Raw genomic sequence first — 111303 nt, forward strand, 5'->3', positions numbered from 1 at the left:
ATTCCGGGTCGTCGGCGGCGGCCAGCCGGTATCGCTCGTAGTCGGGCGAGCGAGGGGAAGGTGAACAGCGCGAATGCCTCATCACTGTCGCCCTCGCTCGGCAGGAAGTAGCCGTGATGCACGCCGCCGAGCTTGTTGACCAGGCGGATCCAACGCTGGCCGTACTCACGGAATTCGGCGAGCTTGTCGGCGTCGATTTCGTATCGCAGGTGCACGGTGATCACGAGTTCGGCTCATTTCAGGTCGGGCGGGCTGTCGCGGCTCCCGTCATGGGAGGCCGCGCTCAATTCAGATGCTCTCACGTGACGAACACCGACCCGCGTAACCTGAAGAATGGGCCGCGATTCGCGCGGACCGACGAAAGGCTCCCGTGAACATCATCCTCCTTCGACGTTTCGTCGCAGTCGCCGAGGAGTTGCACTTCCCGCGTGCCGCAGACGCCCTCGGCATCCCGCTCGCTTCGCTCTACTCGTCGATCGAGAAACTCGAATCCGAGGTCGGGCACCCGCTCTTCACCCGGCACGGCGAAACCCAGCTGACCAAGGTCGGAATCCTCTTCCTCGACGAGGCCAGGGCGGAGCTCGCCACGGCTCCCGTTGCCGCCGAGGCACCAGTGGTGAAGGCCGGCGGCAAGGCGAAAGCCTCGAAGGGCAAGGGCCGTGCCCCCGTCGTGAAGGGGCAGCCCAAGCCGTACAAGAGACGTCAGGGGCGCTGATCCGAGAGTGCGTTGACGCGGGAGAGTCCTCACTGCGATCTCAGACAAGGGAGTCCGCCCGAGTTCAGAACGACCGCACGCCTCCTGAACTCGGGAAGGTGCGTCACGTCAGCAGCTCACTGCGCACTTCGGAGGCGCGCTCAAGAAGGCCTTCGATCAGGCGACTTACCCCCGCGCAACGCGCATCGGCTCAGCCGCCGGTGCAGCGCAGAGTCCCGCTTGGAGCGGAGACAGCGCCTGGTTCTTCGGTTTAGAACGAACGCTCGACGGTTTGGCAGCACTCATCGACGGGCGCAAAGACACATCAGTTTCGGCAGACGAGGCACGAACGCTTCGATGGGCTCACCGAGCATGGTGGCCAAAACCACTCCTCTGAGGAATGCGCCTCAGCGTGGCCGTAGTCCCGTCAGCGCAATGGTGAGCACACCGTCGGCGAATTTCTCGTCCAGGTCACCGGTTCGCAACAGCCAGCGGTGGAAGATCGACCCGAACAGCAATTCAACCGCCAGTCCCGGATCCACGGACTCGTCGACCTGGCCGGCCCGGATACCGACCGTGATCCGTGCGGCGATCGCATCGAGCTGCGGGCGGAGCAGCCGACGCACCAGTTCCTCGGCGACCACGATGTCGGTCTGGATCTCTGCGATTATCGCGCGTTGAAGGCGGTCGCTGGCCGGCTCGATCAGTGCGGCGACGGCTTCCCGGAGCACCAACCGAAGATCGGATTCGAAATCTCCGGTATCCGGCAGCGTGACCAAGCCCGCCTCCTGCGAGTTGGCATCAAGGATCGCGTCGAAGAGCACGGCGGCCTTCGAACGCCACCATCGATAGATCGTCTGCTTGCCTACGCCCGCTGCGGCGGCGATTCCCTCCATGGTCAGCCGGGTGTATCCCACCTCGGCAACGAGGTCCCGCGTCGCGTCGAGAATCGCCCGACGGGCTCGGTCGCTTCGCCGAGTGACGTCGGGGCCAGGCGCACCGGAAAGCGCGGGGCCCGAAGGGATGGAAGCCATGGAGTCATGCTACATCCCGGCGAGACGAGACGCACCGTCTTGACAGTGCGATCAGCCACATATATTCTGACGAGACGAACCGTATCGTTGGAAGGAACTCAATATGACCCAAGCGTCACGCTCTACTCGCACCTGGCTCATTACCGGAGCCGGGCGCGGGCTCGGCCGGGCATTTGCGCAGGCAGCCCTGCAACAAGGAGATCGCGTCGTCGGAACGGTTCGCCACCCCGGAGCGATGGCGGACCTGCAGGCCGGCCACCCGAACTCGGTGCAGGAGATCCTGCTCGATGTCCGTGACGCCGCCGCAGTCGCCACTGCTGTCGATAACGCGGCGCAGGTCTTCGGCGGCATCGACATCGTCGTCAATAACGCGGGCGGCGGGCTCGTCGGAGCCATCGAAGAGCTCGACGAACAGCAGGCCCGTGATCATCTCGACCTGAATCTGTTCGGCGCGATGTGGGTCTGTCGGGCTGCGATCCCACACCTGCGGGCCCGCGGTGGTGGCGATATCGTGCAGATTTCGACGGTCGGTGCCATCGGCTCGATGCCGACGTTTGGCCTGTATAACGCGGGCAAGTGGGCGCTCGAAGGTTTCAGCGAAGCCCTGTCTGCCGAGGTCGCACAGTTCAAGATCCACGTGACAATCGCCCAACTCGGCGGATTCGCAACCGACTGGGCAGGGTCGAGCATGTCATTCGCGACCCCGAAAACGGAGTATGACGATCTCCGCAATGCGATGTTCGGCACTGCGGAGATCCCTTGGCCGACAGTCGACCCCGATGCGCCTTCGACAGACACCGATCCGCGCACTGCGGCCGAAGCGCTGGTCGCACACCTGTCAGACCCCGACCGCCCTCTGCGGGTGCTGATCGGTGACGATGCACGAGAGCATGCAGCCCTGGCGTACACCTCCCGCCGCGATTCCTACGGTGAAGGCAGGGACTTCAACTGGCCGTCGTGAACACCGGGATCCAAGGTTCAGTCCCACCCCGCTCCTGTGCCGTCATTGGCACGATACCGTCGGTACATGGTGGAGATTCACGGACTCGACGACCTTCTGGCGGCATTGAACGCCGGGGAGACGATCCCGGGAAGTTCGCCGCACCACGCAGCCATGCACGCCACGAGCCAGGAGTCGCTGCGTATCACCGCCGAGCTCAACGGGCGATACCACTCTCCCGATGGGGTACGAGCCCTGATGAGTGAACTGACCGGGCGCGAGGTCCCCGAGTCCTTCCAGCTCTTCCCGCCATTCAGCGCTGACTTCGGCAAGAACATCCGCTTCGGTGAGGATGTGTTTGTCAACAGCGGTTGCCGGTTCCAGGACCAGGGCGGAATCGATATCGGCGATGGCGCGCTCATCGGCCACAACGCCGTCATTACGACGTTGAACCACGACATGTCGCCCAGTCGACGTGCTGACATGCACCCGGCGCGAGTAGTCATCGGCCGAGGCGTGTGGTTCGGGGCGAACGTGACGGTACTACCGGGCGTGTCGATCGGCGATGGGGCGGTAGTGGGCGCGGGTGCGGTCGTCACGAAGGACGTACCTGCGGGGGCAGTGGTCGTTGGCGTGCCAGCGAAGCAGGTCGGCACGGTGTCGGACGGGTAGTCGAAGCGCACTGTCCGCAACGATGCGGTCGTATTGGCTCATCGTGTGCGGAAACTAGGCAACTCCGCTCAGCCAATCGACTGCGCAGCGTTATTGCACGAGCGGAACTCACCCGTTGAAGCGGAACTCCACGACGTTCAGTCACTAAACAACCTCAGCGCAGCCTCTCTTGGTCGTCGCTGGCTGTGGTCGGCCATGGCTCTCGCCCTGCCACGTTCGGCAACAACTCAGCCAGTTCTGCGAGGCCTTGCACGAAACCACTGGCCCAGACGACGGCTTCTTCAACGGACGACAACACGTCGAGGCCTTCGACTGCTTCCGCATAGAGAGTGCCCCAATGGTCACCTGCGACGATGAGCGGCGGCCAGGTTCGTTGCCGCCGGTAGTTGAAGAGCCGGACGCACGTCGCGGCTACCCGTGCAAGGTCGAGATCCTTACTCTTGTCGAGAAGTTGGAGGTCAACGAGGTCGCGAGCACGTTCGCTTCCCTCACTGGAAACGGCGTGGAGCTTCTGTGACTCGCGCAGCATCAAGATCCAAGCAAGAACGGCGAGAGCACCTGGCAAATCATTCAGTCACCGAGAGTGCGACGGTCGACCGAGCTCTGAAACGGATCAGGTAGCCGTCGGGTTCAGTCACGAGAAATTGCCGTACCCCTGCATCTTCACCGTCGCTCACGCGGTAGCGCTTCGTCCCAGGCTGCGAGGAGGAAGCGCAATACATTTGGCCCAAGACGTTGAACCGGAACGCGACTACACGTTGAAGCGGAACTCCACCACGTCGCCGTCGTGCATGACGTAGTCCTTGCCCTCCATGCGGGCCTTGCCTTTGGCGCGGGCCTCGGCGACCGAACCGGTCTCGACGAGGTCGGCGAAGGAGATGACCTCGGCCTTGATGAAGCCGCGCTCGAAGTCGGTGTGGATGACGCCCGCGGCCTGCGGCGCCTTCGTGCCCTTCGGGATCGTCCAGGCGCGCGACTCCTTCGGTCCGGCCGTCAGGTAGGTCTGCAGGCCGAGGGTGTCGAAGCCGATGCGGGCGAGCTGGTCGAGACCTGACTCCTCCTGCCCGGTCGAGGCCAGCAGTTCTGCGGCGTCGGCGGGGTCGAGGTCGATGAGCTCGGACTCGATCTTCGCATCGAGGAAGACCGCCTCGGCGGGAGCGACGAGCGCTGCGAGCTCGGCCTTCTTCGCGGCATCCGTCAGCACCGCCTCGTCGACGTTGAAGACGTAGATGAACGGCTTCGCCGTCAGCAGGCCGAGTTCCTTGATGGGCGCGAGGTCGACGGATGCTGCGGAGAGCGGCGTGCCCTTCTGCAGCTCCTCCTGCGCGGCCTTCGCAGCTTCGAGCACCGAGGGGTCGATCTTCTTGCCCTTGAGCTCCTTCTCGAAGCGCGGGATGGCGCGCTCGAGCGTCTCGAGGTCGGCGAGGATCAGCTCGGTGTTGATCGTCTCCATGTCGGACTTCGGGTCGACGGCACCCTCGACGTGCACGACGTCGTCGTCGGTGAAGCCGCGCACGACCTGCGCGATGGCGTCGGCCTCGCGGATGTTCGCGAGGAACTTGTTGCCGAGCCCTTCGCCTTCGGAGGCGCCGCGCACGATGCCTGCGATGTCGACGAACGAGACGACGGCGGGCAGGATTCGCTCCGAGTTGAAGATCTCAGCGAGCGTCTCGAGCCGCGGGTCGGGCAGATTCACCACGCCGATGTTCGGTTCGATCGTCGCGAAGGGATAGTTCGCCGCGAGCACCTGGTTCTTGGTGAGTGCGTTGAACAGGGTGGACTTGCCGACGTTGGGCAGGCCGACGATGCCGAGAGTGAGAGCCACGGGGGTCTATCGTACCGGCAGGCTGCCCGGGGCATCCGCTCGACTGCGTCGCCCGACCCTGAGGGTCAGGTAGACGCCGACGATCACGAGTGCTCCGCCCGCCATCGTGATGGGCTCGAGCGACTGGCCGAGCAGCACCGCGATGAGCACCGTGAAGACCGGCAGCAGGTTCAGGAAGATGCCGGCGCGGGCCGGGCCGACCGCTCCCGCGCCGAGGTTCCAGAACGCATACCCGAGCATCGACGGGAAGATCACGATGTACGCGAGCCCAAGAGCGCCGCCCGTCGAGGCGGGGAGCGTGACGCCGACGACGGCGATGAGCGGCAGCATCGTCACGACGGCCATCACGGCCTGCACCGCGGTCGCCGTGATCGGCGGGGTGGTGAGTCGCCGGGAGAGGATCGAGTACGCGCACCACGAGATGACGGCCGCCACGATGAGGAGGTCGCCGATCTGGAAGCCCTGCCGCACGACGGCGATCACGTCGCCGCCGGTGAGCACGAGCAAGACGCCCGCGAATGCGACGACGAGACCGGCGATCTGCGGGCCCCGCAGCCGCTCGTGCAGGAAGATCGCCGCAGCGAGCGCGATCGTCGCGGGGTTGATCGCCGAGATGACGGAGGCGTTCACGGCCCCGGTGAGCCCGAGCCCGCTGTAGAGGAACAGGGTGTAGCCGGTGAGACCGAGCACCGAGAGCAGCAAGTGCCACGGCCACTCGCGGGCGGCGCCGCGCCAGTCGGGGCGTTCGATCGCCCACGCGAGCACGAGCAGCGGAACCGCGGCGAACGCCCAGCGCCAGAAGGTGAGCGAGACGGGCGAGATCTCGGCCGTGACCATCTCTGCCGAGATGTAGTTGCCCGCCCAGAAGAGATTGGCGAGCGCGAGTGCCAGGTACGCCCGTCCGCGATTCATCCCGTTCACGATACGGGCATGCCGCGGTTCACTTCGCGAGTACGGTGCGGAAGCACCGGGTGACGTACGGCACGACGAGCTCCTCGGCGCCCGCGAGGTCGGGATGCGTCGTGAGCAGCGTCTCGAGGGCCGCGATGGTCGCCTTCTGTTCGTCGGATGACGCGGTGATGAAGTAGCTGCGGGAACGCACGAGGTCGAGGAACCCCTCACGAGACATCCGTGCGCCCCATTCGACGGTGTGTTCGGCGATCTCGCCGAACGGCGGCCCGACCTTCGCGTAGCTCTCGAACGTCGCGCTCGCGTCATGCCGCTCGTGCATGATCTCGCCCGCCTCGCGCTGCCAGTCGACGCTCGTGTCGCGACTGTTCCACACGAGGCCGAGCACGCCGCCGGGCTTCAGCACCCGGGCGATCTCGGGGACCGCACGATCGGGCTGGAACCAGTGCCACGCCTGACCGACGACGACCGCGTCGACCGCGGCGTCTTCGATCGGGATGTCTTCAGCCGTGCCGAGAATGCGCGGAACCCCGGGTACCGCGACCTCGAGTTCCTCGAGCATCTCCTCGACGGGGTCGACTGCGATCACCTCGCGGTCGAGCGCGACGAGCGCTTCAGTCAGCTTGCCGGTGCCTGCGCCGAGGTCGAGCACGCGCGTCGCATCGCCGATGAGCCAGGCGACGGCTTCCATCGGATAGCCGGGCCGGGCCTGATGGTAGACGGATGCCGCGGCGCCGAACGAGCGCGCACTCTCGAGCGTCTCGGGGTCGGTCGGGTCGGCGACGAGACCGTGCTCGCGCGCCGCAGCCGCCTCGGGATTCTCGTGCATTCTCAACCTCTCCTCCCTGAGCCCGTCGAAGGGAACCTCCCGCTCAGTGGTGCCATTCCACGCCTTGCCCGGGGCATCCGTCAACCTCGGCGTTCTCGGCGCGGGCGGCGGGCGGTGTCAGCCAGGCGTGCGACGATGCCTGTGTGCCACTGGACTTCACCGCGATCGACTTCGAAACCGCCAACTCCTCTGGCGCCTCCGCCTGTTCGGTCGGCCTCGTGAAGGTGCGAGACGGGCAGGTCGTCGATCGCGAGCACTGGTACATCCGCCCTCCGTTCCCGCACAACGAGTTCTCTGAGTGGAACGTCCGCATCCACGGCATCACCCCCGACATGGTCGCGGGTGCATCGGACTGGCGGGTGCACCTGCCGGCGCTCCGGGAGTTCGCCGGCGATGACATGCTGGTCGCGCACAACGCCGGTTTCGACATGGGCGTCATCGCCAAGACCTCGACCGCATTCAGCCTCGACGTGCCCGATTTCCGCTACCTCTGCAGCCTGCAGGTCGCCCGGCGCACCTACCACCTCGACTCCTACCGGTTGCCGGTCGCGGCGATGGCCGCGGGCTTCGAGGGCTTCTCGCATCACGACGCGCTCGCCGATGCCGAGGCGTGCGCCGCGATCGTCGTGCACGCCGCGACTCGCCACGAGGTCGACGATCTCGACCGGCTCGCCCACATCACCCGCGTGAAGATCGGCGCGATCGGGCCGGTGGCCACGCGCGATGATCGTGCCGCGCACGGCCCCATGGCGCTGCAGTAGTCACCATTCTCTGCCCTTTCCCGCTGGCCCCTCCCCGCTGATCCCTCCCCGCTGGCCGAGTAGCGAGCGCCAGCGAGCGTATCGAGACCCCGCCGCCGGTCGAGTAGCGACCGACGAAGGAGGCCACGTATCGAGACGCTCCGCCCGCGCCGACGCCCGATGTCGGCAGCCCCTGCGACACTGTCGACATGGACATCCTCGCCCTCGTCATCGGCCTCATCGTCGGCGGTGCCATCGGCGCACTCGTGGCCACGCTGCTCATTCAGCGCCGCACCACCGCCACCCCCACCGAAGACCCCGCGCTGATCGAGGCACGCCACCAAGCGCAACTCGCCGAGGTCCGTGCTGCTGAGGCTGCGGCGCTCGCCGAGCAGCGAGCCCACGAGCAAGAGGTGCGCGCGAGCCTGCAGGCCGAGCTCGCCTCGACGCTCTCCACTGTCGACGCCCTCGAAAAGCAGATCGACGAGCATCGCGCCCGCTACCGCGACCTCGTCGAGCAGCAGCGCACCGACCAGACCGAGCGAACCGAGCGGGAGAAGCGCGAGAGCGCAGTGCTCCAGGCGCTCAGCCCCGTTCGCGAGACACTGCAGACGATGCAGACCAAGGTCACCGAGCTCGAGCGCCAGCGCAGTGAGCAGTACGGCTCGCTCGCCGAGCAACTCAAGCAGGCTCAGGTCTCCGGCGCCGAACTGCGTGCCACGACCGAGTCGCTCGCGTCCGCGCTGCGCTCGAACAGCACGCGCGGTGTGTGGGGTGAGACTCAGCTGCGACGCGTCGTCGAGGCCGCAGGCCTCACGCAATACGTCGACTTCTACACCCAGCAGAGCATCGTGACCGATGCCGGCTCCGGCCGGCCCGATATGGTGGTGCGCCTGCCCGGCGGCAAGTCCATCCCGCTCGATGCCAAGGTGCCGCTCGAGCACTACCTCGAAGCGAGCCAGATTCCCGTCACCGCCACCGGCGACGAAGGCGCCCGTCGCAAAGAACTCGTGAACCGCCATGTGAAGGCCGTGCGCGGCCACATCGACGCGCTCGCGAAGAAGACGTACTGGGAGGGGCTCGACGCCAGCCCCGAATTCGTCATCGCGTTCATCCCGAGCGAGTCACTGCTGTCATCCGCACTCGAGGCCGATCCGGCGCTGCTCGACTACGCGTTCGGCAAGCGCGTCGCGCTCGCGTCACCCGTGAACCTCTGGGCTGTGCTGAAGACGGTGGCGTTCACGTGGCAGCAGCAGGCCGTCTCCAACGAGGCGAAGAAACTCTTCGACCTGGGCAACACCCTCTACCAGCGCATCGGTACCCTCGCAGGGCACGCCGATGGGCTGCGCAAGGCCATCGAACGCACGGTCGACAGCTACAACAAGTTTGCGAACTCGCTCGAGACTCGTGTGCTGGTCACCGCCCGACAGTTCCCGGGCATCGACGAGACGAAGATCGAGCTGCTCACGACCCCTGCTGCCGTGCACGAGCAGCCGCGTCGGCTGACGGCACCCGAGGTCACGGGCGGCGACACCGCCGACGCCTTCGACGAACGCGACGCCGAGGGCGAACCGCTCCTCGAGCTCGACCCCGACATCCGTTCGATCTGACGGTCTGGTCGGGTACTCGGCCGTCGGGTGACAGATCTCAGTCGTAGTACAGGTCGAGGCTCTCGCTCAGTCGATCCCGTTCTCGCAGACGCCGACCCGCGCCTTTCGCGCTGGCAGTGGTCATTGTGACGAGCAGGTGTATGACGAGCGCAACCGTCGTCGGCGAGTTCGCGAACGACGCACTCTCGGTGTTGACGATCAACGTTTCCTGCGCCACGGACACGAGCGGCGCGTCCGGTGAATCGGTGATGACGATGACGGTGCCGCCCGCCTCGGCGAAGCGACGCGCGATGTCGACGGTGTACCTGCGGTACCGCGCGAGCGAGATCGCCACGAGCACGTCGGTCGAGCGTACGTCGCTCAGTACGTCCAGCGGACGCACGATGGTGCCGTCCATGAGCGTGACGTTCGCGAGGCCGGCGCTCAAGTCGATCGCGAGCAGCGACGCGTACGTGAACGACTTGGCCGCGCCGAGGATGAACCGTCGACGGGATGCGACGATCAGCGCTGCGATGCGCTCGAAGGAACCGTCGTCGCGCGCCCATTCCAGCGCGGCGAGGTAGTGCTCGCGTTCCTGGTCGACGATGCGGCGCTTGAGGAGGATCGCGGAGCGGCGCTGCAGGCGCGCGTCGAACCGCTCATGAGGACTTCCGAGACCTTCTGGCGACATGTCACCCCTTCCGATGCCATCGTGCCCGGTCGGCGCGGCGCGGACAACCGCGACACCCCGGATTGGGGGTATGTGCGCCGGTTCACCCGATCGCGAGGTGCGGTGTAGCGCCCGCATGGAGCGTGCCGCGCACCCCGAGCGGGATGCTCGATGCGTGTGGCCCGTGGCCGAAGCCGAGTTCCCAGACCAGCGGAATGCCGAGCGGAACGAGCATCTCCTCCACGAGGGCGCGCACCTCGGCGAGTTCGCCGCACGTCTTCCAACTCCCCAGTGCGATGCCGGCCAGCCCGTCGAACCACCCCGCCCGGAGCAACGAGGAGAGCAGCCCGTCGAGACGATAGACCTCCTCATCGACGTCTTCGAGCAACGCGATGCACCCGCCGTTGTCGGGTGTCCGGCGCCCTCGAGCCCCGAGTGTCATGGCGAGCAGACTGAGGTTGCCGCCGACCAGTCGGCCGCTCGCCTCACCGGAGACGAGCGTCTCGGCGGCAGGTCCGCTGTAACGCCGGCCATCGACGGGCTCGAAGACCGCACATCTGAGACTCGAGATGGCTTCGGGATCGTCGAGCAGGTCGGCGGTCGCCAGCATCGGGGTGAACCAGGTGGCGAGGCCGAGGTGCTCGAACCAGTACTCGTGAATACCGGTGATGTCGGAACTGCCGTACAGCGGCTTCGGTCTCGCGGTGGCGAGTGACTCAGGGTCGAGCAGATCGAGGATGCGGACCGATCCGTACCCACCCCGCGCACAGAACACGGCGTCGATCGACGCGTCGCACCAGGCCTCCTGCAGGTCAGTGGCCCGCTGCCGGTCGGGGCCGGCGAGATAACGCGCTCTCGGGTGCGCTGCAGTCGCGCTCGGGTACACGACGGGATCGAGTCCCCATTTCGCCAGCAGGTCGACTGAGCGCGCGAGCAGCCCCGCCGGTGGCGGTCCGCTCGGTGTGACGAGGGCGACGCGGGCTCCGGGAGCGAGCGGTCCGAGTTCAGCGGCGGTCATCGCGGGCATCTCTTCCTTCAGTTGGGTGGCAAGCATACGTTCCGCATTCTGCTGCAACGACAACCCGGATGGGGCGATCGAACCACGAAATCGATGAGCACGGGTGCGGAATCAAGCCGGGCGATTGCGCGGGCGTTGCTCGATGATACGGTGCGTAACAGGCGCACTCATGACTTCCCGACTCTCCGGCGCCGCAGACCCCCGAAGGAGCCGGCATGGCCGATCAGTGGACGTTGCAGGGCCTCGATGACGCGATCTCGGACGACGCCGAGAACCTCGGGCCGGTCGAGTGGTCCGCCGCCGTCGCAGATGCTCGTACGGGCGGCGTGCTCTGGTCCCACGACGCTGAGCGGGTGCTGAAGACCGCGAGCGTGGGCAAGGTGTTCCTCCTCATCGAAGCGGCACGTCGAGCGGAAGCCGGCGAGCTCGACCTCGACGAGCGCGTGCAGCGCACTCCGGAAGACCTGGTCGCCGACTCCGGTCTCTGGCATCTCCTCGACGCCGGTGACCTGACGATCCGCGACGCGTGCTCGCTGATCGGCGCAGTCAGCGACAACCTCGCGACCAACGTCCTCGTGCGCCGACTCGGCATCAACCGAATCGGGCAGACCAGTCAGGCGCTCGGGTTCACCGGCTCGGCGCTGCTCGACCGCGTGCGTGAAGACCGCGGCCCGGAGCATCCGCCAACCCTGTCGCGCGGCAACGCTGCCGAACTCGTACGGCTCATGGCCGATCTCTCCCGCGGCCGGATCATCTCACCGGCGGTCTCGGCACGCGTGCTCGATTGGCTCGCGCTCAACACAGACCAGTCGATGGTCGCCGCTCCGTTCGGCGTCGATCCGCTCGCCCACACCGAACCCGACAACGGCTTCGTGCTGCGCAACAAGACCGGCACGATCAGCACCGCACGCATCGACATCGGCGTCTGCGATATCGCCGACGGCGGCGGGCTCGCGTGGGCAGTGCTCGCGAACTGGAGCGACGCGGTCGACGGGCGGGATGCCGTGCTCGCACGCATGACGGCTATCGGAACGATACTGCGTGGCGCACTCGAGGAATCGGCCGCGACCACCGCGAACGCCGGGTGACGCGCGTCAGCCGACGAGCACGCTGAGCACGTTGCCGGCCGGGTCCGTGAACCAGGCGATGTCGGGCCCTTGCCCTGACGCCGAGCCTCGCGCGATTCCGCGTTCGTCGGTGCCGAAATCGTCGGGAGCCGCGTAGATCTTCGTCACGACACCAGCAGCATTGAGCTCGTCGACGGCACGATCGATGTCGTCGACGACGAGGTTCAGGATCGTGAAACTCGCAGGCGTGTGGTTCGGCTTCGGATAGATGAACACACCCTGGCCCGATGGCAGCGTGATGCGCAGCGCGCCCGCCCCCCGTTCATCGCCGACGGGCAGCCCCAACTTCGTGCCGTAGAACTCGCGTGCCGCCTCGATGTCATCGACGCTGAACCCCGGGAATGCATCTCGAACCGTGACCATCGTGGTCTCCCCCTCGCAACCGTTGTGCCCAGACTTGCACGATGCGATGCCGGCGTCGACCCCTGGCGTTTTCGCGCTATCGTCGCTCGGGGTCGACCGGGGGCTCGAAGCCCGCAACGGCTTCCGCTCCGGTCACGGCGTCGGCCTCGGCCTCGGCGTCGAGCGGATGCGCGAGCTCGTCTTTGCCGAGGCGGGCGAACGCGAGCGTCGCGAGCGCGAGCAGCGGCGCGACGAGCCCGGCGATGAGGAACGTCGGTGCAAGGCCGATCCATTCACCGACCGGGCCCGCGACGGCCATCGAGATCGGCATGAGCGCCAGCGAGACGAAGAAGTCGAGACTCGACACCCGACCGAGCATCGAGGGCGGCACCCGCCGCTGCAGCAGTGTGCCCCACACCACGCTCGCCGAAGAGAACAACAGTCCGCAGATGAAGAGCGCCACGACCATCACCCAGAGCAGCGACGTGAAGCCGATGATCGCGAGCGGGAGGCATCCGAAGCCCCACGCCAGGATCATCAGGGTGAGGTAGCGGCGAGGCAGCCGCATCGAGGCGACGGCGAGCGAGCCGATGGCGCCGCCCACACCGAACGCGGCGAGCGCGAGCGCGAATGCCCCGGCCCCTCCCCCGGTCTGGTCTTTCACTGCGAATGGCAGGAGCACCTCGATCGGCCCCATGATGAGGAAGACGAGCACGATGGAGAACAGCAGCGTCGCGAAGAGCCAGCGGGTGCGCAGCAGGTAGGCGAAGCCGTCGCGCAGGTCGATGAGCGTCTGGCGCACCGGATGCACCGGCGGCCCGTCGAGCTCACGGCGCACGGGTGTCGTGCGCATGATCGCGAGCACGGCCGCTGCAACGACCTGCAGGCCGGCAACGACCGCGAAAGCGAGCCACGGCCCCTGCATCGCGATGAGCGCGCTCGCGACCGCCGGCCCGGCGGCGTTCATCACCGACGGCCGCAGCACACCCTCGATGCCGTTGGCGGCGAGCAGCTGCGACTCGGGAATGATCGCGGGAAGCCACGCCGAGTACGCGGGATAGAAGAAGCCGTCGGCCAACCCGAGTGCGAACGAGATGACGGCGATGTGCCACACCTCGATCTGCCCGCTGATCGCGAGGAACGCGGCGACAGAGAACCCGACGCCTCGCACGATCTCGACGGTCAGCAGGATGCGTCGCTGGGGTATGCGGTCGGCGGCCACCCCGCCGAACAGCACAGCGAGCACGAGCCCGAGGCTCGAGCCCACCGCGACGAACGAGAGATCGATCGGCGTGCCGCCGAGCTCGACCACTTGCCACACCGCGGAGACGATCCAGGCGCCGGCACTCAGCAGCGATGCTGCGAGCGCCGCCGTCAGCAGGCGATACTGGCTCGACCCGAACGGTCGGAGCGCCCGCGGCAGCCGGTCGACAGTGGTCACCGATCCATCATGGGCGGCGGCACCGACATCCGCACTCTGCCGAAAGCGAACGACGGGCGGGCAGCACGCGGCTGAACCTCAGAGCACGTCGTCGACGAGCCACTTCGCAGCGAGGTGATCGGCCCGCACACGCCGGATCGTGCCCGACTTGCCGCGCAGCACGATCGACTCGGTGCGGATGATCGGCCCTTTTCGCGAGACGCCGTCGAGGAGCTCGCCGTCGGTGACCCCCGTCGCGACGAAGAAGGTGTTGTCGCCCTTCACGAGGTCGTCGAGCTCGTAGACCTGGTCGCAATCGAGGCCGGCCGCCTCGCCGCGCGCTCGCTCAGCATCGTCGCCCGGCGCGAGCCGGCCCTGCATGAATCCGCCGAGCGCCTTGATCGCGCAGGCCGTGGTGATGCCCTCGGGGCTGCCGCCGATGCCGACGCACATGTCGATGCGCGACTCGTAGCGTGCGGCGTTGATGCCGCCCGCGACGTCGCCGTCGCTGATGAGGCGGGTGCCTGCCCCCGCCGCACGGATGTCGGCGATGAGCTGCTCGTGACGCGGACGGTTCAGCACCGTCACCCGCAGCTCGTTGACCTCTTTGCCCTTGGCCGCGGCGAGTGCCCGCAGGTTCTCGCCGATCGGCTTGCGGATGTCGACGACGCCGATGCCCGCGGCATCCGTCACGATCTTGTCCATGTAGAAGACGGATGACGCGTCGAGCATCGATCCCCGGTCGGAGACCGCGATCACCGAGAGCGCGTTCTGGCGCCCGGCCGCGGTCAGCGAGGTGCCGTCGATGGGGTCGACGGCGATGTCGCACGCGGGGCCGCGGCCGTTGCCGACCCGCTCGCCGTTGAAGAGCATCGGGGCTTCGTCCTTCTCGCCCTCGCCGATCACGACGACGCCGTCGAAGTCGACCGTGCCGAGGAATGCGCGCATCGCGTCGACCGCCGCGCCGTCGGCGCCGAGCTTGTCGCCCCGGCCGATCCACGGGTACGAACGGATCGCCGCCGCCTCGGTGGCGCGCACGAGTTCGAGCGCGATGTTGCGGTCGGGGTGCAAGAACAGGCTTGCCGTATCGGTGCTCACCATCGAGGGTCCTCCCGGACGCTAGTGCGATCGGCCCGTCGAGGCCGGCATGGATGGACGATCGTCCGCCTTCAGCCTAGGCAGCGACGGTGCGGAAAGCCGCTCGGATCAGGCCGAAGGCGATGAAAGAATGTGCATTCTTAACGCGTCGTTCAGGGAAGCCGCGACTCGACGAGGGTCGGGCCGACACCCGGGCCGGCGTACCAGGTGGCGACCTGCGCGCTGCCATCCGGCGCGAACCGCACGCCGGCCACAGCCGCCCCACCGGGTGCGCACTCGGTCACAGCGCTGAGGAACACCCACGCCGGTGCCCCGCACAGCGCGGTGAGCGGCCACACACGCTCGAGGTCGATGCCGGCCGCCACGAGCCGGTCGCGCTCGGCGCCGGATTGCGGGGCGAGCCTCGCCCACATCGAACCGCCCAGCGCCCGCACGGCGGCGGCGGTCAGCACGCCCTCGGGAGCTCCGCCGATACCCGACACGAGATCCAGCCCCGAGCCTTGTTGCGCAGCGCGCAGGCTCCGCTCGACGTCGCCGTGCGCGAAGAGGTCGACGGATGCCCCTGCAGCCCGAGCCTCGGCGGCGAACCGCTCGTTCCTCGGCCGCTCTTGCACGGCGACGTGCACTCGGCTCGCAGGTACGCCCCGCGCCGTCGCGATGCGGGCGACGAGCTCATCGACGGGGGCGCCGGCCGGGGCATCCGGAAGCCACGTGACGTGCTTCTCGAGGTAGTGGGCGGCGCCGAGTGTCGCGAGCGAGCCACGCGGGGCGACCGCGAGCACTGCCATCGCGCCGGGCTCGCCGGCCGCCGCGAGCCGGGTGCCGTCAACGGGGTCGACCGCGAGATCGACGGCGACCCCCGACTGGGGCGACCCATCGGAAGCACGGCCGAACCGCTCACCCACGTAGAGCATCGGCGCTTCGTCCTTCTCGCCTTCGCCGACGACGACCACGCCGTCGACCTCGAGCCGGCCGAGCGCCGAACGGAGCGCTCTCACCGCACGCTCGTCGATGCCGTGCCCATCTCCGGAACCGACGAGCGGGGCTGCGGCGAGAGCGGCGAGAGCCGTCGCACGGCCGAATCCGTCGACGAGTCCGCGTTCGCTGAGGCGGAGCGGGTCGGTCGTCACGAGTCCATCCTGCCGTGCGCGAGCGCGCTGAGGCATCGCTGCCCCCTCGACACCGCGGCCGACACGTGAGCACCCCTCGGCAAGTCGGTAGACTGGACCCCAACCCCACTGTCGTCCGAAGGAGCACCATGCCCATCGCAACACCTGAGCAGTACGCCGAGATGCTGGACACCGCGAAGGCCAAGGGCTTCGCGTTCCCGGCCTTCAACGTCTCCTCCTCGCAGACGCTCAACGCGGTGCTGCAGGGCCTCACCGAGGCGGGTTCCGACGGCATCATCCAGGTCACGACGGGCGGCGCCGACTACTTCGCCGGCCACACCGTGAAGGCCCGCGCCACCGGCGCGCTCGCGTTCGCGCGCTTCGCCCACGAGGTCGCGAAGAACTACCCGATCACCGTGGCGCTGCACACCGACCACTGCCCGAAGCCTGCACTCGCCGACTTCGTGTTCCCGTTGATCGAGGCCTCCGAGGCCGAGGTCAAGGCCGGCCGCAACCCGATCTTCCAGTCGCACATGTGGGACGGCTCGGCCGTGCCGCTCGACGAGAATCTCGAGATCGCGAAAGAGATCCTCCCCCGCATGAAGGCGATCAACGCCATCCTCGAGGTCGAGATCGGCGTCGTCGGCGGCGAAGAAGACGGCGTACAGCACGAAGGCTCCAACGACGCGCTCTACACCACGCTCGACGACGCGATCGCGACCGTCGAGGCGCTCGGCTTCGGCGAGCAGGGCCGCTACATGGCCGCCCTCACCTTCGGCAACGTGCACGGCGTCTACGCCCCGGGCAACGTGAAGCTGCGCCCCGCGCTCCTCAAAGAGATCCAAGACGGACTCCAGGCCAAGTTCGGCACGGCCGCGAAGCCGCTCGACCTCGTCTTCCACGGCGGCTCGGGCTCGACCGACGCCGAGATCGCCGAGGCGGTGGCCAACGGAGTCGTGAAGATGAACATCGACACCGACACGCAGTATGCGTTCACACGTTCGATCGCCGGCTACATGTTCGACAACTACGACGGCGTGCTGAAGGTCGACGGCGGTGTCGGCAACAAGAAGCAGTACGACCCGCGCGCGTGGGGCAAGGTCGCCGAGACCGCCATGGCCGTGCGCGTCGGGGAGTCGACGCGTCAGCTCGGCTCCGCCGCCCAGTCGATCAGCGCGTAAGGCCCGGATGTCGCAGAACGAGACCGCTCGAACGCCCGACGAGTCGGGTGACGCCGCAGTGACGCACGGCGGCGGTGCGGCGAACACACCCGCCGCTCCGTCATCGCGCGACGAGCGGCCTCGTCCGCAGTACGGCGAGTACGCCCCCGAGGGTTGGACGTGGACCCCGCCGGTCGACCCCGTCGCGGCGCCGGATGCAGCGGCCGAGCCCGCGGCTGCCGCGCACGCCGCCGCTCAGAGCACCGGCGCGAGCGTCTCCGCCCCGAGTGCGCGCCCGATCGACCGTATGTGGACCATCGCACTGCTCGTGTTCGGCGTGTTCGGCGCGCTCTACAACAGCCTGGTGCTCTTCCAGCTGCCGACCACGGCGCTCGAGTCTGCGAAGCTGTCGGCGTCGATGCTCGGCGTCGACGCACCGACCGAATTCACTCCCGGCCCGGTCGTGCCTTCGGCCATCATCGTCGGCATCGCCCTGCAGCTCGCATTGTGGATCGGAGCCTTGCTCTGGTCGCGTACGCGCCTGCGCGCCGGCCGATCGGCATGGTGGATCCCGCTCCTCGCGGGCGTCGCGGCGTTCTTCGTGGTGTTGATCGTCGGCTTGATCGTGTTCGCGAGCGACCCCGCGTTCCTGCAGTCACTGACCCCGACTCAAACGTAGGTCGCTTCGAAACCGGGCGTGTCCGCCGATGGCGAACTGCTCGATCAGGCTCAGCACCCGTTCACCCGTTTCGCAGCGGGTGATGCTCGCGACGACGTCAGCGCTGGGCGCGATCCCGCCCGCCGAGCGCCCGTGCATCGAGCTTGCCCGCGAGATCTTTGCGCAGCTCTTTCGGCAGCGAGAACATGAGGTCTTCTTCAGCCGTCTTGACCTCGGCAACCTCGCCGTAGCCGGCATCGGAGAGCGCTTCGAGCAGCTCGTGCACGAGTTCTTCAGGCACGGATGCCCCGCTCGTCACGCCGACGGTCTCGACGCCGTCGAGCCACTCCTGCTTGACCTCGCTCGCGTAATCGACCCGGTAGGCCGCCTTCGCACCGTATTCGAGGGCGACCTCGACGAGGCGCACACTGTTGGAACTGTTCGCCGAACCGACGACGATGACGAGATCGGCGTCTTGCGCGACCTTCTTGATCGCGACCTGACGGTTCTGGGTGGCGTAGCAGATGTCGTCGGACGGCGGGTCCTGCAGGTTCGGGAACCGCTCGCGGAGGCGCCGCACGGTCTCCATGGTCTCGTCGACCGACAGCGTGGTCTGCGAAAGCCAGACGACCTTGTCGGGGTCTTGCACCTCGATGTTGTCGACATCGTCGGGGCTGTTGACGATCGTGACGTGGTCTGGCGCCTCGCCTGCCGTTCCCTCGACCTCTTCATGACCCTCGTGGCCGATGAGCAGAATCTCGAAGTCGTCGCGCGCGAAGCGCACGGCCTCGCGGTGCACCTTGGTGACGAGCGGGCAGGTCGCATCGATCGCGTGCAGGCCTCGGTCGGCTGCGGCGTTCACAACGGCGGGAGACACGCCGTGCGCACTGAAGACGATGTGCGCGCCCGCCGGCACTTCGTCGACCTCCTCGACGAAGATCGCGCCCAGGGCCTCGAGCTCGGTGACCACGTGGATGTTGTGCACGATCTGCTTGCGCACGTAGACCGGTGCGCCGTAGTGCTCGAGCGCCTTCTCGACGGCGATCACGGCACGGTCGACGCCGGCGCAGTAGCCTCGCGGCGCTGCGAGCAGTACACGCTTGTGTCCGGGGACCGGGTTATCCTTGAGCCGGCCGCGCACGCCCGGAACTCTAGGCATGCCAAGGCCGATTCGCGGGGCACCAGTCAAGCTCGTCACGGTGTCCATCCTACGTGGCTGAGACGGGCGGGTGGCTGGGAGGCCCAGATGACGGATGCACCGGCGACACGCGATGCGCCGTGGCCGGTCGCGCTCCTCTCGGGCAAGCTCAAGCAGTACATCGACCGCCTCGGCACGGTGTGGGTCGAGGGCGAGATCACGCAGTGGGGGGTCTCGGGCGGCAACGTCTACGGCAAGCTCAAAGACCTCGATGCCGAGGCGACCCTGTCGTTCCAGGTGTGGTCGTCGGTGCGCGCACGCTTCGACGAGCAGTTCAAGCAGGGCGACCGGGTGATCGCGCTCGTCAAGCCCAGCTGGTGGGTCAAGGGCGGTTCGCTGTCGATGCAGGTCTTCGAACTCAAGCACGTCGGCCTCGGCGACCTGCTCGAGCGACTCGAGCGGCTGCGGGCGCAACTCGCCGCCGAGGGGCTCTTCGACGTCGGGCGCAAGCGCCGGCTGCCATTCCTGCCCGGAGTCGTGGGGCTCATCACCGGCAAAGACAGCGACGCCGAGAAAGACGTGCTGCGCAACGCCCGCCTGCGCTGGCCCGCCGTCGAGTTCCGCGTCGTGCATGCCGCGGTTCAGGGTGATCGCACGGTGCCCGAGGTCGTGGCGGCGATCGAGCGGCTCGACGCCGACCCTGAGGTCGAAGTCATCATCGTCGCGCGCGGCGGCGGCGACTTCCAGAACCTGTTGGGGTTCAGCGACGAACGCGTCGTGCGGGCGGCCGCCGCGGCATCCACCCCGCTCGTGTCGGCGATCGGGCACGAGGCCGACCGCCCGCTGCTCGACGAAGTCGCCGACCTTCGGGCCTCCACACCCACCGACGCCGCGAAACGTGTCGTGCCCGACGTGAATGAAGAGCTCGTACGGGTCGAGCAGGCACGCGCGCGCCTCGGCATGCGGCTGCAGGCGATCCTCTCCCGCGAGATCGACCGCATCGGCCACCTCCGTTCGCGCCCGGCGCTGGCCGAGACTTCGTGGATCGTCGACCGGCGTGCGGAAGACCTCACCCGCTGGGTCGCCCGTGGCGCCGAACTCGTCGAGCGCACCATCGACCGCCAGACGCACCGCGTCGCGGAACTGCGCGGGCATCTGCGCGCGCTCTCCCCGCAAGCGACGCTCGATCGCGGTTACGCCATCGTGCAGGGGCACGACGGCCACGTGGTTCGGGGGCCCGCAGGTGCGCCCGATGGCGCGGAGCTCACGCTCACGCTCGCCGAGGGGTCGCTCGCAGCGGTGTCTCGCGGCGCTGTGACATCGGTGCATGACGAAGCGCTGGTGGGGTCGTCGGCATCAGCCTCACCGCCGATCGGTCCTGTCAGCAGCGGCGAATAGAATGGATGCCATGCCCACCCCCACCGACGTCGCCGAGCTGAGTTACGAGCAGGCGCGAGACGAACTCGTGCAGGTCGTCGGCGAACTCGAGCAGGGCTCCGCGACCCTCGAGCAGTCGCTCGCGCTCTGGGAACGCGGCGAGGCCCTGGCGGCTCGATGCGAAGAGTGGCTCATCGGCGCGAAGGCGCGCCTCGACGCGGCTCGCGCCGGCACCGCCCGCGCTGCTGCCGACGACACCGGCGCCCGCTGATGGCGACGCGCCCGCCCCAGGTGGTCGCCGAGCTCGGCCGACCCGAGACTCCCGAAGAGACGGCAGCCCGCAAGGCCGAGAACTCGCAGAATCACCGGCAGCGTCAGAATCTGAACAACCTGCTCCTCGCGCTGGGTGCGAGCCTCATCGTCGTGCTCGTCATCGTGCTGCTCGTGCCGCGTACCGACACGGCCATCGAGCGCGACGTCGACGTGGCATCCGTCGCCCAACAGGCGCAGGTCGCCGGCGACGACCCGTTCGCCGTTCCCGAGCTGCCCAATGGGTGGCGTGCCAACGCGGCAGAGCTGCGAACGAGCCAGGCCGACGACGTCACTGCATGGTACGTCGGCTACCTCACACCCGGCGACGAGTTCATCGGGCTGTATCAAGGGCTCGATGCGAACCCGACCTGGACGGCCGCCCTCCTCGCTCGCACACTCGCCGCGGGCACCACCACGATCGACGGCGTCGAGTGGACGGTCTACGACAACCGCAACTCGGCCGCCGACGTCGGCAATGCCCGCTACGGCCTCACCACCGAGGCGGGCGGCAGCACGTTCGTGCTGCTCGGCACCGCGACTCCCCAAGAATTCGAGACGCTCGCGTCGGCGCTCACGCCGACGATCGAGGCGCAGAACTGAGAGGCACGCCGTGACGACGCAGCCGATCGACCTCCCCGAGACACCGGCCGAGACGTGGCGCGAGCTTCGTGCCGGCAACGCCCGCTTCGTCGCGGGCAACCCGCAGCACCCCCGCCAAGACGTCGACCGGCGAGCTTCGCTCGCCCACTCCCAGCGCCCACTCGTGACGATCTTCGGTTGCAGCGACTCCCGCCTCGCCGCCGAGATCATCTTCGACGTGGGCCTCGGCGACGCCTTCGTCGTACGCAATGCCGGGCAAGTGGTCACTCCGTCGGCGCTCGGCTCCCTCGAATACGCCGTCGGCCTGCTGCACGTGCCGCTCATCATCGTGCTCGCCCACGACGAATGCGGTGCCGTGCGTGCCGCGATCGACTCTGAGGCCGCCGACGCCGCGCCGCTGCCGCCGTACATCGCCGGTCTCGTCGAGAAGATCGTGCCCGCCGTGCGCAAGGTCGCAGGTGGCGAACCCGGCACCCCCGTCGACGCCGATCACGTCGATGTCGGCTTCGTCGGTCGCGAGCACCTGCGCAACACCGTCACCGAGCTCGTCGAGTCGTCCGAGATGATCAGTGACGCGATCGCAGCAGGTACGCTGGCTATCGTCGGAGCGAACTACCGACTCTTCGAGGGTCGCGTCGAGACCGACATCGTCGTCGGCACGGTCTGACGGTTGACACGGCCGCACGAGCGGCATCGGCCGGGGCATCCCGGCAAGCACATCGAAGGGAACACACCGTGGTGGAAAACGCCGCCGACTATCGCATCGAGCACGACACTATGGGCGAGGTGCGGGTGCCCGCATCGGCGCTCTACCGGGCGCAGACGCAGCGCGCAGTCGAGAACTTCCCGATCTCCGGCGCGGGCCTCGAGCCCCAGCAGATCCAGGCGCTCGCACGCATCAAGAAGGCGGCCGCGCAGGCGAACGCGCAGCTCGGCGTGCTCGATCCGGCCATCGCGAAGGCCATCGAAGACGCCGCCGACGAAGTCATCTCGGGCGTGCACGGCTACAGCGAGCACTTCCCGGTCGATGTGTACCAGACGGGTTCCGGCACCTCGTCGAACATGAACATGAACGAGGTGCTCGCCACCATCGCGACGGGCAAGCTCGGCAGCCCAGTGCACCCCAACGACCACGTGAACGCATCGCAGTCGTCCAACGACGTCTTCCCGACCTCGGTGCACATCGCGGTCACTGCGGCGCTCATCGACGAACTCATCCCGGCACTCGACCACCTCGCCGTCGCCCTCGAGGCGAAAGCCGTCGAATGGGCCGACGTCGTGAAGGCCGGCCGCACCCACCTGATGGACGCCACCCCGGTCACGCTCGGCCAGGAGTTCGGCGGCTACGCCCGCCAGGTGCGTCTCGGCATCGAACGTGTGCGCACTGCCCTCCCCCGCGTCGCCGAGGTTCCGCTCGGCGGCACCGCCGTCGGCACCGGCATCAACACCCCCGCCGGCTTCCCGCAGCTCGTGATCTCCCTCCTGCAGGCCGAGACCGAACTGCCGATCACCGAGGCCGCCGACCACTTCGAGGCGCAGGCCAACCGCGACGGCCTCGTCGACGCTTCGGGAGCACTCCGCACGATCGCCGTGAGCCTCACGAAGATCTCGAACGACCTCCGCTGGATGGGCTCCGGCCCGAATACCGGTCTCGGCGAACTGCGCATCCCCGACCTGCAGCCTGGTTCCTCGATCATGCCGGGCAAGGTCAACCCCGTCGTGCCCGAGGCAGTACTCATGGTCTGCGCCCGGGTCATCGGCAACGACGCCACGATCGCGTGGGGCGGGGCATCCGGTGCCTTCGAACTCAACGTGCAGATCCCCGTCATGGGCACTGCACTGCTCGAGTCGATCCGCCTGCTCGCCAACTCGGTGCGCGTGCTCGCCGACAAGACCGTCGACGGGCTCGAGGCCGACGTCGAACGGGCGACCGCACTCGCCGGCATGTCGCCGGCGATCGTGACGCCGCTCAACAAGCTCATCGGCTACGAGGCCGCCGCGAAGATCGCGAAGCACTCGGTGGCCAAGGCCATCACGGTGCGCGAAGCCGTGATCGACCTCGGCTACGTCGAGCGCGGCGAGCTCACGCTCGAGCAGCTCGACACCGCCCTCGACCTGCTGTCGATGACGCGCCCGCCGCAGGCGAAGTAATCGCTCGGCACCTGAGCCGAACCGAAGCGCCCCGCCGATCCGGCGGGGCGCTTCGTCGTTCGCGGCGGCGTCAGGTGGATGTCTCGCTGACGTCATGCCCCGCGAGGAAGTCGATGATGTCGACCGATGCTTCGGCGAGCGTGCGAAAGTGCAGGTGGGCGCCCGCAACCGGCATCGCGCCGTTCACGCTCCACGTCGTCATGCCGGCAGCGAGTCCCGCGACGACGCCCGAGGGAGCGTCCTCGACCACGAGGCAGTCGCGGGGCGCCGCGTTGAGACGACGCGCCGCGAGCAGGTAGGGGTCGGGCGCCGGTTTGCCTGCGGGTGTCGCCAGGTTGTCGACGATGACCCCGGGCAACGGCAGCCCGAGTCGTCGGAAGCGCGCCGCCACTCGACGCTCGGCGTTCGAGGTCACGAGGGCCCAGGTGTTCGGCTCGAGCGCCGAGAGGAGTTCCGCCGCCCCGTCGATGCCTCGCAGATCTCCGTGATCGGCTTCGGCATCCTCGAGCCGGTCGAACGCGGCGACGAGTGGAGCGGGGTCACGCCCCGGCAGCAGTTCGGCCACGGTCTCGATCGGCCGCGTGCGCATCGCCGTCTCGTAGACGAGCGACGGGTCGAGACCGAACTGCTCCGCCCACTCGTGCCAGATGCGCCGCTGTCCCGCCATCGCGTCGATCAGGGTGCCGTCGACATCGAAGAGCACCCTGCGTTCGATCGTCATGCTCCAAGCATCGCAGGCGCCGAGGAGGGCGGCGAGTCGGGCCTCGTGCACGGCGTATCCTTCGCGTCGGCACGCGTGCCTTCGCAAAGTGAATCAGCGGCCCGTCCGACGGGCGTAGCTTGGAACCATGGAACACGGAGGCACGCCAGTCACGACCATCGACGAACTCGAGGAGATCCTCGGCCAGCCGTTGCCCGCCGTTCGCGACAAGACGCGCGCTCGACTTCACGACCTTGATCGGCAGTGGCTCGTAGCATCGCCACTGTGCTTCATCTCGACGGCGGATGCGGCCGGCAACGCCGACGTCTCCCCCAAGGGCGACCCACCCGGGTTCGCGATCGCGCTCGACGACTCGACGATCGCGATTCCCGAGCGACCCGGCAACCGCCGCGCCGACGGCTTCCACAACGTGCTCGAGAATCCGCACGTCGGACTGGTCTTCGTCATCCCCGGCCGGGGCGACTCGCTCCGCATCAACGGCCGCGGCCGGCTGCTGCGCGATGCGCCCTACGCCGACCGTATGCAGGTGCGCGGCCACGAGCCCGCGCTCGTGCTCGAGGTCGCGATCGACGAGGTCTTCTACCACTGCTCCAAGGCATTCCTGCGCTCACAGGCGTGGAAGCCCGAGACGTGGGATGCCGCCGCCGCACCGCGACGTGCCGTCATCGCACAGACCCTCGAACGCCCGGGCGACACGCTCGAGGTACTCGACGCGCACTACGGCCCCTCGTACGACGCGAAGATCTACGGCTGACGGATATCCACGGCTGACGCGACGCGGGCCCCGGTTCTTCGGGGCCCGCTCGCTGCCGTCGATCGCGGCAGCTACGCCAGTTCGTGCCCGTCGAGCATCTCGGAGACGAGCGCCGCGATCGCCGAGCGCTCCGATCGGGTCAGTGTGATGTGGGCGAACAGCGGATGCCCCTTCAGCGTCTCGATCACGCTCGCGACTCCGTCGTGACGGCCGACGCGCAGGTTGTCGCGCTGGGCTACGTCGTGGGTGAGCACGACCCGCGAGTTCTGGCCGATGCGTGAGAGCACGGTCAGCAGCACGTTGCGCTCGAGCGACTGCGCCTCGTCGACGATCACGAACGCGTCGTGCAGCGAGCGGCCGCGGATGTGGGTGAGCGGAAGCACCTCGAGGATGCCGCGGTCGATGACCTCTTCGAGCACGTTGTCGGAGACCACCGAACCGAGGGTGTCGAAGACGGCCTGACCCCACGGGTTCATCTTCTCGCCCTGGTCGCCCGGCAGGTAGCCGAGCTCCTGCCCGCCGACGGCGTAGAGCGGGCGGAACACCATGATCTTCTTGTGCTGCTGGCGCTCGAGCACCGCCTCGAGGCCGGCGCACAGCGCGAGCGCCGACTTGCCCGTGCCTGCGCGCCCGCCGAGCGAGAGGATGCCGATCTCGGGGTCGAGCAGCAGGTCGATCGCGAGCCGCTGTTCGGCCGAGCGTCCGTGCAGACCGAAGACCTCACGGTCGCCGCGCACGAGCTTCACCTCGCGCTCGCCCACGACCCGGCCGAGCGCCGAACCGCGGTCGGAGTGGATGACGAGCCCGGTGTTGATCGGCTGTTCGATGTCGGCCGGCAACATGAGGTGTTCGTGTTCGTACAGCTTGGACATGTCGTTGGACCCGAGGTCGAGTTCGGCCATGCCGTTCCACCCGGAGTCGATCGCGAGCTCGTGCCGGTACTCCTGCGCGTCGAGGCCGACCGAGGCGGCCTTGACCCGCAGCGGGAGGTCTTTCGAGACCACCGTGACGGCGAGGCCGTCGTTGGAGAGGTTGAGCGCGCACGCGAGGATGCGTGAGTCGTTGTCGGAGAGCCGCAGCCCAGACGGCAGCACGCTCTGGTCGCTGTGATTCAGCTCGACACGCAGCGAGCCGCCGTCGCCGACGGTGATCGGGAAGTCGAGCCGCTCATGTTCGACGCGGAGTTCATCGAGGATGCGCAGCGCCTGACGGGCGAAGTAGCCGATCTCGGGGTCGTTCCGCTTGGCCTCGAGTTCCGTGATCACCACGACGGGCAGCACGACGGCATGCTCGTCGAAGCGGAACAGGGCCTTCGGATCCGACAGCAGCACCGAGGTGTCGAGCACGTAGGTGCGCTCCTGTTGTGCTGCTGCGGCATTCGCCGCGAGATCGGTCGACTTGGAGGTAGAGAGTGACACGCCAGCTCCCGCCCCGAGCTTCAGCTCGGCATTCCGCGCCGGCGGCGATCCTCCCACGAGCGGTTCACGAGCCGACTCGAACAGACGCTTTGCCTGTTGAGCCGAACCTACGTCCGTCTCGCGAGAACCCGGGAAGCGACACGCGGCAGGTCGTCTCGCGTTCATTTTCTGCGGGTTGAGCTTATCGAAACCCCAGGTTCGAGCAAGCGGTTTCGACAGGCTCAACCCGCAGAAGTGACAAGCTCAACCCGCAGAAGTGTCAAGCTCAACCCGCAGAAGTGTCAGTAGCTCGCCGCCGTGCCGTACGACACGAACGCCGCTCGCAGCATCTCGAGCGTCTCGTCGGAGGTCGCCGCGTGCACCGACAGCCGGACGTGCCCCTGGCGGGTCGTCGCCGTGACGCCGTGGTTGTGCAGCGACGCGGTCAGCAACGTGACCTGCTCGGTCGGCGGTTCGAGCACGACGATGCCGGCTCGCTCGCGCTCGGCGCGCGATGAGATGACGGCGATCGCATACTCGTCGGCCAGTTCGATGGTGCGGCTCACCCGGTCGGCGACGGCCGAGTTGATCGCGGCGACGCCGACACTCGCGATCTCTTCGAGGCCCGCAGCCAGGCGTGCTTCGGCGATCGGGTCGGGGCTCGACACGCGGAACGCGCGGGCGTCGGCAGCGGGCGGCGGCACCTCACCCCACACCTCGGCCTCTTCGGTGCCGGTGAAACCGGAGAATACGGGCGTCAACTGTTCGAGCGCGCGCGCTGAGACTGCCATGAAACCGGTGCCCCAACCGGTGCGGCACCATTTCTGACCACCGGTGAGCACGATGTCGGCCGCCTCCCATGGCGCGTCGACCGCGCCGAAGCCTTGGATCGCATCGACGATCAGCAACCGGTCGCCGATGACTTGCCGGATGCCCTCGATGTCGCACAGGTAGCCGGTGCGCGAGTCGACGAGGCTCACGGCGACGGCGGCGACGTTCGACTCGAGCTGCTCCCGGATCTGACCGGGAGTCACCTTGCCGTGGTCGGTCTCGAGCCAGACCGGTTGCACCGTGTGCAGCGCCTCTTGTGCGCGCACGGCTGCGATGGGCAGGCTCGGGAACTCGTCGGCGGAGAGCAGCACGCCGCCGGTGAGACCGAACATCGCGTGCATGATGCCCTGTGTCGTGTTCGGCTGGAAGACGATCTGGTCTGCGGGAAACCCGGTGACGGCCGATGCGGCATCGCGCACCCGTCGATCTTGTTCGGTGAACGCGTCGAGGCTGCCGTAGCGCGCGCGCTGGAGCACTTGGGTGAACACGAGGGTCTCTTCAGCCGCGACCGTCGAGAGCGGCCCCACCCGGCCGTAGTCGAGGTAGCCGGGTTCGGCGGTGAATCCGGCGATGAAATCGTCAATGGTCACGTGAACGTGCCCCTTCGTCCGAGGCAGAGATCTGCCAGCCCACACAGTCTTTCAGACCGAGGCGACGCTGGTCACCCTCCGAAGCGACCCCGGTCACCCTCCGAAGCGACGCCGGTCACCCTCCGAGGCGACGCCGGTCACCCTCCAAAGCGACGATGACGCTTCGCGTAGTCGCGCAGCGCCCGCAGGAAATCGACCTTGCGGAGGTCGGGTCCGAGCGCCTCGACGAAATAGAACTCGCTGTGCGCGGCCTGCCAGAGCATGAAGTCGCTGAGCCGTTGCTCACCCGAAGTGCGGATCACGAGGTCGGGGTCGGGCTGCCCGACCGTATAGAGGTGCTGGCCGATGAGGTCGGGGGTGAGTCTCTCGGCGAGGTCCTCGAGGCTGCGCCCTTCGGCGTGGTGGTCGGCGACGATCGACCTCATCGCGTCGGTGATCTCTTTTCGGCCCCCGTAGCCGACCGCGAGGTTCACATGCAGGCCGTTCTTGTCGGTTGTGCGGTGCTCAGCGGCGTCGAGCGCGGCGACGAGCGGCTCGGGCAGCCCGGCATCCGACCCCACATGCTGCACGCGCCAATCGCGGTAGTGCGAGAGCTCTTCGGCGAGCTCGGCGATGATCTCGATGAGGTCGGCGAGCTCGGCGCTCGACCGGTTGCCGAGGTTGTCGCTCGAGAGCAGGTAGAGGGTGACGGTCGCGATGCCCGCGTCATCGCACCATTCGAGGAACTCGCGCATCTTCGCCGCGCCCGCACGGTGGCCATGCGCCGCGGTGTCGTAGCCGAGCTGCTTCGCCCAGCGCCGGTTTCCGTCGATGATCATCGCGACATGGCGCGGCATCGTCGCCGGGTCCAGTCCGCGTCGGAGCCGGTTCTGGTAGAGGCGATAGAGGATGCCGCGACCGAGGGGCTGATCGCTCGTCTGCACGGCACTACGCTACCGCTCCGGCGCATCCGCCACTCGCAGACGGGCGTGACGGAGAAGGCGGATACGCTGTCTGCATGTCCTCGAAGCGCCGCCGCGCAGCACACGATCCAGCGGAAGAACTCTCCCGCCCGGTCGCGGCGGAGGATGTCGGCGATACCGCAGTCTCCCGCGAGGCGCACGGCCCCGACCTGCCGAACATCCCCCTACTCGACGACTCGCTCGCCCATCCCGGCGAGGTGAAGCCGACGTGGCGGGGCTGGATCCACGCCGTCACGTTCCCCATCACCGTCGTGGCCGGGGTCGTGCTCATCGTGCTCGCCGATGGTGCGCCGGCGAAGTGGGCGTCGGCGGTCTTCGTACTCACCTCGATGCTGCTCTTCGGCAACTCCGCGCTGTACCACCGGTTCGACTGGGATCCGAAGACCAAGCTCGCGCTGAAGCGCATCGACCACGCGAACATCTTCCTGCTGATCGCCGGCACGTACACGCCGCTCGCGATTCTCGCGTTGCCGCCCGACAAGGGCTGGCTGCTGCTCGGCCTCGTCTGGGCCGGCGCGCTCCTCGGCATCGGCTTCCGGGTGTTCTGGATCACCGCACCGCGTTGGCTCTACGTGCCGCTCTATCTCCTGCTCGGCTGGGCGGCCGTCATGTACCTCGGCGACCTGCTCGCGGTGAATGCCACGATGATGGTGCTCGTCATCGTCGGCGGCTTGCTCTACACGGTCGGTGCGATCGTCTACGCCCTGAAGAAGCCGAACCCGTGGCCGGGCGTCTTCGGCTTCCACGAGATCTTCCATGCCTGCACGGTGCTCGCGTTCATGTGCCACTGGACCGCGACGCTGCTCATCGCGATCGCACCGGCGTACCATCTCGGCTGAACGCTCCCTGAACCTGCCGAAGCCCCCTGAGCCTGTCGAAGGGGCCGGCCTTCGCTTCGCCGGGCTCAGCGAACGAAGATTCGGCGAACGAGCCCCAGGTCAGCGAGCGGATGCCCCATCGGGGCCGTCGTTCGCGTCGTTCGGCGTCTCGCCCGAGGCATCCGTCGCCTGACCGTCGGCCTCCCCCATCTCGGCGTCGTGCTCCCCTGCCTCGAGGCGCTCCGCCTCGAGCCGCTCAGCCTCGAGCTGTTCGCGCACCTCGGCACGGTAGTTGACCCTGCGGATGCGTCGCACCATGTCGATCACGAGGAGCACCACGACCAGCATGACGAGGAACGTGAGCACGAACCCCCAGATGCCTGGCGTGACGGTATCGGGGTCGAATTCCTCATCGTCTGCCAGGAGGATCAGCGTGGGCAGGACGAGCATCGGACTCTCTTTCACGGGCGAACTCCGGCTCGACCGGGCGGGTTAAGCTTGGGTACAAGACTAGACGATCGAAATCGAAGGAGCCGTGCGGTGGCAGAGCTCGAGAACGACGCGCTCGCCGCGCGATACGGGCGCACACGCTCGCATCGCACCCGTGATCGACTGCTGCTGATCGCCGGTGCGGTGGCCGTCGCGATCGTGCTCGTCGCATGGGTCGTCTGGGCCGGTCTCGATGGCCAGAAACCGCAGATCGAGGTCACCGACACGGGTCACCGTCTGATCAACGAGGAGCGCGCGGTCGAAGTCAGCTGGAACCTCTCCGTACCGGCCGGCAACGACACAGCCTGCATCGTGCAGGCGCTGAATGAAGACTTCACCGTCGTCGGCTGGAAGGTCATCGAGGTGCCGGCCTCGACACGGCATATCCGCAGCCTCACCGAGACGGTGCGGGTCGCGCAAGAGGCGAACACGGGTTTGATTTACCGCTGCTGGCTCACCTAACATGGGACATTCGCCCCGGCATTCGTCGGGGCGTCACGTCTATACAGCATGAAGAACGTATACAGCGTGAAGAACGCGAAGCGTGAAGAACACGGGAGTGTGCATCATGGCCCAAGACGCCACCGTCACCTGGCTCACCCAAGAGGCCTACGACCGCCTCGCGGCGGAGCTCGAGCACCTCTCCACCCGCGGCCGTGAAGAGATCGCGAAGCGAATCGAGTCCGCGCGCGAAGAGGGCGACCTCAAGGAGAACGGCGGCTACCACGCCGCCAAAGACGAGCAGGGCAAGCAAGAGGCCCGCATCCGCCAGCTGAAGGAGCTGCTGCGCACCGCAGAGGTCGCCGACGCACCCGTGTCCACGGGCGTCGTCGAGGCCGGCACCGTCATCACCGCGATCATCGCGGGCGACGAAGAGACGTTCCTCATCGGCAGCCGTGAGATCGCCGGCGACTCCGAGCTCGACGTGTGGAGCACCCAGAGCCCGCTCGGTGCCGCGATCCTCGGCCTGAAGGTCGGCGCGAAGACCAGCTACACCGCACCCAACGGCCGCGAAATCCCGGTCGAGGTCACGGGCGTCGCAACCTGGGGCGGCCAGTAGTCGAGACGCGTCGGTTCTGACCCCGTCTACTCGTTGTAGATGACCGGTTCGTATCCGGCACGGCGCAGCACCGCGACGACCTGCGCGCGATGGTCGGGGCCGCGAGTCTCGACCGAGAGCTTCAGCTCGACCTCCGAGATCTGCAGGCCAGAACCGTGCCTGGTGTGCAGCACCTCGATCACGTTGGCGTTGGCTTCCGCAAGCAGCTCTGCGATGTGCGCGAGCTGCCCCGGGCGGTCGGGTAGGCCGATTCCGAGCGTGAGATAGCGGTCGGATGCCGCGAGCCCGTGCGCGATCACCCGTTGCATGAGCAGCGGGTCGATGTTGCCGCCCGAGAGCAGCGCGACGACGGGGCCGTCGGAGGAGATCTGGCCGGTCATGATCGCGGCGACCGACACCGCGCCGGCAGGCTCGACCACGAGCTTCGCGCGCTCGAGCAGCACGAGCAGCGCCCGGGCGATGTCGTCTTCGGTGACGGTCACGACCTCGTCGATGGCCTCGCGGATGATCTCGAAGTTCAGCTCTCCGGGCCGATAGACGGCGATGCCATCGGCGATCGTCGGCACCACGGGTACCCGCTGCGGCGACCCGGCCGCAAGGGACGCGACGTACGGCGCCGCGTTCTCCGCCTGCACCCCGACGACCCGGATCGTACGTCCGAGTTCGGCAGCGCGTTGCTTGACCGCGCTCGCGATGCCCGCGGCGAGGCCGCCGCCGCCGATCGGCACGACGATGGTCGCGACATCCGGCGACTGCTCGAGGATCTCGAGACCGAGGGTGCCCTGGCCGGCGATCACGTCGGGGTGATCGAACGGTGGAATGATGACCGCGCCCGTTTCATTCGCGAAGGCGGCCGCAGCTTCGAGCGTCTCGCCGACCGAGTCGCCGCGAAGTACGACTTCGGCCCCGTACGCGCGGGTCGCCTCGAGCTTCGGCAACGCCACACCGACGGGCATGAAGATCGTCGCGCGGATTCCGAGCTCACGCGCCGCGAACGCGACGCCCTGGGCGTGATTGCCGGCCGAAGCCGCGACGACGCCTCGTGCCCGTTCGGACTCGGTCAGTGCCGAGATGCGGTGGTAGGCGCCACGAAGCTTGTAGGAGCCCGTGCGCTGCAGGTTCTCGCACTTGAGGTGAACGGGAACGCCCAGCAATTCAGCGAGGAAGCGGGACGACTCCATCGGAGTCACCCTCGCGACGGTGGAGACCACGCCCCGCGCGTGCTCGAAATCGTCGAGGCTCGGCCCGGGGATCGCAGTCGTCAACTCGTTCATTCTCCTCGCTTGTATCCGGGACGTCGCGGCACGGTGTGCCAGAGCGGGGCGCGCCCCGGCGCCGTGGGCGGACTCGCATCGCCTTTCCATGCGCCACTTGCGACGGAGAGGATCATGACATTGAGCACTGCAGCCACGGGCACGGCGAACAGCGCGCCCGGAATGCCGGCGAGGAACCCTCCGGCGGCAACTGCGAGGACGACGCCGAGCGGATGCACCTTCACGGCCGTGCCCATGATGAGCGGCTGCAGCACGTGCCCCTCGATCTGTTGCACGAGCAGCACGATGCCGAGCATGATCACTGCCGGCCAGAACCCGAGGTAGACGAGCGCGACGAAGACCGCGAGCGCGCCGGTCGCCACCGCACCCACGATCGGGATGAACGAACCGAGGAAGACGAGGATCGCGATCGGCACGGCGAGCGGCACGCCGAGGAAGAACGCGCCGAGGCCGATGCCGATCGCATCGATCGTGGCGACGAGGATCTGCACCTTCACGAAGTTCTGGAGTGTCGTCCACCCCGCGTTGCCGGCATCGTCGATGGCGGTGCGGGCCCGTCGGGGAAAGATCCCGACGATCCAGTTCCAGATGCCGCGGCCGTCGATGAGGATGAAGAGCGTCGCGAAGAGCGCGAGCAGCATGCCTGCGAGGAAGTGGCCGAGGCTCGAGCTCAGCGAGAGCGCACCACTCACGAGCACGCCGGTGTCTTGCTGCGCGGACTGGATGATCTGATCGACCCAGTCGTTCAGTTGGGACTCGGTGATGTGCATCGGACCCTCGAGAAGCCACTCGCGGAAATCGTCCCATGCGACGAGCGACTGCGCGGCGAGCTCACCGGAGCCGCGCACGATCTGCGTGATGCCGAGCGTGAGCAGGCCACCGACGACCACGAGTGCCGAGAGCATCGAGGCGGTCACTGCGAGCCACTTCGGCCAGTGGTGCTTCTGCAGGAAGCCCGAGAACGGCACGAGCAGTGCGCCGACGAGCACCGCGACGAGGATCGGGATGACGATGAGTCGCAACTGGATGATCAGGAAGACGACGACTGCGAGCACCCCGCCGATGAGCAGGAGCCGCCATGCCCAGCCGGCCGCGAGTCGCACGCCGAACGGGATCGACTCGGTCACTTCGTCGGGTGCATCCTCCGTCGGCTGCGCCGGTGCCCGAGCATCCGTCGCGCGCCGTGACAATCGCCCCCGTATCCGCCCCCTGGAGTCCGTCATCGCTCCAGTCTAAGCGCGGCGTATGGACCGCGGGGCATGCGACGATGGATGTCTTGCGGCCGCCCGAGCGATGAGTGTCGGCGGCCCCGGCTATCGTCGAACGCATCATGGTCGACGCCGTCAGCCCAGCCCTCGCCCGCCGCATCGCCCTCGCCGCGCAGGGCTTCGCGCGGCCGCTCCCCGAGGCGCCGGGCACTCGCGCCGTCAACGGGGTGATCGATCGACTCGGCCTGCTGCAGATCGACTCGGTCAACGTCTTCGAACGCAGCCACTACCTGCCGGCGTTCAGTCGCGTGGGGGCGTACGACCGGGGTGCGCTCGATCGCATCACTACGGGTCGTCACGGGCGCATGGTCGAGTATTGGGCGCACCAAGCGGCGTACATCCCCCGCGAACTCTGGCCGCTCTTCGAGTTCCGGCGCACGGCATTCCGCACCAGAGGCACCGACTGGGGCGGGTGGGTCGCCGAGAACGCCCCGTTGGCCGAGTGGCTCAAGGCTGAGCTCACCGCGAACGGCCCCATGCGGGCGAGCGAGATCGAGCACGACGCCAACGAACGGCGCGGCCCGTGGTGGGGCTGGTCCGACGTCAAGCGCACGCTCGAGATGATGTTCCGCACCGGCGAAGTCGTGTGCGTCGAGCGGCGCCGCTTCGAGCGTGTCTACGCGTTGCCCGAGCAGGCGTTGCCGGGCCACCTGCTCGGCGTCGCCCCGATCGAGGCCGACGCCGTGCGCGAACTCGTCGCGCTCGCGGCATCCGCGCTCGGCATCGCTACCGAGGCCGATCTCGCCGACTACTGGCGCATGAAGCGCGTGCCGGTGCGGCAGGCGATCGGCGAGCTCGAAGAGGCCGGAGTGCTGCTGCCGGTCGAAGTGCCCGGGTGGAAGATCGGCGCTCGCCAGACGCCCGCGTGGCTGCACCGTGACGCGAAGCGGCCGCGTCGCATCGAGACGGCCGCGGTGCTCTCACCGTTCGACCCCGTGGTGTGGTTCCGGCCGCGCACCGAGCGGCTCTTCGACTTCCATTACCGCATCGAGATCTACACGCCCGAGCCCGATCGCAAGTTCGGGTACTACTCGCTGCCGGTGCTCATCGACGACCGTGTCGTCGGTCGCGTCGACCTGAAGAGCGATCGCAAGGCCGGGGTGCTCAGGGTGCAGTCGGCCTGGACCGAACCGGGGGCGCCGGCAGACACCGCCACGCGACTCGCGCCCGTGCTGCGCAGGGCAGCGGCATGGCAGGGCCTCGGAGACGTGACCGTCACCGGTCGCGGCGACCTGTCCCCTGCGCTGACGGCCGAACTCGGCGCGTCCGTCTGAGCGGGTGGTCGCCGCGACCAGTCATCGACGAGCGGCGTCCTGGCCCGGCCCATCCGGCCTACCGTCTTCCGCCGGTCTGACGGCCCGGCCTCACTTCAGATGCCGGGCGAAGAATCTGGCCGCGTCATGCCCCGCGAATTGCGGGACACCGGTGTGGCCGCCCATGTTGGCATGCAGCGTCTTCTCCTGGGAGGCGAAGGCGTCGAACAGGTCCAGTGCCAGCTGCCGATCGTTTCCTTCGTCGTCCCACTGCAGTAGGACGTGCAGCGGAATCGTGACCTGTCGGGCCTCGTCGAACATGGAGCGGGGCACGAAGCTCCCGGCGAAGAGACCGGCAGCCGCGAGGCGCGGTTCGATCAGGGCCAATCGGATGCCGATGGCGATCGGCCCACCCGAGTACCCGACCGGGCCGCTGATCTCGGGCAGTGCAAGGAGGGCGTCGAGGGTCGTCTGCCATTCCGGGACCGCGTTCTCCACCAGCGGGAGAACCAGCCGGTCAACGATCTCGTCGACCGGCTCTCCGGCCGCCAGCGCCCGGTGCAGATCGGCGCGCGCCTGCTCTGCGTCGGCCGATCGGGTCCGGTCACCGCCCCCGGGGAGCTCGATGGTTGCGGTGGCGAAGCCGTCTGCCGCGGATTGCCGGGCTCGCCCCGCCAGTCGTGGGTACATCTGGCGCAGACCGCCGGGGTGGCCGAGCAGGATCAGCGGTGTTGGCGAGGACGCGGGCGTCCACAGGATGCCGGGGATGTCGCCGAGGACGAATTCGCGTTCGAGGACGCCATCGTCGAGGAATTGTTCGGAAGTGAAGTGCATGGTCGTGCCTTTCGGGAGTGCTCGTTGAACGGCGCTCCCGGACGACCTATCGCCCGACCGTGACCCCGAAGAGGAGCACCCACGTCAATTCGTTCACGGGTACCACCTCCTTCTTCTCTCGCACGGACCTCGGAGAATAGCAGTGCTCGCCTCGGTCCGTCAACGTCTAGAACGCTCCGCCCATCTGCTCGAGCCGCTTGACGCGCTCGGCGATCGGGGGGTGGGTGGCGAAGAGCTTGTCCATGATGCCGGGCTTCAGCGGGTCGGCGATCCAGAGGTGGGCCATCGAAGAGTTCTGCCGCTTCATCGGCCGCCCGTAGGTCTCGAGCTTCAGGAGCGCGCTCGCGAGGGCATCGGGGTGCCGGGTGGTCATCGCACCCGTGGCATCCGCGAGGTACTCGCGCTGGCGCGACACCGCGAGCTGCACGAGGCTCGCGACGAACGGGGCGATGAGCATCGCGACGAGCCCGAAGATCATGACGATCGGGTTGCCGTTGTTGTTGCCACGGCCGAAGAACGCCATGCGCACGAGCATGTCGGAGATGAAGCCGACGGCCACCACGAGGCCGAACACGACCATCGAGAGCCGGATGTCGTAGTTGCGCACATGCCCGAGTTCGTGGGCCATGACGCCCTCGAGCTCGGCGTCGTCCATGATCTCGAGGAGACCGGTCGTCGCCGCGACGACGGCGTGTTCGGGGTCACGCCCCGTGGCGAATGCGTTCGGCGCTGAGTCTGAGATGACGAAGACGCGCGGCATCGGCGTGCCGGTCGTGATCGAGAGGTTCTCGACGGTGCGCCAGAGCCGCGGGTGGTCGGCCTTGGACTGCAGCTCGACCGCGCCCGACATCGAGAGCGCCTGCCGATCGGCGGTGAAGTACTGGAACAGCGCGTAGGCGCTCGCGATGACGAGCGTCACGATCACGATCGTGACGTCGCCGTAGATCGCCGCTGCCAGCCACCCCAACCCACCGATGATGGCGAGGAAGAACAAGATGATGAAGACGGTGTTGCGTTTGTTCTTCGCGATCGCGCGGTACATCAGCGACCCCCGGGGGTCTCGATACGCGTCGCGCTTCGCGCGGCGCTACTCGACCTTGATGGGCGCCTGATGGCGTGCATCAAAACTGAACGCGCGGCGGCTCTGCAATGGCCGCGGGCTCCGTGACCTCGAAGAAGTCGCGCTCGTGGAAGCCGAGGTTGCGCACGAAGAGCGTGTTCGGGAACACCTTGATCTTCGTGTTGAGCTCGCGCACACCGCCGTTGTAGAACCGGCGCGACGCCTGGATCTTGTCTTCGGTGTCGACGAGCTCGGACTGGAGCTGGAGGAAGTTCTGGCTCGCCTGCAACTGCGGGTACGCCTCGGCGACGGCGAAGATCGACTTCAGCGCCTGCTGCATGTGGTTCTCGGCGGCACCGGCCTGAGCTGGACCCTGTGCCGACAACGTCTCGGCGCGCGCCTGGGTGACAGATTCGAAGACCGACTTCTCGTGCGCCGCGTAGCCCTTGACCGCCTCGATGAGGTTCGGAATCAGGTCGGCACGACGCTTCAGCTGCACGGTGATGTCGCTCCACGCCTCATCGACCCGCACGTTCAGCGTGACGAGGGAGTTGTAGGTCGCCCAGAGGTAGATGCCGATGATCACCACGAGCGCAACAACGATGATGACGGGGATGAGCCATTCCATGGCACGGACTCCTAGCGCTTCGAGCTTGCTTTGCTGTGTGCGTCCATCTTATCGAGGGCGTTCGTGGCCACCCGTGCTTCCCATGAGACTCGGAGGAACCCGACGGCCCGCTTCGGGCATAGGCTCAGCCTGTGACGGAGCACGCCGAACCCCGACGTCGTGGCCGGCCCCGCGGCGCGAAGGCCGGCGACACCCGCGCGCGCATCCTCGAGGCGGCGACCGCCGAGTTCGGCGAGCACGGCTACGAGGCGGCGTCGATGCGCGCGATCGCTCGGCGCGCGCGGGTGGATCCCGCGCTCGTGCACCACTACTTCGACGACAAGCAGTCGCTGGTGGCGGAGGTCGTCGAGGTGCCGTTGCGCCCCGACCGTGTGGTGCGCGACGCACTCGCCGCCCCGATCGACGAAGTCGGCGCACGGCTCGTGCGCGCGGTGCTCGGCGCCTGGGATTCGGGCGCGGTGCGTCCGGCGGCGGTCGCGGCACTCCGCTCGGCGATCGGTCAGGGCCCCGTCTCCCGTATGCTGCGCGAGTTCCTGCGCCGCGAGATCATGCAGCGAATCGCGTCGGCGCTCCCTGATGCCGACGACGCGGATCTGCGTGCGGAGCTCGCCGCCTCGCAGCTGGTCGGCGTGATCATGATGCGGTACGTGCTCGAGTTCGAGCCGGTGGCATCGGTCAGCGTCGACGAGCTCGTGCGCCGGGTCGCGCCCGCGGTGCAGTGGCACCTGACCGGGCGTCCCGACGCACTTGACAGCGTCGTTCGCCCGGCACACAATTCAGCACATGATGAATAGCTCGGATGCCGCGGCGGATGCCGCACCCGGCGCCGGGGTCATCGTCGAGAACCTCACGATCGTCCGGGGCGGCGCGACCGTGCTCGACCGGCTCTCGCTCGCGGTCCCCCGCGGCCGCATCGTCGGTCTGCTCGGTCCGAGCGGCAGTGGCAAGACCACGCTCATGCGTGCCATCGTCGGCGTGCAGGTCGTGAAGTCGGGCACCATCGAGGTGCTGGGGCTGCCGGCGGGAAGTCGCCCGCTCCGCAAGCGCATGGGATACGTCACCCAGCAGGCGAGCGTCTACGACGACCTCACCGTGCGCCAGAATCTCGCATACTTCCGGCGCATCGTCGGCGCACCGGCATCCGACATCGACCGTGTCATCGAGCGCACCGACCTCGGCGCCGTCGCCGGCCGCCTCGTCGGCTCGCTCTCGGGCGGGCAACGCAGCCGGGTCTCACTCGCGGCGGCGCTCCTCGGCCGACCCGAAGTGCTCGTACTCGACGAGCCCACCGTCGGCCTCGACCCCGTGCTCCGCGTCGAGTTGTGGGGCCTGTTCCGGAGCCTCGCCGATGACGGCACCACCCTGCTGATCTCGAGCCACGTCATGGACGAGGCCAAGCGATGCGACCGCCTGCTGCTCCTGCGCGACGGCCGGCTGCTCGCCGACGACACGGTACGCGGCGTGCTCGAGATCACCGGCACCGACGATGTCGAGCAGGCGTTCCTGCGCCTCATCGAGCGCGGCGAGCCCGACCTGCGGCCGACGAGCGAGACGGAAGCGCAGCGATGACACTCACGCGCACGTTCGCGACCGCGGGCCGCGTGCTCACCCAGATCCGCCATGACCCGCGCACCGTGGGCCTCCTGCTCATCGTGCCGAGCCTGCTCATCGGCCTCGTCGCGTGGATCTTCACCGACACCGACGTCTTCTCCGACATCGGCCCCGCGATGATCGCGCTCTTCCCGTTCATCGTGATGTTCCTCGTGACGAGCATCTCGACCCTTCGTGAGCGCCGCAGCGGCACCCTCGAGCGTCTCCTCTCGATGCCGATGGGCAAAGGCGACTTCATTCTCGGCTACGCCCTCGCGTTCGGCTTGCTCGCAGTGTTCCAGACCGCGATCGCCGTCTCGTTCGCGGTCTGGGTGTGCGGGCTCGAGATCGCGGGGTCGATCTGGCTGCTCTTCGCCGTCGCCGTCGCCGATGCCCTGCTCGGCACTGCGCTGGGCCTCCTCGCGAGCGCCTTCGCGCGCTCAGAGTTCCAGGTCGTGCAGTTCATGCCCGTGCTCGTGTTCCCGCAGATCCTGCTGGGCGGCATCTTCATTCCCCGCGACCAGTTGCCCGAAGCCCTCGAGGTGATCGGCGAGTGGTTGCCGCTGAGTTTCGCGATCGACGCTCTACAGGCTGTCGCCGACGACTCCGAGAGCGCCGCGTGGATCACGGCGAAGCTCCTCGTGATCTGCGCGTGGATCGTCGGGTCGATCGTGCTCGGTTCGGTGACCCTGCGCCGGCGCACTCCCTGACCCTCGCGCTCCAGCCTCTTGCCCTCCCCGACCTCGACTCCCGGACCTTGCTCTTCGGCCCGTAGGACGTTCACCTCTTTGTAGGTCGGAAACTGCGAAGAACGTCCTCCGAACTGGACGACGTCCTACAAACACCGCACGAGGAGAAATGCCCGCAGGGCGACGCACGGCTACTCGCCGAGCACTCGATCGAGGTACGGGTTCGCGAAGCGCCGTTCGGGGTCGAGCTCGTCGCGCACCCGCACGAAGTCGTCGAACCTCGGGTAGACCTCGCGCAACGACGCGGCATCGCGCGCATGCATCTTGCCCCAGTGCGGCCGGCCGCCGAAGCCGCGCATGATCGCCTCGACCGCGGTGAAGTACTCCGTCGGGTCCTCGCGGAAATACTTGTGCACGGCGATGTACCCGGTCTCGCGGCCGTACGCCGTCGAGAGCCAGTTCTCATCGGATGCCGCGGTGCGCACCTCGATCGGGAAGCTGACGCGCCAGCCCTTCCGCTCGATGAGCGCGCACACCTCGCGTACCGCATCGGGAACCGCCGCGAGCGGCACGGCGTACTCCATCTCACGGAAGCGCACCGTGCGGTTCGTCACGAACACCTTCGGTGAGAAGTCCGCGAAGTCGCGGTTGCCCGTGAGCTTCTCAATCTGACGCGCGATTCCCGGGATGGCTCCGGGCGCGACCCGGCCGAGCCCGCAGACGCCGCGATAGAGGCCATTGGCGAGCATCTCGTCATCGACCCAGCGCGAGAACCGGCCGAGTGGATGCCTCGGGGCATCGCCGGGAAGCCGGATGTTGGTCTTCGTGAGCGCCGTCTCAGTGTGCGGGAACCAGTAGAACTCGAAATGGTCGGCAGAGCGCACACGCTCCTGCCACCCATCGAGCACCTCGCCGAGCGGCGCGGGCTTCTCGATGGCGTGCAATACGAACCGCGGCACGAGTTGCAGTGTCACCTCGACGAGAACGCCGAGTGCACCGAGCCCGAGTCGCACCGCCGGCAGCAGTTCAGGTCGCTCGGTCTCGCTCACCGTGACGAGCTCGCCGCGGCCCGTGACGAGCTTCACGGCCACGATCTGCGTCGCGAGTCCGCCGAAGCCGAGGCCCGTGCCGTGCGTTCCCGTGGAGGTCGCACCGGCGATGGTCTGCCGATCGATGTCGCCCATGTTCGGCAGGGCGAGGCCGTACGGCGCGAGCAGCGCCGGCAGCTCGTGCAACCGGGTGCCGGCGCGGAGCGTCACCCGGCCGGTCGCGCTGTCGGCGTCGACGACCCCCGACAGTGTGGTGAGATCGAGCTGCACCCCCGGCGCGACAGCGATGCCGGTGAAGCTGTGGCCCGCACCGACCGCCTTGATGCGCAGGCCGGATGTCGCGGCGGCGGCGACCGCCCGTTGTACCGCGCCGGCGGTGGCGGGCCGCTCCACGCGAAGGGGCCGAACCGATTCCGTGCGACCCCAGTTGCGCCATGTGGCCCCGGTCGCCGTCACGACAGAGCCCTTCCTCGACGCCCGGTCAGCACACGCCACGTGGCCCCGGTCGCAGTCACAGAAACGCCTTCCCTTCGCCCCGATAGCTCGGGATCATGTCGACCACCTCGCCGGCCTCGACGACGGCGAACTCGTTCAGGTGCTCGGAGATCTCGCCCGACTTCGTGTGCCGGAACCACACCCGATCGCCCACCGCGAGGCCGCGAGCGGCCCGCCCGCTCACCGGTGTCTGCACCTCACCCGCCATCTCGCGAGGTTGCATCTTGAGATTCTCCGGCCACGCGATCTTCGGCAGCCGGTCTCCGGTCGGTGGGCCGGAGGCGACCCATCCTCCGCCGAGGATCGTCGCGTGATCATGGCTCGGACGCCGAACGACGTCGAGCGCGAACGCCGCGGCCGGCGCCGGCGTGAAGTGCTGGTAGCCGTCGAACAGGTGACCGCCGAAGATGCCCGAACCTGCGGCGATCTCGGTCACCGAGGCGTCCGCCGCCGTGACCTCGAGTGAGCCGGTGCCGCCGCCGTTCACGAATTCGAGATCGGCGAGCTCGCGCACCGCGGCGACCGCGCGGGCGCGGCGTTCGACGAGTTCGGGCATCGAACGCGACTGCATCCAGCGATTCACCGCACCGTCGAGGGGCCGGCCGGCCGGCCGGTTCACGACACCGGCGATCTGCGCCTCGTACGACATCATGCCGACGAGCTCGAATCCAGGCCGCTCCACGATGTAGGCGGCGAGCGCGGCGGCGTCTTCGGGCGCATGCACCGGTGAACGACGCACGCCGAGATGGCCGAGCACGGGAGCGTTCCACGAGGCGTCGAGCTCGAGGCACACCCGGATCGACTCGCGCCTGCCGGGCGGCAGCACCGCGTCGATGAGATCGAGCTGCGCGGGCGAGTCGACCATGAGGGTCACGCGCGCGGCGAAATCGGGGTCGCTCGCGAGCCGGCGGATGCTCGCCCGCTCAGCGGTCGGATAGCCGACGACGATGTCGTCGACCGTGTCGGCGAGCCAGAGCGCCTCGGCGAGCGTGTAGGCGAGCACCCCGTGGTATCCCGGCATCGCGAGGAGCGCCTCGACGACACCACGTACTCGAAGCGACTTCGACGCGACGCGGATCGGCTTGCCGTTCGCCCGGCGCAGCATATCGAGGGCGTTGTGGCGCAGCGCCCCGAGGTGCAGCGCCCCGACGGGGGCGTCGAGATGCGAGGTCGCGGCGCTCAGTGCCGGCCAGTACCGCTCGGGTCGCAGCCACTCCGCGGCATCCGTCGCCGGCACACCCGTCTTGCGCAGGTCGAGACCCATCAGCGCACGCCCCTCACTCGGGCGACGGCGAAGGCGCCGGCGAACGAGAACGCGGCACCCAGTAGGAACACGAGCATGAACGAGCCCGAGACGACCACCGCAGCCGCGCCGATCATCGGAGCGACGGCCTGCGGCACGGCCGAGGCGATGTTCATGATGCCGAGGTCTTTGCCTCGCGAGGCGGCGTCGGGCAGCACCTGGGTCGCGAGCGCCTGGTCGACCGACAGGAAGCACCCGTAGCCGAGCCCCAGGAGGCCGGCTGCGACCATCGCGACGGTGAAGTCGGGGAAGAGCGCGAGCAGCAACGCCGCGATGCCCTGCAACGCCGAAGCGAAGAAGACGAACATCTTGCGACGGCCGAGTCGGTCGGAGAGCTTCCCGAGCAGCAGCGAGGCAGCGATCACGAACACCATGTAGATGAGCGTGAGCACGATGAGATTGTCTTCGGCGTGCGCGTCATTCAACTGGAACATCAGGAAGTAGAGCAGCAGACTCGTGCCGAGCGCGTTGCCGACGGAGACGAGCACTCGGCTGAGCAGAGTCCAGCCGAAATCGGGGTGCTTCCGCGGGCTGATCCAGAACCCGGCGACGATGCCCTTCGCCGTGACGCGGGCGCGCTCGGCCGTCGCGAGCGGCTGATCGGCACGGAAGAGGAACGGAACGGCGAGCACGACGAGGATCACGGCGAGCAGGATGTAGCCGAGTGAGGCGTCGGTCACGAGTTCGGTGACGAGCACGAGCCCGACGATGATGCCGACCGCCTGCGGCGCCGACATCCAGCCCGAGACGAAGCCGCGCTGGTTCACGGGCACCTGGTCGGAAATCGTCGCCGTGAGTGCGGCGGTCATGATGCAGAAGCCGACGGATGCCGCGACCCACGCCGCCCCGATCGCCCAGATCTCCGTTTGGAAGCCGAGCGAGACGAGCGCGATCGCGAAGACGACCGCGCCGATCGCGATCCACGGCCGGCGGCGCCCGAACCGCGACGTCGTGCGGTCGGAGATTGCACCGGTCAGCGGATAGGCGATGATCGTTGCGATCGCGGCGATGCCCGAGATCGTGCCGAACGCGACGACGCTGTCGATCCAGTTCTCGGGGTGCAGTTGCGCGTCGATCTGGGCGGGCAGCAGCAGCTGCACGGGCGTCAGCTGCGCCATCCAGATGCCGAGCCAGACGGTCGCGAACGAGGCGATCCAGCCGGCCGAGACTCGTCGAACCGGCTCGCCGAGCGCGGACGCGGGCGGTGGCACGGGAGGTTGCGCCGAGGGCGCGGCGTCGAGACTCGTCATCGGGGTTCGGCCATTCTCGAGAGGGCGTCGGCGGCCGCGTGCGCGACCGCCCGGGAAGCGGCATCGTCTCGGTCGACGAGCCAGGTGAGTGTGAGCCCGTCGGTGAAGGCGACGAGCACGCGGGCGACCTGCTCGACGGGGACGCGCCAGACGGTGTCGGCCGCGCGGGCGGCCGCGTCGAGGGAGCGGGCGGCCAGTTCGGTGTACCGCGCGTATTGCGCTGCAGCGAGCGGATGCCGCTCGGGCGAGCGCAGCGCGTACTGGGTGAGCTCGAGCATCGCCTGTTCGTGCTCGGGGTCGGCGCGAAGGTGCTCGAAGTACCGCAGCAGCCCGGCCTCGAGCATGTCGCGCAGGTCGTCGCCCTCGAGCTGATCCGGCAGCACGGCTGCCTGCTCGCGGGCGACGACCGTGGTGATGAGCTCGTCGATGAGTTCGTCGCGGGAGTCGAAGGCGTAATGGAAGCTCGCGAGCGACATGCCCGCCTCTGCGACGATGGCTCGGGTGGTGGCCTGCGCGATGCCACGGCGCGAGACGACTCGCAGGGCCGCTTCGACCAGGGCGGCGCGCCGCTCCGGTGCAGGGATGCGGGCCACACGACTCCTCTCGACACCATTGCCGCGAAGTGGGACGCCTGTCCCAGTCGCATCAGTATGCACGAAAACCGTTACGCTCGCACCATGCGCCTCGGAGTTCTCGACGTCGGTTCCAACACGGTGCACCTCCTCGTCGTCGATGCGCATCGCGGTGCCCGGCCGGTCCCGATGTCATCGAACAAATCGGTGCTTCGGCTCATGCGCTACCTCGAGCCAGACGGCGCGATCAGCGAGGTCGGCGTCAGCGCGATCATCGAGGCCGTGGGCACGGCGGTCGACGCGGCCGGTCGAGCCGGACTCGACGAGCTCCTCGCGTTCGCGACTTCGGCGATCCGAGAGGCCGCGAACGGCGAGGCGGTGCTGGACCGCGTCGCCGAGGAGACCGGCGTGCGCCTGAGCGTGCTCTCGGGCGAGGAGGAGGCACACCTCACGTTCCTCGCCGTGCGCCGCTGGTACGGCTGGTCCGCGGATCGGATCCTGGTCTTCGACATCGGCGGCGGCTCGCTCGAACTCGTGCAGGGACTCGACGAGATCCCGGATGTCGCGCGTTCGCTCCCCCTCGGCGCCGGCCGGTCGACGATCGAGTTCCTGCCCGACGACCCGCCGTCGACCGAGCAGGTCGCCCACCTCCGGGGGCACGCCCGCGCCGTGCTCGCGGAGGCGATCGCGCCGTTCCGCGAACTGCCCTCACCCGATCACGTCGTGGGCTCGTCCAAGACGATCCGATCGCTCGCGCGGCTCGCGGGCACGGTAGAGGAAGGTGTCGGGTCATCCGATCGGATCGTGCTCACGCGCCGCGCTCTCGACGACTGGACGCCACGCCTTGCGAAGATTCCCGCTGATGCGCGGCCCGCGCTCCCCGGTATCACCGCCGACCGAACCTTCCAGATCGTCGCAGGCGCCGTCGTGCTCTCCGAGACGATGCGCGCGTTCGGCGTCAACGAGCTCGAGGTCTCGCCGTGGGCGCTCCGCGAAGGGCTCATCCTCCGGCGACTCGATCGGCTCGGCTGACACCGATCACGTTTCGGGGCGGAGCGGGCCGGCGACACCGGCGGGGCCCGTCGGTTCACCCGCGAGCGGGTCGACCGGTTCGGGAAGCTCGGGCTCGATCACCTCGCGCGCGGTCTTCGCCCAACTCGTTCGCCCCGTCCAGTGGCGCACGAGCGCCGTGAGGAAGACCGGGAAGACGATCCAGGTGTAGGCGGCGTACGGCACCGTCTCGACGAGCGCGAGCAGGAATCCGCGAATGCTGCGACGACGGAGGAAGAGCGTGATGAAGCCCGGGCCGAACCCGAGCGTGAAGAACAGCAGGAGGATCGTCAACGTCGCCGGGAGGATGGGCACCTGTAGCACTACGGCCAGCACGATGGTCGCGAAGAAGTTGAGCCCGGCGACGGAGATCAGCACGGGCGTCAGCATGTAGAGCACGGCGTCGATCCTCGCGATCGGGCCCTGCTCGATGCGGGTGGTGCCACCGAGCAGGCCGAGCGCCTGCCAGCCGCCCTGCGCCCAGCGCACCCGCTGGCGGTAGAGGCGCCGCAGGGCGGGAACGCCCTGCTGGTCGATCGCGGCGCCGTTCTCCTGGGCGCCGCGCCATCCCTCCTGGATGAGCCGCACGCCCAGATCCTGGTCCTCGGTGAGGCGATCCCGCCACGGCCCGTCGTCCACCGTGATCGAGGTCAGCGCGGACAAGCGGTTGAACTGGCCGTTGCCGCCCATGTTCGCCGTCCCCCACGAAGCGCGCCCGGCTTGGTAGACGAACCCGAACGACGAGAACTCGACATCCTGCGCCCAGGTCAGGAATCGATTCGAGTTGTAGATGCGTACGAGCACCTGCACTCCGGCCACGAGCGGATCGGCGAAATGCCATGCGACACGGCTCGGCGCATGTCGCTCGAGTCGACCATCGGCGTCGACGATGCCGACGATGACCCGGTCGTGTGGGATTCCGCTGAACGCGGGCTCGCTCAGCAGCTCGTCGCGGATGTGATGGTAGGCCTCATTGAGGGCGGCCGCCTTGCCGCGCCGAGCGTTCGGAGGTGTGCGGGTCAGCACCCGCAGTCTCGGGTCGTCGATGCCACGCAGGATCTCTCCGGTCCGGTCGGTCGACCCGTCGTCGACGACCAGGATGACCGCGCGAAGTGCGTCGGCGACGCGGAGGCGCGCCACGCTGTCGGCGATCGTCACCTCCTCGTCGAGCGCCGGCACCACGAAGACCCAGAGGAAGTCGTCCGCGTCCGGCGCGCCCTCGGGAATCGGACGACTGCGGCCTCGCCGATACCGGTAGCCCGCGATCGCGAGAGCCGAGATGGAGACGAAGGAGATCACCGTCAAGGTCAACGCGATCCAGAAGAGCACCTGGAAGACGACCGGAACCCCGGCGAACAAGTCGCCCCAGACGATCGGTTCAAGCACCCGCGACACCACCGAGGCCGTCGGCGACACCATCGTGGTGGAGCTCGGCGAGATCGTCGGCCGGGTCTTCGAGGTACCCCGCCGCGCGAAGCACGCCCTTGCGGTCGAGCCCGGTGCCGAACTGCTGCGGGGCGCGACCGTCGAACACGACGTGCTCGGTGAGCGCGAGAATCCGTTCGGCTGCGTGGCCGTCGCCGTACGGGTTCGACCGAGCCGAGCGTCGGGTGTACTCCCGCGGATCGTCGAGCAACAAGGATGCGGCCGAGATGATGAGTTCGGGGTCGGAGCCGACGAGCTCGACCGTGCCCGCCTCCACGCCCTCCTGCCGCTCCGTGGTCTCGCGCAGCACGAGCACCGGCCTGCCGAGCGCCGGCGCTTCTTCCTGAATGCCGCCCGAGTCGCTGATGACGAAGGCGGCTCGACCGAGGAGCCGCGAGAATCCCGCGTAGCCCATCGACTCCACCAAGGAGGCATTCGGGCGGGATGCCAGGTGTCGGCGCAGCACCTCCTGCACCGCCGGATTCGGATGGAGCGGCACGATGAAGCGCACGTCGGGATACGCCGCTGCGAGGTGTGCCACGGCCCCCGCGATGCGCTCGAGCGGATCGCCCCAGTTCTCTCGTCGGTGGGCCGTCACCACGACGACGCGCGTCGTCTCGTCGTCCTCGAGGTCCTCGAGGCCGGCGACCCCGTAGGGTACGTCGAGCGAAGCCGCGAAGAACAGTGTGTCGATCGCGGTATTGCCGCTCACGAAGATGCGTCCCTCATCGATCCCCTCGAGGATCAGGTTCTGCTCGTTGCGGAACGTCGGGGCGAGGTGGAGCGCAGCGATGCGCGAGATGAGCTGACGGTTCAGCTCCTCGGGGAACGGCGAGAGCGTGTCATCCGTGCGCAACCCGGCCTCGACGTGCACGACCGGCACCCGGGTGTGGAACGCCGCGAGCGCCGCCGCTGCAGCACTCGACGTGTCGCCGTGCACGAAACAGGCCACCGGGAACCCATCGGGCGGCGCACCGTAGTTCGTCTCCCGAGTGGGCCCGAACCCCTCGAAGACACGGCTCATGCCGCCGAGCACGTCGGCGAAGAGCTGGTTGAGGCTGCGTCCGGGCGCTGCGACATCGAACGTGACGTCTGCCTCGACTCCGCCCAGGGCGAGCACATCCGCGACGAGCTCGGCGTGCTGACCCGTCGAGACGACGAACGAGGCGAAGCGGCTGCTGTCGCGGAAGGCCCGGATGACGGGCAGCATCTTGATCGCCTCCGGCCGCGTGCCGACGACGAAGACGACGACGAGCGTTCCCTGCACGGCGTTCTCCATGCGCCCACCGTATCCATGTGACGCGACCGGTGCCAGAGACGCGCGATCGGATCCGTCGCGCTCGTCGGCATCCCAGACGGGGTCCGAATCGCACGGGAATGGTGGAGCGCGAGGTGCTCCCGCTGGGACTCGAACCCAGACTGAGGCGATTTTAAGTCGCCTGCCTCTGCCGATTGGGCTACGGGAGCGCGGCGCCACCCGGAGGGCGGCGCCGCGTCACAGCATAGTCAGAGCCGTCGCTACTTGGCGGCGACGGTCTCTCTCTTGGTCGACTTGCTCGCCTTCGAGGCTGCATCGGCAGCCGGGACCGGCGCCTCGACGGCCGGCGGCTTCGGACGCGCGGCGAACAGCTCGAACTGTGCGCGCGGCTGCTGCACCGCAGCGAGCGAGACGATGTCGCGGCCGAGCCAGAAGTTGTTCCACCAGCCCCAGAAGACGCGGAACTTGCGCTCCCAGCTCGGGATGGCGAGGCCGTGGTACCCGCGGTGAGCGAACCAGGCGATGAGGCCCGTCAGCGCGAGCTTGCCCGACTGGAAGACGCCAGAGCCGATGCCGAGACCGGCGACCGCGCCGAGGTTCTTGTGGAAGTACTGCTTCGGCTCTTCGCCGCGCAGTACCGCGACGATGTTCTTCGCGAGGTGCTTGCCCTGACGCACCGCGTGCTGGGCGTTCGGCACGCAGTAGCCGCCGACGCCGCCACCGGTCAGGTCGGGCACCGCGGCGATGTCGCCGGCTGCCCAGGCGTCGGCCACGAACTCCTCGTCGTCGCCGATGCGAAGGTCGGCGCGCGTCTTGATGCGGCCACGCTCTTCGACGGGCAGGTCGCTCGAGCGCACGATGGCGGGGTTCGCCATGACGCCGGCGGTCCAGACGATGAGGTCGGTCTCGAAGCTCTCACCGGTCGACAGCTCGATGACGCCGTCGACGGCGCTCGTGAGCTGCGTGTCGAGGTGGATCTCGGCGCCGCGCTGGGCGAGGTGCTTGATGACCCAGTGGCTCGTCGGTAGGGACACCTCGGGCATGATGCGCCCCATGGCCTCGATGAGGTGGAAGTGCGTCTCGTCGAAGGTCAGCTGCGGGTAGTACTCGAGCAGTGAGCTCGCGAAGGAACGGAGCTCGGCGAAGACCTCGATGCCCGCGAAGCCGCCACCGACGACGACGAACGTGAGCAGCCGCTCGCGCTCGGGGCCGGGGGGCAGGTTCGAAGCCAGGTCGAAGTTCGTGAGCACGCGGTCGCGGATCGCGACCGCCTCTTCGATCGACTTGAGGCCGATGGCGTTGTCGGCGATGCCCGGGATCGGGAAGGTACGCGAGACGGCGCCGCCCGTGACCACGACGACGTCGTAGTCGAACTGCCACGGCTCGCCCAACTCGGGCGTGATCGTCGCGGTCTTGGCCGCGTGGTCGATTCGGGTGACCTTTGCGGTCACGACGTTCGTCTTCTTCAGGTGCCGGCGCTGTGCGACGACGGCGTGCCTGGGCTCGATCGAGCCGGCCGCCACCTCGGGCAGGAACGGCTGGTACGTCATGTAGGGCAGCGGGTCGACGATCGTCACCTCGGCCTCGCCGGCACGCAGCCACTTCTCGAGCTTCCACGCCGTGTAGAACCCCGCATAGCCACCGCCGACGATGAGAATCTTGGGCACGGTGAATGGACTCCTCAGTTTTGGAACGTGCGGGCTGATTTGCGTGCGATCACTGCTCGCGAATGCGGACAGTCCGCCTGGTATGCCGAGTGGCGCCGATGCCCAGCAGCGCTGCTAGCGTACCAAATCCTGCGACCAGCGAGAGCGGCACCGTGATGTAGGCGAGCGTCCAGGGCGTGGGCAACAGCGTCTGCGCGCCATCCGACCTCGGCAACGGCGGATCGGCGATCGGCACGATCGGCGCTTCCTCGCCGCCTTCTTCGGTGGGCGTGACCGCGGCGCGGCGATGCAGGGTGATCCAGTCGGCGAGGCTGCCGAGCGGATTCTCGTCGACCTTGGTCACATGCGCCGTGAGAGCGGCGACGGGGTCGATCAGGCCGTAACCGTAGAGCGCACTGGGCACCGCCTGGTCGTTCGGGTCGGCCGTCGCGATGAGACGTTTGATGACGTTCGCCGCGTCGAGCTCGGGATGCTCGGCGCGAATGAGCGCGACGAGCCCCGAAACGATGGGCGCCGCACCGCTCGTGCCGTCCCAGATCACGTATCTGCCGTCGGGTTGCAGACCGACGAGCTGTTCGCTCGGCGCCGCGACGGCGATCGTGATGCCCTGAGAGCTGGCGTCGAGGCTCGCGTTCTTCGACTTGTCGACGCCTGCGACCGTCAGCACGCCCGGGATCGTCGCCGGCGCGCCGACCTCGCTCGTTCCGCTGCCTCGGTTGCCGGCCGCCGCCACGACGACGACGTCGTGATCAAACGCGTACATGAACGCGTCGTCCCAGCTCTCGGGCCAGACGCGGGTATTGCGTGTCAGTGACATGTTGATGATGTCGGCGCCGTTGTCGACCGCCCAGCGCACCGCCTCGGCGATCTGGTCGTCGTTCGACTTCACCGCGCCGGTGTCTTGACCGAATGCGACCGAGACGGTCAACAGCGACGCCTCGGGGGCGATGCCGATCATGCCGTTGCCCTCGCCGGTGCCGCGACCGGCGAGCAGGCCCGCGACCATGGTGCCGTGGGTGTTGTCTTCGCCCACAGGCGTCTGCCCGTCAGGGGTGCCGAGTCCCGAGACATCCGTGCCGCCCGTTACCGCGCCTCGCAGCTCGGCGACGTTGCCGTTGACGCCCGTGTCGATGACCGCCACCGTGACGCCCTTGCCCCGGGTGGTGTTCCAAGCGGTCGTGAAACCGTAGTCGGTGAGCCAGTACTCGTAGTCGCGCACGAGGTCGGCGTGCGCCGGCGCCGCGCCCGCGAGCGCGAGGAGGGTCGCCGCAGCGACTGTGGCAGTCGCCCGCGCGAGCAGCGCGAGAGGGCGGCGGCTGCCGTGCACACCACGAGCACGGCGCGCAGGACCTGGCGGGCGCTCTGCAGATCGAGTGCGACGACGAAGAATCACGCGGTCGTACCCCCGGCCGCGTCTGCCTCGAACTGCACGTCGTCGGCCCCGGCCGCGTCCGCCTCGACCTGCACGTCGTCGACTCCGTAGTCAGGGCAACGGCACACTGCGGGCGACCAGCTCGAGCGCTCGAGCGCGATGTCGCCCATCGGGTTGGCGCCCGGCCCCGCAGCAAGCGCATGTGCAGCGACCGCGTGCAGGCACTTCACACGCGTCGGCATGCCGCCCGCGGAGATCCCGGCGAGCTCGGGAACCACCGCAATGGACTCCCGGTCGGCGAGGTAGTCGCGATGCGCGCGCCCATAGGCGTCGGCGACCTCGAGATCGCTCTCGAGAAGCTCGCTGCACTCGACCATCAATTGCGCCGCTTCGAGGAACGACATCGCCGCGGTCGCGACGGGGTGCGAGAGGTAGTAGAACGTCGGGAACGGAGTGCCGTCGGACAGGCGCGGGGCCGTCGAGACCACGGTCGGCGCGCCGCAGACGCAGCGGGCGGCGATGCCCACGACATCGCGCGCGGGGCGGCCGAGCTGTGCCGAGACGATGCGAACGTCGCGCTCGCTCACCGTCTCGAAGGGCGGGCGGCTCATCGGATCTCCTCGGCGGCGGGCGGCGCGGTCGTCGCCGCGGGGTCGGTCGGAGCGGGGTCGGTCGGCTGCGGCACGGCTTCGGGCGCCAGCCCCGCGGCCAGCGCGGAGTCGAGCAGGGTGCGCATCCAGTCGCCTTTCGATTCGGTCACGTCGGCGGAGACCTCGGCCGTGGCATCCGCCTTCACCGCTGCCGTCCGGTCGTCGTAGACGAGGTAACTCACCTCGCCCGGCATCACGTAGTAGAGACGCTCTCGCGCCTGGGTCACGATGAACGTCTCGTCGTTCCAGCGCTCACGTTCGTCACGCAGACGCTGCACCTCCTCCTCTTGTGCGGAGACGGCGGCGCGGAGCTCTGCGATCTGCTGCCGCTGTTGCGCGTACGCCCCGATGGTCGGCGCGAGCACCACCACGGCGAGCACGAGCACTCCCATCATGATGAGGGAGAAACCTGAGAATCGGATGCCGCTGAGCCAACCCGATCGCACCGAGCCGGTCGCCTTGGCGGGCCCACGGGTGCGTGCGGCGGCCTTCGCGGAGCCATTCGCCTTCGCGGCGCCCTTCGGCTTGCCGGCCCCCGTCGCCTTCGTGGAGCCCGTCGCCTTCGTGGAACCCTTTGGCTTGCCGGCCCCCGTCGCCTTCGCGGAGCCCGTGGCCTTCGCGGAGCCCGTGGCCTTCGCAGTCGCCGCGGGCTTCGCGGAGCCCGTCGCCTTCGGGGTCGAGGCGGGCTTCGGCGACGCGCCCGCCCCCCGCTTGGTCGAGGCGGGCTTCGGGGTCGAGGCGGGCTTCGGGGTCGGAACCGTCGGACGTCTGGGGGCACGGCCGGAGCGACCGGTGTCGTCGCGCATCGCCCCTCCTCGTCGTCGACCCGGAAGAACGCGATGACGGGGGCGGCCACTCGGCCGCCCCCGTCACGCGAACTGCTCTAGGCCGTGTAGCGGGGGAACGCCGTGCGGCCGGCGTACACCGCGGCCTCACCGAGCTCCTCTTCGATCCTCAGAAGCTGATTGTACTTGGCGACTCGCTCGCTGCGGGCGGGCGCGCCCGTCTTGATCTGACCGCAGTCGGTCGCGACCGCGAGGTCGGCGATCGTCGTGTCTTCGGTCTCGCCGGAGCGGTGCGACATGACGGCCGTGTAGCCCGAGCGCTGCGCGAGCGTGACCGCGTCGAGCGTCTCGGTCAGTGTGCCGATCTGGTTCACCTTGACGAGGATCGAGTTGCCGGTGTGCTTGGCGATGCCCTCGGCGAGGCGCTTCGGGTTGGTGACGAAGAGGTCGTCGCCGACGAGCTGCAGCTTCGTGCCGAGCTCAGCGGTGAGCTGCGCCCAGCCGTCCCAATCGGACTCGTCCAGCGGGTCCTCGATCGACACGAGCGGGTATGCAGCGGCGAGCTCGGCGTAGTACGCGCTCATCTCGGCCGACGTGCGGTCTTTGCCCTCGAACTTGTAGACGCCGTTCTCGTGGAACTCGCTTGCCGCGACATCCAGGCCGAGGGCGATGTCGGTGCCGAGCGTGAAGCCGGCCTTCTCGATCGCCTCGGAGATGAAGTCGAGCGCTGCACGGTTGTGCGCGAAGTCGGGGGCGAAGCCGCCCTCGTCGCCAAGGCCGGTCGACAGGCCCTTGGCCTTCAGCAGGCCCTTGAGCGCGTGGTACGTCTCGACGCCCCAGCGGAGGCCCTCGGAGTAGGTGGGTGCACCGATCGGCAGCACCATGAACTCCTGGATGTCGACGCCGGTGTCGGCGTGCGCGCCGCCGTTGATGATGTTCATCATCGGCACGGGCAACACGTGCGCGTTCGGGCCGCCGAGGTAGCGGAAGAGCGGCAGGTCGGCCGATTCGGCGGCGGCCTTCGCGACGGCCAGGCTCACGCCGAGGATGGAGTTGGCGCCGAGGCGGCTCTTGTTCTCGGTGCCGTCGGCCTCGATGAGGGCGGCATCGACGAGGCGCTGGTCGGCGGCGTCGAGGTCTTCGATGGCGGGGCCGAGGTCGTCGAGCACGGCGTCGACGGCCTTCTGCACGCCCTTGCCGAGATAGCGGTCGTTGTCGCCGTCGCGCAGTTCGTACGCTTCGAAGGCGCCGGTCGATGCGCCCGAGGGCACCGCGGCGCGAGCGAGCGAGCCGTCGTCGAGCAGCACCTCGACCTCGACGGTCGGGTTGCCGCGCGAGTCGAGAATCTCGCGTGCGCCTACAGCTTCGATGATTGCCACAGTGAACTCCTCTGTGATGGGTGGGTGTGCAGCGGACGACTCCGTCGTGATCCGCCAGCCAGTCTAGTAATGCTCACGACTGGCGCTCGTCCCGGCCGGACGACCTGCCCTCCGGGGCATCCGCTCGCCGCAGTGAGCTCGCGCTCGAAGCCCGCCTGCATCCCTGCGTCCACCCACCGCACGCGAGACGTCGCAGATGGCGACTGCTGGGGCGGGACGTCGCCATGTGCGACTTCTCGGTGAGCTCCCCAGCGTTCAGTGGGCGATGCGGGCCTCGGCGAGCGCGATGAGCGATCGGACCCGGGCGATGAACGCCGCCTGGTCGACGAAGAGATCGTCTGCCGTCACGCGGATCACGATCCAGCCGGCAGCCTCGAAGTCGCGCTTGCGGCGGATGTCTCGCTGCCAAACTGCACGGTTCGTGCGGTGACCGTCGCCTTCGTACTCGAACACGATCCGCCAGCGCTCCCACTTGAGATCGGGATGCAGCACGGAACCGTCCGTCATGGGCGTCGGGTCGTTGGGCACCGGCTCGGGGAGGCCGTGCGCGACGAGCACGAGGCGAGTGAGCGACTCGGGTCGCGACTCGGCTCCGGCCCTGACCCTCGGGAGCGCCCACGCGAGGTTGCGTGCGCCGCGGCGCGCTGCCCAGCCGTCGACGGCCCGCGCGAGCTCCTCGAGGCTCGTGAGCGCCACGCTCCGCTCGCTTCGCGTGCGGGCTCCGGTCACGAGCGCATCGCCGGCCGCGACGAGGTCGTCACGATCGAGCGAGGCGGCGAGCTGACACCACATGAGCGAGGGTTCCGCCACTGGCAGACCGTGCTGCAGCACCAGCGGTACAGGTGCATGGCTGGTGTGGCCGGCGACCCCTCGCCCGCGTGCACGGACGAGCCCGGGAGGTGCGATGACGTGGAGCAGCGGAGCCGGCGCGGGCAACGGGACCCCGAAGAGCAGTGCAGCCGTCTCGTGGCTGAATGCCTCACGCGGCCGCAGAAGCGGCTCGTAGGCGCGGCATCGATCGAACGTCGAATCGAGATCGAGCCCGATCGAGCGCACGGCCGTGAACGGATGCTGCACGTCACTCGCGCGGAGTCTGCTCCGACTCGATTCGTGCAGGTCGACGTCGCGCACGTGGAACGCGAGGCCGGTCAGGAAGCCGGGCAGAGTTGATCGATGCCGCACGACAACGACTTTGGCCGTCAGGCCGGAGTCGCGGCTCGATCTCTCCACAGGCCCGTCAACGCGCACGTCGAGAAGTCGCAGATGGCGACGAAAGGGCGGAGAATCCGCCATCTGCGACTTCTCGGTGCACGAGAAGACCATGAGGGGGAGAAAAGAGGGAGAAGAGCGCGCGGCGCGCTACGCGCCGAGGTCGCGGAACGCGAGGGACGCTGCATCCGTGGTGCCGACGCCGACCTGCGCGAAGGCGTCGAAGCCGTCGGCGGTCACGCGGTCGAGCAGGGCGCGCAGGTTCTTCACGCGACGCTCGAGACGAACCCGGGTGCCGGATGCCACGAGCTCGCGTTTCAGGGCGAGCAACTGTGCCGCAGGGACATCCGCGTCGTGAACGAGCACGACGGCACGGGGACGCGCCTCGTCGCGCACGGCCAGCAGGTCCGCGATGCGCTCGAAGCCGATCGAGAAGCCGCACGCCGGCACCTCCTGGCCGAGGAAGCGCCCGATCATGTGGTCGTAGCGGCCGCCGCCGCCGAGCGAATAGCCGTAGTCGGGGTGGGCGATCTCGAAGATCGTGCCGGTGTAGTAGCCCATGCCGCGTACGAGGGTCGGGTCGAACTCGATCGCAGCATCGGGCAGGGCCGCGCGCAACGCGAGCAGTTCGGCAAATGCCTCGCGGTCGAGCCACGCTGGCGGGGGCATGACGCCATCGGCCAGGTGCCAATCGGCGGCGGTCAGCGCCTCGAGCTCGGCCGCGACATCCGCATCGCCGGTGACGATGCCGAGGTCGGCGAGCTCGCTCGCCACTGCCCCGGTGCCGATCTTGTCGAGCTTGTCGATCGTGATGAGCGCGCGCTCGCGGAGTTCGTCGGGCACGCCCCACGAGCCGAGGATGCCGGCGAGGATGCGGCGGTCGTTGAGCCGGATCGTGCACCCGGCGAGACCGAGCGCGTCGAGCGTCGCGACGGTCGCGGAGAGCAGCTCGAGCTCGGCGAGCTGCCCCGACTCGCCGATGATGTCGATGTCGCACTGCACGAACTGGCGGTAGCGCCCCTTCTGCGGGCGCTCTGCGCGCCAGACGGGCGCGATCTGGATGGCCCGGAACACGGGCGGCAGGGCGGCCCGGTGCGTCGCGTAGAACCGGGCGAGCGGCACGGTGAGGTCGTAGCGCAGGCCGAGATCGGCGAGCGAGAGGGCATCGTCCGATGCCGCGGCGCGCGCCAGGTCGTCGGCGGTGAGACCGCGCTTCATGACCGCGAAGGCGAGCTTCTCGTTGTCGCCGCCGAGACCGGCGTGCAGGCGCGACGCGTCCTCCATGACCGGCGTCTCGATCTCGTCGAACCCGTGCGCCGCATACACGTCGCGGATCACCCCGAGCGCGTGCTCGCGGCGGGCCTTCTCGGCGGGCAGGAAGTCGCGCATTCCGCGCGGTGGGGTGACGGATGCGGCCATGCCGACCATTCTTCCAGCACGGGTGGCGTCGGCGGTGCGTGGGCGCGCGCGAGCCACGCCCGGCGCCAGAACCGCGTCGGGCGCGGCCTCAGCCGAACAGGTCGAGATCGACGCCGCGCGCGCGGGCCGCCCGTTGCAACGCGTCCGCCTCGTCGATGCCGACCGCGAGATAGACGTGCAGGCCGTCGGCGTCATCGCGCACGAGGTACTCGTAGTCGGTTGTGACGATGACCTCATCGTTCGCGTCGAGGTAGCTCCACCGCACACGCACGGTCGAGATGGTGTCGGTGAGCGCGCTCACTGCGAGGAGTTCTGGCACCGCCGACTCCAATCCGAGCCGACGGTAGATGGGGTACGACGATGCGAGGCCCGCCTCCATGTCGGCGCGACTCTCGAACGCGCCGGCGTATTCGTCGGTCATGATCATCCCGGGCAGTCCCCAGAGATGTGCGGTCGCGTCCGCGTCGAACTCACGGAGCGCTGCGGCATACGCGTCGAAGAATTCGGCCAGCCGCTCCGATGCGATCCCCATGGGGCCCTCCCGATGCCGATGACCCGACGGTACGCCGGCTTCGGGGCATCCGCGATCATTTCCGTGCGAGCCGCGGCGTCCTGTCGCTGCACGCGAGCGCCTGGCCAAGTGTTGCGGGCGCGACGACTCTCGCCCGTCGCCCGTCGCAGCGTGGCCGCGGGCCCGAGTCAGGGCTGTTTCGTCTCGCCGTGGTTGTCGTCGATGACCCTCGGCGGCCCCTCGGGATCGAATGCTCCACCTTCGTTCACCCAATCCGCGATCTCGGCGGCGTCTTCCTTGGTCACCGGCCGACGTCGGCGGAAGAGCGCCTTCACCCTGTCCGTGAACTTCGACATACCTCGGACCTTAGCCCACAGCGTCGGGCGCCGCCTCGGCCTCAGCCTCACGCACCTCGTGTTCGAACGCGCGCACCGCGTGCCGCAGTGCCCGTTCGGCATCGAGTCCCTGTGAACGAGCGGATGCCACGAGGGCGAACAACGTTCGGCCGAGCTCCTTCTCGGTGGCGGGCGAGATCGTGCCCGCGGCATCCGTCACCGAATCGGTGAGAAGGGCCTCTGACGTGACGCCCGCCCGCTCGGCCTTGCCGAGCACCTTCTGCGCGAGCGCGAGTGCCGGCATGCCGCGCGGGATGCCGTCGAGCACGCTCGTACGGTGCGGCTTCTCATCGGCCTTGAGGTCCTCCCAGAAGGCGACGACGTCGGCGGCGGTCTCGGCTTCGCGATCGCCGAAGACATGCGGATGCCGCGCCACCATCTTCGCCGTCATATGACGGGCGACATCGTCGATGTCGAAGTCTTCACCTGGCGTCTGCGCGGCGATGTCGGCGTGGAAGAGCACCTGGTAGAGCACATCGCCGAGCTCTTCGAGCATTTCCTCGCGACTGCCGGACTCGATCGCGTCGATGAGTTCCCAGCTCTCCTCAACGAGGTACTGCACGAGGCTCTCGTGGGTCTGCTCCGCATCCCAGGGGCATCCGCCCGGCGCACGGAGCCGGGCGACCATCGCGACCAGCTCCGTGAGTCCCTCGTGCGTTTCGCGGGACTCGGCCGATGCGTGTTCGGTGCGGGCGTCGCTCATGCCTGCCAGCCTACGTCGGCCCCACCCCGATAGGATCGAACACGGAGCGCCGGGAAGTCTGGTCGGCCGACGGGAGACCGTCGTCATCGTCCCTTCGACGTCGCAGGCGGTCTCCGTGACCGATGCGCACGAGAGTTCCTTGGAGTCCCACATGAACTTCCTTCGCTCAGAACGCTGGTCAGCGGCCCTCCTCCTCCTCGCCGCAGTGCTCGGCCTCGTGATCGCGAACCTGCCCGTGGGCGCCGAGCTCATCGCAATGAAGAACGAGCACCTCGACCTCTCGTGGCTCGGCCTCGACCTCTCGGCCGGGCACTGGATCAGCGACGGGCTGCTCGCCGTCTTCTTCTTCATCGTCGCCGTCGAACTGAAGCGTGAACTCGTCATCGGCGAGCTCAACTCGTTGTCGAAGGCGCTGCTGCCGGCGATCGCAGCGCTCGGCGGCGTGGTCGTGCCCGCGCTCATCTTCCTCGCGTTCACGGCGGGCACCGAGACAGTCGACGGATGGCCCATTCCGACGGCGACCGACATCGCCTTCGCCCTCGGCGTGCTCGCGATGTTCGGCAAGTGGATCCCGACCCGCGTGCGCATCTTCCTCCTCGCGCTCGCGGTGCTCGACGACCTCATCGCGATCCTGATCATCGCCTTCTTCTTCACCGACGACGCCGATCTCGCATCACTCGGCGTCGCCGGCATCGCCATCGCCCTCTTCGGCGCGGTCAGTCGCATGATGAAGCCGCGCTCGACTTGGATCCTCTCGCGACGGCCGCAATGGCCGATCGCGCTCGTGCTCGTCGCGCTCGGCGGGCTCGCCTGGTACTTCGTCTACCAGTCGGGTGTGCATGCGACGATCGCGGGCGTCGCGCTCGGCCTCGTCATGTCGCGTCGCCCGGGCGGGCGGGCGGTGCACTCGCTCGAGCCGTGGTCGAACGGCGTCATCCTGCCGCTGTTCGCGTTCTCAGCGGCGATGGTCGCGGTGCCGCAGGTGCAGCCGAGCGAACTCGACCCCGCGTTCTGGGGCATCCTCGTCGGGCTGCCGGTCGGCAAGATGGTCGGCATCTTGCTGGCCGGCAGCCTCGGCACGCTCGTCGTTCGCCGTCGCACCGGAATCCCGCTCACGCTCGGCGACCTCTTCGTCGTGGGTACGCTCGGCGGCATCGGCTTCACGGTCTCGCTGCTCATGAACGAGCTCGCCTTCGCCGGGCTGCCAGAGGTCGCCGACGAGGGCACGCTCGCGGTGCTGCTGGGCTCGGGTATCGCGATCGCAGCCTCTGGCGTCGTCGTGAGTCTGCGCTCGGCGCAGTATCGCAAGCACGGCGGTCACGCGGGCGTCGGCGGAGCGTTCTCGCGCTGACCGCGTGCCAGACCGAGCCCACGTGTCAGACTGATCTGATGAGCGACAGCACGCCCGCCGCCCGCTACCTCCGCGCTGAACTGCACGAACCGCGCCGTCGGGGCCTCGGCAAGGCGTGGCACACCGCCCTGCTGCTCGCGGGCGAGGCAACTGGTCTCGGCGGGCCGTCGATCGCCGACCTCGTCGTGATGCGCGCGGGTACCGGCTCGCCGGTGATCCGAACGAAGGCAGGCACGCTCGACGAGGCCGACGCCCTGCTCCGGGCGGTCAACGCCGATCTCGAGCGGATGTCGGTCGAGGAGTTCCTCGCCGAATGGGGCCACCTGAAGGTCTAGCTCGCGGCGTGGTTCCGGCACATCCGTGGGCACTTCGCTCCGGGTTCCGGCACTTCCGAGACCAGCTCGCTCCGGGTTCCGGCACTTCCGGGGTCAGCTCGCTCCGGATTCCGGTACCTCCGGGTCAGCTCGCTCCGGATTCCGGTACCTCCGGGTCAGCTCACGGCATCGGTCGGAGCCGCCGCGGCATCCGTCGATTGCGCCTCGGGTACCGGGAAGATCGCGATGATGAGACGCGATACCCAGTCGATGAGGTCGGCGTCACCCGGCAGCTCGCCGTTGGTGACCGGAAACGGCACGAGGATCACGTCGTTCTGGGCGAAGTGCTTGGCGCCCGGGTACATGCGCTCGAGGCGCACGCGGCGCGAGTCGGGAATGTTCGCGGGAGCGATGCGGAGCTTCGACCCGGTGGCGATGACGTCGGAGAGGCCGGCGCGCTGTGCCTCGCGGCGCAGTCGGGAAATGGCGATCAGGTGCTTGACCTGCTCGGGGGGCTCACCGTAGCGATCGACGAGTTCGTCGAGCACCTGGTCGATCTGCCCGTCTTTGGCGGCAGGGCCGCTCGCGGCGGAGAGCTTCTGGTAGGCCTCGAGCCGCAGTCGTTCACTGTCGACGTAGTATTCGGGGATGTGTGCGTCGACCGGCAGTTCGAGCCGGAGCTCGGTCTGCCCTTGCGCCACATCGCCGCGGAACGCGGCGACCGCTTCGCCGATCATGCGCAGGTACAGGTCGAAGCCGACGCCCGCGATGTGGCCGGCCTGTTCGGCACCGAGGAGGTTGCCTGCACCACGGATCTCGAGGTCTTTCAGCGCAACCTGCATGCCGCTGCCGAGCTCGTTGTTCGCAGCGATGGTCGAGAGGCGGTCGTGCGCGGTCTCGGAGAGCGGCTTCGCCGGGTCGTAGAGGAAGTAGCCGTACGCGCGTTCACGGCCACGGCCCACGCGGCCGCGCAGCTGGTGCAGCTGGCTGAGCCCGTACTTGTCGGCGCGATCGATGATGATCGTGTTCGCATTCGTGATGTCGAGGCCTGTCTCGATGATGGTCGTCGAAACGAGCACGTCGAACTTGCGCTCCCAGAAGTCGCTCACGATCTGCTCGAGCACGTGTTCGTTCAGTTGGCCGTGCGCGACGGCGATTCGCGCCTCGGGCACGAGCTCGGCGAGTTGCGCGGCGGCGCGGTTGATCGAGGAGACCCGGTTGTGCACGAAGAAGATCTGCCCCTCACGGAGCATTTCGCGGCGGATCGCCGCGGAGACCTGCTGTTCTGAGTACGGCCCGACGAAGGTGAGGATCGGATGCCGGTCTTCGGGCGGCGTCGCAAGCGTGGACATCTCGCGAATGCCGGTGACGGCCATCTCGAGCGAACGCGGGATCGGAGTCGCGCTCATCGCGAGGATGTCGACGTTGGTCTTCAGCTTCTTCAGTGAGTCTTTGTGTTCGACGCCGAAGCGCTGCTCCTCATCGATGATGACGAGGCCGACGTCTTTGAAGATCACCTTCTCGGTGAGGATGCGATGCGTGCCGATGACCATGTCGACTGTGCCGTCGGCGAGCCCCGCGATGGTGTCCCTCGCCTCTTTGTCGGACTGGAACCGACTGAGGGCGCGCACGTGCACGGGGAATCCGGCGTACCGCTCGTTGAACGTCTCGAGGTGCTGCTTCACGAGGAGCGTCGTGGGCACGAGCATCGCGACCTGCTTGCCGTCTTGGATCGCCTTGAACGCGGCGCGAACGGCGACCTCTGTCTTGCCGAACCCGACGTCGCCCGCGAGCAGGCGATCCATGGGGATCGGCCGCTCCATGTCGGCCTTCACCTCGTCGATCGTCTGCACCTGGTCGGGTGTCTCCACGAACGGGAATGCCTCTTCGAGTTCATGCTGCCAGGGCGTGTCGGGCCCGAACGCGTGGCCCTTCGCCGCCATGCGCGCCGAGTAGAGCTTCACGAGCTCGACGGCGATGTCGCGCACCGCCTTGCGGGCACGGCCCTTGGCCTGAGACCAGTCGCTGCCGCCCATCTTCGAGAGCGACGGGGCTTCGCCGCCGACGTATCGGGAGAGCAGATCGAGCTGATCGGTCGGCACGAAGAGCCGGTCGCCCGCGTGACCTCGCTTGGATGGCGCGTACTCGATGACGAGGTACTCGCGCACCGCGGTCGGCTGCTGCTGGATGCCCGCAGTGCGGCTCGGTCCGGTCGGGCGTGAGCCGGTGGCTACCTCGCGCTGGACCATCTCGATGAACTTGCCGATGCCGTGCGTCTGGTGCACGACGTAGTCTCCGGTCTTCAGCTGCAGCGGATCGACGACGTTGCGGCGACGACTGGCGAGCTTCTTGCCCTGCCGTGCGTCGTAGCCGGCCGAGCGACCGTAGAACTCGGCTTCGGCGATGAGGCCGAGCTTCAGCTCGGGCACTTCGTAGCCGCGCGCGGCATCGGCCTGCACGAGGTAGGCGACGCCGGGCTCGAGCTTCGGCGGAACCTCGTCGACGATCCGCGCGGCGAGTCCTGCTTCTGCGAGCACGTCGCGTGCGCGCTCGACGAGACCGTGACCGGCGGATGCCACGACGAGACTCCACCCGTCGCGCAGGCGTTCGCCGGCGTGGTCGACCGCGCCGGCGACGTTGCCCTGGAAGCTCGGCATCGCGTTCGCCGCCAGACGCAGCGTGGCCGAACCGCCCGCAACGCGGGCCGCGGTCTCGCCGCCGGCCGCCGCGACGACCTCGGCCGCATCGCCCATGTCGAAGCCCGAGAAGTTCCACCACACCCGCCGGGGGTCTGGCTGCCCTGGCGCACTGAACAGCACCGAATCGCGCAACTGGCGCACCGTGAGGAAGTCACCTGCCGCGAGATCGATCGGCGCTTCGGCGCCCGCTGTGGCTGCGCTCCAGGCAGCTCCGAGGAACTCGCGGTTGGTCTCCCCAAGGCTCACGGCCCGGCCGGCGACACGCTCCGGCGCGAGCACCGCGACGGCGGCCCCCTCCGGCAGATAGTGCGTGAGCGGCACGAGCCGGTCGAGGAGTGCCGGCGCGAGCGATTCCATGCCCTCGACGGGGATGCCTTCCGAGATCTTCTCGAGCAGCCCCGACAAGCTCGGGAACTCGTGCACCATCTCGCGGGCCCGCTGGCGTACGGGCCCGGTGAGCAGCAGTTCACGGCTCGGCGGCAGTGAGACGCGCTCGATGACCTCGGGCAGCGAGCGCTGGTCGGCGACTGAGAACGCGCGCAGCTCTTCGACCTCGTCGCCGAAGAACTCGACCCGCATGGGGTGATCGGCGGTGGGCGGGAAGACGTCGAGGATGCCGCCGCGCACGGCGAACTCGCCCCGACGCGCGACCATGTCGACGCGGGCATATGCAAGGTCGACGAGCTTCGTTGCGAGGTCGCCGAGGTTGTACCCGCGCCCTCCGGCGACGAGCTCGACGGGCTCGAGCGAGGCGAGATTGTCAGCGAGCGGCTGCAGTGCCGCGCGCACCGAGGCGACCACGACGAGCGGATGCTTCGAGCCGGCCGCCGCCCAGTCGTGCATGCGGCGCAGCGCATGCAACCGTCGGCCGACGGTCTCGGCCGACGGGCTCAGCCGCTCATGCGGGAGTGTCTCCCATGCGGGGAACTCGAGCAGCTCTGCATCGGCGAGGTACGGCGCAAGCGACGCCCTCAGGGATTCGCCCTCACGGCTCGTGGCGGTGATGACGAGCAGCGCCGGCGGGAGTCCTGCCTCTGCGCGGCGCTGCAGGAGGCCGGCGAGCAGTGGAGCGTCGAGGCCGTCGGGGGCCGAGAAGTCAGCGTTCCTCTGGGCTTCGGCGAGCGCGGCGTCGACGGTTGCGGCGCGCGAAAGCGCCGTGAGAAAGCCTTGGAGGTTCACCCGACGAGTCTACGCGGCACCTCCGACACACGGTCCGGCTTCGCGGCTCCCGAGACGATCCGCACGCGACCTGCCGCCGCACGCGCGCACGGCGTCGCGCCGATACGATGGGCGCGCACGTCGAACGCCAGGAGGCTCCCGTAATGATCACCGCTGCCGCAGACGGATCCGCCCTCGGCAACCCAGGCCCGGCCGGCTGGGCCTGGTACGTCGACGACAGCTGCTGGGCCGCCGGCGGGTGGAAGCACGCCACCAACAACCAGGGCGAGTTGAAGGCGGTGCTCGAACTCTTCCGCGCTACGGCCCACCTCGACGATGACCTCCTCGTGCAGTGCGACAGCCAGTACGTGATCAACTCGGTCACCAAGTGGATGCCCGGCTGGAAGCGCAAGGGCTGGCGAAAGGCAGACGGCAAACCGGTCATGAACATCGAGCTCCTCCAGGAGCTCGACGAAGCGCTCGCCGGGCGCCGCTACCGCTTCGAGTGGGTGAAGGGCCACGTGGGCCACGAGCTCAACGAGGCGGCCGACGTGCGCGCTCGCGCAGTCGCAGAGGCGTACCAACGCGGCTTGTCGGTTCCCGGCGGCCCGGGGTGGAGCGGGGCCTGTGCGACAGACGGCTCGGCGACGATCGCCGAACCCGCGCCTGCAGCCGACGCCGTACCGGAACCCGCGCCAACACCCGACGCCGTCGCGCCCGCCTTCGACGACGGCGCGCTGTTCAGCCTCGACCCCGAGCCCGAGGCGTGGCACAGCATCACGCTCGAGCTCTCGACCGAAGAACTCGATCGGCTCCGCGTGCGCGCCCAAGCCGAGGGCCTTCCGCCCGACGAATTCCTCCGCGGGCTGATCTGAGTCCGCGGCGAGCTGATCCTGTCGTCCTGCACCTAGCCGGGCGCGTGGAACCGCTGTTGCGCCGCCACGAGCCCCTGAGTCCGCGGCGAGCTGATCCTGTCGTCCTGCACCTAGCCGGGCGCGTGGAACCGCTGTTGCGCCGCCACGAGCCCCTCGCTCGCCACCGCCTCGACCGCGTCCGCGGCATCCGACACCAGGTTCGGAAGGTTCGAGCGCTCGGCGCTCGAGAAGTCCTTCAGTACGAAATCGGCTGGGTCCTGCCGGCCGGGAGGGCGGCCGATGCCGACACGCACGCGCGTGAACGGCCCTGAATCGGTGGCCTTCTGAATATCGCGGAGCCCATTGTGCCCGCCATGCCCGCCGCCCTGCTTCAAGCGCACGGTGTCGAACGGCAGGTCGAGCTCGTCATGCACGACGATGAGTCGCTCCGGCTCGACCGAATAGAACTTCAGGAGCGCCGAGACCGGCCCGCCCGAGGTGTTCATGTAGCCGTTGGGCTTGGCGATGACGAGCTTCGGGCCGCCCGGGCGGAGGAATCCCTCGGCGACGCGCGACGGCGTCTTGTGGCTCTTGAACTGCGCTCCGAGTCGTGCGGCGAGCTCGTCGGCGACCATGTGGCCCACATTGTGCCGGTTGCCGGCGTACTGCGCGCCGGGGTTGCCGAGGCCGACCACGAGCCAGGTGTTCTGGGCCACGGTGTCGTCCTTCCGGCGAGGGCGCAGCAGGTCGAGGAATCCCATCTGACCTCCGAGCGAGCGAGAAACGGCCGGAGCCCCGCGCCCCGCATTCCGAGCGTACCCGGATGCGGGAGGCGAGGCCCCGACGCGGTAGTGGTGCGAGTGCAGTGGTGCGAGTGCTACTCGGCCGCCTCGGCCTCGGCCTCTTCGGCGCCTTCAGCTGCTTCGCCCTCGGCGGCCTCTTCAGCGGCCTCTTCGCCCAGGTCGACCTTCTGCGGCGTGTGCACGTTGATGACGAGCGCCTCGGGGTCGGACAGGAGCGTCGAGCCCTTGGGCAGTTCGACGGCGCCCGCGAGGATCTGCGCGCCCTCTTCGAGGCCTTCGACGTTGACGACGACGCGCTCGGGGATGTGCGTCGCCTCGGCCTCGAGCGAGAGGGTGTGCTGGTCGAGGTCGGCGATCATGCCCGGGGCAGGCTCGCCCTCGAGGTGCACGGGCACCTCGACCTGGACCTTCTCGCCCTTCTTGATGACGATGAGGTCGAGGTGCTCGATGACCTGATGCACCGGGTCCTTCTGCACGTCCTTCACGAGGGCGAGCTGGCTCTTGCCGTCGATCTGCAGGTCGAGCACGGCGTTCGCCTTGCGGAGGATCAGCCCGATCTGGTGCGCCGGGAGCGCGACGTGCACGGGGTCGGTGCCGTGACCGTAGACCACCGCGGGGATCTTGCCGGCGGCGCGGAGCTTGCGGGCCGCACCCTTGCCGAACGATTCGCGCGCGTCTGCGACGACCTTGTTGTCTTCAGCCATTTGTTTCTCCTTGCTGGGCCCGGCTTTGGAGGCGCTGGCGGCCCAGATCGTGTGTCTGTTGTCTCGACTCGAACGCGCGCAACGAATGTGCGCAAATGCGTGAGGAAAAGCCGTGGAGCCTGCTCCTACCGCGTCGATCACGGATGCCGCCGCCCGCTCTCGCGACCAGTGAGGCATCCCTCGCCGAAGTCCAATGGACAAGTCTACCGGATGCCGCGCGGCCTCGTCACCGCGGCCGCCACGACCTCGTCTGCGGGAGCGCCGACATCGACCCCGGCCCCGGCCCGACGACCGCGCGCGACTCGGTGTTCAGAACGCGGTGTTCACCAGTCGTGGACTGTGCCGTCCGCAAGTCGGTTGTACGGGAGGTAGGCCTGCTCGTACGGGTACTTCCCCGCTTCATCCACGTTGAGGTCGACGCCGATGCCCGGGTTGTCACCGGGGTGCAGCAGTCCGTCCTTCCAGGTATAGGACTGCTCGAAGACCGCGTCGGTCTTCGAACCGTGCTTCATGTACTCCTGGATGCCGAAATTGTGGATTGCAAGGCCGAGGTGCATGGCTGCGGCCATACCGACGGGTGAGATGTCGGTCGGCCCGTGCATGCCCGACTTGATCTGGTACTGCGCCGCGTAGTCGAGCACCTTCTTCAGGTGCGAGATGCCGCCCGTGTGGGTGACCGCGCTGCGCACGTAGTCGATGAGCTGCTCACGGATGATCTGCTGGTAGTCCCACACCGTGTTGAAGATCTCGCCGATGGCGAGCGGGGTGGTCGTGTGCTGGCGCACGAGCCGCAGCGCCTCGGGGTTCTCAGCGGGCGTGCAGTCCTCGAGCCAGAACAGGTCGTAGGGCTCGAGGGATTTGCCGAGCTGGGCGGCCTGGATCGGCGTCATCCGGTGATGGCCGTCGTGCAGGAGCGGCAACTCCGGCCCGAACTCCGCCCGAACGGCCTCGAACACCGTCGGCACGTGGCGCAGGTACGAGCGGGTGTCCCAATCCTCCTCCTTCGGGTACGCGCCGCGCTGGGCGGGCTCGTAGTCGTAGCGAACGCCCGTGTTCCCCTCGAGGGTGGCATTGGAGGCGATGCCGTAGATCGACTCGAGACCGGGCACCCCGGTCTGGATCCGGATCGCCCGGTACCCCTGTTCCTGGTACGAACGCACGCTGTCGAACAATTCCTCGTTCGACTTGCCAGAGGCGTGACCATAGGCGAGCAGACCGGTTCGCGATGCCCCGCCGAGCAACTGGTAGAGCGGCATCCCGGCGGCCTTCGCCTTGATGTCCCAGAGCGCGACATCGACGGCCGCGATCGCCGCCATCGTGACCGGACCACGACGCCAGTACGCGCTTCGGTAGAGGAACTGCCAGGTGTCCTCGATCTTCGACGCATCGCGGCCGATGAGCAGAGGCACCACGTGGTCCTTGAGATAGCTCACCACCGCGAGCTCCCGGCCGTTGAGGGTTCCGTCGCCGAGCCCGGTGATGCCCTCGTCGGTCGTCAGCTTGAGAGTGACGAAGTTGCGATCGGGGCTGGTGACGATGACTTCCGCGCGTTCGATCTTCATGATGGATCCTATTCTGCTGAGAGTGGCTCTGGCCGGCGAGATCTCCGGGTCATCTCGTCACCATTCCGCCAGGGAACCGTCGTCGTGCCGCCAGATCGGCGAACGCCATTCGTGCCCGGCCCTGTCGGCCGCTCGCACGGCGGCCTCGTCGATCTCGATGCCGAGGCCCGGCCCGGTCAGTCGCTCGATGGCGCCGTCGACGAATTTGAGCGGCCCCGTGTCGAGCACGTAGTCGAGCACCTCGGCGCCCCGGTTGTAGTGGATGCCGATGCTCTGCTCCTGGATGAGGTAGTTCGGCGTCGCGAAGCCCACCTGCAGGCAGGCAGCGAGCGCGAGCGGCCCGAGCGGGCAGTGCGGCGCCAACTGCACGTCGTAGGTCTCGGCGAGGGAGGCGATGCGACGCACCTCGCTGATGCCGCCGGCGTGCGACAGGTCGGGCTGCGCGACGGCGATTCCGGCCGCGAGCACGGGAAGGAACTCCTGCCTGCTGTACAGCCGCTCGCCCGTCGCCACGGGGATCGTCGTCGACGAGACGAGTGCACCGATCGCATGCGAGTTCTCGGGCACGATCGGCTCCTCGAGGAAGAACGGGTGGAACGGCTCGAGCAGCGGCGCGATGCGGCGCGCGGTCGCGAGCGTGAACCTCCCGTGGAGGTCCACGGCGATGTCGCGGGCCGGGCCGAGCACCTCACGGGCAGCGGCGACCCGCTCGACGACGGCATCCAGTTCAGCCGCCGAGCCGTTGCGGCTCATCCGGCCGCTCGCGTTCATCTTCACCGCGGTCAGCCCGACATCGAGCTGAGCCCCGATGGCATCCGCGATCTCCGCCGGGTCGTCGCCGCCCACCCAGCCGTAAGCCCGGATGCGGTCGCGCACCGCTCCGCCGAGCAGTTGATGCACGGGCACGCCGAGGTGACGTCCGGCGATGTCCCACAGCGCCTGGTCGATACCCGAGACGGCGCTCGAGAGCACCGGCCCGCCCCGGTAGAAGCCGGACTTGCTGAGTACCTGCCAGTGGTCCTCGATCGTGAGCGGGTCGCGCCCGATCAGGTACTCGGCGAATTGCTCGACGGCGGTGCGGACCGTTGCCGAGTGGCCTTCGAGGGATGCCTCGCCCCAGCCTGCGACGCCCGAGTCCGTCTCGATGCGGACGAACAGCCAGCGGGGCGCGACCATGAAGGTCTCGACGCGATCGATGAGCACGGCGGGATCAGCCCTTCGTCGCGCCGGCGGTGAGCCCCGACACGATGTACTTCTGGGTGAACAGGGCGATGACCATGATCGGCACGGTCACGACGACGGCGGCAGCCATGAGTCCTCCCCAGTCGATGCTCGCGTACGACACGAAGTTGAAGATCGCCACGGGCAGGGTTTTCGTGTTGGCGCCGGAGAGCACGAGCGCGAACATGAAGTTGTTCCACGAGAAGATGATCGACAGGATTCCCGCCGTCGCGATACCGGGGGTCGACAGCGGCAGCGTGATCCTGAGGAACGCGCCGATCGGTGTGAGCCCGTCGACCTGCGCCGACTCTTCGAGGTCCTCCGGAAGCGAGTCGAAGAACGACATCATGATGTACACGATGAGCGGCAGCGCGACGAACATGTGCGAGAGGATCAACACGCTGTAGTCGCCCACCATGCGCAGGTTCGCGAAGATGAAGTACCACGGTACGAGCAGACTGACACCGGGAATGATGCGTGCCAGCAGCACGATGCCCGCCGACTTCTGCATGCTGAACCGGCTCATCGCGTAGGCGGCCGGAACCCCGACCAGCAGGGAGAGCGCCGTCGAGGCGAATGCGATCCAGGCGCTGTTGAAGATGAACTGGAAGTAGTTGTCGCGCCCCAGCACGTTCGCGAAGTTGTCGAGCGTGGGCGTGAACGCGAGCGTCTTGCCGACGTCGTAGATGTCGACGTTCGTCTTGAACGACGACAGCAGCATCCAGGCGAGGGGCAGGATGAAGACGACGACGATGACGATGAGCGAGACGGCGCGGAACCACTTGTAGGCGCGGGAGCGCAGTGGCGTGCGCCGACGGGCCGACGGCGGAGGCGGTGAACTCGCTGGGGCAGCCTGTGTCGTGGTCGATTCGACGGTCGTGGTCATTGCGACGCCTTCTCCTTTCTTCTGAACGTGATGGCCCACATGATCGCGATGATCAGCAGGAAGAAGATCATGAGCACGGCGGATGCGACGCCGTAGTCGTTGTAGTCGAAGCTGAGCCCGTAGGCGTAGACGTTGAGCGTCTCGACCTCGTGGAACGAGCCGCCGCCCTTGCCCTTCGTCGCGTACAGGATGTCGAAGGTCTTGAGCGCATCGATGCTGCGCAGCAGGATGGCGACGATGACCGTCGTCCTGAGCAGCGGCAGCGTGACGTACCAGAAGCGCTGCCACGCGCTGGCGCCATCGATACGGGCCGCCTCGTCGGGCTCGTCGGAGAGGGAGGTGAGGCCTGCGAGCAGGATGAGCACGACCATCGGCGTCCACTGCCAGATGTCGACGAACATGAGGGTCGGCAGGGCCGTCAGCTCACCCGACAGCCACGGCTGCGGTGGGATGCCGAAGAAGCCGAGCAGCTGGTTGGCGAAGCCGATGTTGGGGTCGAAGATGAGCTTCCACATCATGCCGACTGCGACGGGGGTCGCGACGAGAGGCAGCAGGATGGCGACACGCACCCAGCGCTCGCCGCGGAACGGGCGCCAGAGGAGCAGGGCGATGGCCATGCCGAGCACGAGTTCGACGATGAGCACACCGCCCGTGAACAGGAAGGTGCGCCAGACCGCCGGCCAGAAACGGTCGAAGTCGGTGAAGACCTCGGCGTAGTTCTCGAAGCCGATGAACTCGTGCTCGGCACGCACCGATCCTTCGGAGTTGGTGAAGCTCAGATAGATCGTCCAGACGAGCGGGATGGCGACCAGCAGGCCGACGATGATCATCGCCGGGGAGGCGAACAGCCACTTGCGGCGGCGATTCGCCCAGTCAGAGAACGCCTTCTGTGGCGATGGGCGGATGCCGGTCTCTGCCGCTGTACGGGTGCTGGTCGTCGCAATCATCGTTCACCTCCTTGTGAGTGAGAATCCAGGGTTGGATGCTGGGTGCTGCTACTGGTTCTCTTCGTCCAGGAGCGCCTGGAGCGCCTCGTTCGCGGCATCCGCGGCGGCATCCGAGTCTCCACCGGTGATGGCGACGACGATCGGATCGCCGACGATCTCACGCGCCTCGGGGACCTTGATGACGAGCGGTCGGTCATGGCCGACGCCGTTCTTGGTGCTGATGGCGATCGCCTCGGCGAGGTCGGTCGGGTAGGTCGAGATTCCCGCAGGGTCGTCCCACACGGAGGCGCGGGCGCCGGGGACGCCGGCCTGCTGGATCTCGAGCGTCATCTCCTGGCTGGTCGCCCATTCGATGAACTTCCAGGCGTTGTCCTGGTTGGAGGAAGTCTCGTTGACGCCGAGCGCCCACGAGGGCACGTTGTATGCCTTGGAGCCGTCGGGACCGGCCGGGATGGGGGCGAAACCGACGGTATCGGACACCTTCGAGTTCTCGGGGTCGGTCGCGTTCTTGTAGAGGCTGTCAGCCTCGGTATAGAACGCCGCACCGCCTTGCGTGAAGATGGCCATCGCCTCGGACCAGCTCATGTCGGTGCTGACGTTTTCGGGGCCGAAGTCGTGGATCAGCTTGCCGTAGGTCTCGTACGCGGCCTTCGCTTCGGGCGTGTTCACGCTCGCGTTGCCGTCTTCGTCGATGAAGTCACCGCCATAGCTGTACAGGAAGCTCGAGAACTGGGTGACCGCCGCGGACTTGCCGGTGCGGGCCACGAAGCCCGCGATGCCGGGGTTCTCGTTCTTGATCTGCTCCGCCGCGGCGAGGAGGTCGTCCATCGTCTTGGGAACTTCGAGGCCGGCTGCCTCGAGCAGATCCTTGCGGTAGTAGAGCACCTCCTGCTCGGTGATGATCGGCACGCCGACGACCTGGCCGTCATAACTCGTCGAGCTGACGGGGCCCTCCTGATAGTCGGACCAGTCCCAGTCGCTGCTCGCGGTGACGCGGTCGCTCAGGTCGGCCATGTAGCCGTTCTTGGCGAAGAGCTTGCCCTCCTGGAGGGGGCGGTACATCATGACGTCGATCTCGTCGGTGCCCGCGTTGAGCTTGACGTTGTACTGGTCGGAGAGCTGGTCTTCTCCGAACTGGGCGACCTCGACCGTGATGCCCGTTTCCTTCTCGAACTCGGGGATCTTCTCCTTGATGATGTCGGTCCACACGTGGTTGACGAGCGTGACGCGCACCGTGTCGGAGCCCTCCCCGCCATCGCCGCCCGAGCTGCAGGCCGAGAGCCCGCCTCCCAGGAGCAGGGCGGCGGTCGCAAGCCCGGTGATTCGGATGACAGATCGCTTCATTACGACTTCCTCTGTGTCTTGGTGATGATGCACTCCTCGGTGCACGAGATTCCGCACTTCACGATCGCTACGTCATCTCAATGCAGGCAACATAACAAATAACGTCATACTTATTCAACTCACAAGCTGGTCCGGTATGATTTATACGTGACTATCGACGCAAAAGGGACGGCCGTCGAGAACGACCACGGCCCCGCCTCCCCCGTGATGGGCCTCCACGCGCAGGTCCTCGACAGGCTCGGCCTCGCCCTGTGTTCGGGAGAACTTCCCGCAGACGTCGTCGTCCGCATCGACGAACTCGAGCAGCGCTACGACGTGTCCCGCTCGGTCGTGCGTGAAGCGCTCCGTGTGCTCGCCGCGATGGGCATGATCTCCTCGCGGCGTCGCGTCGGAGTCAAGGTGCTGCCCCAGTCCGAATGGAACCTCTACGATCCCCAGTTGATCCGCTGGCGCCTCGCATCCCCAGGCCGCATCGCCCAGCTGCGATCGCTGACGGAGCTGCGCACGGCGGTCGAGCCCGAGGCTGCGCGGCTCGCCGCCATCCGAGCCCCCCTCACGGGAGCGAGCGAGCTCATGGGCCTCGCCGGCAAGCTGTGGGCGGCGGGCCAAGAGGGCGACAGCGAGCGGTTCCTCGAACTCGACATCGAGTTCCACCGCCTGGTGCTCACCAACTCGGGCAACGAGATGTTCGGCAAGCTGCACACCCTCGTCGAGGAGGTGCTCGCAGGACGCACCCACTACGGGCTCATGCCGACGAATCCGCATGTCGAAGCGCTGCAGTTCCATGTCGACGTCGCCAGCGCCATCCAGCGTGGCAACCCCGAAGACGCACAGGCCTCGATGCTGCGGATCATGCAACGCACCTTCCTCGAGATGAGTTCCATCTGGGAGGGAGGGGAGGCGGACGCCGTCTCCGGAACCTCGGGACCCCGCGTGCTGGGGCCGAATGAGACGCCGGGCTCGAATGAGACGGTGGCCGGATGAGACGGTGGCCGAATGAGACGGCCTGACCGGCACCCCGGCCCGAGGCTCAGCCTCTGACCGACGACGCGGCCTCGCCCAGACGCCGAACGGACGCCACCAGGTCGTGCACGACGGCGAGCTGTTCGACGACGGCGTCGCGGAACTCCGTCGAATTGCGCACGGGCTCGGGGAACACCTCGCCGATCGCGAAGAAGCGGTCGACGATCGCACCCGGCTCGTCGGCGAGCGCCGCAGGTGTGCCGACTGCTGCGTGCAATCGGCCGGCCAGCGGATCGTCGAGCGCGGGGGCATCCGGCTCCAGCGACCTCGCGACGTAGGCGATCCACGCAGCCACGACGAGCGCGAGCCCGGTCGGCACCGCACCGGCGGCCAGCCGGTCGGCGGTGGTGCCGAGCACCCGGATGGGCAGTTTGTGCGATCCGTCCATCGCGACCTGGGAGGTGGCGTGCGCGAGCGCCGGATTGGCGAACCGCGTGAGCACGCTGTCGCGATACTCGGCGAGGTCGATGCCCGCCGGCGCCGAGAGCGTGGGCAGGATGTCGTCGTCGAGTACCCGGCGAGCAATGGCGTGAAGGCGCGGATCGGCGATCGCCTCTGCGATCGTGGCGTACCCGCTGAGCGAGCCGAGCCAGGCGAGCAGCGAATGCGTCGCGTTGAGCACTCGGAGCTTCACCTGCTCGTACGGCGTCACGTCATCGGTGAACGTCGCCCCAGCGAGCTCCCAACGCGGGCGGCCGGCGGCGAAGTCGTCTTCGATCACCCACTGCGCGTACGGCTCGGCAACGACGAGCGCCTCGTCGCGGAGCCCCAGGAGCGAGGACGCCGCCAGGCGGTCGGCCTCGGTCGTCGCCGGGGTCAGTCGGTCGACCATCGACGACGGGAATGCGACGGATGCCTCCAGCCAGGCGCGGAAATCGCGACCACCGGCGCCGACCGCCTCGGCGATCGAGAGCACGAGCTCACGTGAGACGGCGCCGTTGTGCGCAAGGTTGTCGCACGAGAGCACGGTGAACGGGCCGCCGCCTGTACGGAAGCGGCGGGCGAGCCCTCGCACGAGGAGCCCGAGCGGGGTGCGTGACGCCGATGCCCCCGGCATGGCTGCGAGTTCGCCGGCGATCAGGTCGACGTCGTTCGCGATGCCGAGATGACGCCGATCGATGCCGCCCGTCTCCGCCCGGTGGTAGCCCCGCTCGGTGAGAGTGAGGGTCGCGAGCTGCGTCGACGCGGCAGCGAGCGTCGCGACGATCCGTTCCGATTCGATGCCCGGCCAGGCGCAGTCGACCACCGAGCCGACGAGCCGCAGCGACACCTCGTGCTCCCCCGAGACGAGCACGCCGTAGAGGCAATCCTGCGGTCGCAGTTGTCCCACCACCCGGTCACTGCGACCGGTGACGCCGAGGATCCCCCAGCAGGTCTCGCCGGTCGCGGCCGCGGCATCCTCGGTCAGCAGAGCCTGATGACTGCGGTGGAACGACCCGATGCCGAAGTGCACGATGCCGACCGTCAGCTCGGCGGGATCCACTCGAGGGCGGGTCACCTCTGCGGGGACCTTCGAGGGCGGCAGCGCCGCGAGCGCCTCGCGAGTCAGACGCGGCGGCGCAGCATCACTCATCGCGGGACTCCTTGACCTGTGCCACGAGTTGGGTCGGGTTGATGAAGCGCAGAGCGATGATCAGGATGAGGAGCATCAGGCCGGTGTAGACCACGCCCATCGAGGAGATCAGCTGTCGTGCCTCTCCGCCGCCGGCGCTCGTCATGGCCCGGTAGATCGCGACCACGAGCGTGTCGGACGTCGGACCCGACACGAGGAACGTGAGCTCGAACATCCCGACGGTTCGGACGAGCACGAGTATGCCCGCCGCAAGGATCCCGGGGATCAGGAGCGGCGCGAGGATTTTGGTGAAGACCTGCATCATGTTCGCCCCGCACATGCGAGCGGCATTCTCGATCGACGGGTTGATCTGCTCGATGAACGGCGTCATCGTGATGATCACGAACGGGATCGACGGCACGAGGTTCACGAGGATCACGGCGAGGATCGTCCGGCCGAGGCCGAAGTTGTACATGACGGTCGCGAGCGGGATGCCGAAGGTGATCGGCGGAATCAGGATCGGGAGCAGGAACAGCAGCAGCACGAGCCGCTTGCCCGGGAAGTTGCTGCGCGCCAGCACGTACGAGGCCGGCACGCCGACGAGGATCGACACCACGATCACCGCGAACGCGACGAGGAGCGTCACACCGATGATCTGGCCGAGGTCGAAGCGAGTCCAGGCCTCCGCGTACCAGTTGAGCGTGAAGGTCTCGGGCAGCCACGTGTTGAACCAGGGCTTGCCGAGTGAGTCCACGAGCACACTCAGCACGATGCCGAAGAGGAACACGAAGAACACCGCGATGCCGGCCCAGACGAACCATGTGCCTGGGGAGGCGGCGAGCGAGCGCTCGCCGGGAGGCATCTTGCCGCGCTGGGTTCCGGAGATGTCGACCGATTCGGTCGGGGGCCCCGCATTCGCGGGAGGCGTGGTGAGTGTGGAGACGGACATCAGCCCTTCCCTCCTGTCGAACCCTTGTAGAGGAAGGAACGGCCGAGGAACACGATCGCGATGACGATCAGTTCGACGACGCCCATCATGATGGCGATGGTGGAAGCCATGCTGTAGTCGAGCTGCTCGGCGAACGAGCGGTAGGCCATCAGCGCGAGCACGCGCGTTTCGCCTGCCGCGTCACCCACGAGTCTCGCCGAGGGGAACACGCTGAATGCGAGCACGAAGGTGAGGATGAAGGTCGTCGCGAGGCCCGGTGCGAGCAGCGGAAGCGTGATGCGCCGGAAGCGTTGCTGCCAGTTCGCACCGAGCGTCTTCGCGGCAGCTTCGAGCGACGGGTCGATGCCCGAGAGGTACGAGGAGATCAACAGGTACGCGAACGGAAATCCCGAGATCACAAGTGAGAAGAAGACGCCGAGGTAGTTGTTCACGAGTTGCAACGGCTCCGAGATGACCCCGATGTCGAGCAGGAATCGGTTCAGCCAGCCCTGCCGCCCCGCGAAGATCAGCAGCCCCTGCGCCGTGAGCACCGTTCCCAGTGCGATCGGCAGCACGAGGAGCGTCTGCATCGTGCGCTTTCCCCTGAACTTGCCGCGCAGCTTGTAGGCGATCGGAATCGAGACGATCACGTTGAACAGCGCCGCCGGCAACGCCAGCCGCATCGTGAGCCATACGGAGTCGAAGATGAACGAGTCCTGGAAGAACGCGATGTAGTTGGCGAACGGCCCGCCGCCCCAGCTCTGCTGAGTGGTCGCGAGCGGCTGAAGGGTCAGCCCGATGCCGTACGCGAAGGGATAGACGAACAGGGCGAGCGCGAAGACCACCGCCGGAGCCAGCAGCCAGAGTTTCGGGTCGATGCCGCGCTCGGCGAGCCGGTGCCTGCGGCTCGCCGAGCTCTTCGCCCGCGAAGCCGCATCCGTCGACGAGGTCACCCCCGCACCTCCGCGAGCGGAGCCCGCTCGACGGGGGCGGGCTCGAGTGCGGTGTCGAGTTCGCTGCGATACACGAGCGCGCGGTCGGGGTCGACCGAGAGTGTCACCGTGGCACCGGGAGCAGGTGCGAAATCAGCGTGCACGTGCAGGTTCACGCCCTCGCGTGTGGTGACACCGACCGCGAACTCCCTGCCCTGGTACTCCACGACGTTGACTGTTGCCTCGATGGCATTCGTCGGCGGCGTGGCCGCGGTGTGCACGGTCAGGTCGGAGGGCCGGATGGCGAGCCGGATGCGCTCACCGACCGCGGCATGCTGCACGAGGCTGCCGACGAGCGAGAGCCCGTCGCCCGAGACGCGGGCGTGGCGTCCGTCCACGGTCTCGACGGTGAGGTCGAGAAGGTTGCGATAGCCCATGAAGTCGGCGACGTGCCAGTTCGCGGGATGGTCGTGCAGTTCCTCGGGAGTGCCGATCTGCTGCACGCGACCCTCCCGCAGCACCACGAGGCGATCCGCGAGCGAGAGCGCCTCCTCCTGATCGTGCGTGACGTAGACGGTGGTGAGGCCGAGCGACTGGTGCAGCCGCCGGATCTCGGTGCGCATCTCGAGGCGGAGCTTCGCGTCGAGGTTCGAGAGCGGTTCGTCCATGAGCACGAGTCGCGGCTCGAGCACGATGGCTCGGGCGATCGCGACGCGCTGCTGCTGTCCGCCCGAGAGCTGGCCGGGCAGCTTCTTCGCGTGCTCCTCGAGCTTGACGAGCGCGAGGCCCTCCGCCACCCGGCGGATGACCTCCGCGCGCGGCAGCTTGCGCATCTGCAGGCCGAACGCGATGTTCTTCGCGACGGAGAGATGAGGGAACAGTGCGTAGTTCTGGAACACCATGCCGAAGTCGCGTTTCTCGCTCGGCAGCACGTCGATGCGCTTACCGTCGATGCGGATCTCGCCATGGGTGAGCGGAAGCAGCCCGGCGAGGCAGTTCAGCGCCGTCGACTTGCCGCAGCCCGACGGTCCGAGCAGGGCGATGAACTCCCCCGCTCGGATCGTCAGGTTGAGGTCGACCAATGCCTCTCGACCGCCGAAGCTCCGCCCGACATCGTTCAGCTCAAGGGACTCGAATGCATTGGCCGTGAGTGGCATGATCTACTGCGCCTCGTACTTCCCGGCACCGATCTCGCGGTCCCAGATGTCGAACGCCTTCACCAGTTGCTCGGCAGGCAACGGGGTCGCCTTCGGCATCTCTTCGATGAGGTCGTCGTACCAGTCACGACCGAACTCGGCGATCAGGTCCTGGCTGGCCTGCGGCGCCTTGTCGAGCGTCGCGCCCTCGACCGCCGGGCCGGGGTAGAAGTACCCGCTGTCATACGCCATCGCGTTGACCTCGGGAGTCAGGATGTAGTCGAGCAGCAGCAGGATCGCCGACAACTTGTCGGCTGACTGCCCCTTCGGGACCAGCGCGTAGTGCGCGTCGGTCACCCAGGTGAAGTCGTCGAACGGCGCGGCTTCGATCGTCGCAGGCTCCTTGGCCGTCGCGCGAGGCTCGATGTCCCAGCCCGTGGTGGTGGGGATCAGCGCCCAGCTTCCATCGGCCATGTTGGTGATGACCTGGCCGGTGCCCGTCGGGTAGTTGTCGATCGTGGCGCCGAGTTCCTTGAGGTAGGCCCAGGTCTTGTCCCAGCCGTTCTCGGGATCGCTGGGATCGTCGTCGCCGAGGATGTAGGGCAGTCCCTGCAGGAACGTGCGGCCGGGGCCCGAGTTCGCGGGCCGTGCATACCCGAACTCGCCCGGGTTCGCCTGCGCCCACTCGAGCAGTTCCTCGGGTGTCGACGGCACGTCGGTGACGACGGCCGGGTCGTACTGCAGCAGCGGCCCGGATGGGTAGTACGTCGTGACGACCCCGTAGTCCTCTGAGAGTTCCTGCATGGCCGCAGCCGGTTCGAGGTAGTTCTCCTGGTTCGACACGCGATCGCCGTAATCGGTGACCAGCGGGATCCAGAGATCTTGGGCGATGCCCGCCGACAGACCGTCGGTGCCGCTCATCACGAGATCGACCGAGAGGTTGCCGCTGTCGACCTGCGGCTTGATGGTGCCGACGACGTCGGGTGCGCCGGCGCTCTCCCAGGTGACGGCGGAGACGACGTCGGGGTGCTCCTTGATGAACTCGTCGACCATCGGGCCGGTGAGCTTCTGGTTGCCCGCGACGTCGAGGATGTTCAGGGTGACCGGCGCCGAGGGCTTGTCGGGCACCTCGTTCGGGTCGCTCGCCGCGCTCGCGTCGCCGCCGCCTGTGTTCGGGGCGGTGCAGCCGGTCAGCGCGAGGGCCGTGACAGCGGCGAGTGCAGCCGCGATCTGGGTGGTACGTCGGATGCGCATTGGTGGTCCTTCCTCTTCTCTGGGTTCCAGACACCGCTGTCTGGAAGAAGCTCAGACGCTGAGTGCGCCCGAATGCGGGGTGGGCTCCGCGGTCGCGACGGGCGCGACGCCGGTCGACTGCCGCACGATGAGCTGCACGGGTACGTCGGGGAGTTGCTTCGCCTCTGTCGAACGGCCGAGCACCGTGTCGAGCAGCGTGTCGACACACGAGCGACCCATCTGCACCCGCGGGTTCTCGACGGTCGTGAGGTTCGGCCAGATCATGGTGGACACCGGGATGTTGTCGAACCCGGTGACGCTGAAGTCATCGGGAACGCGGGCACCGCGCTGGCGCAGCCGATCGAGGAGGCCGAGCGCCATGAGGTCGTTGTATGCGACCACGGCGGTCGCACCGGAGGCGATCGCAAGGTCGGCCGCCTGAACGCCACCGGCGAACGACGGCGGGAAGGTGCCGAGCTCGACGAGCGTCAGCCCGGCATCCGCCTCGCCGAACGCGGTGAACGCCGCGGCGCGTTGCGCGTTCGACCAGGAACTCGGCGGGCCGGCCGCATAGGCGATCGACCGGTGCCCGAGCGCCACCAGGTGCGCCATGATGGCGCGAATACCGCTCGCGTTGTCGAAATTGATCGAGGGCACGCCGGGCACCGACCGATTCAGGAGCACGAGCGGCGTCTCGGCGGCGAGTGAGAGCACCGTCTCTTCGCTGCCTCGCGCCGAAGCGAGGATGACGCCGTCGACCTGTTTCGCGAGGCTGCGCACCACCTCCGCCTCGAGCACGGGGTCTTCATCGCTGTCGGCGATGAAGACGGCGTAGCCGGCGGCTCGGGCGCGATCCTGCACGCCCTTGCTGATCGAGCCGAAGAACGGGTTCTCGAGGTCGGGTACGACGAGACCGAGGCATCCGGTGCGCCCGGTGATGAGCCCGCTCGCCGCGCGATTCGGACGGTATCCGAGATCGCGGGCCGTCTGCTGCACCTGCGTGCGGGTGGGTTCGGCCACCAGCTCGGGCGAGGCCAGGGCACGTGAGACGGTCGAGATCGACACGCCGGCGGCCTTCGCCACGTCTCTGATCGTCACAGCCATGTCACACCGCCCTGTGCTTCGACCGGCGCACGCCGCCGGCAGTCGATATATTCTGCAAACCTTTTCAGAGTTCTGTCAAGCAGTTCGCGCAGAATGCCCGACATCGAGTCGATGGCCGCACCCGGCATCACGACGAGCCGCAGAAATACGCCTATAGTGTGGGATCAGATGCCGTACGCAGCGGCAGGCCGGGACGTTCGACGCTTGAAACAACACTGCGCTTGTTTCACTGCATGATCGAGCCGATACAAGAGCCGATACTTCGACAGGGGGCGGACATTGCCTGCACCATGGACACTTCACCCCGACCGCGCGCTGCCCGTCGATCCGGGCCAGCGATCGATCGCGCGCGAGATCTATCGAGAGATCGCCTCGCTCCCGATCGTGTCCATGCATGGTCACGTCGACGCCGCGGCACTCAGTCGCAATGAGCGCTTCGGTGATCCCGCCGAGCTGCTCATCATTCCCGACCATTACCTGGTGCGCATGCTCGTGTCGCAGGGACTCCCCCACCGTGACCTCGGCATCCGCCCGCTCGACGGGTCGGCGATGGAGACCGACCACCGCCGCATCTGGCGTCGGTTCGCCGAGAACTGGAAGCACTTCCGCGGCACGCCGACTCGCTATTGGCTCGAGCACGTCCTCGTCGAGGTGTTCGGCGTCGCGCAGCCACCAAGCACTGAGAGCGCCGACGCCCTCTACGACGAGCTCGCCGAGAAGCTCGCCCGCCCCGAGTTCCGCATCCGCGAGCTCTTCGATCGGTTCGGCATCGAGATACTGAGCACGACCGACTCGCCCGACTCGGATCTCGCCGACCATGCCGCGCTCGCGGCGGAGGGCTGGGGGGAGCGCGTCGTACCGACCTTCCGTCCCGACTGCCTGTTCCTCCCCGACCGCGCAGGGTGGCGCAGCGACCTCGAGTCGCTCGAGGCGAGCGCCGACCTCGAGATCGTCGACTACCCGGGCTTCCTCGAGGCGCTGCGAATCCGGCGCCGGGCGTTCGTGGCGGCGGGCGCCCGGGCGAGCGACCACGGCCACCGCACCGCCGACACGACTCCGCTCGAACCGCACGAGGCCCGCCGACTGTTCGCAGCGGCGCTCCGCGGCGGACTCGACCGGGCCCAGTCCGAGGCGTTCGCTGCGAACATGCTCTTCGAGAGCGCTCGGATGTCGCTCGACGACGGGCTGGTCATGCAGCTGCATCCGGGGGTGTCCCGCGATCACTCCGACACGATCCTCGGCACATACGGCGTCGACCAGGGTTTCGACATCCCCGAAGCGGTCGAGTTCACGCGTTCCCTTCGGCCTCTGCTGAACGCGTTCGGGCACGACCCCCGGTTCCGCCTGATCCTGTTCACGATCGACGAGACCGTCTACTCACGAGAACTCGCCCCGATCGCAGGGGCCTACCCGGCGGTCAAACTCGGCGCACCGTGGTGGTTCCTCGATTCCCCGGCCGGCATGACGCGCTTCCGGGAACTCGTGACCGAGACGGCGGGCTTCTCCAACACCAGCGGGTTCGTCGATGACACCCGGGCGTTCGCATCGATCCCCGCCCGCCACGACCTCGCGCGTCGAATCGACGCCGGATACCTCTCGAAGCTCGTCGCAGAGCATCGCCTGCCGCACGACGAGGCGATCGAGACCGCGATCGAACTGAGCTACACGCTGCCGCTCGCGGCATACGCTCGGCGCGACTGATCCCACCCACGGCCCTCACCGAAACAGCGCGCAACGGTGAGGGCCGCTCAGACTACGCTGGATTACGGAACCCATCCCGTGTCGAGGAGATCATTCGTGCCTGTCACCCCTTCAGCAAACATCGGCGTCGTCGGCCTCGCGGTCATGGGGTCGAACCTCGCCCGCAACCTCGCGAGCCGCGAGGGCAACACGGTCGCCGTGTTCAATCGTTCCCCCGAGCGCACGCACACGCTGACGAGCGAGCACCCTGAGGCCGGGCTCGTCGCGTCCGAGAGCTACGACGACTTCGTCGCCTCGCTCGTCAAGCCCCGCACCGCGATCATCATGGTGCAGGCCGGCAAGGGCACCGACGCCGTGATCTCCGAACTCGTCTCCCGCTTCGAGCCGGGCGACATCATCGTCGACGGCGGCAACGCGAACTTCCACGACACGATCCGCCGCGAGGCCGAGATCAGCCCGACGGGCATCCACTTCGTCGGCACCGGCATCTCGGGCGGCGAAGAGGGCGCGCTCAACGGCCCGTCGATCATGCCCGGCGGCAGCGTCGAGTCGTACAAGACCCTCGGCCCGATCCTCCGATCGATCGCCGCCATCGCGCCCGACGGCGAGCCGTGCGTCACGCACGTCGGCACCGACGGCGCCGGCCACTTCGTCAAGATGGTGCACAACGGCATCGAGTACGCCGACATGCAGCTCATCGCCGAGGCGTACGACCTCATCCACCAGGGCACCGGCAAGTCCCCCGCCGAGATCGCCGACATCTTCGCCGAGTGGAACACCGGCGAACTCGAGAGTTACCTCATCGAGATCACGGCCGAGGTGCTTCGCCAGACGGATGCTGCGACGGGCGAGCCGCTCGTCGACGTCATCCTCGACGAGGCCGGCGCGAAGGGCACCGGCGCGTGGACCGTGCAGAACGCCCTCGACCTCGGCGTGCCGACCTCGGGCATCGCCGAGGCGGTCTTCGCGCGCAGCCTCTCCTCGAAGCGCGCCCAGCGCGAAGCATCCGTCGATCTGCCCGGCCCTTCGACCGAGTGGAAGGTCGACGGCGCCGACGCCGACGCGTTCATCGAAGACGTGCGCCGCGCCCTCTACGCGTCGAAGATCATCGCCTACTCGCAGGGCTTCGACGAGATCGTCGCCGGCGCCGAGCAGTACGGCTGGGACATCAAGAAGGGTGACATCGCGAAGATCTGGCGTGCAGGCTGCATCATCCGCGCCCGGTTCCTGAACCGCATCGCCGAAGCGTACGCCGACGACCCGTCGCTCGTGGCGCTCGTCGTTGCACCCTACTTCCGCGACGCCGTCGCCGGCACGCAGGAGTCGTGGCGCCGAGTCGTCGCGATCGCGGCACAGGCCGGCATCCCGACGCCCGCCTTCTCCTCCTCGCTCGCCTACTACGACGGGCTCCGCGCTCCACGGCTCCCCGCCGCGCTCATCCAGGGCCAGCGCGACTTCTTCGGCGCACACACCTACAAGCGGGTCGACAAGCCCGGCGTGTTCCACACGCTCTGGTCGGGCGACCGCTCGGAGATCGAGACGACTCCCTCGTCGCACTGACCCAGGCAACGACCGAGCTGGAGTACACCGAGACGGAAAGGCACCCGCGTGGGCGAGCCGAAGTGGCGTGAAGAGGGCGAAGAGCCCGACTACCGGTTCACGCTCGCCAACGAGCGCACCTTCCTCGCCTGGATTCGCACAGCACTCGCGCTCCTCGCGGGCGGCGTGCTGCTGCACCAGTTCGCGACCGAGCTCGACCCACGGCTCGTCGTCACGGTGCTCTCCGTCGGCTTGGGGCTGGTGGCCGCCGTGCTCAGCTTCATGTCGTACACGAGATGGCGAGCGAACGAGATCGCGATCCGGCGCGGGCGCCCCCTGCCGTTCAGCTGGGTGCTGCCAGGGCTCGCCGCAGTCTGCCTCCTCACGAGCGCCGTGCTCGTGGTGCTCCTCCTCGTGGCGTGAGCGTCGGCGAAGTGAGCGTCGGCGAAGTGAGCGACTGAGGTGGCCTCGTACAGCGTGCCCGCGACCGGCGATCCTGGCCTGCAGCCCGAACGCACGGCGTTGTCGTGGAGCCGTACCGCCTTCGCGCTGGCCGTCAACGCCCTGCTGTCGATGCGGTCGGGCCTCGTCGCCGGTGAGCCGTGGCTCGTCGCGGTCGGGGCGCTGCTGTTCGCGGCATCCGGAACCGCGGTCGCAATCGGTACCGTGCGTCGTCGGCAGCTTGCCGGCGACCACCTCGTGATCACTCCCCCGCGCGGCGCTCTCGCCGGTGTCGCCGTCGCAACGCTCCTCGCAAGCGTCGGCGGCATTGCTTCGATCCTCGCCGGCGGTGCCCCGTGAGCGACGTGCATCCCGAGCTGCAGGGCGCCGACGATGACGGCGACGGCCCCGTCTTCGGCGAACGTCGGCGCCGAATCATCCGTGTCACCGTGCTCGTCGCCCTCGTCGCGATGCTGCTGCCTGTCGTGCTCTCGGTCTACGGCACGGCGCATTCGGCGGCCCAGCGCGCGTGCGCGGTGTACGTGTCCGTTTACGACACGGACGCCGCGAGCGCACGAGTCTCACTCGAGCTGTTCAGCTCGACCGGGCCTGGCTGGCAGTGCTTCGCCGTGTCCGCGACCGGCAACCAGACGCTCGTCGCCGAGCTCGGATTGCTGCCAGGGGCACCGCGACCGATCGATGCGGACGAGCGCGACGCCTGATCGTGCCGCGTCGGCCATGTGGCGGCGCACGCCGCGTCATCATCGGGCCGCCTCTGGCTGCTGCACCTGCCCGATGACGCGAAGCAGGTCGAGGCCCGCTGCCGCCTGGCTCCCGACCTCGGCCGAGTAGGCGACGATCCGCAGGTCTGCGCCCTGCACCGTGAGCACGTCGCAGTCGAGGGTCAGCGGCCCGACCTCCGGGTGCTCGATCGTCTTGTGATGGGCGGTGTGAGCCGCCACCTCGGCATGATCCCAGAGGTCGGCGAACCGTGGGGATCGCACCTGGAGGTCGCGCACGAGATCGGCGAGTTCCCGGTCGTGCGGGTAGCGGGCGCTCGCCTGTCTGAGGTCGGCGGCGACGTCGGCCTCGAGCGCCGACCGCTCCGCGGGGCTGTGCCGCACCCGTCCGACGGCACCGAGGAAGAGCTGCCACGGCAGGTTGCGTTCACGTGCTGTGCCCCCGAGCGTCGAGCCCATGAGCGCGTTCCAGAGCGGGCTCGCGGTGACGAGCGTCCACCGAGCGTCGTAGACGGCGACGGGCAGGTCGCGCATGCGCTCCACGAGCCGTTGCACGCCGGGCGTGAGATGCGAGTCGACGACCCCGGCCGACGGTGCGAGGAGCCCGGCGAGCAGGAACACGTGATCCCGCTCGGCGACGGTCAGCCGAAGGGTGCGCGCCAGAGCGGAGAGCACCTGAGGCGACGGATGCAGCGAACGGCCCTGTTCGAGACGGGTGAGGTAGTCCACCGAGACTCCCGCCGCGAGGGCGACCTCCTCCCGTCGGAGTCCGGCCGAGCGGCGGCTCGGACCGACGACGATGCCGACCTCGCGCGGGTCGGCGCGATCGCGCCACGCGCGCAACATCCTGCCGAGTTCGCGCTGCTCGTCATCCATGCTTCGAGTATCTCCCCGAACACGACCAGACGGGCACCCGAGGGTGGTACCGCCGGTCCCAGGATCACGGGGCTACTGGGCACACCCGCGATATCCGACGATGGAGCCATGACCATCACGCTCATCACCGGAGGCAACAAAGGCCTCGGATTCGAAACCGCCCGCACACTCATCGAGTCCGGTCACACCGTGTACCTCGGCTCCCGCGATCCTGCGCGCGGCGAACCGGCGGCCACCGTGCTCGGCGCCCACCACCTCACGCTCGATGTCACCGCCGACGCCTCCGTCACTGCGGCGGCCGATGCCATCGCCGAACGCGAGGGGCATCTCGATGTGCTCGTCAACAACGCCGGCATCGCGGGCTCGTTCGCCGCGCCGCGGGACGTCCTGGCGCACGAAGTGCAGCACATCTACGAGACGAACGTATTCGGCATCGTTCGCATGATGCATGCGTTCATTCCGCTGCTCGAACGGTCGGCCACCCCCGTCGTCGTCAACGTCGGCAGCGGAATGGGATCGCTCGCGGTCACGACCGACCCCGAGCGGCTCGAGTCCGCGTTCATCGGCATCGGCTATCCATCCTCGAAGACCGCGGTCAACATGCTCACCTCGCAATATGCGAAGGCCTTCCCGCGGTTCCGCATCAACGTCGTCGACCCCGGCTACACCGCGACCGATCTGAACGGCAATCAGGGCACGCAGTCCGTCGCGGAGGGCGCGGCGATCATCGTGCGCATGGCTCGGATCGGTGAGGACGGCCCGACCGGCTCATACTTCGCCGCTGCCGGGCCGGTCGACTGGTGAACCGCATCGCCGAACGGTGAACCGGATCGCACCGACGTCGCCTCAGCGTTCGTCGGATTCGCGGGACTCGTCGGGGAACACCCGCTTGTACTTGCGTCCGTCGGGCAGTTCGACGGTCTCGGCGCGCAGCAGCCCGCGCGTGACCCGCTGGTAGATCGCCTGCGGCGTCACGCCGAGCTGCGCGGCCGCCTCGGCGACCGAGCGTCCGGGCAGCTCGGTCGGCACACTCGAGGGCCGCTCGCGCTTCCGCTTGCGGCTCGCCTCGTGCCGCGCGGAGATCTCGTCGTCGTCACCCGCCCAGCGGTACTTCGCGGCCGAGGGGCTGAGCCCCGCGGCATCCGCGATCTCGTCCCACGACCGGCCGGCCTCGAGCGCCTCGCGCACCGAGGCGAGCGACGCCGGGTCGGCCTCGAGAACGGCACTGAGCGAGCGGATGCCTCGGAGCCGCTCGAGCGGCGAGGCATCCGTCTCGTCATCGGAACCGGAGTCCGTACCGGGGACTGCGAGCGCATCGAGCGCCATGAGCTCGGCGAGCGCACGGGCCGTCTCGGCGGAAAGGAAGGACACCTCGACCCCGTTCAGCCGTTCAGGAGGCCGTTGCGCACCTCGCGGCGCAACACCTTGCCGATGAGCGACTTCGGCAGTTCATCGGCGGCGAGCACGCGCTTCGGCACCTTGTAGGCGGTGAGACCGTCGCGGGCGAAGTTGCGAAGCTCCTGCTCGTCGAGCGTCGCACCGTCGCGCAGCACGACGACCGCGACGACCTGCTCGCCGGAGTGTTCGTCGGGCAGGCCGACGACTGCGACATCCTCGACGTCGGGGTGGGCGCGCAGCGCCTCTTCGACCTCGCTCGGGGCGACGTTGAAGCCGCCCGTGATGATCAGTTCTTTGATGCGATCGACGATACGCACGAATCCCTCGGCGTCGATCGAGACGATGTCGCCCGTGCGGAACCAGTCGGCACCGCCGTCGGTCGCGGGCACGAACACCGCCTCGGTCTCCTCGGGCTTCTGCCAGTAGCCCGAGAACACCTGCGGACCACGCACGATGAGTTCGCCCTCGGCGCCCGCAGCGACATCCGTGCCCGGGGAGTCGGGGTCGACGACGCGCGCCTCGGTCGAGGGAAGCGGGAGCCCGACCGTGCCGACCTTGCGGTTCGGCGCGACGGGATTGGCCATGAGCACGGGCGAACACTCCGAGAGGCCGTAGCCCTCGACGAGGTAGCCGCCCGTCTCCGCCTCCCACGGCTCGACGACGGCCGCCGAGAGCGGCATGGCGCCCGAGATCGCGATGCGGATGCCGGCGAGCGAGACACCCTGGGCGACGGCCGCCTTCGTGAGCCGCTCGTAGATGGGCGGCACGGCCGGCAGGAACGTCGGCGGATGCCGCTTCACGACCTTCAGCACGAGGTCGGGTTCGAACTTCGGGAAGAGCACGAGGCGGGCACCCATGCTCATCGCGAAGGTGAGGCAGAGCGTGAGTCCGTAGGCGTGGAACATCGGCAGCACCGCGTAGACGACCGCGGTACCCCGCTCGATCTCGGGCACCCAGGCGCGCGCCTGCGCGGCGTTCGCGCCGAGGTTCGCGTGCGTGAGCGCCGCGCCCCTGGGGCTGCCCGTCGTGCCGCTCGTGTACTGGATCACGGCGACGTCGGAGACGCCGGGCCCGATGATGTGCGCATCGATCGGGTCGGCGCCGACGATCTTCTCCCACGGCGTCGTGCCGCGCACGCTCGTAGTCAGCGCCGCGCGCGACTCGCGCGCCTTCGCGATCGGCAGGCGCAGCATCGCACGCATCGAGAACGGCATCGCGCGAGTCACGTCGACCGAGATGATCGCCTGCACCGCGACATCCGCCGGGAACGCCTGAATCGTCTCGACGACGCTGTTCCAGGCGATGACGACTCGCGCACCGTGGTCTTCGAACTGGTGCCGTAGCTCACGCGGGGTGTAGAGCGGGTTGTGCTCGACGACGATCGCACCGAGGCGCAGTACCGCGTAGAACGCGACGATGTGCTGCGGGCAGTTCGGCAGCACGAGCGCGACCGGGTCGCCCTTCTGCACCCCGAGAAGCCGCAGGCCTTCGGCGGCGCGCTCGATCTGCTCACCGAGCTCGGCATACGTCGTGGTGCGCCCGAAGAACTCGAGGGCGACATGGTCGCCGTAGGTGTCGACGGATGAACGGATCAGGTCGCAGAGCGAGCCGGTCTCGGCCGGGAGCTCAGCCGGGACACCCTCGGCGTAGCTCGCGAGCCACGGACGAGGCGTCGTGATCGACATGAGCCGGCCGGCCTACGCCGCGCCGTCGAACATGCTCGTCACCGAGGTGTCTTCGAACACCGCGTGGATGGCCCGGGCGAGGAGGGGCGCGATCGGCAACACGGTCAAGCGGTCCCAGCGCTTCTCTTCGGGAATCGGCAGCGTGTCGGTGACCACCACACTGTCGATGAAGTCGGACTGCAGGATCTCAGTGGCGGGGTTCGAGAACACCGCGTGGGTCGCCGCGACGACGACACCGATCGCGCCGGCGGCCTTCAATGCCTCGGCGGCCTTCACGATCGTGCGCCCCGTGTCGATGAGATCGTCGACGAGCAGGCAGATGCGGCCGTCGACCTCGCCGACGATCTCGTGCACCGAGATCTGGTTGGGCACGAGGGGGTCGCGGCGCTTGTGGATGATGGCGAGCGGCGCGCCGAGCTTGTCGCTCCAGATGTCGGCGACGCGCACCCGGCCGATGTCGGGCGAGACGACCGTGAGCGTCGACGGGTCGAGCTTCTCCTTGAAATGCTCGAGCAGCACCGGCATCGCGAAGAGGTGGTCGACGGGGCCGTCGAAGAAGCCCTGGATCTGCGCGGCGTGGAGGTCGATCGACATGATTCGGTCTGCGCCGGCGGCCTTGAAGAGGTCGGCGACGAGACGGGCCGAGATCGGCTCGCGGCCGCGGCCCTTCTTGTCTTGCCTGGCATACGGATAGAACGGCGCGACGACGGTGATGCGCTTGGCCGACGCCCGCTTGAGCGCGTCGATCATGATGAGCTGCTCCATGAGCCACTCGTTGATCGGGGAGGTGTGCGACTGGATGACGAACGCGTCGGAACCGCGCACGCTCTCGTCGTAGCGTGCGTAGATCTCACCGTTCGCGAACGTGCGCGCGTCGGTCGGCACGAGGTCTGCGCCGAGCTCGTCGGCGATCTCGATCGCGAGCGAGGGGTGCGCACGACCCGACACCAACACGAGGCGTTTGGATCCGGTGGTCTCGATTCCCGACATTTCTGTCCTCTCCACCCGCGGTCTGCCGGTGCGTCAGTCGGCGGTGGGGCCGGATGCCTCTGCGGCCGCCTCGGCTGCCTCAGCAGCCGCGGTGCCGGCTCGATGCGTCTGGACCCATCCCTCGATGTTGCGTTGCGGGGCCACATTCACGGCGAGCGCGCCTGCCGGAACGTCTTTGCGGACGACGGTACCGGCGCCCGTGTAGGCCCCGTCAGCAATCCTAACGGGCGCGACGAACACCCCGTGCGACCCGGTTCGCACGTGCGAGCCGATCTCGGTGCGGTGCTTGTTCACTCCGTCGTAGTTCGCGGTGATCGAGCCGGCCCCGATGTTCGACTGCTCGCCGACCGTCGTGTCGCCGATGTACGAGAGGTGCGGCACCTTGCTGCCCTCGCCGATGTTCGCGTTCTTCGTCTCGACGAAGGCGCCGATCTTGCCGTCGGCACCGAGCACCGTGCCTGGACGAAGGTAGGAGAAGGGCCCGACGGATGCCCCGGGGCCGACGACGGCGAGGGTGGCGTCGGTGCGCTTCACCTCGGAATTCTCACCGATCTCGCAGTCGACGAGCGTCGTGTCGGGGCCGACGATCGCGCCGGTCGCGATCGCCGTCGCACCCTTCAGCTGCGTGCCGGGGCGGATCGTGACATCCGGTTCGATGCGCACCGCGAGGTCGATCCAGGTGGTCGCCGGGTCTTCGATCGTGACGCCGTTCAGCTGCCAGCCGCGCACGATGAGCGCGTTCAGGCGAGCAGCGGTCTCAGAGAGCTGGGCCCGGTCATTGATGCCGGCGACGAGCCACGGTTCGGAGACGGGCACTGCCTCGACCTCGGAGCCGGCTGCACGGAGCAGGCCGATCACGTCGGTGAGGTACTTCTCGCCCTGCACGTTGTCGGTCGTGAGGTTCGCGAGCTGGTCGCGGAGCGCGGCCGCGCCGAACGCGTAGATGCCCGCGTTGATCTCGGCGATGGCGCGCTCGTCGTCACTCGCGTCCTTCTGCTCGACGATGCGGTCGAAGAGGCCGGCGTCGTTGCGCACGACGCGACCGTACCCGCTCGGGTCGTCGTACACGGCGGAGAGCACGGATGCCGCCGCGGCATCCGCGCGATGCTGCTCGAGGAAGGCGGCCAGCGTGTCGGCGTTCAAGAGGGGCACATCGCCGTTCAGCACGAGCACCTCGCCGTCGAAGTCGGCGGGCAGCGCGGCGAGCGCCTGCTCGACGGCACGGCCGGTGCCGGGCACCTCGTCTTGGTCGACGATGATCGTGCCGGGCAGTTCGATCTCGACCGCTGCGGCGACGAGGTCCCGCTCGTGGCGGACGACCGCGATGATGTGCTCGGCGTCGAGCGCGCGAGCCGTGGCGAGCACGTGCGCGACGATCGGCGCACCGGCGAGCGGGTGCAGGAGCTTCGGCACCGCCGACTTCATGCGCGTGCCCTGGCCGGCGGCGAGAACGATGATGGCGAGGTTCTGGTCGGTCATTCGCGCCTATTCCTATCGGTGCAGTCTGTGGGGTGCATGGCGGCCGTTCCGGCTCCGCCACCAGGATTCGAACCTGGACCGGACAGCTCCAAAGGCTGCCGTGCTGCCGTTACACTATGGCGGATCACTCGGGCCGACGCCCGTGCGCGACATCCAGTCTGCCATGTTCCTCGGCCGCTCCGACGCGTTCCGATCGTTGCCATGTCGTGAGATGCGCTCCCTGAACGCCGTGACGATCACGTCTCGCAGAACGTGCTCACGTCACTCCGCCCGGGCGGAGAGGACGCGGTGAGATCGCTGCTCGAGACGGGCGAAGCACTCGCGCATGCGAAGTGAACGACTCCGCGACCCGAGCGGCGCGATAATGGCTGGATGACCGATGCTGACGAGGTCGACCGAATCGTGGACGACTGGGAACGCGAGCGCCCCGACCTCGATTTCTCGCCGCTGCAGGTGCTCTCGCGTGTCGCGCGACTCTCGAAGCACCTCGACCGCGCCAGACGGCAGGCGTTCACCCGGTCCGAACTCGAGTCGTCGGAGTTCGACGTGCTCTCGGCGCTCCGGAGGGCCGGATCGCCCTACCGACTCTCCCCCAAGGCGCTGCTGCTGCAGACGCTCGTCTCGAGCGGCACCATGACCAATCGCATCGACCGGCTCGTCGAGCGCGGACTCGTGACGCGCCAGACCGACCCGAACGACGGGCGCGGCATCCTCGTCGAGATGACGTCGGCCGGGCTCACTCGCGTCGATGCCGCGATCACGAGGCTCGTCGACGCCGAGGCCGAGCTGCTCGGCAGCCTGCCTGCGGCCGAACAGAAACGGCTGGCCCGGCTGCTGCGCAAACTCAGTCTCGGATTCGACTGAGCGCGACGGGCTCGCGCAGGCGGCTTGTACCGGCGCGGCTCGCGCCGGCTCGGCTCGGCTCGCACCGGCGCGGCTCGCGCCGGCTCGGCTCGGCTCGGCTCGGCTCGGCTCGGCTCGTGCCAGCGAGGCTCGCACCGGCGCGGCTCGCGTGCGAGTAGAGGTGGCGCGCAGAGGTGGCGCGCAGAGCGGATGTCGCGGGCATGATCGCGCCCGCGGCATCCGTTCGATGCTCGTGCCACGGGTCGGAGAAGTTCTCCACAACCATCGAACATACGTTCTGGGTATCTGCTTAGCTGAAGTGTGCCTTCGTTGACCCGGTCCCGGCATGTTCCGCCATGTCGGGGCCGCCCGACGCCTTCACGAGTTGCGATGCCCTGGATCCACGACGGCCCCTCTTCGTTAGCAAACTGAGACCGCGAATACAAGGTTGATCTTGATCAACATTCCGAGGATGGTGCAGGTACCAGACCAAGGAGGTTCGTTGAAAGTGTCGGCGACAAGGAACTCAAAGAAGATCGGTTTGCTGCTCGCAGCGACATCACCGACGACAGTGGACCAGTGGTTACTCCACTTTGGTCTTGGTGGGGATGCGACTGGCGAGGCGTCGCAGATTATCCGCACGTGACCAATGGCGACGCATCGGTTCATGGCTATTGGGTCAAGGATGGCGGCACCTGCCCAGCCACGGGCACTGTGACCGTCGAACTCCAGGCCCTTGGATGCAGTTCCCTCGGGTGCAGCTGGATCACTCAAGCAACTTCCACCGTCGAGGGCGTCACTTCCGGATCAGGCACAGGGCATTGGGCGACTCCCCACAAGGCATGTGCAAACTCGAACGTGGTCGGTTGGCGAGGTCGCGTCGATACCGCCCTAACGGATTTCTACGATCCCTTCGGTTGGGACGACGGTGTGCAGAAGGATCTGAACTGCTCCCCTGCATGAGTGAGGATGAGCAGATTCGTTTTGTGCCGAGCCGTGTGGACGAGATGGGGTCCGGAGCAGCCAAGCGCCTCCCCTTCGACATCGCAAAGCTGTCGGTGACTGGTCTGGTTATCATCTGCGAGCTCGACGAGCACCCGCGGGGAAAACCCAGACCGTCACTGAGTATGAAGATTACTCAGTACTTGCGATTGTCGGATGACTCGATGCTCCGACTTGACATGGACCGCGGAGTCTCCTCCTTCAAACACGGCAACGTGGAGGCCGTATCGTGGAAGCGCACGCCGGCGGATGTCGTCTCAGAAGTTCTGACGTTGGTAAAAGCCGATGACCCCCATCCCGGGTCGTTCCCCTGGGAGGAGTACGTGCAGGCCGCGAGGCTTCGCGGAGTCTCTACTCAGGCCGAGATCTTGCGCAATCTCCCGTGCACGGTCTTGCTATCAGACGAACTCGCAACGATTTTTGAGTTCTGACTGAAGAGTGGGGAATGAGGGACCGCATCACGCGCTACGGTCCTTCATTCCCGCACGCAGTCGTAAATCAGTCACTGTCAGTCATTCGCGCTGAGGTGTGGATTCGAGTCGGGGTCGAGGAGGTCGTCGAGCGGGTGCGGGTCGGTGTGTACGGCCTGTTGCAGGAGCCGGTAGAACAGCAGGCCGCGACTGGTCGCGTTGCGCCGGTTGAATCGGAACGTGAACTCGTCGAGGTAGTACGGCAGCTGATGCTCGGCGACGCCGTAGTGCAGGGTACCCGTCAGCCAGCGTTTCAGCAGTGACGCGGTCAGGTGCACGCCCGGCAGCACCGCGGATGGGTCGGGGGCGTTGTACCCGGTGGCGTACTCGTGCGCGTAGCCGAGATCGGACAGCCGGCGCATCATCCGGGCACCGTCGGTGTGGATCGTCGAGCCCTGTACGACGCTGTTCTGCGCGAAGGCGACCAGTCCGAGCGTGTTCGGCCGGTCCGCCACCCCGAGCCGAATCCGGCCGAGCTTGCGACCTGGCCCGGGCTTTTCAACGGCGACCATCACGACCGCCTTCGTGGAACTCGCGCCGGAGCGCCCGATGCTGACGCCGCCGACGAACGTCTCGTCCACCTCGACCACTCCCTGCAGCAGTTCGCGTTCCGGGCGCACCATCGCCCGGCGCAGTTTGTGCATCCACGCCCACGCCGTCTCGTACGACTTCAGCCCCAGGACCCGTTGCAGGCTCTGCGCGGACATCCCGTTCTTCTGCGACGTGATGAACCACGCCGCCGCGAACCACGTCGACAGCGGGGTACGAGTTCGATGGAAGATCGTGCCCGCAGTCACCGACGTCCGCCGCCCGCACGCCCGACACATCCACAAGCCCGCACCCGTCGCCCAGGATTCACGACCCATGCAGCCAGGGCAGATGAACCCGCCTGGCCACCGCAGCAACGCCAGATACTCCAGACACGCCGCGTCGTCGGGGAACCACTCGCGCAGTTCTTGAAACGTCCGCGGGTAGTCGACCCCGCCGACCGGATGAGCAGACTCAGCCACGGCCACGAGTCTACTTCAGTTAGACAGATACCCAGAACATACGTTCGAATTCTGGTAGAATCGAGTCATGCAGCCGCCACCCGTGATTACCAGATCAGACGGTAATTCTGGGCGTGATTCCGGGCGCAATGCGCGGCATGATTCCGGGCACGATTCCGAGCATGATTCCGGGCACGATTCCGAGCACGATGCGGGGCATGATTCCGAGCACGATTCCGGCCACTTCGATACTCAAGAGCGGTCGCCGTATGCGATCGCGCAAGACGGCCTCGCCGAACTCGTCGAAGCCTCCGTGCAGGCGCAGCGCATCGAAGCGATGAACGCGGCGATGCGGGTCGATCTGATCTTCTTGACGGTGTCATTTGCGCTTCGCGCCGAGCAGGCGTTCGTCGCCCCGACGCTGTCCCCCGAACGACGACGAGAGATGGCGCATCGCAGCGTCACCGCCGAGCTCGCGACAGCACTGCATGTGCCCGAGCGCACGATGCAACATCAGATCGATGACGCCTGGGCACTGTCGACTCAGCTTCCCGCAACGCTCGCGGCGCTGCGGTCCGGAGCGATCAGCCTGCAGCATGCGCGCGTGATCGTCGAGGCCGCCGCCGAGCTCGATGACGAACCCCGCGTCCGGGCCGACCTCGATGAAACACTCGCGGTCTACGCGGCCGACCACACGCCGCCGAGCGTTCGTCGCCGAGCACGTTCATTGCGCGAAGAACTGCAAGCGCAGACTCTCGCCGAACGCCATCGTGCCGCCCGGGCGAAGCGTCGCGTCGAGATCGAGCCGGCTCCCGACGGCATGGCCTGGCTGCACGCCTACCTGCCGGCGGCAGACGCCCTGCTCATCAGAGATCGCCTCGATCACGTCGCTCGTGAGGTCGCTTCCGCACGCCACCACCGTCACGCGGCTCGATCCGATCATGATGGCAACACCGGGCGCACCGATGATGTCACGGCGAATTTCTCCTCATCGACCCGCGACAACGCACGCGCCGACGCCGCACGCGATCTTCTGCTGTACGGCGGGCTCGGCGATGACTCGCCCTTCGCGGCTGCATGCGACCGGGTGCGACCGAGCGTGCACGTGACCGTGCCTGTGCTCACGCTCATCGGCTCCTCGTCCGACCCCGGCATTCTCGACGGCTACGGTCCGATCGACGCAGAGACGGCTCGCCGCCTCGCTGCTGATGCCCCGTCCTTCGTGCGCCTGCTGACCGATCCGATCACGGGCGCGGTGCTCGACGTCGATCGCACCAGCTACCGACCGCCGGCCGACCTTCAGCGGTGGCTCCAGGTGCGCGACGAGACCTGCCGATTCCCGGGCTGTCAGCGCGACGCCAGACGCAGCGATCTCGACCACAGCATCGACTGGGCCGATGACGGCCGCACCGCATTCGACAATCTGGCCCACCTCTGCCCGCTGCATCATCACCTCAAGCACGAGTCATCCTGGTCGATGCGGCATCTGGCCGGCGGAGTCCTCGAGTGGACCTCCCCCGCGGGTCGCCTGCACCTCACCCACCCGGCGCGCTCGATCGAGGTCGATGGCGGCAGCGACGAAGCGGGCGGCAACGTTCCCGGAGTCCGGCAGCACCATCATGGTGTCGCTCCGCCCGGTGTCGATGCCGGTGTCGATGTCGATGCCGATGCCGATGCCGATGCCGATGCCGACACGGTACGTGCTGGCGTTCAACTCACGCCTCTCGGCGTCGACTTCCAGACGAATGCCGGCTCTGCGCCGACCTCCCAAGTGGAATTCCCTGAAGCACCTCCGTTCTGATCGCGCTCAGCCCGCGTGATCGAAGCGCGGTGACCTCGCATCGCAGCCCGTTGTCGCGCATCGTGTCACGCATGGCAGTGTCACGCGTGACCATGTTGGGCAGTGTCACGCGTGACCGTGTCGGGCATGGTCGCGTCAGGCATCATCGCGTCAGGCATGGCATGGTCGCATCGTTCAGGTCGTGACGGGCAGGGCAATGTCAGTCAGAGCAGCGCCACGCGCGGTGGTGTCAGGCACGGTCGTGCCCCCTGCAGAACAATGTCAGGCAGAACAATGCCCCGCGAGGCAGCGTCAGGCACGGTCGTGCCCCCTGCAGAACAATGTCAGGCAGCACAATGCCACGCGCGGCAGCGTCAGGCGCGGTCGTGCCCCGGCAGAACAATGTCAGGCAGCACAATGCCACGCGCGGCAGCGTCAGGCACGGTCGTGCCCCGGCAGAACAGTGCCAGGCAGAATGCAAGGCGCGGTCGGGTCAGGTACAGCGCCGTCACATCGGTTCGTGACGAGCTTCCCTGTCACGCATAGTCGTCGGGAGCGAACCAGCGAGCGCCCCCATCGTGCAGGATCAGCTGAGCACGCACAGCTACACCCTCGGCGCGGCACGCCTCGCCGAGTTCACGCGCCCACACCCGATCCGCCGGGGTCGATTCGGCACCGCCGGGTCGCTCCCAGACGAACACGAGCTTCGCGGCACCGATCTCCTGCACGATCGTGGCGAGCCTGCTCGCCATCAGACCGGCGGCGGTGCCCGACTCGGGCGCTGGCTCATCGGGTGACTCCGGGTAGCCGGCCATCGGCATGATGAGCGGACTCTGCATGTCGTGCTCATCGAGGTAGAGGGTCCACCACTGGCGGCGGATCGCACGATCGAGCAGCATCGCGACACGCTCGAGCACGTCGTGGTCGGTGGGAATGGGCAGCCGGGTCGCCTCGTCGGCGTCGAGTCGGGTCATGCCTCGATCGTCATGGACAGGACTGCCTCACCGTGGGGAGCGCGCCTCGTTGTGGAAGCTTCGCGCCTTCTCGCCGCTGTCGAGGAGCAGTCGAGGAGCAGTCGAGGAGCAGTCGACCAGCACGTCGAGGAGCAGTCGACCAGCACGTCGACGGCCAGCACATCGACGACGAGCACATCGACGACCGGCACGTCGACTATCGGCGCATCACCTTGCGTGCCAGCCAGTTGCCGAAGAACTGCGCGACCTGCACGAAGATCACGATGAGCACGATCGCCGCCCAAGTGATGATCGGCTCGAACTGACGGTACCCGTAGACCTGCGCGAAGGTGCCGAGGCCGCCACCGCCGATGAAGCCTGCGACCGCAGTCATGTCGATGATCGCGACGAGCACGAAGGTGTAGCCGAGGATGAGCGGCCCGAGCGCTTCGGGCAGCACGACCGTGCGAAGTATGCGGAACGGGCCGGCACCCATCGCGCGAGCGGCCTCGATTACGCCGGGCGTGACGGTGAGCAGGTTCTGCTCGACGAGTCGGGCGATTGCGAAGGAGGCCGCGATCGAGAGTGCGAACACCAATGCATCGTTGCCGATGCCGGTGCCGATCACGTATCTCGCGAGCGGTTGCACCGCAGCGATGAAGATGATGAACGGGATCGGGCGAAAGAAGTTGATCACGACGTTCAGAACGTTGAAGACCACCCGATTCGAGAGCAGACTACCGGGCCGTGTCGTGTACAGCACCATGCCGAGCAGAAGCCCGGCGAGCCCACCGAAGAACAGTGTGAGCGCCACCATGTACAGCGTCTCGACGGCGGCGACCCAGAACTCGCCCTGCAGTTCGAAGAGCCGGTCCATCACGACACCTCCGTCACGTCGACGTTCGAGGAGATTTCGGCGAGCACCGCGTCGATCGCGGCATCCGTGCCCCTGATCGCCAGAGTGAGATGCCCGAAGGCACGACCCTGGATGTCGTTGATGCCGCCGTAGACGAGCTCGAACTCGACGCCCGCGGTAGCGAGCGCGACGAAGACCGCCGCCTGTGACGCGTCACCGTCGCGGAACGAGATCGTGACGATGCGACCCTCGTGCCGCTCGCGCAGCACGGCGAGTTCGGCAGGCGACGGAATGCCCTTCACGACCGTTGCGACGAACCGCTGCGACGATGGGTTCTGCGGGTTCGAGAAGACGTCGAACACGCCGCCGGCCTCGATCACGCGCCCGCCGTCCATGACGGCGACCTTCGTGGCGATCGACTGGATCACGTCCATCTCATGGGTGATGACGATGATGGTGACCCCGAATTCGCGATTGACGCGCTTGAGCAGTTCGAGCACCTCCCCCGTCGTCTCAGGGTCGAGGGCGCTCGTGGCCTCGTCGGCGAGCAGCAGGCGCGGCGAGGTGGCGAGCGCTCGCGCGATGCCGACGCGCTGCTTCTGGCCGCCCGAGAGCTGATCGGGGTAGTTCTTGGCCTTGTCGGTGAGGCCGACGAACTCGAGCAGCTCGGCGACCCGAGCGGCGATCTCCGGCTTCGACGCACCGGCGACCGTGAGCGGATAGGCGATGTTCGCCCAGACCGTCTTCGAGTTGAAGAGGTTGAACTGCTGGAAGATCATGCCGATGCCGAGACGGATGCCCCGGAGCTCGCGTTCGGGCATCGTCGTGATCTCGCGGCCGTCGACCTCGATCGAGCCCGAGGTCGCGGGCTCGAGCGCGTTCACGAGCCGCACGAGCGTGGACTTGCCGGCTCCCGAGTAACCGATGATGCCGTAGACGTCGCCGGGTTCGACTTCGAGGCTCACGTCGTCGATCGCGACGACGGGTGAGCCTCCCTTCTCGGATGCCGGGTACGTCTTGGTGACGTTTCGCAAGGCGACCAGCGCCATGGTGAACTCCTCTTTCAACGCCGAACCGGGCGGCGGTCACCGAGCGTGTCGGTGACCGCCGCCCGAACGGCGTGCGATCGATCGCGCGTGCGCGATCAGCCCTTGGCGGCCTTGGTGTCGGCCTCGACCTTGGCGAGGGACTCCTCGAGGTCGGCGACGGGGGTCTGCACGGCGACGCCGGTGCTGCCCGACGCCTCGATGAGGCCGGCCTGCACCTCGGGGTCGGTCTGGAAGATCTCGACGAGCTTCAGGTAGGTCGCGTTGTCCTTGTCATCGGCGCGGGTGGCGAAGATGTTGACGTAGGGCAGCGCGTTCAGGTCGGTGGGGTCGTCCTGCGCAATCGCGTCTTCGAAGGTGAGGCCCGCGTCTTCGACGAAGTCGTTGTTGATGACGGCGGCGGCGAGGTCGGGCAACGAGGTCGGCGTGAGCGAGGCCTCGAGCGCGGTGACCTCGACCTTCGACTTCGCCTCGTCGACATCGGCGAGGTCGGAGAAGATCGTGCCGCCGCTCGAGAGCTCGATGAGGCCGGCCGACTGCAGCACGAGGAGTGCCCGCGCCTGGTTCGAGGCATCGTTCGGCACGGCGACGGTCTCGCCCTCGGGAATGGCCTTCACCGAGTCGTACTTCGTCGAGTAGAGCCCGAGCGGGTAGATCGCGGACGACCCGATGGGCGCGAGGTCTTCACCGCTCGACACGTTGTAGTCGGCGAGGTAGACGATGTGCTGGAACTGGTTGAGGTCGAGCTCGCCCTCGGTGGTCGCCGGGTTCGGCTGCGCGTAGTCCGAGAAGTCGACGATCTCGATCTCGATGCCCTCGTCGGCAGCAGCCTCTTCGAATGCAGCCCACTGCGGGTCGGCCTTGCCGACGACGCCGATCTTGATGACCTCGTTCGAGGCTTCCCCGCCTTCGCCGGCCGCCGGCGTGGCGCATGCGGCGAGGCCGAAGATGAGCGGCGCTGCGGCGAGTGCGGCGATGAGCCTTGTGCGACGTGACGAGTGCTGTGACATGGTGGTTCCCTTTCGCTTCCGGCGCACGCAATCGGGTGCTGATGGCGTGGAGCAGGCATGGCTCCGCCACGGTTGGTAACGGTGGGGGCTTCGATGCCGCGATCGCGGGTGCATCTCTACGCTAAGCGAAGATTCTTTGCCTGTTCCCCAACGAGGTCACAGGGAGTCACAGCTTCTGCGACGTCAAGCTTCCAGCGACTCGGAAACTTCGAGCCAGCGGGTCTCGAGGTCGGCGACGGATGCCTCGAGCGCACGCACCGCGTCGCCGAGCGCTGCCAGCCCGACGTAGTCGCCCTGGTCGTGGCGCGCCAGATTCTCGTGTTGCTGGGCGATCTGGATCGCCAGCTTCTCGAGCTTGCGATCGATCGACGCGAGCTCCTTCTCTGCGTTCCGGCGATCGGCGCCGGCGAGCGGCGCAGGGCCGTTGCCCGACCCGCTCCCTGAGCCCGTCTTGCCCACTGAACCCGCCTTGCTCCCTGAGCCCGCCTTGCTCCCTGAGCCCGTCGAAGGGGCCTTCGCACCGCCCTCGCTCGCTTCCACAGGCTCAGCGAGCGACGCCTTGCGCAATTCGAGGTATTGCTCGACGCCGCGCGGCAGATCGCGCAGATGGCCGTCGAGGATCGCGAACTGACGGTCGGTGACGCGCTCGATGAGGTATCGGTCGTGCGAGACGACGAGCAGGGTACCCGGCCACGAGTCGAGCAGGTCCTCGATCGCGGCGAGCATGTCGGTGTCGAGATCGTTGGTCGGCTCGTCGAGGATCAGCACGTTGGGCTCCTGCAGCAGGATCAGCAGCAGCTGCAGGCGCCGCTTCTGGCCGCCCGACAGATTCTTGACCGGGGTCGACAGCTGCGCCGTCGTGAAGCCGAGCCGCTCGAGGAGCTGGCCGGGGGTCATCTCCTTGTCACCCACCTGGTAGCTGGTGCGCTGCTCGGCGACGACCGCGGAGACCCGCATGTCGGCCCACTCGGTGAGTTCGTTCAACTCTTGACTGAGCGTGGCGATGCGCACCGTCTTGCCGCGCTTCACACGGCCCGTCGTCGGTTGCACCGCTCCCGTCACGAGCCCGAGCAGGGTCGATTTGCCTGCACCGTTCACGCCGAGGATGCCGGTGCGCTCGCCCGGAGCGATGCGCCACTCGATGTCGCGCAGCACGGTGCGTGTAGCAGGCGCGCCGCTCGCGACATCCGCGCCGTCCTGAGACTGTCGAAGGGTCATCGGCTCGCCGTCCCGAGCGGGATAGGCCACGGACACATCGAGGATGTCGACGACGTCTTTGCCGAGACGTGAGACGGCGAGCCGGTCGAGCTCGACCTTGTTGCGCACGGGGGGTTCGTTCTCGATGAGCTCGTTCGCCGCGTCGATGCGGAACTTCGGCTTCGAGGTGCGTGCGGGCGCGCCGCGGCGCAGCCACGCGAGCTCTTTGCGCATGAGGTTCTGGCGTTTGGTCTCGGATGCCGCGGCGGAGCGATCACGTTCGACGCGCTGCAACACGTATGCGGCGTAGCCGCCCTCGAAGGGCTCGACGATGCCGTCGTGCACCTCCCACGTGCCGGTGCACACCTCGTCGAGGAACCACCGGTCGTGGGTGACGACGACGAGCGCACCGGAATCGGTCGCCCAACGGCGCTTCAAGTGTCCGGCGAGCCAGGCAATGCCCTCGACATCGAGGTGGTTCGTCGGCTCGTCGAGGAAGACGACGTCCCAGTCGCCGACAAGAAGCGACGCGAGGCCGACGCGCCGCCGCTGCCCGCCCGAGAGGTTCGCGATCTGTCCGTGCCAGGGCACATCGCCGAGGAGGCCCGCGATGACGTCGCGCACCTTCGCGTCGCCCGCCCACACGTGCTCTTCGATGCCGCCGACCACGAACTCGGCGACCGTCTTGCCAGGGTCGACCACGTCGGCCTGATCGAGCGTGCCGATGCGGATGCCGCGACGACGCGTGACCCGGCCGCCATCGGGGTCGAGGCGGCCGTCGAGAAGCTTCAGGAGCGTGGACTTGCCGTCGCCGTTGCGGCCGACGACGCCGATGCGATCGCCCTCGTCGATGCCCAGGGTCACCTCGTCGAAGACCACTCGCGTCGGGAATTCGAGGTGCAGGCGCTCAGCGCCGAGGAGATGTGCCATGTCCTGACGAGCCTAGCTGTGATGTCCGGGGAGGTTGTTGAGCCTGCACATTCCTGCCGAGACTGGGCGTTCCTGCTGCGCCCGCGCGTTCCCTGCCGCGGTCAGGGTCGTGACGGGAACACGTGCGCGAAGCCGTGCACCGCCCGGCGGTCCGTGCCGTCGTCGGGAATGTCGCGCCGGCGCCACGACAGGAAGAGCTCGTCGAGCTGTCGGCCGAGCTGCGCGAGCTCTTCCGCGTTCAGGTGGAGCCAGTAGTGCCCGGAGACCGCGACGTCGTCCCATGGCGACTCAGCGGACTCGACGAATTCACGTGCCCGTTCGAACTGCCGCTCGAGCATGACGGCATCTGCAGATGACGCTGCGAACTCTGCGGCCGGGCGGTCGCGGAACTGGCCTGCGGACCAGCGCATACCGCGACTCACGAGCTTCCAATGACGCTCACGGAGGTCTGACGGATCCTGCGGTGCGCGGGCGACGAGTCCTGCGTCGGTGAGCACCTTCAGATGGTGCGACACGCTGCCGGTCGCCACGCCGAGCGCACTGGCGAGTGCGCCGGTGGTCGAGTCTCCGTCGACGGCCAATGCGTCGACGAGGCGCGAGCGCAAGGGATGCGCGAGCGCCGCGAGCGCCCGCACATCGTCGATGGTCCGTACATCCCCTGGTTCCTCGTGATCTGACTCCTCGTGCTGCATGCTCCGAGTCTACAGATTCCGCAAATGTATTTGCGCAACTCGCCTTGCGGAGATATCTTCCTCACATGAGCAGCTCTGAGATGACCGGCTCCGGCATGACCGAAGCCGGCATGACATACACCACGCTCGGTCGAACCGGCATGACGGTGTCCCGCTTCGCGCTCGGCACCATGATGTTCGGATCTGCCGGCAATGCCGATCACGACGAGTGCGCGCGGATCATCCATGCCGCGCTCGATCGGGGCATCAACTTCGTCGACACCGCCGACATGTACTCGGGCGGGGAGTCCGAGATCATCGTCGGCGAAGCACTTCGCGGTCGCCGCGATGACGTGATTCTCGCGACGAAGGGGCACTTCGCGCTCGACGAAGGTCGCAACCGCAGCGGCAACTCCCGGCGCCATCTGCTCCGTGCCGTGGAGGCCAGCCTGACCCGCCTCGGCACGGACTACCTCGACCTCTACCAAGTGCACCGACCCGACTTCGACACCGACATCGAGGAGACGCTCGGGGTGCTCACCGATCTCGTGCATGCGGGGAAGATCCGCGCTTTCGGCTGCTCGACGTTCGCCGCCCACGAGATCGTCGAGTCGCACCGGGTCGCCGGAGCACGCGGCCTCATGCGGTTCCGCACCGAGCAGCCGCCCTACAACATCCTGGCGCGCGGCATCGAGCGCGACGTGCTGCCCGTCGCGGAGCGCTGGGGAATGGGGGTGCTGACCTGGAGCCCGCTCGCGTTCGGTTTCCTCACCGGGCGATATCGGCGCGGCATGAGCACCCCGGCCCCCGAGGGGCGGGCAGCTCTCCGCCCTGCCTGGTTCGATCCCGACGAGCCCATCACGGCACGCAAGCTCGACGTCGTCGAACAACTGCTCCCGATCGCAGAAGAGCTCGGCACGTCGCTGCCTGCACTGGCTGTCGCGTTCCCGCTCGCCCACCGCGCGGTCACCTCGGTCATCCTGGGGCCGCGCACCATGCCGCAGCTCGAATCATTGCTCGAATCGGTCCATGTCGAGCTCGACGACGACGTGCTCGACCGCATCGACGAGGTCGTGCCGCCGGGTACCGACGTGTATACGCCCAACGCGGCCTTCGCCCTCCCCTGGCTCACCGACCCGAGCCGGCGGCGGCGCGGCAAGGGGCGGGTTGCCGGCGGGCCCCCGAACGACTAGGACGCGTCCCCCATCTCGGTGGCGGCTGGCTACGCCGAGAGAGACCCGCCTTCGGCATTACTGGGTTCAGTTGCAATAGTGTGCGTCGCACAGTATTATTGTCGGCATGAGCGAGCCAGAGGGATTCGAGACGCACCGCCACGAGCTGCGGCGCGGCACCGTGGTGCTCGCATGTCTGCGGATCCTGCGAACGCCCGGATACGGCTACGGGCTGCTCGAAGACCTCGCTGTGCGCGGCTTCGAGACCGATGCGAGCACGCTGTATCCCCTGCTGCGCCGGCTCGAGAAGCAGGGCTGCCTGACAAGCGAGTGGGACACCGACGAGGCCCGGCCCCGCAAGTTCTACCGCACCTCCGATGTCGGGGATCGCCTCGCCGAGACCCTGACCTCCGACTGGCGTGCGCTGACCCAGGCGATCGACGCGCTGGCCGACTGAAGAGAGAGAACCGAGATGACCCCCGAACCGATCACCAGGGACGAGTACACCGAACGCTACGTCGAAGCAGCGACGAGAACGCTGCCGGTCGATCAGCGCGACGACTACGCCGACGAGCTGCGCACGTCGATCCGCGACCAGCTCGACGATCGCATCGAGCGAGGCGAGGAGCCGGCCGCCGCCGAGAAGGCGGTGCTGAACGGGCTCGGCGACCCCGCCGTTCTCGCTGCCGGCTACGCCGACCGACCCCTTCACCTCCTCGGCCCTCGGTGGTACCCGACGTGGCGGCGGATCCTGCGGATCATCCTCTGGAGCGCACTGCCGGCCGTCGCGCTCGGGGTGGCGATCGGCTTCGCCGTCGAGGGCAGACCCTTCTGGGGGATCGTCGGGCCGATGGTCGGCATCACGCTCACCGCGGGAGCATGGATCTTCACCATCACCACGATTACCTACGTCAGGCTGGACCGAGCCGATGCGCCGGTGGGACCGTGGACGGTCGACTCTCTCCCTGCCCATGACCCGAACGAGGGGAAGCCGTCCGGCCGCGCTGAGCGGGTTGTGGGCATCGTCTTGGTGGTCCTGGCGATGGCCGGGCTCGTCGTCATCAGCATCCCGTGGGACGTCCCCGACGTCGGGCGGATGTCGGTGCTGAACCAGGCGCTGTGGCCGTGGAGCCTGATCCTCGGCATCGTGCTGATCGCCGCCGGGGGTCTCGTGACGGCGCGGGCCCGGGCGCTCGGGCGGTGGACGATCGGCACAGCCGTCCTGAACGCCGTGATCGCGACCGTGTGGGCGGTGCTCATCATCGGCCTGACGGTGACCGGACGGCTCTTCGACCCGTCGTTCGTGGAGTTCATCGACATCGATCTCGACGCGCAGCGCGTGATCGCCGTGTGCCTGGTGGCCGGCACGATCGCACTTGGCTGGAGCGCCGTGAACGGGTTCCGACGGGCTCGCCGCCCCTGACTGGTCGCGGCCGCGATCCTCATCCGGCCCTGCACATCAGAGAGTCACGCCAGGCTCCGCACATCAGAGAGAGTCACGCCAGGCTCTGCACACCAGAGAGACACACGCCAGGCTCTGCACATCAGGCTCTGCACACCAGAGATGTCACGCCTTAGATGATGCGCGCCCCGTGCACCGGCCCATGCACGTGCACCGCGTTGAGCCGGGCGGCGGAGAGTGCGACTTGCAACTCGAGGGCGGCGTCCGTGTCTTCGACGAGGAACGCGACCGTCGGCCCCGACCCGGAGACGAGTCCGGCGAGAGCGCCGTGCGCCTCGCCGAGTTCGAGGATGCCCCCGAGCCCCGGGGCGAGGCTCAGCGCGGCCGCCTGCAGGTCGTTGTGCAACGACTCGGCCAGGCGCGCGGCGTCGCCGGCGCGAAGTGCCTGGAGCACCGCAGTGTCGACGACGGGCGCCGTGCCGTCGGGCACGAGGGTGAGGCGGGAATCCCGTTGGTGATCGAGCTCGCGGTAGACCGCCGGCGTCGACAGCCCGAACTCGGCGACGGCGAGCACCCAGTGGAATGACCCGGTGGCAAGCGCGGGGCTCAGGCGATCACCCCGCCCCGTACCGATGGCGGTGCCGCCGGTGAGGGCGAACGGCACGTCGGCGCCGAGCTTGGCCGCGAGGGCGTGCAGTTCCTCTTTGGCAAGGGCGGTGCCCCACAGAGCGTCGCACGCGACGAGGGTGGCTGCGGCATCCGCCGACCCGCCGCCCATGCCGCCGGCGATCGGCACGTGCTTGTCGATCTCGAGGTGCACACCGCCCGGCACGCCGGCGGTGCGAGCGAGGAGCTTCGCGGCCTTGATCGCCAGGTTCGAGCGGCCGGTGGGCAGACCCGAGGCGTCGACGCTGCCGCCGAAGGTCACGCTGAACTCATCGTCGGGCCAGGCGCGCACATCTTCGTACAGCGAGACAGCCTGGTAGGCGGTGGCGACGTCGTGATAGCCGTCGGCCTGCACCGCGCCGACGCGCATGAAGACGTTGATCTTGCCGGGCGCCCGAACGTGCACTGCCTCGTCGGTCGCCGCGATCGTCATGAGTCCACGCTAACCGACCGACTCGATGGTCACGGAGTCGAGGCAACCCCGAAGCGTCGCCTCGGCCTCGACGCCGAGCGCATCGTCGCCGACGCCGTCGGCCGATGCCCCCACCGAGTGCTGCTTCGGTACACCCTGCTTCCCCACGGCACCACGCTAGCGCGTGATCAGGTTGCGCGGGCGATGCGGAGGAAGTCGGCGACCGTGAGTTGTTCGCCGCGCTCCTGCGGGTCGACGCCGGCCGCCTCGAGCACCGCCGAGGCCTGCGCTGCGGTCCCGCCGAGCACCGAGGAGAGGGACTGCCGCAGCATCTTGCGCCGCTGCTGGAACGCAGCGTCGACGAGCCGGAACGTGGCAACACGCTCGGCCTCGGTGCCGGGGACATCCGCTCGCTCGAAGCCGACGAGTACCGAGTCGACGTTCGGCACCGGCCAGAACACCATGCGCGAGACCTGGCCGGCCGTGCGCCAGCGTCCGTACCAGGAGGCCTTGACGCTCGGTGCACCATAGACCTTCGAGCCGGGCTCGGCCGCGAGCCGGTACCCGACTTCGGCCTGCACCATCACGATGCCCGACTGCAGCGAGTCGAAGTGCTCGAGCAGGTGCAGCAGCACAGGCACCGAGATGTTGTACGGCAGGTTGGCGACGAGTCGCACGGGCTCGCCGGGCAGTTCGGTGACGCGCATCGCGTCTTCGGTCACGACTGTGAGCGACGTGCCCGGCTGCATGATGTCGGCGGTGTGCGGCAATTGAGCGGCGAGGCGCTTGTCGATCTCGACTGCAATGACGGATGCCCCGACCTCGAGCAGCCCGAGCGTCAGGGAGCCCAGCCCGGGGCCGATCTCGAGCACGGTCTCGCCGGAGCGCACGCCGGCCGTCTGCACGATGCGACGCACGGTGTTGGCGTCATGCACGAAGTTCTGCCCGAGCTTCTTCGTCGGGGTGACGTCGAGCATCTCGGCGAGGTCGCGGATCTCGGCCGGTCCGAGCAAGCGCGGCGACACCGCGACACCCTCACCCTCATGCCGATGCGCGTTCATACTGCAGCCCCCACCACGGGCTCATCATGCCACGAGCCGTACACGCGCACGGTGTTCGACGCGAGCTGCGCGCAGAACTCGTCGAGCTCGGCGCCGAGCACCTCGGCCATGAATCGCACCGTGTGGGGCACGAGATACGGCGCGTTCGGGCGCCCGCGCAGCGGCACGGGAGTGAGGTACGGGGCATCCGTCTCGACCAGTATGCGGTCGCGCGGGGCGACCCTGAGCGCCTCGCGCAGGTTCTCGGCGTTCTTGAATGTGACGTTTCCGGCGAAGGAGAGATACCAGCCTTCGCCCGCCGCGAGTCGGGCGAGCGATTCGCCGCCCGAGAAGCAGTGGAACACCGTGCGCTCGGGCGCGCCGACCCGCCGCAGCGTCGCCACGACCTCGTCATGCGCGTCGCGATCGTGGATCTGCAGTGCAAGCCCGTGCCGCTTCGCGATGTCGAGGTGCGCCTCGAACGAGCGGAATTGCGCACCACGACCCTCCTCACCGGTGCGGAAGAAATCGAGGCCCGTCTCACCGATCGCGCGCACTCGCGGTCTGGCTGCCAGCTCGTCGATCACGGCGAGAGCATCGTCGAGCGTGCCAGCCCCTTCGAGCTCCGGCGCCTCGTTCGGGTGCAGTGCGACCGCGGCGAGCAGTCGCGGCTCACGTGCGGCGACCTCGGCCGACCAGCGGCTCGTCGCAACATCCGTGCCGACCTGCACTGCGCCTGCGATGCCGACGGATGCCGCCCGCTCGAGGTGCTCGTGCACGTCGATCGGAAGAGCGCCGTCGGCGATCTCCAAGTGCGTGTGATTGTCGTAGACCGCGACCGGGAGCGGTTCGGGCAGCGGCGGGTATTCGGCGGCCCGATCGCTCCCTGAGCCTGCCGAAGGGCGGCGAACCCTGAGGTGCGCGGCACCTTCGCTCCCCATCGGCACCGCCGTCACGTCGCTTCGCGCACCGGAACCGGCCGTTGTGGGCCCAGGCTCAGGGAGCAAGGTCACTCCACGACCTCGACGCGCGGGAAGAGCGCCTCGAGTGGCGCCACCTGCGTGCCGAGCGACCACTCGTTCGCCTGGTCGATGCGCTGCTCCTGCACGGTGCCGGTGCCGCCGAGCGCGGTCCATAGCTTGGCCGTCGCGACCGGCAGCACCGGCGAGAGCAGCACGGCGAGAGTACCGAGGCCGTGGTAGGCGGTGGCGAGTACCGTCTCGAGTCGATCGCGCTTGGCGGGATCCTTCGCGAGCGTCCACGGCTCCTCGATCGTGAGGTAGCCGTTCAGCGCATCGACGAGCTCCCAGGCCGCGCCGATCGCGTCGTGGATCGCAAGACGATCGATGGCCTCCCACGAGGCATCCGTCACTCGACGCTCGACGCCGCCGATCTCGATGTCGGCCGCCGTCAAGGTGCCGGCCGATGGCACGGCGCCGTCGCAGTAGCGGGTGATCATCGCGACCACGCGCGAAGCGAGATTGCCGAAGCCGTTCGCGAGTTCGGCCTGGTAGCGCGCTGCCAGGTCTTCCCACGAGAAGGAGCCGTCTTGCCCGAACGCGATCGCACGCAGGAAGTAGTAGCGGAACGCGTCGGAGCCGAACGTCTCGGTGATCTGCTCGGGGGCGATGCCCGTGAGCTTGGACTTCGACATCTTCTCTCCGCCCACGAGAAGCCAGCCGTGCGCGAACACGCCACGGGGCACCTCGAGGCCGCCCGCGAGCAGCATGGCCGGCCAGATGACGGCGTGGAAGCGCAGGATGTCTTTGCCGATGATGTGCTGCGCAGGCCACCGCCGAGCGAATTCGGCCTCGTCTTCGCCGTAGCCGACCGCGGTGATGTAGTTCAGCAGTGCATCGAACCAGACGTAGAAGACATGGCTCTCGTCCCATGGCACCGTCACGCCCCAGTCGAACGTCGAGCGCGAGATCGAGATATCCGAGAGTCCGCGGCTCACGAAGGAGACCGCCTCGTTGCGAGCCGACTCGGGCCGCACGAAATCGGGCCGCTCCTCGTAGAGCGCGAGCAGCTGGTCGGCGAACGCCGACATGCGGAAGAAGTAGTTCTTCTCGTGCAGCAGCTCGACGGGCTTCGAGTGGATCGCACAGACGAGCTGCCCGTCGTACTCCCCCGTGCCCGGAACGAGCTCCGACTGCTGCTTGTACTCCTCGCAGCCGACGCAGTAGTAGCCGTCGTACTCGCCGGCGTAGATGTGGCCGTCGTCGTAGAGCTTCTGCAGGAACTTCTGCACGTTGGCCTCGTGCCGCACATCGGTCGTGCGAATGAAGTCGTCGTTCGCGATGTCGACCGTCTTGAGGAGCGGCTTCCACGCTTCGGCGACGAGCTTGTCGGCCCACTCCTTCGGCGTCACGCCGTTGGCGGTCGCCGTGCGCAGGATCTTCTGGCCGTGCTCGTCGGTGCCCGTGAGCATCCACGTGTCTTCGCCCGCCTGGCGGTGCCAGCGCGCGAGCACGTCAGCGGCCACCTCGGTGTAGGCGTGCCCGATGTGGGGCACGTCATTCACATAGAAAATGGGCGTGGTGATATAGAACGAGGAGCCGTCGGCCATACCCCCAATCCTACGGGCGAGCGGATGTTCCGGGGTTCCGGTTACGACTGGGCGAGCGGATGTCCCGGGGTTCCGGTCACCACGGCGTGCGAGACCGACGGCTCGCGCGCTCGCCTACTCGGCGCGAGATCCGGACTCCGCCTCCCGCTGCTCGCGGCGACGGCGGCGAACGCTCCCGTCGAGGATGGCGGGCGGCACCGCCTCCTCGACCTCGAGATGCTCGTGCGGCGTGGGCACGCCGAGCGTCACATCCTGTTCCTTGATCGCCGGCTCATGCACACGCTGGCTCGCGTAGCCGACGATGCGCAGCCCGAGCACGATCTTGCCCGGCGCCTCACGGCGGTCGAGGGCGCGATATGCGTCGGCGACGGCGTTGAACGGAAAGATGTCGGCGATCGGCAACCGTGCGCGCCGGGCGGCGACGAGCGCGGCGACCCTGCCGAGAGCCACGACGTCTCCGGCGTTCGCCTTCACTGCCGCGTCCTGTTCGACGGCGGCCCAGTCGAGGGTCGTGAGGATCCTGGTGCGCGGAACGCCGAGCGCAATCGCCTCTTCGGCCTGGCCGCCGAGGAAGTCGAGGAACCCGGTGATCGGTCCCGGAGCGAGCGGCCGCACCCGTTCGGCGAGGTCGGGTCCGTAGGCCACGGGCAGCACCCCGAACTGCCGGAGGAAGTCGAATCGCATCTCGGCACTCGAGCCGATCACCGTGGCGCCGCGCATGCGGGCGAACTGGGCGGCGAGGCATCCGACGCCGCCCGCCGCCGCCGTGATGACGACCGTGTCGGAGGGTCCGAGCGCGAGCCCCTCGACGGCCGTCCAAGCGGTCGTACCGGCGACGTGGAGGGATCCGGCCACCTCCCACGTCAGCTCGGGCGGCTTCGGCAGCAACTGTCGTTCCGGCACCGCGACGTGAGTGGCGTGCGCACCGCGTTCGACGAAGCCCATGACCTCTTCACCACGCGAGAAAACCGACGCGCCGGGGCCTGTCGCCACGACGACGCCCGCGAGATCCTGACCCTGCGGTGACGGAAACGTCACCGGCCAGCGTCCGGGATGCTCGCCGCGTCTGATGCCGCTCTCCACGGGGTTGAGCCCCGTCGCGAACACCTCGACGAGCACCTCACCCTCGCCGGGCAGGGGCATCGGAACTTCGACGACTTCGAGCACCTCCGGCCCACCGAACCCGGAGAATCGGATCGCGTGAGCAACGTCGTGAGTCAGGTCGTGAGTCATGTCGCACCTCCACCGCGCCGTGTGGTGTAGCCCATCTTCGCGGTACTGCCATTGTCCGCTTTCGGGGCCGATTCCGACAGGGCTGGTCATCGCGGGTGCTGAGGCAGTGCCCGACTCAGCTGCGCTTGCGCGACTGCAGCGCCGCCTCGTAGAGATCGCGGGTGCTGAGCGCGCTTTCGGCGGCCACGAGGGCCGCAGCGTCTTTCAGGCGGGTTCCGGATGCCGCGAGCGCGAGTACCCGCTCGAGGGCGTGTTCGGGGTCGGACTGTTGTTCGGGGGCACCCCCCACGACGATGACGATCTCGCCGCGCACTCCGCCCTCGGCCCAGGTCGCGAGCTC

At 68.1% G+C, this 111303-nt stretch carries 111 protein-coding genes and 2 tRNA genes (2 of these 113 running past the window's edge); 38 read left to right on the top strand and 75 right to left on the bottom strand.

Annotated features, from left to right (window positions below; translation table 11 throughout):
* Nucleotides 1-224, bottom strand: the beginning of a protein-coding gene (locus AC1C2U_RS05415; RefSeq protein WP_495360674.1) for an NIPSNAP family protein. The gene continues 460 nt to the left of window position 1, outside the view; 224 of the gene's 684 nt are visible here — the first part of the coding sequence; its start codon is at nucleotides 222-224; its stop codon lies beyond the left edge, outside the window.
* Between the two features lie 146 nt (nucleotides 225-370).
* Between AC1C2U_RS05415 and AC1C2U_RS05420 the strand changes: the two genes are divergently transcribed.
* Nucleotides 371-715 (top strand): LysR family transcriptional regulator, encoded by a 345-nt coding sequence (locus AC1C2U_RS05420; RefSeq protein WP_495360675.1) that lies wholly within the window; start codon nucleotides 371-373, stop codon nucleotides 713-715.
* A 386-nt stretch (nucleotides 716-1101) separates the two neighbouring features.
* Here AC1C2U_RS05420 and AC1C2U_RS05425 read toward each other — a convergent pair whose 3' ends face one another.
* Nucleotides 1102-1728, bottom strand: a complete 627-nt coding sequence (locus tag AC1C2U_RS05425) for a TetR/AcrR family transcriptional regulator (protein WP_495360676.1) — start codon at nucleotides 1726-1728, stop codon at nucleotides 1102-1104.
* 103 nt (nucleotides 1729-1831) lie between these two features.
* Between AC1C2U_RS05425 and AC1C2U_RS05430 the strand changes: the two genes are divergently transcribed.
* Together AC1C2U_RS05430 and AC1C2U_RS05435 are read left to right on the top strand one after the other, a co-directional pair.
* Nucleotides 1832-2689 (top strand): SDR family NAD(P)-dependent oxidoreductase, encoded by an 858-nt coding sequence (locus AC1C2U_RS05430; RefSeq protein WP_495360677.1) that lies wholly within the window; start codon nucleotides 1832-1834, stop codon nucleotides 2687-2689.
* A gap of 66 nt (nucleotides 2690-2755) precedes the next feature.
* Nucleotides 2756-3340, top strand: coding sequence for a DapH/DapD/GlmU-related protein (locus AC1C2U_RS05435; protein WP_495360678.1), 585 nt, complete (start codon nucleotides 2756-2758; stop codon nucleotides 3338-3340).
* Between the two features lie 154 nt (nucleotides 3341-3494).
* On the opposite strand, the gene AC1C2U_RS05440 is transcribed toward AC1C2U_RS05435, so the two are convergent.
* The 4 genes from AC1C2U_RS05440 to AC1C2U_RS05455 all read right to left on the bottom strand — a co-directional run bounded on the left by AC1C2U_RS05440 (nucleotide 3495) and on the right by AC1C2U_RS05455 (nucleotide 6903).
* The gene (locus AC1C2U_RS05440; protein ID WP_495360679.1) at nucleotides 3495-3869 is read right to left on the bottom strand and encodes a hypothetical protein; all 375 of its coding nucleotides are present in this window, start codon (nucleotides 3867-3869) and stop codon (nucleotides 3495-3497) included.
* A 222-nt stretch (nucleotides 3870-4091) separates the two neighbouring features.
* Nucleotides 4092-5165 carry a redox-regulated ATPase YchF gene (gene ychF, locus AC1C2U_RS05445; protein WP_495360680.1) on the bottom strand — a complete coding sequence of 358 codons (1074 nt, stop codon included), beginning with the start codon at nucleotides 5163-5165 and terminating at the stop codon, nucleotides 4092-4094.
* 6 nt (nucleotides 5166-5171) lie between these two features.
* Nucleotides 5172-6077, bottom strand: a complete 906-nt coding sequence (locus AC1C2U_RS05450; protein ID WP_495360681.1) for a DMT family transporter — start codon at nucleotides 6075-6077, stop codon at nucleotides 5172-5174.
* Between the two features lie 28 nt (nucleotides 6078-6105).
* A complete protein-coding gene (locus AC1C2U_RS05455; RefSeq protein WP_495360682.1) occupies nucleotides 6106-6903 on the bottom strand; it encodes a class I SAM-dependent methyltransferase in 798 nt (265 codons plus the stop codon).
* Between the two features lie 143 nt (nucleotides 6904-7046).
* On the opposite strand from AC1C2U_RS05455, the gene AC1C2U_RS05460 reads away from it, so the two are divergent.
* On the top strand, nucleotides 7047-7664 hold the full coding sequence (locus tag AC1C2U_RS05460) for a 3'-5' exonuclease (RefSeq protein WP_495360683.1): 618 nt from the start codon (nucleotides 7047-7049) through the stop codon (nucleotides 7662-7664).
* A 188-nt stretch (nucleotides 7665-7852) separates the two neighbouring features.
* Nucleotides 7853-9253: a DNA recombination protein RmuC gene (locus AC1C2U_RS05465; protein ID WP_495360684.1), complete on the top strand. Its 1401-nt coding sequence runs from the start codon at nucleotides 7853-7855 to the stop codon at nucleotides 9251-9253.
* Nucleotides 9254-9290: 37 nt separating this feature from the next.
* On the opposite strand, the gene AC1C2U_RS05470 is transcribed toward AC1C2U_RS05465, so the two are convergent.
* Nucleotides 9291-9923, bottom strand: coding sequence for a MurR/RpiR family transcriptional regulator (locus AC1C2U_RS05470; RefSeq protein WP_495360685.1), 633 nt, complete (start codon nucleotides 9921-9923; stop codon nucleotides 9291-9293).
* An 82-nt stretch (nucleotides 9924-10005) separates the two neighbouring features.
* A complete protein-coding gene (locus AC1C2U_RS05475) occupies nucleotides 10006-10956 on the bottom strand; it encodes a S66 peptidase family protein (RefSeq protein ID WP_495360686.1) in 951 nt (316 codons plus the stop codon).
* A gap of 179 nt (nucleotides 10957-11135) precedes the next feature.
* On the opposite strand from AC1C2U_RS05475, the gene AC1C2U_RS05480 reads away from it, so the two are divergent.
* Nucleotides 11136-12008: a serine hydrolase gene (locus tag AC1C2U_RS05480; RefSeq protein ID WP_495360687.1), complete on the top strand. Its 873-nt coding sequence runs from the start codon at nucleotides 11136-11138 to the stop codon at nucleotides 12006-12008.
* Between the two features lie 6 nt (nucleotides 12009-12014).
* Here AC1C2U_RS05480 and AC1C2U_RS05485 read toward each other — a convergent pair whose 3' ends face one another.
* From AC1C2U_RS05485 to AC1C2U_RS05500, 4 genes are all read right to left on the bottom strand, one after another.
* The gene (locus tag AC1C2U_RS05485) at nucleotides 12015-12410 is read right to left on the bottom strand and encodes a VOC family protein (protein ID WP_495360688.1); all 396 of its coding nucleotides are present in this window, start codon (nucleotides 12408-12410) and stop codon (nucleotides 12015-12017) included.
* Between the two features lie 76 nt (nucleotides 12411-12486).
* Nucleotides 12487-13830, bottom strand: a complete 1344-nt coding sequence (locus tag AC1C2U_RS05490; protein WP_495360689.1) for an MFS transporter — start codon at nucleotides 13828-13830, stop codon at nucleotides 12487-12489.
* Nucleotides 13831-13908: 78 nt separating this feature from the next.
* Nucleotides 13909-14910: a class II fructose-bisphosphatase gene (gene glpX, locus AC1C2U_RS05495; RefSeq protein WP_495360690.1), complete on the bottom strand. Its 1002-nt coding sequence runs from the start codon at nucleotides 14908-14910 to the stop codon at nucleotides 13909-13911.
* 149 nt (nucleotides 14911-15059) lie between these two features.
* The gene (locus tag AC1C2U_RS05500; protein ID WP_495360691.1) at nucleotides 15060-16037 is read right to left on the bottom strand and encodes a fructose-bisphosphatase class II; all 978 of its coding nucleotides are present in this window, start codon (nucleotides 16035-16037) and stop codon (nucleotides 15060-15062) included.
* 128 nt (nucleotides 16038-16165) lie between these two features.
* On the opposite strand from AC1C2U_RS05500, the gene fbaA reads away from it, so the two are divergent.
* Nucleotides 16166-17197, top strand: a complete 1032-nt coding sequence (fbaA, locus tag AC1C2U_RS05505; RefSeq protein WP_495360692.1) for a class II fructose-bisphosphate aldolase — start codon at nucleotides 16166-16168, stop codon at nucleotides 17195-17197.
* 7 nt (nucleotides 17198-17204) lie between these two features.
* Nucleotides 17205-17855 carry a DUF6264 family protein gene (locus AC1C2U_RS05510; protein WP_495360693.1) on the top strand — a complete coding sequence of 217 codons (651 nt, stop codon included), beginning with the start codon at nucleotides 17205-17207 and terminating at the stop codon, nucleotides 17853-17855.
* A 97-nt stretch (nucleotides 17856-17952) separates the two neighbouring features.
* Here AC1C2U_RS05510 and AC1C2U_RS05515 read toward each other — a convergent pair whose 3' ends face one another.
* Nucleotides 17953-18993 (bottom strand): 4-hydroxy-3-methylbut-2-enyl diphosphate reductase, encoded by a 1041-nt coding sequence (locus AC1C2U_RS05515; protein ID WP_495360846.1) that lies wholly within the window; start codon nucleotides 18991-18993, stop codon nucleotides 17953-17955.
* Nucleotides 18994-19080: 87 nt separating this feature from the next.
* Here AC1C2U_RS05515 and xseA point away from each other — a divergent pair, with 87 nt between their 5' ends.
* The 5 genes from xseA (at nucleotide 19081) to AC1C2U_RS05540 (ending at nucleotide 23412) form a co-directional block, all read left to right on the top strand.
* On the top strand, nucleotides 19081-20370 hold the full coding sequence (gene xseA, locus AC1C2U_RS05520) for an exodeoxyribonuclease VII large subunit (RefSeq protein ID WP_495360694.1): 1290 nt from the start codon (nucleotides 19081-19083) through the stop codon (nucleotides 20368-20370).
* Between the two features lies 1 nt (nucleotide 20371).
* On the top strand, nucleotides 20372-20620 hold the full coding sequence (locus AC1C2U_RS05525) for an exodeoxyribonuclease VII small subunit (RefSeq protein WP_495360695.1): 249 nt from the start codon (nucleotides 20372-20374) through the stop codon (nucleotides 20618-20620).
* Nucleotides 20620-21261 (top strand): DUF4245 domain-containing protein, encoded by a 642-nt coding sequence (locus AC1C2U_RS05530; RefSeq protein WP_495360696.1) that lies wholly within the window; start codon nucleotides 20620-20622, stop codon nucleotides 21259-21261. Before AC1C2U_RS05525 ends, AC1C2U_RS05530 begins: the two co-directional genes overlap by 1 nt.
* Before the next feature lie 10 nt (nucleotides 21262-21271).
* The gene (locus AC1C2U_RS05535; protein ID WP_495360697.1) at nucleotides 21272-21928 is read left to right on the top strand and encodes a carbonic anhydrase; all 657 of its coding nucleotides are present in this window, start codon (nucleotides 21272-21274) and stop codon (nucleotides 21926-21928) included.
* Nucleotides 21929-21999: 71 nt separating this feature from the next.
* On the top strand, nucleotides 22000-23412 hold the full coding sequence (locus AC1C2U_RS05540) for a class II fumarate hydratase (protein WP_495360847.1): 1413 nt from the start codon (nucleotides 22000-22002) through the stop codon (nucleotides 23410-23412).
* A 70-nt stretch (nucleotides 23413-23482) separates the two neighbouring features.
* Here the strand turns inward: AC1C2U_RS05540 and AC1C2U_RS05545 are convergent, their stop codons facing one another.
* Nucleotides 23483-24184, bottom strand: a complete 702-nt coding sequence (locus tag AC1C2U_RS05545; RefSeq protein WP_495360698.1) for an HAD family hydrolase — start codon at nucleotides 24182-24184, stop codon at nucleotides 23483-23485.
* A gap of 76 nt (nucleotides 24185-24260) precedes the next feature.
* On the opposite strand from AC1C2U_RS05545, the gene AC1C2U_RS05550 reads away from it, so the two are divergent.
* The gene (locus AC1C2U_RS05550; RefSeq protein WP_495360699.1) at nucleotides 24261-24887 is read left to right on the top strand and encodes an MSMEG_1061 family FMN-dependent PPOX-type flavoprotein; all 627 of its coding nucleotides are present in this window, start codon (nucleotides 24261-24263) and stop codon (nucleotides 24885-24887) included.
* 71 nt (nucleotides 24888-24958) lie between these two features.
* Here the strand turns inward: AC1C2U_RS05550 and phoH2 are convergent, their stop codons facing one another.
* From phoH2 to AC1C2U_RS05565, 3 genes are all read right to left on the bottom strand, one after another.
* On the bottom strand, nucleotides 24959-26305 hold the full coding sequence (gene phoH2, locus AC1C2U_RS05555; protein WP_495360700.1) for an RNA 5'-3' helicase PhoH2: 1347 nt from the start codon (nucleotides 26303-26305) through the stop codon (nucleotides 24959-24961).
* Between the two features lie 281 nt (nucleotides 26306-26586).
* Nucleotides 26587-27705, bottom strand: a complete 1119-nt coding sequence (locus tag AC1C2U_RS05560; protein WP_495360701.1) for an aminotransferase class V-fold PLP-dependent enzyme — start codon at nucleotides 27703-27705, stop codon at nucleotides 26587-26589.
* Nucleotides 27706-27842: 137 nt separating this feature from the next.
* Nucleotides 27843-28628 carry an isoprenyl transferase gene (locus AC1C2U_RS05565; RefSeq protein WP_495360702.1) on the bottom strand — a complete coding sequence of 262 codons (786 nt, stop codon included), beginning with the start codon at nucleotides 28626-28628 and terminating at the stop codon, nucleotides 27843-27845.
* 74 nt (nucleotides 28629-28702) lie between these two features.
* Between AC1C2U_RS05565 and trhA the strand changes: the two genes are divergently transcribed.
* Nucleotides 28703-29506: a PAQR family membrane homeostasis protein TrhA gene (gene trhA / locus AC1C2U_RS05570; protein WP_495360703.1), complete on the top strand. Its 804-nt coding sequence runs from the start codon at nucleotides 28703-28705 to the stop codon at nucleotides 29504-29506.
* Between the two features lie 99 nt (nucleotides 29507-29605).
* On the opposite strand, the gene AC1C2U_RS05575 is transcribed toward trhA, so the two are convergent.
* Complete coding sequence (locus tag AC1C2U_RS05575) at nucleotides 29606-29935, bottom strand: hypothetical protein (RefSeq protein ID WP_495360704.1); 330 nt, start codon at nucleotides 29933-29935, stop codon at nucleotides 29606-29608.
* Between the two features lie 90 nt (nucleotides 29936-30025).
* On the opposite strand from AC1C2U_RS05575, the gene AC1C2U_RS05580 reads away from it, so the two are divergent.
* Nucleotides 30026-30436: a DUF4307 domain-containing protein gene (locus AC1C2U_RS05580; RefSeq protein WP_495360705.1), complete on the top strand. Its 411-nt coding sequence runs from the start codon at nucleotides 30026-30028 to the stop codon at nucleotides 30434-30436.
* A 106-nt stretch (nucleotides 30437-30542) separates the two neighbouring features.
* Nucleotides 30543-31034, top strand: a complete 492-nt coding sequence (greA, locus tag AC1C2U_RS05585) for a transcription elongation factor GreA (RefSeq protein ID WP_495360848.1) — start codon at nucleotides 30543-30545, stop codon at nucleotides 31032-31034.
* A gap of 26 nt (nucleotides 31035-31060) precedes the next feature.
* Here greA and ilvA read toward each other — a convergent pair whose 3' ends face one another.
* Together ilvA and AC1C2U_RS05595 are read right to left on the bottom strand one after the other, a co-directional pair.
* Nucleotides 31061-32299, bottom strand: coding sequence for a threonine ammonia-lyase (gene ilvA, locus AC1C2U_RS05590; protein ID WP_495360706.1), 1239 nt, complete (start codon nucleotides 32297-32299; stop codon nucleotides 31061-31063).
* A 5-nt stretch (nucleotides 32300-32304) separates the two neighbouring features.
* Entirely contained in the window at nucleotides 32305-33531 is a 1227-nt protein-coding gene (locus AC1C2U_RS05595; RefSeq protein WP_495360707.1) for an AI-2E family transporter, read from the bottom strand.
* 107 nt (nucleotides 33532-33638) lie between these two features.
* Here AC1C2U_RS05595 and AC1C2U_RS05600 point away from each other — a divergent pair, with 107 nt between their 5' ends.
* Nucleotides 33639-34850, top strand: a complete 1212-nt coding sequence (locus AC1C2U_RS05600; protein ID WP_495360708.1) for a winged helix-turn-helix domain-containing protein — start codon at nucleotides 33639-33641, stop codon at nucleotides 34848-34850.
* A 90-nt stretch (nucleotides 34851-34940) separates the two neighbouring features.
* On the opposite strand, the gene AC1C2U_RS05605 is transcribed toward AC1C2U_RS05600, so the two are convergent.
* From AC1C2U_RS05605 to AC1C2U_RS05615, 3 genes are all read right to left on the bottom strand, one after another.
* Nucleotides 34941-35663 carry a dienelactone hydrolase family protein gene (locus tag AC1C2U_RS05605; protein WP_495360709.1) on the bottom strand — a complete coding sequence of 241 codons (723 nt, stop codon included), beginning with the start codon at nucleotides 35661-35663 and terminating at the stop codon, nucleotides 34941-34943.
* Between the two features lie 166 nt (nucleotides 35664-35829).
* A complete protein-coding gene (locus tag AC1C2U_RS05610; protein WP_495360710.1) occupies nucleotides 35830-36705 on the bottom strand; it encodes a M48 family metalloprotease in 876 nt (291 codons plus the stop codon).
* Between the two features lie 79 nt (nucleotides 36706-36784).
* Nucleotides 36785-37351 (bottom strand): LemA family protein, encoded by a 567-nt coding sequence (locus AC1C2U_RS05615; RefSeq protein WP_495360711.1) that lies wholly within the window; start codon nucleotides 37349-37351, stop codon nucleotides 36785-36787.
* 131 nt (nucleotides 37352-37482) lie between these two features.
* Here AC1C2U_RS05615 and AC1C2U_RS05620 point away from each other — a divergent pair, with 131 nt between their 5' ends.
* The 3 genes from AC1C2U_RS05620 to AC1C2U_RS05630 are packed head-to-tail and all read left to right on the top strand — an operon-like array spanning nucleotide 37483 to nucleotide 39651.
* Nucleotides 37483-38145, top strand: a complete 663-nt coding sequence (locus tag AC1C2U_RS05620) for a TetR/AcrR family transcriptional regulator (RefSeq protein WP_495360712.1) — start codon at nucleotides 37483-37485, stop codon at nucleotides 38143-38145.
* The gene (locus tag AC1C2U_RS05625; protein ID WP_495360713.1) at nucleotides 38135-38920 is read left to right on the top strand and encodes an ABC transporter ATP-binding protein; all 786 of its coding nucleotides are present in this window, start codon (nucleotides 38135-38137) and stop codon (nucleotides 38918-38920) included. The genes AC1C2U_RS05620 and AC1C2U_RS05625 overlap by 11 nt, the downstream gene beginning before the upstream one ends.
* Nucleotides 38917-39651, top strand: a complete 735-nt coding sequence (locus tag AC1C2U_RS05630) for an ABC transporter permease (protein ID WP_495360714.1) — start codon at nucleotides 38917-38919, stop codon at nucleotides 39649-39651. Before AC1C2U_RS05625 ends, AC1C2U_RS05630 begins: the two co-directional genes overlap by 4 nt.
* Nucleotides 39652-39821: 170 nt before the next feature.
* Here the strand turns inward: AC1C2U_RS05630 and AC1C2U_RS05635 are convergent, their stop codons facing one another.
* From AC1C2U_RS05635 to AC1C2U_RS05650, 4 genes are read right to left on the bottom strand one after another with little or no spacing between them, the layout of a single operon-like run.
* On the bottom strand, nucleotides 39822-41135 hold the full coding sequence (locus tag AC1C2U_RS05635; RefSeq protein WP_495360715.1) for a D-arabinono-1,4-lactone oxidase: 1314 nt from the start codon (nucleotides 41133-41135) through the stop codon (nucleotides 39822-39824).
* 55 nt (nucleotides 41136-41190) lie between these two features.
* Nucleotides 41191-42438 (bottom strand): alanine racemase, encoded by a 1248-nt coding sequence (locus tag AC1C2U_RS05640; RefSeq protein ID WP_495360716.1) that lies wholly within the window; start codon nucleotides 42436-42438, stop codon nucleotides 41191-41193.
* Nucleotides 42438-43727 carry an MFS transporter gene (locus AC1C2U_RS05645; RefSeq protein ID WP_495360718.1) on the bottom strand — a complete coding sequence of 430 codons (1290 nt, stop codon included), beginning with the start codon at nucleotides 43725-43727 and terminating at the stop codon, nucleotides 42438-42440. The genes AC1C2U_RS05640 and AC1C2U_RS05645 overlap by 1 nt, the downstream gene beginning before the upstream one ends.
* The gene (locus AC1C2U_RS05650) at nucleotides 43724-44320 is read right to left on the bottom strand and encodes a TetR/AcrR family transcriptional regulator (RefSeq protein ID WP_495360719.1); all 597 of its coding nucleotides are present in this window, start codon (nucleotides 44318-44320) and stop codon (nucleotides 43724-43726) included. The genes AC1C2U_RS05645 and AC1C2U_RS05650 overlap by 4 nt, the downstream gene beginning before the upstream one ends.
* 84 nt (nucleotides 44321-44404) lie before the next feature.
* Between AC1C2U_RS05650 and AC1C2U_RS05655 the strand changes: the two genes are divergently transcribed.
* Nucleotides 44405-45331 carry a Ppx/GppA phosphatase family protein gene (locus tag AC1C2U_RS05655; RefSeq protein ID WP_495360720.1) on the top strand — a complete coding sequence of 309 codons (927 nt, stop codon included), beginning with the start codon at nucleotides 44405-44407 and terminating at the stop codon, nucleotides 45329-45331.
* 6 nt (nucleotides 45332-45337) lie between these two features.
* Here AC1C2U_RS05655 and AC1C2U_RS05660 read toward each other — a convergent pair whose 3' ends face one another.
* The 13 genes from AC1C2U_RS05660 to AC1C2U_RS05720 all read right to left on the bottom strand — a co-directional run bounded on the left by AC1C2U_RS05660 (nucleotide 45338) and on the right by AC1C2U_RS05720 (nucleotide 58122).
* Nucleotides 45338-46735, bottom strand: coding sequence for a glycosyltransferase (locus AC1C2U_RS05660; protein ID WP_495360721.1), 1398 nt, complete (start codon nucleotides 46733-46735; stop codon nucleotides 45338-45340).
* A complete protein-coding gene (wecB, locus tag AC1C2U_RS05665) occupies nucleotides 46728-48053 on the bottom strand; it encodes a non-hydrolyzing UDP-N-acetylglucosamine 2-epimerase (protein ID WP_495360722.1) in 1326 nt (441 codons plus the stop codon). The genes AC1C2U_RS05660 and wecB overlap by 8 nt, the downstream gene beginning before the upstream one ends.
* A gap of 114 nt (nucleotides 48054-48167) precedes the next feature.
* Nucleotides 48168-48241 (bottom strand) — tRNA-Leu (locus AC1C2U_RS05670).
* Nucleotides 48242-48292: 51 nt separating this feature from the next.
* Entirely contained in the window at nucleotides 48293-49699 is a 1407-nt protein-coding gene (locus AC1C2U_RS05675) for an NAD(P)/FAD-dependent oxidoreductase (protein ID WP_495360723.1), read from the bottom strand.
* 49 nt (nucleotides 49700-49748) lie between these two features.
* On the bottom strand, nucleotides 49749-51026 hold the full coding sequence (locus tag AC1C2U_RS05680) for a S8 family serine peptidase (protein WP_495360724.1): 1278 nt from the start codon (nucleotides 51024-51026) through the stop codon (nucleotides 49749-49751).
* Between the two features lie 62 nt (nucleotides 51027-51088).
* Complete coding sequence (locus AC1C2U_RS05685; protein WP_495360725.1) at nucleotides 51089-51682, bottom strand: DUF501 domain-containing protein; 594 nt, start codon at nucleotides 51680-51682, stop codon at nucleotides 51089-51091.
* Nucleotides 51679-52527 (bottom strand): FtsB family cell division protein, encoded by an 849-nt coding sequence (locus AC1C2U_RS05690; protein ID WP_495360726.1) that lies wholly within the window; start codon nucleotides 52525-52527, stop codon nucleotides 51679-51681. Before AC1C2U_RS05690 ends, AC1C2U_RS05685 begins: the two co-directional genes overlap by 4 nt.
* A gap of 77 nt (nucleotides 52528-52604) precedes the next feature.
* A complete protein-coding gene (eno, locus tag AC1C2U_RS05695) occupies nucleotides 52605-53885 on the bottom strand; it encodes a phosphopyruvate hydratase (protein ID WP_495360727.1) in 1281 nt (426 codons plus the stop codon).
* 255 nt (nucleotides 53886-54140) lie between these two features.
* The gene (locus tag AC1C2U_RS05700) at nucleotides 54141-55067 is read right to left on the bottom strand and encodes a putative endonuclease domain-containing protein (RefSeq protein ID WP_495360728.1); all 927 of its coding nucleotides are present in this window, start codon (nucleotides 55065-55067) and stop codon (nucleotides 54141-54143) included.
* A 177-nt stretch (nucleotides 55068-55244) separates the two neighbouring features.
* Nucleotides 55245-56513, bottom strand: a complete 1269-nt coding sequence (gene hisS / locus AC1C2U_RS05705; RefSeq protein ID WP_495360729.1) for a histidine--tRNA ligase — start codon at nucleotides 56511-56513, stop codon at nucleotides 55245-55247.
* 88 nt (nucleotides 56514-56601) lie between these two features.
* Complete coding sequence (locus AC1C2U_RS05710; RefSeq protein ID WP_495360730.1) at nucleotides 56602-57045, bottom strand: DUF6841 family protein; 444 nt, start codon at nucleotides 57043-57045, stop codon at nucleotides 56602-56604.
* Nucleotides 57046-57212: 167 nt separating this feature from the next.
* Nucleotides 57213-57380, bottom strand: coding sequence for a hypothetical protein (locus tag AC1C2U_RS05715; RefSeq protein WP_495360731.1), 168 nt, complete (start codon nucleotides 57378-57380; stop codon nucleotides 57213-57215).
* A 10-nt stretch (nucleotides 57381-57390) separates the two neighbouring features.
* The gene (locus AC1C2U_RS05720) at nucleotides 57391-58122 is read right to left on the bottom strand and encodes a MazG family protein (RefSeq protein WP_495360732.1); all 732 of its coding nucleotides are present in this window, start codon (nucleotides 58120-58122) and stop codon (nucleotides 57391-57393) included.
* A 151-nt stretch (nucleotides 58123-58273) separates the two neighbouring features.
* On the opposite strand from AC1C2U_RS05720, the gene nhaA reads away from it, so the two are divergent.
* Nucleotides 58274-59473 (top strand): Na+/H+ antiporter NhaA, encoded by a 1200-nt coding sequence (gene nhaA, locus AC1C2U_RS05725; protein ID WP_495360733.1) that lies wholly within the window; start codon nucleotides 58274-58276, stop codon nucleotides 59471-59473.
* Between the two features lie 38 nt (nucleotides 59474-59511).
* Nucleotides 59512-59808 carry a hypothetical protein gene (locus AC1C2U_RS05730; RefSeq protein ID WP_495360734.1) on the top strand — a complete coding sequence of 99 codons (297 nt, stop codon included), beginning with the start codon at nucleotides 59512-59514 and terminating at the stop codon, nucleotides 59806-59808.
* Nucleotides 59809-59963: 155 nt separating this feature from the next.
* Here AC1C2U_RS05730 and mfd read toward each other — a convergent pair whose 3' ends face one another.
* Complete coding sequence (gene mfd / locus AC1C2U_RS05735) at nucleotides 59964-63665, bottom strand: transcription-repair coupling factor (protein WP_495360735.1); 3702 nt, start codon at nucleotides 63663-63665, stop codon at nucleotides 59964-59966.
* A 143-nt stretch (nucleotides 63666-63808) separates the two neighbouring features.
* On the opposite strand from mfd, the gene AC1C2U_RS05740 reads away from it, so the two are divergent.
* Nucleotides 63809-64519, top strand: coding sequence for a ribonuclease H family protein (locus AC1C2U_RS05740; protein WP_495360736.1), 711 nt, complete (start codon nucleotides 63809-63811; stop codon nucleotides 64517-64519).
* Between the two features lie 110 nt (nucleotides 64520-64629).
* Here the strand turns inward: AC1C2U_RS05740 and pth are convergent, their stop codons facing one another.
* From pth to AC1C2U_RS05775, 7 genes are all read right to left on the bottom strand, one after another.
* Nucleotides 64630-65259, bottom strand: a complete 630-nt coding sequence (pth, locus tag AC1C2U_RS05745; protein WP_495360737.1) for an aminoacyl-tRNA hydrolase — start codon at nucleotides 65257-65259, stop codon at nucleotides 64630-64632.
* A 116-nt stretch (nucleotides 65260-65375) separates the two neighbouring features.
* Nucleotides 65376-66005 carry a 50S ribosomal protein L25/general stress protein Ctc gene (locus tag AC1C2U_RS05750; protein ID WP_495360738.1) on the bottom strand — a complete coding sequence of 210 codons (630 nt, stop codon included), beginning with the start codon at nucleotides 66003-66005 and terminating at the stop codon, nucleotides 65376-65378.
* Between the two features lie 323 nt (nucleotides 66006-66328).
* The gene (gene manD, locus AC1C2U_RS05755; protein WP_495360739.1) at nucleotides 66329-67567 is read right to left on the bottom strand and encodes a D-mannonate dehydratase ManD; all 1239 of its coding nucleotides are present in this window, start codon (nucleotides 67565-67567) and stop codon (nucleotides 66329-66331) included.
* A 57-nt stretch (nucleotides 67568-67624) separates the two neighbouring features.
* Entirely contained in the window at nucleotides 67625-68770 is a 1146-nt protein-coding gene (gene dgoD, locus AC1C2U_RS05760; protein WP_495360740.1) for a galactonate dehydratase, read from the bottom strand.
* A gap of 7 nt (nucleotides 68771-68777) precedes the next feature.
* Nucleotides 68778-69674, bottom strand: a complete 897-nt coding sequence (locus AC1C2U_RS05765; RefSeq protein WP_495360741.1) for a carbohydrate ABC transporter permease — start codon at nucleotides 69672-69674, stop codon at nucleotides 68778-68780.
* Nucleotides 69671-70621 (bottom strand): carbohydrate ABC transporter permease, encoded by a 951-nt coding sequence (locus AC1C2U_RS05770; RefSeq protein ID WP_495360742.1) that lies wholly within the window; start codon nucleotides 70619-70621, stop codon nucleotides 69671-69673. The genes AC1C2U_RS05765 and AC1C2U_RS05770 overlap by 4 nt, the downstream gene beginning before the upstream one ends.
* Before the next feature lie 48 nt (nucleotides 70622-70669).
* Nucleotides 70670-71965 carry an ABC transporter substrate-binding protein gene (locus AC1C2U_RS05775; protein ID WP_495360743.1) on the bottom strand — a complete coding sequence of 432 codons (1296 nt, stop codon included), beginning with the start codon at nucleotides 71963-71965 and terminating at the stop codon, nucleotides 70670-70672.
* Between the two features lie 147 nt (nucleotides 71966-72112).
* Here AC1C2U_RS05775 and AC1C2U_RS05780 point away from each other — a divergent pair, with 147 nt between their 5' ends.
* Complete coding sequence (locus AC1C2U_RS05780; RefSeq protein WP_495360744.1) at nucleotides 72113-72949, top strand: FadR/GntR family transcriptional regulator; 837 nt, start codon at nucleotides 72113-72115, stop codon at nucleotides 72947-72949.
* Between the two features lie 46 nt (nucleotides 72950-72995).
* On the opposite strand, the gene AC1C2U_RS05785 is transcribed toward AC1C2U_RS05780, so the two are convergent.
* Genes AC1C2U_RS05785 through AC1C2U_RS05810 form a run of 6 tightly spaced genes read right to left on the bottom strand, consistent with a single transcriptional unit; the run spans nucleotide 72996 to nucleotide 79873 of the window.
* Nucleotides 72996-74561: a mannitol dehydrogenase family protein gene (locus tag AC1C2U_RS05785; protein ID WP_495360745.1), complete on the bottom strand. Its 1566-nt coding sequence runs from the start codon at nucleotides 74559-74561 to the stop codon at nucleotides 72996-72998.
* Nucleotides 74554-75489, bottom strand: coding sequence for an ABC transporter permease (locus tag AC1C2U_RS05790; RefSeq protein WP_495360746.1), 936 nt, complete (start codon nucleotides 75487-75489; stop codon nucleotides 74554-74556). The genes AC1C2U_RS05785 and AC1C2U_RS05790 overlap by 8 nt, the downstream gene beginning before the upstream one ends.
* Nucleotides 75489-76421 (bottom strand): ABC transporter permease, encoded by a 933-nt coding sequence (locus AC1C2U_RS05795; RefSeq protein WP_495360747.1) that lies wholly within the window; start codon nucleotides 76419-76421, stop codon nucleotides 75489-75491. The genes AC1C2U_RS05790 and AC1C2U_RS05795 overlap by 1 nt, the downstream gene beginning before the upstream one ends.
* Nucleotides 76418-77557 (bottom strand): ABC transporter ATP-binding protein, encoded by a 1140-nt coding sequence (locus AC1C2U_RS05800; protein ID WP_495360748.1) that lies wholly within the window; start codon nucleotides 77555-77557, stop codon nucleotides 76418-76420. The genes AC1C2U_RS05795 and AC1C2U_RS05800 overlap by 4 nt, the downstream gene beginning before the upstream one ends.
* Before the next feature lie 3 nt (nucleotides 77558-77560).
* Nucleotides 77561-78790: an extracellular solute-binding protein gene (locus AC1C2U_RS05805; protein ID WP_495360749.1), complete on the bottom strand. Its 1230-nt coding sequence runs from the start codon at nucleotides 78788-78790 to the stop codon at nucleotides 77561-77563.
* A gap of 51 nt (nucleotides 78791-78841) precedes the next feature.
* Complete coding sequence (locus AC1C2U_RS05810; RefSeq protein ID WP_495360750.1) at nucleotides 78842-79873, bottom strand: LacI family DNA-binding transcriptional regulator; 1032 nt, start codon at nucleotides 79871-79873, stop codon at nucleotides 78842-78844.
* A 279-nt stretch (nucleotides 79874-80152) separates the two neighbouring features.
* Here AC1C2U_RS05810 and uxaC point away from each other — a divergent pair, with 279 nt between their 5' ends.
* The 5 genes from uxaC to AC1C2U_RS05835 all read left to right on the top strand — a co-directional run bounded on the left by uxaC (nucleotide 80153) and on the right by AC1C2U_RS05835 (nucleotide 84276).
* A complete protein-coding gene (gene uxaC, locus AC1C2U_RS05815; RefSeq protein ID WP_495360751.1) occupies nucleotides 80153-81574 on the top strand; it encodes a glucuronate isomerase in 1422 nt (473 codons plus the stop codon).
* 96 nt (nucleotides 81575-81670) lie between these two features.
* Nucleotides 81671-83134 carry an NADP-dependent phosphogluconate dehydrogenase gene (gene gnd / locus AC1C2U_RS05820; protein ID WP_495360752.1) on the top strand — a complete coding sequence of 488 codons (1464 nt, stop codon included), beginning with the start codon at nucleotides 81671-81673 and terminating at the stop codon, nucleotides 83132-83134.
* A gap of 48 nt (nucleotides 83135-83182) precedes the next feature.
* Nucleotides 83183-83536, top strand: coding sequence for a YidH family protein (locus AC1C2U_RS05825; RefSeq protein ID WP_495360753.1), 354 nt, complete (start codon nucleotides 83183-83185; stop codon nucleotides 83534-83536).
* A gap of 39 nt (nucleotides 83537-83575) precedes the next feature.
* Entirely contained in the window at nucleotides 83576-83914 is a 339-nt protein-coding gene (locus tag AC1C2U_RS05830; RefSeq protein WP_495360754.1) for a DUF202 domain-containing protein, read from the top strand.
* Nucleotides 83911-84276, top strand: coding sequence for a hypothetical protein (locus AC1C2U_RS05835; protein WP_495360755.1), 366 nt, complete (start codon nucleotides 83911-83913; stop codon nucleotides 84274-84276). Before AC1C2U_RS05830 ends, AC1C2U_RS05835 begins: the two co-directional genes overlap by 4 nt.
* 39 nt (nucleotides 84277-84315) lie before the next feature.
* On the opposite strand, the gene AC1C2U_RS05840 is transcribed toward AC1C2U_RS05835, so the two are convergent.
* A complete protein-coding gene (locus AC1C2U_RS05840; protein WP_495360756.1) occupies nucleotides 84316-85170 on the bottom strand; it encodes a helix-turn-helix domain-containing protein in 855 nt (284 codons plus the stop codon).
* Nucleotides 85171-85278: 108 nt separating this feature from the next.
* Here AC1C2U_RS05840 and AC1C2U_RS05845 point away from each other — a divergent pair, with 108 nt between their 5' ends.
* Complete coding sequence (locus AC1C2U_RS05845) at nucleotides 85279-85974, top strand: SDR family NAD(P)-dependent oxidoreductase (RefSeq protein WP_495360757.1); 696 nt, start codon at nucleotides 85279-85281, stop codon at nucleotides 85972-85974.
* A gap of 42 nt (nucleotides 85975-86016) precedes the next feature.
* Here the strand turns inward: AC1C2U_RS05845 and AC1C2U_RS05850 are convergent, their stop codons facing one another.
* From AC1C2U_RS05850 to AC1C2U_RS05870, 5 genes are all read right to left on the bottom strand, one after another.
* A complete protein-coding gene (locus tag AC1C2U_RS05850) occupies nucleotides 86017-86541 on the bottom strand; it encodes a hypothetical protein (RefSeq protein WP_495360758.1) in 525 nt (174 codons plus the stop codon).
* Between the two features lie 11 nt (nucleotides 86542-86552).
* Nucleotides 86553-88253 (bottom strand): long-chain-fatty-acid--CoA ligase, encoded by a 1701-nt coding sequence (locus AC1C2U_RS05855; RefSeq protein ID WP_495360759.1) that lies wholly within the window; start codon nucleotides 88251-88253, stop codon nucleotides 86553-86555.
* Nucleotides 88254-88265: 12 nt separating this feature from the next.
* Nucleotides 88266-89243 (bottom strand): ribose-phosphate diphosphokinase, encoded by a 978-nt coding sequence (locus tag AC1C2U_RS05860; RefSeq protein WP_495360760.1) that lies wholly within the window; start codon nucleotides 89241-89243, stop codon nucleotides 88266-88268.
* A gap of 33 nt (nucleotides 89244-89276) precedes the next feature.
* Entirely contained in the window at nucleotides 89277-90722 is a 1446-nt protein-coding gene (gene glmU, locus AC1C2U_RS05865) for a bifunctional UDP-N-acetylglucosamine diphosphorylase/glucosamine-1-phosphate N-acetyltransferase GlmU (RefSeq protein WP_495360761.1), read from the bottom strand.
* A gap of 52 nt (nucleotides 90723-90774) precedes the next feature.
* Nucleotides 90775-90846 (bottom strand) — tRNA-Gln (locus AC1C2U_RS05870).
* A gap of 248 nt (nucleotides 90847-91094) precedes the next feature.
* On the opposite strand from AC1C2U_RS05870, the gene AC1C2U_RS05875 reads away from it, so the two are divergent.
* On the top strand, nucleotides 91095-91586 hold the full coding sequence (locus AC1C2U_RS05875) for a MarR family winged helix-turn-helix transcriptional regulator (RefSeq protein ID WP_495360762.1): 492 nt from the start codon (nucleotides 91095-91097) through the stop codon (nucleotides 91584-91586).
* On the opposite strand, the gene AC1C2U_RS05880 is transcribed toward AC1C2U_RS05875, so the two are convergent.
* Complete coding sequence (locus AC1C2U_RS05880; RefSeq protein ID WP_495360763.1) at nucleotides 91567-91851, bottom strand: hypothetical protein; 285 nt, start codon at nucleotides 91849-91851, stop codon at nucleotides 91567-91569. The two genes, AC1C2U_RS05875 and AC1C2U_RS05880, sit on opposite strands and share 20 nt — an antisense overlap.
* Before the next feature lie 673 nt (nucleotides 91852-92524).
* On the opposite strand from AC1C2U_RS05880, the gene AC1C2U_RS05885 reads away from it, so the two are divergent.
* A complete protein-coding gene (locus tag AC1C2U_RS05885) occupies nucleotides 92525-92998 on the top strand; it encodes a hypothetical protein (protein WP_495353312.1) in 474 nt (157 codons plus the stop codon).
* Between the two features lie 77 nt (nucleotides 92999-93075).
* Here AC1C2U_RS05885 and AC1C2U_RS05890 read toward each other — a convergent pair whose 3' ends face one another.
* Nucleotides 93076-94047 (bottom strand): IS1595 family transposase, encoded by a 972-nt coding sequence (locus AC1C2U_RS05890; RefSeq protein ID WP_495353313.1) that lies wholly within the window; start codon nucleotides 94045-94047, stop codon nucleotides 93076-93078.
* Nucleotides 94048-94114: 67 nt separating this feature from the next.
* Here AC1C2U_RS05890 and AC1C2U_RS05895 point away from each other — a divergent pair, with 67 nt between their 5' ends.
* The gene (locus AC1C2U_RS05895; RefSeq protein WP_495360764.1) at nucleotides 94115-95827 is read left to right on the top strand and encodes an HNH endonuclease signature motif containing protein; all 1713 of its coding nucleotides are present in this window, start codon (nucleotides 94115-94117) and stop codon (nucleotides 95825-95827) included.
* A 515-nt stretch (nucleotides 95828-96342) separates the two neighbouring features.
* On the opposite strand, the gene AC1C2U_RS05900 is transcribed toward AC1C2U_RS05895, so the two are convergent.
* From AC1C2U_RS05900 to AC1C2U_RS05925, 6 genes are all read right to left on the bottom strand, one after another.
* Nucleotides 96343-96780: a hypothetical protein gene (locus tag AC1C2U_RS05900; RefSeq protein ID WP_495360765.1), complete on the bottom strand. Its 438-nt coding sequence runs from the start codon at nucleotides 96778-96780 to the stop codon at nucleotides 96343-96345.
* Nucleotides 96781-96976: 196 nt separating this feature from the next.
* Nucleotides 96977-97636, bottom strand: a complete 660-nt coding sequence (locus tag AC1C2U_RS05905; protein WP_495360766.1) for a methionine ABC transporter permease — start codon at nucleotides 97634-97636, stop codon at nucleotides 96977-96979.
* Entirely contained in the window at nucleotides 97636-98664 is a 1029-nt protein-coding gene (locus AC1C2U_RS05910; RefSeq protein WP_495360767.1) for a methionine ABC transporter ATP-binding protein, read from the bottom strand. The genes AC1C2U_RS05905 and AC1C2U_RS05910 overlap by 1 nt, the downstream gene beginning before the upstream one ends.
* 95 nt (nucleotides 98665-98759) lie before the next feature.
* Nucleotides 98760-99671: a MetQ/NlpA family ABC transporter substrate-binding protein gene (locus tag AC1C2U_RS05915; protein ID WP_495360768.1), complete on the bottom strand. Its 912-nt coding sequence runs from the start codon at nucleotides 99669-99671 to the stop codon at nucleotides 98760-98762.
* Between the two features lie 183 nt (nucleotides 99672-99854).
* Nucleotides 99855-101798 carry an ABC-F family ATP-binding cassette domain-containing protein gene (locus AC1C2U_RS05920; RefSeq protein WP_495360769.1) on the bottom strand — a complete coding sequence of 648 codons (1944 nt, stop codon included), beginning with the start codon at nucleotides 101796-101798 and terminating at the stop codon, nucleotides 99855-99857.
* 101 nt (nucleotides 101799-101899) lie between these two features.
* Nucleotides 101900-102490, bottom strand: coding sequence for an ArsR/SmtB family transcription factor (locus tag AC1C2U_RS05925; RefSeq protein ID WP_495360770.1), 591 nt, complete (start codon nucleotides 102488-102490; stop codon nucleotides 101900-101902).
* 65 nt (nucleotides 102491-102555) lie between these two features.
* On the opposite strand from AC1C2U_RS05925, the gene AC1C2U_RS05930 reads away from it, so the two are divergent.
* The 3 genes from AC1C2U_RS05930 (at nucleotide 102556) to AC1C2U_RS05940 (ending at nucleotide 105064) form a co-directional block, all read left to right on the top strand.
* Entirely contained in the window at nucleotides 102556-103662 is a 1107-nt protein-coding gene (locus tag AC1C2U_RS05930) for an aldo/keto reductase (protein WP_495360771.1), read from the top strand.
* Nucleotides 103663-103768: 106 nt separating this feature from the next.
* On the top strand, nucleotides 103769-104098 hold the full coding sequence (locus AC1C2U_RS05935) for a PadR family transcriptional regulator (RefSeq protein ID WP_495360772.1): 330 nt from the start codon (nucleotides 103769-103771) through the stop codon (nucleotides 104096-104098).
* A 15-nt stretch (nucleotides 104099-104113) separates the two neighbouring features.
* Nucleotides 104114-105064 carry a permease prefix domain 1-containing protein gene (locus tag AC1C2U_RS05940; protein ID WP_495360773.1) on the top strand — a complete coding sequence of 317 codons (951 nt, stop codon included), beginning with the start codon at nucleotides 104114-104116 and terminating at the stop codon, nucleotides 105062-105064.
* A 151-nt stretch (nucleotides 105065-105215) separates the two neighbouring features.
* Here AC1C2U_RS05940 and AC1C2U_RS05945 read toward each other — a convergent pair whose 3' ends face one another.
* From AC1C2U_RS05945 to rsmI, 7 genes are all read right to left on the bottom strand, one after another.
* Complete coding sequence (locus AC1C2U_RS05945) at nucleotides 105216-106142, bottom strand: 4-(cytidine 5'-diphospho)-2-C-methyl-D-erythritol kinase (RefSeq protein ID WP_495360774.1); 927 nt, start codon at nucleotides 106140-106142, stop codon at nucleotides 105216-105218.
* 9 nt (nucleotides 106143-106151) lie between these two features.
* Nucleotides 106152-106289: a hypothetical protein gene (locus AC1C2U_RS05950; protein WP_495360775.1), complete on the bottom strand. Its 138-nt coding sequence runs from the start codon at nucleotides 106287-106289 to the stop codon at nucleotides 106152-106154.
* Between the two features lie 20 nt (nucleotides 106290-106309).
* On the bottom strand, nucleotides 106310-107182 hold the full coding sequence (gene rsmA, locus AC1C2U_RS05955; protein ID WP_495360776.1) for a 16S rRNA (adenine(1518)-N(6)/adenine(1519)-N(6))-dimethyltransferase RsmA: 873 nt from the start codon (nucleotides 107180-107182) through the stop codon (nucleotides 106310-106312).
* Nucleotides 107179-108102: a TatD family hydrolase gene (locus AC1C2U_RS05960; RefSeq protein WP_495360777.1), complete on the bottom strand. Its 924-nt coding sequence runs from the start codon at nucleotides 108100-108102 to the stop codon at nucleotides 107179-107181. The genes rsmA and AC1C2U_RS05960 overlap by 4 nt, the downstream gene beginning before the upstream one ends.
* Nucleotides 108103-108170: 68 nt before the next feature.
* Entirely contained in the window at nucleotides 108171-109730 is a 1560-nt protein-coding gene (metG, locus tag AC1C2U_RS05965) for a methionine--tRNA ligase (protein ID WP_495360778.1), read from the bottom strand.
* A 114-nt stretch (nucleotides 109731-109844) separates the two neighbouring features.
* The gene (locus AC1C2U_RS05970) at nucleotides 109845-110963 is read right to left on the bottom strand and encodes an NADP-dependent oxidoreductase (protein ID WP_495360779.1); all 1119 of its coding nucleotides are present in this window, start codon (nucleotides 110961-110963) and stop codon (nucleotides 109845-109847) included.
* Nucleotides 110964-111078: 115 nt separating this feature from the next.
* Nucleotides 111079-111303, bottom strand: partial view of a 16S rRNA (cytidine(1402)-2'-O)-methyltransferase gene (gene rsmI, locus AC1C2U_RS05975; RefSeq protein ID WP_495360780.1) — the end only. 600 nt of this gene lie beyond the right edge of the window; the window shows 225 of its 825 coding nt (coding positions 601-825); its start codon lies off the right edge, out of view; it ends in the stop codon at nucleotides 111079-111081.

Source organism: Agromyces sp. Y575 (assembly GCF_059445445.1).

What these genes read in the sequence shown, in the direction of transcription:
- AC1C2U_RS05625 (WP_495360713.1), top strand. Translation starts at nt 38,135, where the DNA reads ATGATGAATAGCTCGGATGCCGCGGCGGATGCCGCACCCGGCGCCGGG.
- AC1C2U_RS05875 (WP_495360762.1), top strand. Translation starts at nt 91,095, where the DNA reads ATGACCGATGCTGACGAGGTCGACCGAATCGTGGACGACTGGGAACGC.
- AC1C2U_RS05640 (WP_495360716.1), bottom strand. Translation starts at nt 42,438, where the DNA reads ATGGGTCTCGACCTGCGCAAGACGGGTGTGCCGGCGACGGATGCCGCG.
- AC1C2U_RS05615 (WP_495360711.1), bottom strand. Translation starts at nt 37,351, where the DNA reads ATGGAATGGCTCATCCCCGTCATCATCGTTGTTGCGCTCGTGGTGATC.
- AC1C2U_RS05605 (WP_495360709.1), bottom strand. Translation starts at nt 35,663, where the DNA reads ATGCACTTCACTTCCGAACAATTCCTCGACGATGGCGTCCTCGAACGC.
- glmU (WP_495360761.1), bottom strand. Translation starts at nt 90,722, where the DNA reads ATGACCGACCAGAACCTCGCCATCATCGTTCTCGCCGCCGGCCAGGGC.
- AC1C2U_RS05690 (WP_495360726.1), bottom strand. Translation starts at nt 52,527, where the DNA reads ATGCGCGACGACACCGGTCGCTCCGGCCGTGCCCCCAGACGTCCGACG.
- AC1C2U_RS05575 (WP_495360704.1), bottom strand. Translation starts at nt 29,935, where the DNA reads ATGCTCGTCCTGCCCACGCTGATCCTCCTGGCAGACGATGAGGAATTC.
- AC1C2U_RS05455 (WP_495360682.1), bottom strand. Translation starts at nt 6,903, where the DNA reads ATGCACGAGAATCCCGAGGCGGCTGCGGCGCGCGAGCACGGTCTCGTC.
- AC1C2U_RS05900 (WP_495360765.1), bottom strand. Translation starts at nt 96,780, where the DNA reads ATGACCCGACTCGACGCCGACGAGGCGACCCGGCTGCCCATTCCCACC.
- AC1C2U_RS05930 (WP_495360771.1), top strand. Translation starts at nt 102,556, where the DNA reads ATGAGCAGCTCTGAGATGACCGGCTCCGGCATGACCGAAGCCGGCATG.
- AC1C2U_RS05765 (WP_495360741.1), bottom strand. Translation starts at nt 69,674, where the DNA reads ATGACCACGACCGTCGAATCGACCACGACACAGGCTGCCCCAGCGAGT.
- AC1C2U_RS05730 (WP_495360734.1), top strand. Translation starts at nt 59,512, where the DNA reads ATGAGCGACAGCACGCCCGCCGCCCGCTACCTCCGCGCTGAACTGCAC.
- fbaA (WP_495360692.1), top strand. Translation starts at nt 16,166, where the DNA reads ATGCCCATCGCAACACCTGAGCAGTACGCCGAGATGCTGGACACCGCG.
- AC1C2U_RS05485 (WP_495360688.1), bottom strand. Translation starts at nt 12,410, where the DNA reads ATGGTCACGGTTCGAGATGCATTCCCGGGGTTCAGCGTCGATGACATC.
- AC1C2U_RS05855 (WP_495360759.1), bottom strand. Translation starts at nt 88,253, where the DNA reads ATGTCGATCACGACGCCTCGTCCGTGGCTCGCGAGCTACGCCGAGGGT.
- AC1C2U_RS05530 (WP_495360696.1), top strand. Translation starts at nt 20,620, where the DNA reads ATGGCGACGCGCCCGCCCCAGGTGGTCGCCGAGCTCGGCCGACCCGAG.
- AC1C2U_RS05880 (WP_495360763.1), bottom strand. Translation starts at nt 91,851, where the DNA reads ATGGTTGTGGAGAACTTCTCCGACCCGTGGCACGAGCATCGAACGGAT.
- AC1C2U_RS05685 (WP_495360725.1), bottom strand. Translation starts at nt 51,682, where the DNA reads ATGAGCCGCCCGCCCTTCGAGACGGTGAGCGAGCGCGACGTTCGCATC.
- AC1C2U_RS05645 (WP_495360718.1), bottom strand. Translation starts at nt 43,727, where the DNA reads ATGACGAGTCTCGACGCCGCGCCCTCGGCGCAACCTCCCGTGCCACCG.
- AC1C2U_RS05945 (WP_495360774.1), bottom strand. Translation starts at nt 106,142, where the DNA reads ATGACGATCGCGGCGACCGACGAGGCAGTGCACGTTCGGGCGCCCGGC.
- AC1C2U_RS05935 (WP_495360772.1), top strand. Translation starts at nt 103,769, where the DNA reads ATGAGCGAGCCAGAGGGATTCGAGACGCACCGCCACGAGCTGCGGCGC.
- pth (WP_495360737.1), bottom strand. Translation starts at nt 65,259, where the DNA reads ATGGGATTCCTCGACCTGCTGCGCCCTCGCCGGAAGGACGACACCGTG.
- AC1C2U_RS05770 (WP_495360742.1), bottom strand. Translation starts at nt 70,621, where the DNA reads ATGATTGCGACGACCAGCACCCGTACAGCGGCAGAGACCGGCATCCGC.
- metG (WP_495360778.1), bottom strand. Translation starts at nt 109,730, where the DNA reads ATGGCCGACGGCTCCTCGTTCTATATCACCACGCCCATTTTCTATGTG.
- AC1C2U_RS05925 (WP_495360770.1), bottom strand. Translation starts at nt 102,490, where the DNA reads ATGCAGCACGAGGAGTCAGATCACGAGGAACCAGGGGATGTACGGACC.
- AC1C2U_RS05425 (WP_495360676.1), bottom strand. Translation starts at nt 1,728, where the DNA reads ATGGCTTCCATCCCTTCGGGCCCCGCGCTTTCCGGTGCGCCTGGCCCC.
- AC1C2U_RS05510 (WP_495360693.1), top strand. Translation starts at nt 17,205, where the DNA reads ATGTCGCAGAACGAGACCGCTCGAACGCCCGACGAGTCGGGTGACGCC.
- glpX (WP_495360690.1), bottom strand. Translation starts at nt 14,910, where the DNA reads ATGGTGAGCACCGATACGGCAAGCCTGTTCTTGCACCCCGACCGCAAC.
- greA (WP_495360848.1), top strand. Translation starts at nt 30,543, where the DNA reads ATGGCCCAAGACGCCACCGTCACCTGGCTCACCCAAGAGGCCTACGAC.
- AC1C2U_RS05610 (WP_495360710.1), bottom strand. Translation starts at nt 36,705, where the DNA reads ATGTACCGCGCGATCGCGAAGAACAAACGCAACACCGTCTTCATCATC.
- AC1C2U_RS05785 (WP_495360745.1), bottom strand. Translation starts at nt 74,561, where the DNA reads ATGAGTGATGCTGCGCCGCCGCGTCTGACTCGCGAGGCGCTCGCGGCG.
- AC1C2U_RS05940 (WP_495360773.1), top strand. Translation starts at nt 104,114, where the DNA reads ATGACCCCCGAACCGATCACCAGGGACGAGTACACCGAACGCTACGTC.
- manD (WP_495360739.1), bottom strand. Translation starts at nt 67,567, where the DNA reads ATGAAGATCGAACGCGCGGAAGTCATCGTCACCAGCCCCGATCGCAAC.
- hisS (WP_495360729.1), bottom strand. Translation starts at nt 56,513, where the DNA reads ATGGCCGCATCCGTCACCCCACCGCGCGGAATGCGCGACTTCCTGCCC.
- AC1C2U_RS05655 (WP_495360720.1), top strand. Translation starts at nt 44,405, where the DNA reads ATGCGCCTCGGAGTTCTCGACGTCGGTTCCAACACGGTGCACCTCCTC.
- AC1C2U_RS05475 (WP_495360686.1), bottom strand. Translation starts at nt 10,956, where the DNA reads ATGCTTGCCACCCAACTGAAGGAAGAGATGCCCGCGATGACCGCCGCT.
- AC1C2U_RS05595 (WP_495360707.1), bottom strand. Translation starts at nt 33,531, where the DNA reads ATGACGGACTCCAGGGGGCGGATACGGGGGCGATTGTCACGGCGCGCG.
- AC1C2U_RS05885 (WP_495353312.1), top strand. Translation starts at nt 92,525, where the DNA reads ATGAGTGAGGATGAGCAGATTCGTTTTGTGCCGAGCCGTGTGGACGAG.
- AC1C2U_RS05920 (WP_495360769.1), bottom strand. Translation starts at nt 101,798, where the DNA reads ATGGCACATCTCCTCGGCGCTGAGCGCCTGCACCTCGAATTCCCGACG.
- AC1C2U_RS05910 (WP_495360767.1), bottom strand. Translation starts at nt 98,664, where the DNA reads ATGGCGCTGGTCGCCTTGCGAAACGTCACCAAGACGTACCCGGCATCC.
- AC1C2U_RS05480 (WP_495360687.1), top strand. Translation starts at nt 11,136, where the DNA reads ATGGCCGATCAGTGGACGTTGCAGGGCCTCGATGACGCGATCTCGGAC.
- wecB (WP_495360722.1), bottom strand. Translation starts at nt 48,053, where the DNA reads ATGGAGAACGCCGTGCAGGGAACGCTCGTCGTCGTCTTCGTCGTCGGC.
- AC1C2U_RS05915 (WP_495360768.1), bottom strand. Translation starts at nt 99,671, where the DNA reads ATGTCACAGCACTCGTCACGTCGCACAAGGCTCATCGCCGCACTCGCC.
- AC1C2U_RS05750 (WP_495360738.1), bottom strand. Translation starts at nt 66,005, where the DNA reads ATGGCTGAAGACAACAAGGTCGTCGCAGACGCGCGCGAATCGTTCGGC.
- AC1C2U_RS05470 (WP_495360685.1), bottom strand. Translation starts at nt 9,923, where the DNA reads ATGTCGCCAGAAGGTCTCGGAAGTCCTCATGAGCGGTTCGACGCGCGC.
- trhA (WP_495360703.1), top strand. Translation starts at nt 28,703, where the DNA reads ATGTCCTCGAAGCGCCGCCGCGCAGCACACGATCCAGCGGAAGAACTC.
- AC1C2U_RS05600 (WP_495360708.1), top strand. Translation starts at nt 33,639, where the DNA reads ATGGTCGACGCCGTCAGCCCAGCCCTCGCCCGCCGCATCGCCCTCGCC.
- AC1C2U_RS05960 (WP_495360777.1), bottom strand. Translation starts at nt 108,102, where the DNA reads ATGGGGAGCGAAGGTGCCGCGCACCTCAGGGTTCGCCGCCCTTCGGCA.
- xseA (WP_495360694.1), top strand. Translation starts at nt 19,081, where the DNA reads ATGACGGATGCACCGGCGACACGCGATGCGCCGTGGCCGGTCGCGCTC.
- AC1C2U_RS05805 (WP_495360749.1), bottom strand. Translation starts at nt 78,790, where the DNA reads ATGCGCATCCGACGTACCACCCAGATCGCGGCTGCACTCGCCGCTGTC.
- rsmA (WP_495360776.1), bottom strand. Translation starts at nt 107,182, where the DNA reads ATGAACGCGCATCGGCATGAGGGTGAGGGTGTCGCGGTGTCGCCGCGC.
- AC1C2U_RS05970 (WP_495360779.1), bottom strand. Translation starts at nt 110,963, where the DNA reads ATGACTCACGACCTGACTCACGACGTTGCTCACGCGATCCGATTCTCC.
- AC1C2U_RS05435 (WP_495360678.1), top strand. Translation starts at nt 2,756, where the DNA reads ATGGTGGAGATTCACGGACTCGACGACCTTCTGGCGGCATTGAACGCC.
- AC1C2U_RS05440 (WP_495360679.1), bottom strand. Translation starts at nt 3,869, where the DNA reads ATGCTGCGCGAGTCACAGAAGCTCCACGCCGTTTCCAGTGAGGGAAGC.
- AC1C2U_RS05860 (WP_495360760.1), bottom strand. Translation starts at nt 89,243, where the DNA reads ATGTCGGGAATCGAGACCACCGGATCCAAACGCCTCGTGTTGGTGTCG.
- AC1C2U_RS05515 (WP_495360846.1), bottom strand. Translation starts at nt 18,993, where the DNA reads ATGCCTAGAGTTCCGGGCGTGCGCGGCCGGCTCAAGGATAACCCGGTC.
- AC1C2U_RS05845 (WP_495360757.1), top strand. Translation starts at nt 85,279, where the DNA reads ATGACCATCACGCTCATCACCGGAGGCAACAAAGGCCTCGGATTCGAA.
- AC1C2U_RS05710 (WP_495360730.1), bottom strand. Translation starts at nt 57,045, where the DNA reads ATGGGGATCGCATCGGAGCGGCTGGCCGAATTCTTCGACGCGTATGCC.
- AC1C2U_RS05630 (WP_495360714.1), top strand. Translation starts at nt 38,917, where the DNA reads ATGACACTCACGCGCACGTTCGCGACCGCGGGCCGCGTGCTCACCCAG.
- AC1C2U_RS05775 (WP_495360743.1), bottom strand. Translation starts at nt 71,965, where the DNA reads ATGAAGCGATCTGTCATCCGAATCACCGGGCTTGCGACCGCCGCCCTG.
- AC1C2U_RS05740 (WP_495360736.1), top strand. Translation starts at nt 63,809, where the DNA reads ATGATCACCGCTGCCGCAGACGGATCCGCCCTCGGCAACCCAGGCCCG.
- AC1C2U_RS05465 (WP_495360684.1), top strand. Translation starts at nt 7,853, where the DNA reads ATGGACATCCTCGCCCTCGTCATCGGCCTCATCGTCGGCGGTGCCATC.
- AC1C2U_RS05430 (WP_495360677.1), top strand. Translation starts at nt 1,832, where the DNA reads ATGACCCAAGCGTCACGCTCTACTCGCACCTGGCTCATTACCGGAGCC.
- nhaA (WP_495360733.1), top strand. Translation starts at nt 58,274, where the DNA reads ATGAACTTCCTTCGCTCAGAACGCTGGTCAGCGGCCCTCCTCCTCCTC.
- AC1C2U_RS05800 (WP_495360748.1), bottom strand. Translation starts at nt 77,557, where the DNA reads ATGCCACTCACGGCCAATGCATTCGAGTCCCTTGAGCTGAACGATGTC.
- AC1C2U_RS05550 (WP_495360699.1), top strand. Translation starts at nt 24,261, where the DNA reads ATGGAACACGGAGGCACGCCAGTCACGACCATCGACGAACTCGAGGAG.
- AC1C2U_RS05790 (WP_495360746.1), bottom strand. Translation starts at nt 75,489, where the DNA reads ATGTCCGTCTCCACACTCACCACGCCTCCCGCGAATGCGGGGCCCCCG.
- AC1C2U_RS05840 (WP_495360756.1), bottom strand. Translation starts at nt 85,170, where the DNA reads ATGGATGACGAGCAGCGCGAACTCGGCAGGATGTTGCGCGCGTGGCGC.
- AC1C2U_RS05810 (WP_495360750.1), bottom strand. Translation starts at nt 79,873, where the DNA reads ATGGCTGTGACGATCAGAGACGTGGCGAAGGCCGCCGGCGTGTCGATC.
- AC1C2U_RS05715 (WP_495360731.1), bottom strand. Translation starts at nt 57,380, where the DNA reads ATGTCGAAGTTCACGGACAGGGTGAAGGCGCTCTTCCGCCGACGTCGG.
- AC1C2U_RS05720 (WP_495360732.1), bottom strand. Translation starts at nt 58,122, where the DNA reads ATGAGCGACGCCCGCACCGAACACGCATCGGCCGAGTCCCGCGAAACG.
- AC1C2U_RS05895 (WP_495360764.1), top strand. Translation starts at nt 94,115, where the DNA reads ATGCAGCCGCCACCCGTGATTACCAGATCAGACGGTAATTCTGGGCGT.
- AC1C2U_RS05450 (WP_495360681.1), bottom strand. Translation starts at nt 6,077, where the DNA reads ATGAATCGCGGACGGGCGTACCTGGCACTCGCGCTCGCCAATCTCTTC.
- AC1C2U_RS05905 (WP_495360766.1), bottom strand. Translation starts at nt 97,636, where the DNA reads ATGGACCGGCTCTTCGAACTGCAGGGCGAGTTCTGGGTCGCCGCCGTC.
- AC1C2U_RS05525 (WP_495360695.1), top strand. Translation starts at nt 20,372, where the DNA reads ATGGATGCCATGCCCACCCCCACCGACGTCGCCGAGCTGAGTTACGAG.